Origin of the sequence: Streptomyces cucumeris, from assembly GCF_024295805.1 — a bacterium.
GTDB classification, from domain to species: domain Bacteria; phylum Actinomycetota; class Actinomycetes; order Streptomycetales; family Streptomycetaceae; genus Streptomyces; species Streptomyces cucumeris.
In genome coordinates this window covers 52,598-161,318 of the sequence record NZ_JANCLX010000014.1, presented here as the reverse complement: position 1 = coordinate 161,318, position 108,721 = coordinate 52,598, and the positions used below count along the sequence as shown (strand labels likewise).

Here is a 108,721-nt window from a genome sequence, read left to right as displayed (position 1 = left end):
GGTGAACCCAGCGTCATGACCGACACCATTGAAGTCGGTACGGTGGAGGTACTTACCTGGCAACAGTGGAATCAGCTCACGGGCGGGAGCCAGGCGATCAGCGGATCCTGACGGAGCGCCGAGGGAAGGCCATTTCGCAGATGGGTCGATAGGCCCGCTGCTTGGCCAGATGTGTCACCGCATGTCGGTTGGCATCTCGCACATGGCGCATCGCATGCTTGTTATCCAGATGCAAGCCCAGGGTCTCCAGTACCTCATCACTGACCATGTGCTTTCCGGCTACCGGCACCTGCTTGAAGACCTCGGCATATGAGCCCCCTGAATCGCGGATCATTTTCGTGAGCTCACCGATCACCTCTAGTGCGGTGGCGTCCGTCGCTGCCGCACTGCGGGTGTTACGAATATGGAAGTCCTCATAGAGAAGGTGATGAACACCCGGATAGGACTTTCTCCACTTCTCGAGGATAGTCACGGGTGTTTCATCTCGGTCTCGTCGGTACTGAACCGTCGCGAATTCAAGCAGCTGAAACCCGTCTGGCGCGATGTGGAGAAGTGACATCCCAGTGTCGCCGCCAGGGTCGATACAGTTCAGGAAATATCCCGGGTCTTCTGTGTTCACCACAGCTTGTCCGCTTCATCCATGGTCTGTGTCCAGTTGCGATGCGGAATGGCCCGGTCATCGATATAGGCAACGGCGACGAGCTTCTTGTTGGTGACCAGGATTCGACTCTGGTCATTCCAGAATTTCCTGGTGGGATCATCGTCCGCGATGCACGGAACCTCGAGGCGCCCCTTCATCCAGTCGACGATTGATCGGGGCTCGCGAACGGTGTGAATGAAAACTGCGAACCTCTCACGGAGAGTCTCAAGGCCCTCAATGGCGCCGGGCATAACCTCTCCGTAGATCTCCCCACCCTGCCACCCCCGCTCGTAAGTGTGGATTACGCCATCAAAGTCCACTCCGATAGCCTTCACGAGCTTCTTTCCCTTATCCATGTTCACCCTTTCCGCTAGGTGATGCCGGTCAGTTGTCGGCAGACTCGCCGACGCTGCGCCCACTGATTGGTAGATCCGGAACGGCTTGAATTGTGCGCCTCTTGCCCTGGGATGAGATGAGCAACCCTAGCCCCTCCATTTGAGCAAGAGCCCGGCGCACTGCCGTTCGTGATACACCAAAAGTCTCACAGAGGCGCGCCTCGGAGGGGTAGGAATCCCCGATCGCCAAGTGCGCCATTACGATCAGTTCAGTCATGCGCTCCAGCAGGGGACGCCTGTCGACCGTGCCGCTTACTACACGTCCGATGCCTGGAACCGGATGGATGAGGCCCTCATCTTGCAGCAGCACCAGGGCGCGCCGGACTGTCGTCCGGGCCGCGCCATAGTGCTGCATGAGCTGAGCCTCGGAAGGCACCTCCGAGGCAATCCGCCCTTCCTTGATGCCCTTGCGTAAGGCGTCCGCGATTACGAGGTACGTTCCTCGCGGGTTCACTCTGGTCATGCCGCCCCCTTAACTGATGACGTTTTGATCTACTTCTCGTAGCATCCGATCCAGGACCGGGATGCAGGCGATACGCCACAGGTGATGGGCACTCCACCAAAAGTCGTGGTCAGCGCCGCCACGGCCTTCTTGCCGATCTCCTCTACGCGCTCCTCCGGGACCTCCAGGACGATCTCGTCGTGGATGACCAGACACAGCATGTCCAGCAGCTCCTCATCCATTCGCAGCAGTCCGTCGCACATCAGGTCTCGCGTAGTCGACTGCCCCACCTGGGCCGGGGCCTGAGTGTATTCCTGGCCCGGGATGACGCGCAGTGGGCGGCCCCACTTACTGGGCACCATGCCGGTTTGCTTTGCGTGCTGACGGATTCGGCCCCTCCAGCGGCACAGGACCGGGAACGCCTCCTGCATGCCCTCATCGAACTTCTTGGTGATCTCAATCGGCAGGCCGGTGGCCACCGAGGCGCCTTGTGGACCTTGTCCATAGTTCCAGGCGTGAGTGGTGGCCTTGGTGTTACTTCGACGCTCCTCGCAGTCTCGACAGTCTCGACAGTCTTCGCAGGATCCAGCGCCATACACACGCAAGGCAACTTCGTAGTGCATGTCCATGCCGGGGCGCGCAAGGTTCATGTACTCGCGGTCCTGGCAGTGCCCAGCAATGGCGCGCGCATCAACTTGGTCAAGGTCGATGGCGATGAAGACGTGGCCCGCCTTGGCCTTGAACATGGCCCGCTGCTGAAGCTGCGCCTTGCCGCGTTTGCCGATGTTCGTGATGGAGGGCTTGATGTGAGCCCATCTGCCGGATGCCTGAATTTCACCGATTCGGGCGTGTACACGACCGTCGGGGCAGATTGCCTTCTTCACCTCCTCAGCCTTCGCCGAGGCGGAGGTAATGAGAATAGCGGCTTCGCATAGTTCACGAATCGCCGGACTGGCAGGATACTTCTGCAGCAGACCCGGAATAGACACCTTTCCGCGCAACCAGGAGCCCTCGCCCAGGGCGTGCTTGGACAGCGCGAGCGTGCCCCCTTCAGTAAAGGGAATGTCCTTGTCGGCCACCCCAGCACTCCGCAGGGCGGCCTCGAAGGCGGTCCTGCCCTCGGTTGTGGTCAGCGGGGACGTGCCGATGGTCTTGGTATGCCACTTCACACCTTGCCGCACGTCGGGGCAGGCGTGGTCGAAAATGGCTGCGTAGCGGCGGCGGATCATCTTGCCGTGTGGCGTGGTACGCGGGACCTTCACCTGCACCTTCTCGGCCCAGCGAATCCCCGAGTGGGGCAGTGGAACCCCGGCCCTTTCGTGCAGCAAGGTGTACGCCTCGGCGCGCTGCCTCTCAGTCAGCTCAATCTGGGCATCCACCTCGACCTCGTCCACGCCTAGGCCCTTGAGGTGCATGCCGCTCTGGACCCCAGCGATGAACATCTCGCGCCTGGCGACACCGAGGAGCCCCTTGGCTTGCGCGCGACGGCCCATTTCACGGTATGCCGCACGTCCGGCACGCAGGTCTCCGCAGAGATACTCCCGGTACTGCCGGTTATCGAGAGGGATCTTGTCGTGGCCGCCGTACTGGGCGGCAATCACGGCCAAGTCGTCGGTCTTGCCTGGCAGTCCGTAGCGCGACGCAACATCATCGAGTCGATAGCTGATACGAAGGTCTGCGGGCTTCAAGCCTCGCTTACGCAAGGCCGCGAGGTTCAAGGGAGTGCCCGGCTTGGCTTTGGGGTAGGGCGGATTCAGGGTGCGCTCACCCACGAGGGTGTCGATGCTCTTGCGGGCCAGGCGCCGGTAGTTGGCGCCGTGGTGCCACGCCAGGGCGAGCAGGTCGAAGTCGAGGATGTTGTGCCCGTAGATGATGCGCGCCTCATCGAGGACGCGCAGCAGATCCGCTGCATCGGTAGAGATCTGCGGTTCACCGTCGTCGACAATCCAGCCGAAGAGTCGGCAGAACGGTCCCTCGTGCCCCCCCTTGAACAGCAGTTCAGCGTCGGCCGTCTCGAGGTCGAAGCCAACAATCCCCCCAGTGGGCACCCTCTCCCCCTTCACGTCGTTCCGGTGGTTGCGGGGAGGAGGTACTTCTCCTCCCACCCGTACAGCAGTCGGTAGTACTGCGCTCCAAGCCGTCTCGCCCGATGCGCTCCAGGCAGTTCAGGTATACAAAGATGGTAGCATTCCTCACCATTTCTGGGCACGGGAGTAGAGGTAAAAATGTTCTCGCTCAGCAGCGTTTCTGGGAACAGATCACGTATCCACTCCTGCCCGTAGACATGAGGAGAGAGGGCCTTATCTTGCCCGCTCGCCGCCCCCCACCAGGTCATATGCTCCTCACGGGGGCGCACCGACAAGGTCTCGAGGTCGGGCCCGACCGGCGTGAACTGAATCCCTCTGGCGGGGTCGAGCAGAGCAGGTTTCGGCACTCCGGTGAGCCGTGACGCCATGGCCTCCGGTACGCCTTTATCCCGCACCATGTCGGCGGCGAAGAGGCGGAACTCCGCATCCCCGCGAGTGGCGGCCTCCAGGGCAAGATGCACGATGCGCATGTCGCACGAGCCGGTCACCCGGGAAACCGTTGCACCCTCGGGGCGCACCATCCACCTGGAGGCGCTCTTGAAGGGGATGTCGGTCATCTCCTCGAAGAAGGCGGACGAGAAGAGCATGAGGGGGCTGAGCAGAGTGACCGCAGCGAGGCGTCGCCGCTTGCTCCACCGCCTGCGGTTCACGTACGCCCACCAGGTAAACGACAGGATCTGACCACGCTCGACGGGGCTGTAGATGTGGAGCAGGTCCACGTCTTGCGGGTTGACGTTGTGGGGGCTGCGGAGGATTGTCCGGTTGGGCATCGCCATGGCGCGGTCAACCGCCCGGAGAAGGTGAGGGAAGCGCCCCAGCGAGGGCAGCAAGGTCTTCGCCCTGCTGACCCTCTCCTGTGGTCCCCCGTGACGGTCCCCCGGGGGTCGCCCCGGGGGCCGCCCCGTCGGCTGTCGGGGCACGCGGTCCTCCGGTTACTTCCCGGCAACGGGGATGTAGCGCACCCTTCCGCGCTCCAGCACCCGGTTGATCCGGCCTGCCTTACCGAGTACATGCAGGGCCGACTCGATCTCCTTCTCGTGCATCTTGAGATGAAACCGTGAGTAGACGTCCTGCTCGGTGACACCTTCCCTGCGGGACTGGATGGCGATCAGGATCTCGTTCTGCCTGGCCGCCCATCGTGAGTGGAGGATCTTCCCCGCGACGCGGGCGGTTGACCGGTACCAGTCTTCGGTGAGCCGCATGGCCTTGAGGAGGTGTGGCATGCTGACAATCTGCTTCCGGTCGGACATCGCGAGCAAGACGGCCGTCTTCATCATGCTGTCACCCATGCGGGTCATCGTAGGCAGGAGAACCTCGGCAAGCTCGTGGCCCTCGGCCGCACGATGCAGCACGTACTTGGCCTTCTGGAGGCGCTTCCAGGCATCATCCTCCCAGGGCACCCGGATGGTGTTTCCGGGTTCCGTAACACCCATCCAGAAGGTCCTGGCAGCAGTGATGTCGTTCAGCAACCCCAGGCGCATCACATCCTCACCGAGGAGCTGCCCGTCGAACTGCTCCGTATACATGGCCTCTTCGGTCAGTGGCGGCGGATCGGCTTCCGCCACCAGGAACCGGGCCATGTGGCCGGACTGGTAGCTCTCGATACTCAGGGCGCTGGAGACCTGCTCCAGTGTGCCGCACAGGAGTCGGATGAAGTTGGTCCGGATGATGCCCGGCTCTCGCTCCCCCTGCTCCTTCATGGTTCCCACGCGAACGGCGTTGCGGACCCGGCCGGAGAAGAGCTCGGTCTCGTACTCCTGGGAGCCTACGAGGTAGCGCTTCTTCGACTGTTCAAGGAGGAGGCCGTGGGCCTCGTCGCGATAGTAGACAGATGTGCGCCCATTCTTCTCTGGGAGTAGAAGGTTCAGCGCTTCCGGTGTGACATCTGAGCCGATGACATAGGGGAAGTCATCATCGGACAAGTCGTCAAGGAAGTCGACGCACATCATCATTGCCGTCGTCTTCCTGGCTCGCGTGGTCGGACCGAGAATGAAGAACCAGAGTGTCAGGTTTGTGTCGTACTTCGTCGGGCACTTACCGAATTCTCCAAAGACAGCGGAGAGGATCGTGGCCGCACCTGCACGGTGATAGATCTCCGGTGCGTCCGTGCACGTTGCAGCCCACTTCTGGTACCGATCGACGAACGTATTGGTCGGTACCAGGTCACGCTCGTCCGGGCGGAGCATGGCGACCTGCTCGGCAAACTGAGCCAGCTTCTTCTCCGGGTTTTCTTCGCTCTGGTCGGCCTCCTTTCGGTAGCTCATGTCGGCGAAACTGTTGCGCACCGGTTGGTTGTCGGGGTGGTCGTACGCCTTGCACAGTTCTTTCCACAGGTCATCTTCAGGACGGCCCTGAAGCTCGAACTTGTTGCACTTGGCACCCCAGGCGATGTGCATTGCCGTGGGTCGGGAAACGTTGAGGCGGGCCAGTTTACTGAGGAGCTTCCACAAGGTCTTTGAGCGATCCTGATCCGGCCTCAGCTCAGAGACATACAGGTCGAGAACATCGGGACTGGCCCGGAAAACCTCGGCGCCTTCACGAATGGACTGTGCTGTGTAGTACCACTCGACCTTCGGTGGCATGTCGGACGCAACCGAGGGGCGGTCCTGTGTGCTGTACGGCGGGTACGCGGTGGCCAACGCCTTGAGCGTGTAGGTCGGTCCCATCTTCGGGCGACCGGGTATCTCCCAGCTCGGGCGGCCGGTCCGCGAGTACTTGTTGTTCGTTGTGCCGGGAACCCTCAGAAGCTGACCGGCATCCCATCCACCGGGATCACAACCCTGCTCCTTGTGTTCCTGGGCGATGGCCCGGGATATGTCGACAAGCTGCTGCGGGTCGTCTGTTTCGGTGGCCCAGTAAGCGTGGTGGCGCCCCTCAGAGGTCTCAACGACCATCGTCGGCTCCGCCTTCAGCCGCTCAAGGGGAAGAGTGTCAGCGTCGGCATAGGCGACCCACTGATGCGCGATGTTGTGACCCTTCCGGCTGCCTCGTTCTTTGAAGAGTGCCGGAACGGTGTACACATCCTTGTCGCTATTGTGCAAGCAGAAAGCGACGAGGTCTTCACGCTGTGATGGCCACGCAAAAAAGTGAGTCTGCGTGGGGCCTTCAGACTCGCTGAACATTCCATGCGGGTACAAGGAGATGGCGACGAAGCCCTGATGTTTTCCATCCTCCGATGTTTTCGGAAAGATGACGTCGAAGTACGCAAAGCTCACCGGTACCCCTCCTTTTCTGTGGGCGCTCCGGGTACGAAACAGGGCGGGGCCCGTAGGCCCCGCCCGTTCACCTACTGGGTAGAAAGTGATCCTATCTTCCCAGTGGATTTTCTTCGATCACAGAGAGGCAAGAGCGCTTTCAGAGATCTTGTCCACGCCGTCGGCGCTCTCCTTCTGTGGCGCCTCGGCCCGCTCTTCCCGCTTCGGTGCTTCGCTGCTCCCCTTCGGCTCTTCCGAGGGAACCTCGCTCCACTCCGTGCCCAGCCATACGACGGTGACAACATCGCCAGTACGGAGCATGATGTCGACGCGAACGCCTGGCGTCTTGGTCGGCACGATCGCGCCCACGGTGTCCCATGTGATCTCCCCTTCGGCCTCCGTCCCGTCCAGGCGGGCGACCGTCACCTTCCGGTCCGGAACCGGTAGGAAGGTGGACTTGAGGAAATCGTTGATGGGGTAAAAGCTCTCCTTCAGTGGCGCCGATGAGTCTCCGCTATCGCGAATGGCGTACTGATTCCCCTCCACCAGCACGAGCAGGCCCTCTTCGCCCTCCCAGATTTCACCCGACCCCTCGACGACATACCCCGAGCCGTCCTCCAGCCGACGAACACTGGCGTAGGAGCCGGTCTCCGGGTCGACCAGGACGTTGATCTGCTCGCCCTTCTCGTCGACGCGGTTGCGGTACTTCGCCTTCTTGGACTGCGAGATCGTGACCTGGGCCATCACGATAGTTTCGCCCATCCGGCCTGCAACTTCGTGCATGTTTCCCAGGGTGACCTTCTCCCCGGGCGACGTGGAGGCAGTCGCCATGCGCAGGCTCCGTCCGTTCTCGTTCGCATATCCGGTGCGACCGTTACGCGGCTTGTACAGGGCGGTCTTGATGGTGAAGACCGGTACGGCGATCTCGTACGGGTACTTGCGCTGACCGTACTGCGGGGCGACGTGGTTCGCTTCGCAGACAAAGTGTGGCAGTGGGACCTCTTTGATGATCTCCTCTGCCCCAGCGCGCACGGCCGCCTCAACCTGGTCGTGCAGGATATAGGTCTTGCCGTCCTTGCGGGCGATACAGGTCTTCGTGCTGAGGCGGGGGTTGGCGTACTTCTCATCCACCGCGGCACTCAACAGGCGGACAGGAACCCACATCTTGTCCTTGAGGCCGACATCGTACGGGTTGTCGTAGACCGGCCCGCTCTGCGGAATGCGGACCGCCGCGTCGCTCTCCTCCTCCTCCAGCCCATCCAGTTCGGCGAGGATGTTGTCGAACTCGTCGACATCCTCGGGGGCGCCGTCCTCGACAGGAGGCTCAACCTCGGAGTCAGCCCACGGGTCGTATGCGGTCTCGTCGCTCATCTCGCGTTCCCTTCGCTTTCACTGTTCGCTCTGATGCAGGATCTGTGCCGATGCGTTGTTCGGTCGCGCTAGTGCAAAGAACTGATTGCACCTTCCAGATGGGCCGAGAGGGTGCGCACTTCCTCACCGTAAGGCACCTCCCTGGACCCGAGACCCACCTCGTTAACAGCCTTTGAAATGGCGTCAAGGCGGGAGATCTTATCTTCGTTGGCCTTAGCGCTCTGTGCAGTTCCATCAACGATTCGCAGGATCTCTTCGATTGACTTACCGTCAATCATCCTCTTGGCGGCGATCACCATTTTGTCCTGCGTCTTGCTGACTCCGGTCGCCGTGACATCGACGACTCGACCCTTGAGGGGTCGACCCTCTCCGTCCACCTCCGCCCCCAGCTCTTCAGGGGTATAGATGACAGTGGACGCCGCTAGGCGGTCGTCGACAGAGTTTTCATCGAACTGTAGACCCAGGTCCGCCATGACGTGGCGCACTCCGAGGATTACGTCGATTGCTCCATCACGGACCACGCTGGCCTTCGCTCGGCTCTTCAGCATTTCCGGCCCGTACCCTTGCCAGGTTCCCTTTTCGGTCAACCCTTCGATATTGCTGGCCCGTTTCATGGTCCAGACCGATTCGAAGCGGGTGAGCTTGGATAGATCGAACTTCGTCTGCGTGATTTGTTCACGCAAGTGCTCGAAGTTGTAGTGACCGTGCAGGGATGAGAGCTGCTGCCTTAGAGCCTTAAGCTCCTCCTCCGCCGTCTCACCGCCGAGCTCGACGAGCGCCCGCAGGTCTTCGATGCGGTCGAGAATCTGCTGACGCTGCATCTTGTAGAGGCGGTCCGTGTCCTCCAGTAGGGAGAGTTTTTGGCTGCGCTCCTCTTCTCGCATGAGCCGGTATCGGCCCAGTTCTTCGCTGGAGGTCTTCCGGACGAGGACGGCGGTTGCCCTCACGGCGTCACCCTCGACATGGAGGGTGTGTCCCGCCCCGACGGCGAGGGCGTGCATTAGGTGGGCCGACATACCGGCCTTGAGACGTCCCTTGCCGTCGGGGAAAACGTAGATGTGCTGGAAGGCGCTGGTGGGGTCGATTCCCAGAGCCGATCCGATGCGCATCATGTACTCAGCAGATGCTGCATCGTCAGCAATGTGCTCGGGAACGAGTTTTGACCTGGAGATTCGCGCTGCCTCACCTGGATCGATCTGGCCGACCGTACGGCGTACAAGCTGCGTCATGCGCACTCTCCATCTCTCATGCTCGAGCTGCTCGTTTTTAGTGCTCTATCCTCACTCGTTCTTGTGCCTCCAGCATACCATTATTTAGCGAGACAGCCTAGGCCGAATCACACACGGGAAGCACTCGGGGTGCGGCTCAAGATCAGCTACTCGTCCGGCCTGAACGACGCGGGCCAGGTGAGTGGCCCTCCGGAGAACCCCCTCAGCCACCTCGGGGCGGTACTCGCAGGACGTGACCCAGATGTCTGCGAGGTTGTTGCTGTCACGCGGGATGAACGTGAGAGTGGCGTACTTAGCCTCACGTCCCATCCTTCGGAGGCCGAGCAGATACAGCATCGTCTGACCGATGTAGTCGATGGGGACACCGCCCGAGTGTTCTTCGGTGCGGGCCATCAGGGAAATCAGTCGGAACATGTTGACGTCGTCGGCGGCAAGCGTGCCAAGTCGGTCACGCTCCTTCAGGTTCTCCAGTTCGGCTCGCTCCTGAACCGTGAGCCCCAGGGTGTAGGCACCCGGGCCCGCCTGAGTCTTGTACTTCTGGATGTTCTTCAGGTCTGCCGTTTTCCAGTCGTTGACGGTTTGCTTCTCAGGAAAGAAGGTGTCGATGTGGCCAACCACCGGACCGATGCCAGGGATGTCGCCGATCTTCACCTCGATCTCCCGTTCGGCACGGGGGTACACCAGCGGCAGGTCACGCTCGAGCTTCTCGTGAACCGCAGTACCCACCCATGCCTTGAGGCTGAAGCCGTTCCTGCGCTTCTCTCCTCGGCCGAGGTAGGAGGCGATGCTGTTGGCCACGCACACGTCGCACTTTGATGCCAGGTCGGACGGCCCGGGGGCTTCTTGCTTGTCGCGCTTGGAGGGGGCGGTGATCGCCGCTACTGCGACCCCTTCGACAAAGTTGCGAATATTTTCCTGGGTTTCTGCTGTCATATCGCAACCCTATAGCGACTGCCACCTCTTTGGGCGCAACTTCGCGCCTCCTTCAGCAAGTTGGACCAGTCCTCGTGAGTGCGTGCCATCTTGTATTGCTGGAGGCGGGCCAGCGAGTCTGCGGATCCGGCATACCTGGTCATCCGGGCGGGCTTCTCGTGCCACAGGTGATACAAGGGTGCTGCGCCGCGCCAGGGGGCACCGTGCAGGCCGTTCAGGGCCGTTGCCCACGCTTCATCCTCTTGGCCCCACCCCGTGAATGCAGGGTCGAGCGGGCAATCCAGGTAGGCATCTCTCCGCAGGACAGTGATGCCACCGCCCTCGTACCCCTTATATGGACTCTGGTCCAACCAGATGTTCTGTCCCGTGAGAGAGCCGGGTTCTACTCCTTCATGGATGCGCTCGGTTGCCTTTGGGCTCATGCGGTACACCTTGAGGTGTGGCATTGCCCAGTTCGCGCCCTGTTGGACAATTCGCACTGCTTGCTTGACCCCGGGGCTGACGCAGTCTGCGTCGGCAACAATGATCACTGACTCAGTGGACCTGGCGAGGGCGTCAGCCACGGCAGTGGCCTTGCACCAGGGGTTGGAGCCGAACCCTATTACCGTTCGGGGGTTTTCCAGGTTTTCGGCATACCAGGACAGGGTGTAATCGAGAGCCCGCCGACGCCAGGGCGTTTCGTTTCCATAGGGAATCAGTACGGCAATCTCGCTCACAGGAGTATCCTGACATGAAAACGGGCTCGTGCTTAGGGGATCGCACGGGTCCGTTTTTCATGCACCCCTTTCACTGGACCCAGGGCCTCGAGCGGCGTGTAACCGTCGATCGACACGAAGGCCATTTCGGGGGCCAGCAAGCCCCGAGGGTGACGCCTCGGGGCTTGCTGGTGAGGAGCCGTCGCCAGGTCAGGCCGGTGATTCGACGATCTCGAACTCCTCGTCGCTGATGCGAGGGGTGCTTGTCGCAAGAACGGCCAGACGGTCATCGTCCGTAGTCTCACGCACCGTCAAGGTGTAGCCGTTATCCTTCTGGCACTTCTTATACAGTTCAGAGTTCTCACCCAGAACCTTCTTGGCCTGGTTAGCATCCGGCTTTGGGACCGAGATTTCCAGGAGCTGCTGAGGTGACAGATGGCGCGCTGCCGTCTTGGCATCAAACTTCTTCCCTGCCGTGAAGGCGAAGGTCACGTTTCCGTGAACCTCGATGCCTACCTCCTTGCGGCGACTCTTTGCGACGACCTTTGCCCGATCCACCAGGGCCTTCGCTTCTGCCGCCACTCGTTCCTGTTCGAAAATCAGGCGGGCAAGCTCGGCGTTACTCATGTCGTCGAGATGCTCAAGGATTTCCATGCGACCCATCTCCGTCTTCATCGCATAGGGGTGATCACCCGGAAGTGTATTCACGGGAACGTACCCCGAAGTATGGGGTCGACCATCCCTGGCCAGATAGTTGCCGTGAAACGATGCCGCACGAACTCGGCGCCGCCGACCGTGGCCTTCTTCCGTCACCGTGGCGATAACGAAACTCGCCGAGCCCTCGTCGAAGGTCTCGACGAGGGAGTTGCTTCGCAGATTGACGTACAGGGTGCCAGGCACAGCACTCTTCTCCTCTCCGTCGAACCCCGTTCCCGAGGTTCGTTGACACAACTCTAGCATGCCATGACGATTTTCTGCGAAACAATCGCAGATTTTAGAGATGACGCAGGTCAGGCGGGAGTCACTTCGCCTGAGCAACGAGGGGTATGGGCTCGCCGAGGGCGCTACGGACCCTTCTCCATGCAGTCCAGGAGGCCACGCGTGACCCACTGGTGCGCCAAGCTCCGGGCTTCAGTCGTGCCGCACCAGCCGCGCAGAGTACGGAGGCCGAGCTTGGCCAGGGAGTCGGCCGTCTCGTTGAGTGGATGACCTGCATGGCCTCGTACGAGCCGAACAGTGATCATCTGGTGGCGGAGCACCTTGCGCGACAGGGCGATCAAGGTTGGCTGGAGGCCACGGGATCGAAGACCAATGTCGTAACCGGGAGGCATGCGATCTTCACCCGCCTTCCAGTCGGTCACGTACGCCAGGGCATTCCGACTATCCGTGAGCACACGCACCGGCCGGGATTCCCTCCCGTCAAAGACGCGCTCCAGCGCGAACATGATCGCCCGCAACTCGGCCACGTCGGTTCGATGCGTTCCGCTGATGTGCCCCTGATATGGATGGAAGGACAGTCCATACCGGCCGTCGCTCGCCACATACGCCATAGCCATGTGTCGATCCGCAACGGCTGCATCGGTGGCCACGATGATCCGTCGCGTCGCCGCCCCTCCCGGGTTGACCTCGCCATGCATAGTCCAGCTCTCGCGCGCCATGCGCGCCCCCTCTTCCCACCCAGGCCACCCTCGGCCTATTCCGCGATTTGCCCTTCAATGCCACCGACGCAGCCAGGGGCGCACCATCCCCGCCTCCGGCTGCGTCGACTTGCTCGACTTCACGTCCTTCGTGGATTTCAGCTCGACAAGCGCTCGACTCCGCTGGCTACGCGCACAGCCCGTGAGTGCTCCATCAGGAACTCGTGGAGCACGCGGTCGTACTCGGCATCCCTCAGGGCGTGATGTGCCTTCTCCGGGCTGTTTACAGGAAGGAGCTCGCCACCGGGAAGCGACAATGCCCCCTCCTCGACACCGGCCAGGTCTTTCAGGGTGGCCAAGTCCTGGAAGAGGAATCGAGGAATCCACTTGGGCATGACCCCCTGCCAGTCATTCCCAAAAAGGTCATGAAGGCGCTGGACATCCTGTGTCCCATGGTCGGCGATAAGTCCGACATGCTTCCGATAGTCCTCCCCCTCGGTCAATTCATAGAAGTATGCATTGGCGGACTGCTCAATTGCCGCATAGGGCATGACGTCAGGGTGATCGAGATTCAAGGTGCCGTCGGCACTCAGCGGGAGTTTCGACCATATGTGATTCCTGCGAAACTCGACGGAACAGAACGATTCACCGTCGGTTTCGGAATTCACCACGTAGGAGGTACCGCGCTCCGAGTGCAAGGCCAGGGACACGAGGCCACTCGGTGAAGGGTCGTCCGGAGTGAACTCGGCGTCAATATACACAAACGTGAAACTCGGGTGAAATATCTTCATCTCTCCTCCTTGGTTTTCCTCTACTTGCGCTCGCTGGGCTCTCCACAGAGTAGGCACTCGTCTTCGCCGCCCAGAGCCGCGCTGTATACGCACAGACCGATCGGGGAGTCGCCGCACCCCCAATTACCCACCACGATGTCATCCGGGCCTCTGTCGAGAATCCGACCCAGTTCACTGAGGTGATCCTTCTGGGCCTCGTTCAGCAGATTTGATAGTTCATGCAGGGCTACCGTGAGTCCGTCTATGCGCTTCTGCTTCTGGGTGAGCTGATGCAGGGATTTTCCGTTCCATTTGGCGGCCACTCGCTCCTCACCCTTTCCGGGGTCGTTGCACTCGGTCGGCGATCAGTCGAGCGGTTTTCAGGCATGCCCTACAGCTTGGAGTGCGGCCATCAGTGGCCTTCTCGGGGAACTCCCTTAAATCCTTCGCGCGGGACGGCGTCCAGCACAAGACCTCACGGGCGGGCCGATGCAGGCGACCGACCTTCAGTTCTTCCAGCAGATAGATGTGGTCAGCGCCCTGCTGGTAGTGCCCCAGGTGCCGGTGGGATGTGTAGTTGTGCCGGACCTCCACGGGAACCGGCAGGGCTGCTGCCAGTTCCTTCCAGTTGAGTATCTCCTGCTCATGAGCTTGCGCCCGCTTTTCCCCGGCCTGTCGCAGCTCTTCCCGGGCTCGCGCCTCGGCCGCCGATTTCCGGGGTGGAGGAGGCGGGTTCGGCTCAGCCTGCGAGGCGAGATGTAGCAAATAGAGCTCTCGCCAGGGTAGGCGACGGGCGCCTGGAAATGGGCGGCCGAGAATCTCGGATGCCCATTCCGAGTTGTGAACAATGATGCGATGAACCAGGTGGGGGTCGACGAATGGACCGGCCTCACGCTGGGCACGTTTGCGTAGCTCTTCTATTTGATCTGGGGTTAGATTTGTCGCAGTCAAAGTCTCTCCTCCCTCTCGTTCGCCCTAGCGGTTACCTGGGGTGGACCGCCTCTTATTCAATGCACGTTTACCGTTCTTCCGCACCCGACGACCCGCTGCAATATACGGCTCCAGCGCATCTCGAAGCCTGTCGGCATTTGCGGTGGCGAGGACAATTTCGTAGCACTCGCCACCCAGGGCAAACGTCACAGTCTCGTCCGCCCGACCGCCGTCGAGGTCATCGGTAAGTTCGGTTTCAACCTTTTGAGTCACGATTCATCCCTCTTCCTTGCCGTTTTTGCGCAGGGCCGCGAGGAGGTCCTCCAGCGCCACAGTTGCAGCCTGGATCGCCGCAGCCACATCCTGCGTCGCCACCTGGTGGGCCATCGTGATCTCCTCAACGGCTCGTTGCGCACACAAGGCTTGTTTGGCGATGTTGTTAAATTCGCAGGTTACGTCGATGTCATCCATGGCATTCTTCATAGATGTCGGCAGTTCACCGTTCATCCCCTTACCTTTCCCTACTCGCTCGGATGACAGTGAAGTGACGCGTCAAGATTTCCGTGGATCTGACCTCGGTGGTATCCCCTACAATTTTCCATCCGTAAGTGATACCTTCTCCGCCGTGATGCTTACCAAGGCAGCAGCAAGTGCATTCTCGACTACGGGCCTTCTTGCAGCGGGTGTCGCAGCGCTCCACGCTCCTGAAGTCCACATAAACGTCAATTCGGCCGAGCCTGTCGCGAAGGGCTTCCACGACTGCGCCGAAGTGATTTCGAGCCACCCACCAGCACCTGTTAGGCTTATCCCATTCGGGTCGAATTCGAGCCCCTAATGTTTCCTTGAGCCATGCTCGATTACCTGGGGCATAAGGCATACGGATGGCGATGCGACCGCTGATCGGACGCCAAACTCTATATCGTGACTCCATTAGCAAACCTCCAGAATGCTTCGAACCGCACGCTTCCCCTTAGGGATCGATGTAGGTGTCGGGCATTAGCTTGCGACTGCCGCGCTCTTGAGCCGTGAGATGGAAGGCCCGAATGTTCTCGGGGCAGCGATAGGGCCGCTGCCTGCCTGACTTGCCGTACCGGAGGGCGAGATCTTCGGCGTAGGCACGAGCCCGGTTCGACGACCGGTGAACCTTCCGCCGACACGAGCAGATCGTCGGCCTCGCACGGGCCGCACCCAGCTCCAGGCCGCTCGCACCTTCCCGCAAGTACCCCTCGAGGGCGCGATGGTCGCAACGCCGCCACTCGGGCTCCTGAGCCATGAGGACGTATCGACGGACCATAACTGAGCCGTGATCACCCAGCCTGGCCGACACGATCACCTCGTCCACGCCATCCACGCCTTCACGCTTCGCGTGCAGGAACTCCAAGCCGGAGCGCTCTCGATGCCCCTCCTGGATGCACCAACGGCGCTGGCGGAGGTCCGTAAGATACTCCGCCAGCGCCGCTATGAGGCGGTCCTGCCTAGCCATGCTTCACGTAGTCGGGCTTGACTGGCGCCACGTGCTCATCGATCCACGCCAGACCGCCACGATCAAGATGCTTCTGAGCTCGAGTCACCCCGACATAGTGGATCATCGCTTCGTTCTTGTCGATGGGGCCCGGTTCCCATTCTCCCGTGGAGGGGTTCTCGAGGGGATCCGGCCGGAAGAAATCATCGGCCAGCTGTACCCTGCCCCACTCCAGCCCCTTGATGCTGTGGCAGGTCGAGACCGCAACGTCATGCCGGGGATACTGCGAATCGTAGGGGACGAGCTTTTTGCAGGTGTCGATCAGCTTGTGCACTCCATGCGCCTGCACGAGTCGAACCAGCGGCTTGAGGTGACCTCCACCGGGCTCGTCTGCATACTCGACCAGCTCGGCCCAGGACTCGAACCCGCTGAGCTCCATATTCCTGGGCCGCTCGCCCTTCATCAGGGACAGGGCGGCATACGCCAGATCGAGAATCGCCTGACTGTCCTTCACCAGCGCCACCCGCTTGTTGGCCATGAGGTAGCTCATGGCCCACTCCATGACCCCCGCGTTGGTGCGTGCAAGGATCACGTCGGGATCTCGCATGTCGCCCTCGCTCACCTTGTCCACGATGGAGCCCAGTCCTCGGATGGTGACGCCCGTGCCCGTGTGAGGGAGGTGCTTCATCGCCTCTTCGGCAATGGCTGGACCGAAGCGGAAGCTCTGGGTGAGATAGAGCCGCTCGCCAGGGAACTGCATGATCTGGTCCGTAGCCCCCCGCCATCCGTACATCGCCTGAGCGGGGTCGCCGATCAGGACGACCTGAGCACCCTTCTGGTTCTCCAGAAATTTCATGGTCGCATCGTTGCTGTCCTGGGCTTCATCCAGCAGGATCACGTCATAGCGGTAGTTCTTGTTTTCGTCCTCGGCAATGAGCTTGAAGGCGTAATTCATAGTGAAGCGGAGATTCGAATTCGGCTCGATGGCCCGTCGCCACATCTTCGACGCCAACTTTGCGACGTACGTGCGAGCAGCGTCGAGGACGCTCTGTTCGACGCCGAGGATCACCAGGGGGACGTCTCGGTAGGTGATCCTTGTCCGATTTGAATTGCAGAAACGCTCGATGGCGTCTGTCGCAAGTTTCGCCTGGGTGTACCCGTCAAGAAGAACATTGCCCCCGAAGTCCACAGGCTCAAGACCGAGGCGCGTGGCGACATCCTTTGCGCGGACAGTGTGTGCGCCAGGCGCCATACGGTCCTTGTAGTTACCATGCTTGGCGTATTCGCGCCAGGCAATTTGACTGGTAGTGCGGACGTCCACCCAGTCCATGCCTGCCTGCTTGAACTTGATTTCGGCATCCTTGCGGGCCTGAGTGTTGTAGACCAGGTAGAGCACACGCTTCCCCCTGAGTGCACCTGCCATGCCAATGGCGGTGGCACTCTTCCCTGATCCGGCGGGAGCCACGAGGCTGAAGGATTCACCCTTGAGAGAGAGGTCGATGGCAGCCTGCTGCTCATCCGTGAACTTCACGGCCTTCTCCTATTCCGTCTTTTCTTCATCATGAGGCCCTGGCACGAATTCAATGGGCCAGGTTCCGAAGAAGTCGGCGAGCTTGTCGAGATCATCTGCATCCCATGTGCCAGACAGAATCTTTCGTGGCATATAGGGCTCGGATACCCCGAGGTGCTTTGCCAGCTCCCTCAGCTTTTTGCTATAGACTTGCCGAACGGTGCCCTTTGAGAGACTCTCTCGATCTTCACTAACCATGATGGCTAGGAGATTTTGCACGGTCTCACTGATGGTCTGCCCGGTCTTTTTCCAGCCGACGGTCGCCTGATCTGCGCTCGTCGATTCACCCTTGGAAGTCGGGTTAAGCTCATCGTTCGGTTCGGTCTGAATCATGGTTCTCCTTGTGGACAAACGGCCACTTGAAGATACCTTAGATTTCCCAACTTCTGCGATTCTATCACAGAGTTACGCCAACTGGCCCTGCATGCGGGCGATGTGGTCCTTGAGGGGTAGCCTCGCGCCGCCATCCTCGATCACGAAATCCGCGAGCCCCGAGTCCTCCATCGAATCCAGGAGGTTCTGCTTGTGGTCCACCGCCCGCGCGACCTTGAACTCCTGCAGGATCTTCTTCGCCCGCTGCCGCTTCACCTGATCGACCCTCTGCCGGGCTCCTACCTGCTGAACGCTCGGCTTGCCGAGTGCCTCCGAAGGCATGGCCTCGCCCTCGGCCGGAGGGTGCCACTCAGTAGGGGCGGGAGCGAGGGCGGGGGTCGGGGGCCGACCAGGGGACTCACCTACAGCTACGGGTTCGCGCAGCTCTACTTCCCGGGTTGCACCGGGGATCGATGCGACAGTCGCGACCTCCCGCTGTGCCTCTGCCTCCGCATAAGTTCGAAGCGCCTCTTCTTGGCCATGCTTGACGTACACGTAGAACGTTTCGGCTACACGCAGCACACTCTCAGGGGGTGATGCGGAGGGAGCACAGAAGGCTGCGGCTGCCTGTATTGCTACGGCGCGGATCTCTTCTTCAGGGGTCATGGCTCTTCTCCTTTATCTTCACCTCTGCCGGGATGGGAGCGTCGTGATGCGCCGTCGCAATACGCGGCGACCATGAGTTACCAGGTAGTCCGCCGAGCTCATCGACCTCGACGGAACGCCGGGCTCGCAACATCGGAGTAACAAGGGAGCGCCGCCGAACAGGCGGCGCCCCAAGGCTGCATCGAGCCGCACGCGCGAGGGGTCGCGGCTCGGGAGAGGTGGATCGAGGGTGCATGCTCGATCGCTATCGACGCGTCTTGCGGACCGCCTCTATATCATCCAGTCGGTACTGCAAGCCGGTATGGGTACGCACGGCTCGAATCAGATTTCGCTCGAGGATCCTGTGAACCTGGCGGGGCTTCACGCCCATCCGGGCGGCAGCTTCAGGGATGCTTACCAGAGGATCGCTGGAGTTCGTCATGGCAACTACTCTGCCACGACTTTGTTCGAGTGGATTCGATTCGTCCCAGCTGTTCCAGGAAAAGGACTCGAACAACATCCGCCTCGTATCTGACGCCCAACATCTTCTGGACATCCCTGATGCGTTTCATTTCGCTCTCGGTCCAACGGATGGTTGTTCGCTCTTTCCGAACCTCGGCTCCGGGCGCTCTCTTTCGTCCTGCCATCAACTTCCCCTTCCGATGAGAAGAGTCTACGGCAAGAATGGCAGCCATTCAAGAGCCTCGTTCAGTCCCGACTCTGTCGACCCGGAGTTGCAGACAGGGCGAACACCACGGCCACAACAGCGGTGATCAGACACGGCACGGAGAACGTGAGAAACGCGGAGACAGCGGCCACTCCCCCAGTGATCCACATCCCGACGTACAAGCGACGGTCATGCACGACATGCTCAACCACCTCTTCCGCAACATACGGAGACTCCTGCTGAATGCGAGTGATCAGCTCGTAGCTGTTGGCCTGCGCACGCCCATACGCCTCGGGGCCGAACGCCCCGAGCCCTTCCGCGCCTGCATTCATGGAGGTACGGGCGCCGCGGTCGTCCCTGGTGTCGCCTTCGGGGCGTACAAGGGCCCTAGTGAACGCAAGCGTGCGCCGCTCCGTCGTGCCCCAGATCTCATCTTTGTGGCTCACGGGTGTCGCATCACCTTTCCCTCCACTTCCGCTCTGATTGTGAGGCATCAACCCCCTTCCTGCAAAGCACCAAAAAGCCCGGCCGAAGCCGGGCTTTTCTCAGAAGTATGCGAACAGAAGTAAGACATTCGAGGCCAGCGCGACGCCGACGGCGGGCCCCCTCTCCCCAGGAGAGCCGGAGGTCACTGATGCGCCAAGCAACCGGATGTACCACCACCGCTTCCCTTGGATCTCGAGCGGCCAGAAGAGCGGCACACCGGCCGTTGTGCACGCGTCCGCTAGGAGGTGGCTCATGTATCCACCCGTCACCGCCAGGGTGACCATCCAGGGGGATAGCACTGTGGCGGCACCGAGTGCAGCGACGGCAGCGGCTGGAACAATCAGCCCGAAACGTCCACAGATGGGCCACAGCAAGAACGCACCCAACGCGGCCAGGAACCCGGCGAATGCCGGGTGGGCCCAGGATGAGCCGAGGGCGATGCACCCCAGAAGCAAGGTCGCCGCCAGCGTGTGGGTCAGACTCCGGTGGTATGGGTCTCGACGGCGGATCTCCATCCATCGCACACGACTCTTGTCCCGCCGAAGTGCCGTTCTATCCACCACCGACCTGCACAGCCCGTGCACCGCCTTGTGTGCGAGAGGACCGAGGGCCCTCGAGGCGCAGGACGTCGGCGTGTCGACGTCCGGCAGCACGGCGTAGCCAGCCGCAACGATGGCCATCACAACGCCCTGAGGGATCGTGATGGCCTGGGTGGCAACCAGGCCGATAGGGGCGGAGGCCCCTATCGCTACGTGGACACTTCCTTTCATGGAGTCATCCGCATGTCTGGTGGGGCTAAGTCCTGCCGGGGTGTGCAGCAGGTCACCCAGCGCGCCCCCCCCTTCCGTCCCGCCTTCTTCATCTTCCCCAGCCTCCAGAGCCAAAGATTGTCACGTACACGTCTTTTCTGTATCCGATGGCAATGATCCTCTTGCCCGGCTCGAAGACCACCCTGATCTTGCCATCCGCAACCTTGTAGGGAACCGCGCCGAGGGTCGTTCGGGTCTTGCTGGAACTCGTCATCCGAACACTTTTCTGCGGCGTGACACCTGCGCAAATGTCATCGACGATCCTCTGGATTCGCCGAGCCGCCGTGACGTCTGACCTCCAGAGCCTCCGCAGGGCACGCCCTGCGCTTGGGGTAATCTCGACATCCCTCTTCGTCATGCCAACCTCCCGGGGGCGATACGAGCGATCAGGGGGTGGATCCCCCGATCGCTCGTATCACATCAGCCCGCCTGGGACTTGAACAACTCGAATGAGATGTTCTGGCTACTTTTGGCAGTCTCCTCGGCAATCGCATCGACCGTCTCGCCATCCTTGATGCGACTGACGATCTTTACGGCATCCTTGGCGGCGCTCATTGGAATCGAGCATCTCACGGAAAGGGCTGTTGCCGGATCCTGACCCTGTCCTGCCGACTCTTCACACACCTGCGCCCACACAGGAAGGCTCTTTTGGTAGGTAGCCTTCAGGTACTGTACGGCCCAAAGCTCCTTGCCCTGAATTGCCCCATAGAGGCTCCGAAGGAAAACCTCTTTCGCCGCCGCCTCACTCTTGCACAACAGCATGGCCTCGAACGTTCGGGAAACGAGCGCCGCCGCGGTGTCGCGATCGACGCCGAACTCCTTCATCGCGTCCTGAATGAGCTGTTCGGCTTCACTTCCGAGAGAGTTGACGTCGGTCACGTTTCTTCTTCTCCTTGTTTGATTTCGGGTTGGACATTTTCCAGCCCGAGCATCTTCGCCTCAAGCCTGCCCTCGACTTTGGGTAGACTATTCGATTACTCCAGCCTCCCGTAGCTCCAAAAGAAGATCCAGCCAACCGCCTTGACACACTCCGCCGTCCTCTTCTTTCGCTCGCGTGACAACCAAGACGGGTTCCCCATTGGGGTTCTTCGGAATCTCCTCTTTGGCGCAAACACTCTCGGCCGCAGTAACAGCGTCAGGGGCTTCGACGACACGAGTGAAATATTTGATTTTTGGGTGCCACCTAATGAGTGACCTGTCTTCCTTCTTCCAGACCTCAACTTCGTAGAGGCTCATGAGCTCACCCTCGTTGCACCGTAGTAGTCGGACATGTAGTGGACTTTGTTGAACCGGATAACCGAGTGACTGTTCGGGGCGTGCAGCATCATGCCACTTCCGACATACAGGCCAACGTGGTGAATTCCTCGCTCCGTCTCACCGAAGAAAACCAGGTCACCCGGCCGCAGGTCGGCCCACTTGGGGTGCACGTTGGTGGTGGCGTACTGGTCGTTGGCAACCCGTGGCAGTTTGATGCCAGCGCGGGCGTAGGCGGCCTGCGTGAGGCCGGAGCAGTCGTATCCCCCCTCGGCTTCCGACTCCCCACCCCACACGTATTTGCGGCCGAGCTTCGTTTCTGCCCAGTTCAGCGCGACCGCCCAAGCGGGAGCCTTTGAAGTCTTGGCGACCGGCTTCATGTCACCCTGGGGAACTCCGCGTTTTCGCTTGGACTCAGGTTTTCCACTTCCATCAGAACTGTTTTTGTACGAGTTCGCTTCTTCGATTGCCGATGAATTTTTGTTGGACTTCGCGTTTGAGATTGGTGCGTCATGCAGGGCGCCGCATCCAACCATCATCGATGCGCTGATCGTCAAGGACGAAGCAGCTACTGCGACCCGTTGCATCCGGTTCATCTCTCAAACCTTTCTCCCGCGACACGCTTGATGATCCGAACATAGTTCTGCGTCTCGTCGTAGGGAGGGATTCCCTGATACTTTTTCACCTTGTTCGAACCTGCGTTATAGCTCGCAAGCATGTTGGAGACACGATCCCCCGGAACATCCCTTGTGTACGCAGCGAGCTTGCAGTCATAAACGGCAGCCGACGGGATCGCATCTTCCGGATCCCAGATGTCACGCCTTCCGTCGCCGTTACCATCGACGCCGTGAACCGCCCACGTACTGGGGAGGAACTGCGCGAACCCCTTGGCATTAGCGGAAGACACGGTGTTTCGGTCGGCGCGGAAGCCACTCTCCTGGTAGAGCTGGGATGCGAGAAGTGCCGGAGTAAGCGTTTCGCACTTATTGCCCCACTTATTGATGAGGCTCTCGTACCTCTTCACAGGCACGGATTCACTCCGCACCGGAGCACTGGTGCCCGTGAATTTCAAGCCCTCAGATCCGCCCGACTTCCCTGATTGAGCGGCCCCTGCAACGGAGGGTGCTGTCGGAATGAATCCGGTCATCGCCTGGATTCCTCCGACGCATAGAAACACCCCGACGAACACACCTCCAGCCCTACGCATTTGGTTCTCCTTTCCGCTGGCCTCAACGTAACATTGACCTAGGCCATTAATCAAGGTGAAAAAGGCAGGTCTCTGTCGGTCAAGAGACCTGCCTATGCGGGGAGTTGGGATTCCCTACAGCATCAGTTCAATCAGATTCCAACCGCCGTAGACGGATAGCATCAGAATCGACGAGCACGTCCAAGCGATCCGCTCCAGCATGGATTCGCGGAGGAGGGCCAGGAGGAAGACGGTGTCAACCACCCAGGCTCCGCCCGTGAAGGCGGCAATGGCTGTCGCTGACATGGAAACGGGCAATTCCAGAACGGACCAGGCCAGGGCGCGACCCACTATTCCGTAGGTCAGTCCCGCGAGCGCCACCCAGAGCGGAAGGCGTCCCCGGATGCTGGGCGCCGAATCGGTAGCTTCAGTCATGAGGGCTCCATGGCAGTGGCTCGCGCTCCCAGTGCATTTCTTCGCCCCAGGCGCGAGGACGGCGAGGGTTGGTCCAGCGATATGGAACATGCGTCCAGCCGAGGCGACGCAGGACGACGACTCGATGATGACCGTCATACATGTGCGGGAGATAGCCGGGGCCATGCCAAGAAATCTTGATCCGCCCAAGAATGCCCCACCGTTCAACCTGCTCCGTGAGCTTGTCCAGATGTTCGCGTTCACGCTCAAGGTAGTGGCGCTAGGCGGCTGCCCAGGTGCTGTAGTCCATGGCATGGATGCCGTCGTCTCGGAAGAGGTGCAGAGGGAGGATCATTCGTCCCTCAATGGCCTCGGGTGCGGGATTACACAGGAGGTCGGGGCCAAACTGGGCGGTGACATCCACGCTTTCTCCCTCGGGTTATCACGGCAGGATCTGGGCTCATTGAACATCAGCCACGTGCCGCCGTCCGGAGATTCCAGCATACAGCGGCCTAGGCCATACGGCAACTCCCCCATACACGCAGAAGCGGTCGAACCTTCCGTCGAGGTTCGACCGCTTCTACTGCATCAACCCATGCTCATGACCTGAGGAATCCAGTGTCCGATCTGAAGTGTGATCTCGGAGTAGATCCCACCACCCAGAGGAAAGACGAAGCCACAAATCGACCCGTACATCAAGTCGGCCTTGTCGTCATCCTTGTTCCTCATGGCGAAGAAAAACAGCAGGAGGCACACTCCGCCTGCTCCGACATCTTCCAGGATAGGCCAGCCCGAGAGCTTCATCATGAGGCTCTGGAAGAAGTCAGCCAGATTAACCACGGTGCCGGGGGAGGAGCTGAGGATCGACGTCATAGCCCACATTCCGATAAAGAATGTCATCAGGGACTTCCAGTCGAGCCCCTCGTCGCCACCCCCCCACTTCGCAGCCATGCGCTTGGTTGGCTGAGCTACAGCCCTGTCCATGAGACTGCCGAACATGGGACCCCAGGGCCCCATTGGCTGCTTCCTCTTGTTGCCTTTGATGCACAGAACCGACACGACCATCAGGATGATCCCGAAACCAGCCATGGTCGTGTGACCAACCCAGGATGTCTCCGGCACGTTGATCTGCTGCTGCTGCACAAGCGCCAGGTTCACCTGTTCCCCTCTTTCTCAGAAAAGACGTCGCATGACGCCCCCCTGCTCTCTTGGTCGGGGCCACAAGCCCCTGCGAATCATCTCTATGCCCCCTGGGCGATCCCTCCGCCCTAGCACCCCTGGCCAGGCTTGAACTGGCATCCCACCACGTGGCAGGGGTTCTCCACTTACCAGGCAGCGCCTGGAGCATGGAGTGCGGCGCCCGTGATGATGGCCGCCGCCGGGGTCATGAGGAGTACATGGAAGTACCCCAACCCCAGGCCCTTCTCGGCACGCTCAAGGGCCCATGTCGTGCAGTAGTACGCGGAGCAGAACAGCCCCATCACCCAGATCTGCCACCACTCCACTTGCCAGTGGATTCCGAAGAGCCCATAAAGCCCATCCTTGTAGCTGACCCCAAGGAAGAAGACCACCGGGATCGCGTATGCCAGCCGGGTAAGCGAACGAACACTGACCATCGACAGTCGCCCGAGGTAGGACCCTGAAGCGATATGCCGAGTAACCATGTCCCGCACACACATAATCACCATCGGGAGTAGGCCAACAACGATTGCCGAAATCAGCTCCGGCAGACGATTGGTCTCAGTGGCCATGGCGAGAGTGTCCCGAAACCAGCGGCCAGGCCCATGCAGAATTCCCCAGTCGGCGGTGCTGGTGCGGTACCAGATTCGCTCATAGAGAGCGATCAGAATCTGGGGTCCCGCAACCCATGAAACCACCGAGGAAATCATGAACGAGGTGACGTATGGTCGGGTCTTCTTGCTCCGGGTTTTTGCTTCGGAGATGGCGGTGTAGACGGGCTCCATCACCTCACGGGCAAGGTCTTTCTCCCGCTCCACGCCAACCTTGACTGGCGCAAGTACTTCTTTGGCCTCCTCGCGAACTGTTTTCTTCTTGCCCTCTGCCGCTTTTCGGCCGTCAGTCCACTTGGCGTGGGCCGACACTGCCTTCCTCTTGAGGGCCTTAATGTCCCCCTTGAGGGTTCGCGGTGGCTTCCGCGTCACATGGCCCTTGAGGTGCACATCAGGGTCATATGTCGGCCTCGGCGGAACGTGCACCGACGCAGCCACGTCTCTCCTTCCGGTCAGGGGTTGCCGTCGGAAGCTAGTCCGATTCCTTCCTCGACAGTGCGTACGATCCGGGCGATATCATGGCCTGGGTCATACTGAGGAAGAGAGTCCAGGCTCGCTTCAGGAACCTCTTGGTTTCCATCCGGAACCTTGCGGCCTCTGGCATCCCTCTCTTCATTTGCCGCGACGCCGCCTGTCTTGACTGGCGTTGCGGTCTCCAGCATGACACAATACGGCCTAGGCCACAAGCGACCGAGGAGTGAAACGTGAGCAAGCAGATCCCCAAGTACCGGGTGATCGCACAGAATTACCGGACGCGTGTAGAGTCCGGCGAGCTAGAGCCCGGAACCGTCCTTGAGTCGCGCAGGAAGCTGCGGGACATCCACAACACATCCCGCGCAACCATCGACAAGGTAATCGACCTTCTCACTGCGGAAGGGATCCTTGAGCCTTCGGATGGCAACCGTCCGCCCGTCGTCGCAAACATCTCGCATCGCGTAGCGATGGCTAACAGCCGCGTCGCAAGTGCAGCGGCAAACGGGCGTGCGCTCGCCAAGCACGAGACGTCCGAGATCCTGTCGGTCGGAATGGTTCCCTGCCCGGAGAACGTTGCGAAGCCGCTGGGGGTCGAGCCCGGCCAGGATGTGCTGTGCCGCGTGCGACTGAACCTCTTCAATGGTGCACCAGTGGCAACCGGTCGTTCATACTACCCGCCGGAGGTCACACTCAAGACGCCCGAGCTGCGTGAGCCAGACTCGATCCCCTCGGGCTCTCGAGAGCTGGCGGCAGAGCGCATGGGATCCAAGCAGGCGGATCTCTTCGGGGAGTTCACTTCTCGCCTGGCAACGGATGAGGAACGAGAGCTGCTCAAGCTGGGTGGTTCGTACAACGTGGTCTCACAAACGATCCGACGAGTTCTCCTGGCTAACGGGAAACTCGTTGAGGTTGCGGTGAAAGTTCACTCAGGAGACCGGCCTGTCGCGTTCCATACTCCACTGTGATCCCCATGTGAGGAGCCATGTGCGATCCATAGACCCCCTGTCTCGATGGCGAGGCGGGGGGTTTCCGCGTTGCGCACCCCGAGGCGCCTGAGTCACGTTCGAGTTGCCGCAACGCCCGAATGTGCGGACCTGATGGTACGACCGCGTGACAGCAGACCCCTCCTCCCTCAACCTCCCGATGGATACGGCAAGATGTCTGCCAACAAGCCAACTGAGGGAGGACCCCAGAGTGAAGATCGCAACACTTCCGCGACAGCAGTACAAAGACCTGCTCGCGGAGTTCACTCTGTCCATCAATCTGATCAAGAAGTGGCTCGACGATGTCGCGGGCTGCCTCATCGTCGGCGTGGGGATGCTGAAAGGCGGAACCGGGAAGACGACGTCCTCGATCTTCCTGGCCCTGTACCTGGCTATCTGCCTCGGACTGAAGGTCTGCGTCGTCGACACGGACGACAACTCGCAGAGCGTCGACAACTGGTACAAGCTCCGCGAGAGTCGCGAGGAGGAAGTGCCGTTCGACCTGGTCACTTATGACCCCAAGGACGAAGAGGGCCCGGACCTTGACGATGTACTCGATGAGTTGAGCAAGCAGTACGACGTCGTTCTCGTGGATGTGGGTGGAGCCGGTAAGGAGGCGTATTGGGAGCTGTGCAAGATGGCTCACTTCCTTCTGCTCCCAGTGGCGCCGTCGGGCTTCGAGACTCACCGCATCGCACCCACGATCAAGGTGGCGAGCCGGGGAGGGAAAGCCAACCCCAACCGGCTCAAGATCTTCGTGGCTCTCATCAAGTGCTCCGGCAACAACACGCTGGCTGATGACCAGCGGGGTGCCATCGAAGTAGCGCTGGCCCCGCTCGACAGGTCCAAGGTTGACGTATTTCTCGTCAACGAGAACTTCCAGATCAGCAGTTCCACCTACTACCCGCGCGCCTGGGAGCACACCCCCAAGCGCTCACAGCTCGACGAGTTCGGGATGCTCTTCCGATACGCGATGAAAGAGGTGGCCTCCTGATGGGCCGGGTGGACATCAAGCCTCGGCCGGGCCGGGAGAGCGCGAAAGAGAAGCGCGCCAGGGAGGCTCGGGAGGCGGCTGCGGCGGCAGCCAGCGATCCAGGGAGTGCTCGCCGGGGGGAGGAGGACGACGAGTCTCCAGACCCGGGTCCGATGCTGGGTGCCGACGCACCCAGCGAGCCGATTGCGCCCGGCCACGACACGCCGAACACCTCTCCGCCAGTCACTCCGAATGTGCCACAACAGGCCAAGCTCATCAGCCCATCCCTTGACGCCGTGGAGACCACAGCCGAGCGGGAGCGGATTCAGTACGAGCCTCCCCCGGAAGGTGCCACCGACGACGAGATCCTGGCCCATTACGAGCGGAACATTGCCCGCGCCCACACTTACGTCCAGGGAGTCCTCTCCATGGGCAACAAGACTTGGATCCTGGTCGCCGGGCGCTCCCTCAAGGAGTTGCATGATTCTGGGGCCTGGCGGAAGTCCGGCTACAGCGACTGGAACAAGTACGTTCCGGCACGCTGGAAGGTTTCGGGGCGCACGGCACGCAACTGGATGGACGCGGTCGACGTTTATGCGGGACTGGAGGATCTCCTGAACGTACCGCTCAATAAGCGGCAAGTCCTCGAGCTTGGGTCAACCCTCAAGAAGGGTGGAGTTGACGCGATGCGAGATCAGTGGCTCGAGGCAAACCGAACGGGCAAGACTTCAGCTCCGAGCCTGCGTGCCGTTCGCGACTTCCTGAGCCTTGGGGCAACAGGCGTCGAAGAGGAGCCCAAGAAGAACCCCCTCCCCGCCATCACGAAGCTCACCCGCGCACGAAAGGCATTCAACTCGGATCTTCTTCGCCAGGCCGTGGAGGATGATCCCGAAGCCGCCAAGAAGCTCTTTAAAGAGCTCCGGGAGATCCTGGACGAAGTAGAGAGCTGACGCCGGGAGTGTGAACCATGGTTCACACTACTCTCCCAGAGACTGTGAACCATGGTTCACAGTCGAGACCAGGCTAGCCAGAAACCCCGCAAGCACTGAAGGCCCTCATCGTCGAATCGATGAGGGCCTTCGTGGCGAGATTCCCATACCTTCCAAATTTCACCCTGATCGCCGCTTTCCGGCTCAGCCGCCTCCCCCTGTCGCCACCACGTCACCCGAGAGATCGAGCAAGACGATCTGACGGGGCGCAACGCCGCTTGAGAACTCGACAGTCCCCTCGACCGTCTCACCGGGCTCAACGCCGCGCGCACCGGGTGCCAGCGTCCCCTCGCCCGCAATTGCCGAGCGCCCGTCACCCTTGATCAGGGTGGCGAGCACGGTCAGTGCTTCATCCGATCCGTTGTGGATCTTTACCTTCATCACCACGCCCGCTCGACCCTTGCCGGATGGGGTGGTAAACAACGTGGTGGCTTCCTTCGGGGCGGATGTCGAGCCATTTCCCTTCTCGGCACCCCCGCTCCCAGGGCTTTCGGTTGCGAGATCTCCCCCTGGCCCGCTGCCTGCCGCGGGGAGATCTCGCGTTGTCGGTGAAGTGATCGGAGGTGAGCCAGCCCCCTCGCCTTCCCCGCCGGAGATCCCGTTTACCAGAAGCGCTATCGCCACGGCGGCGCCCGCCGCGCCACCAATGACCTTTGCCGCCCTGCGTCGAGGAGGCGCCGGGCTCCCGGGGTCCGGTTGAGGTTCCGGAGGGGAGGACGGCGGTGCCGGGGGCGGTGGAGGAGGGTGGGCCTCCGGCAAAGGAGTCTCCGCCTCCTGTCGTCCGGGTGGCTGAGCCCACCATTCCGTCGTCACGCCCTTGGTCACAACTCAACCCCCGTCAGGGCATGGACTCCGATTGCGGCGAGATAGTCATAGGTCCAGATCGATGGCTCGCCGTCATCAATGCCTGATTCACACACCATGGCCGCGAGGATCGTGTACTTGACCCCGGTACGGTCGCGGTAGAGCATCCCCTTCTGAAGAAGGGGCAGGCTGGGGTGATCTCTCCCCCCTTTTGGGCTGACCCGGATGCGCACCCGCCTGATCTCCTGATGAGGATCGTCGTCCTCGACGGGCACGATCACGATCAAGTTTGCGGAACCCTTCCCCCCGGAAGCCTCCAGACGCCAACTCACAACCTTCTCCCTTCCTTGCCTCAATATGCCCAGCGTACAGCGGAGTTGGAAAGCGCAAAGCCCCCTCCGGAGAGGGGGCTTTGGTGCGTTAAATCACTCAGCCTCGGTCGGCCCGCCAGGTCGCCAGACCCCGGTCGATAAACCACTCGAGCGGAAAATCGCTAGTGGCCTCACTCAAGCGAGGTGCTGCGATCCTATTGGCCTCACAGAAAGCCTTCTTGGTGACCCCACCACGCTGCCGATCGTCGACCTCATAGAAGTCCCTGGCCAGTGCGGCCCTCTTCTGCTGGCTCGTCGTCAGGCCGAAGGACGCCAGGTCGGTAAAATCCGGCGCCTCGCCGGAGGGGAGCTCGGGAAGGTCCGCCTTGGGCAGTCCTGGACGTACGACGTCACCAATCACCGTCCGGGGCGGACGTCGCAGACTGAGCTCCCACTCATGCTCAGCCCGCATGGTCTCAACCTCTGCGCGATTATCCAGCGTGCTGATCTGAAGCCGGGCCCGGAGCTGATTCTCAAGCATCTTCAGGTCGTTGGCGGCAACCAGCTCATTCTGCTTCAGGTCAAAGGTGAGTCGCTGCTGCATCCTCTGCTGGTCGGCGGCGGCGCGCTGGTCTTCCAGCTTGGCCTCGTTGCTCCGTCGCCGTTGCTCCATCTGCGCTTCATGCAACTCGGCCGTGGCGTCAGCCTTCGCCTTAGCCAGTCGCGCATTGCGGCGATCCTTCGCGATTTCCATCTTCTGTTCGTCGGTGAGCCCATAGGGATCGCGGATGTCATCAAGCGCCAGGATCCATGTGAACTTTGCCGCGATCGGGAGGACTGCGGTGAAGGCGGCGGTCCAGCCGCCGAGCTGCTGTCCGTGGTATCCGAGCATGGCCGCAATCGCCAGAACCTCAAGCCATCCGATGGCGGGGAGGATGTTCCTGGGGTCCTTGTTCTTCCTCCGGTACCAGACCTTTCGGCCTCGGTAGTCGGCCACCATCGTGGCGCTCCAGATGATGTCCATCGTGACCGCGGCCGAGAGGCCGATGAAGCTCACGCCTCCGAGCTTCTCGATCCTCATGGCGTCGATCTTGTTGAGGTCCAGGAAGGAGTAAGTCGAGTAGGCCAGCGATCCCACCGACAGCAAGCAGGCCAGGAAGACCAGGAACGTGAACCGTCGCTCGTCTTTCGAGATCTCCGTAGGCTGGGTCTTGTCGTTCTTGAACTTCTGCGCCGTGCCCGCTTCCCTGGATTCCGGCTGCGCCTCGTTCTCCGTCGTAGCCATTTTTCCGCTTCTCTCGTTTCCGAAGACCCCCTGCGGGGGCGTTGCGCACGACTCTTCCATCCTGGCCTAGGCCGTGTCAAGTGATCGAGATTCGGAATGTCGCTATGTGAGTTCTGTCCGATTCAGCGCCATTCAAGCAGAACATCAGTAGATGCCACCCCGCTTTGCACCGATTCGCCCGATTCACGCCAAGAAGGTGTGGTGTCGAGCGAAGAAGTTCGACTCGAGGCAGACATGTTCAACCATCCGAATCCCGCCGGTCGTCGGAACGTCCTGGATCAAGACCACCTTCGCATCGCACCTTCAGGTTCGGAAGTCCTTCGAATCGCTGAACCCGCAGGTAGCGGCACCCCCTACGGGGTTCTGCCGCATTTGACGCTCTTCATCCTCGCGGCGCCCCGAACCGAAACCGCCACCCAGGTCGAGGCCGGGTGGCTCGCCTTCCGTCTTGAGCCCAGGCCAGGCCCGCATCATCCCATACCCTGACGTAGCCCATGTGAGCCACAACGGCCGCCAACCCTCAATACCGCCAACTCCGCGTGCCGAGGTGAAGCGACGTCACTTCGCCACATGCATCGGGGGCTTCCAGGGCCCGCGTATACGAGCCGTCCACGACGCCCCCGCAAGGGGCACCTTCACAACCCAAGACAAAGGGGCGCCAGACATCGTCTGGCGCCCCTGGGTAGACCACTTCGATGGCCTAGTCTTCATCGAACGGATCTCCCGTAAGCCAGCGGCTGACCGTCGACTTGTGAGTGCCGAGCATCTTGGCTACCTCCGCCTGACTCCGCTTCCGCCCTTCAACCTCTCTGCGGGCCCAGGCAATCGCGCCGATACGTGCGGACTCCCGCGCCTTGTCGGAAAAGCTTGACGCATTGGACTGGCTGGCGAGGAACAACAGAACCGGTTCCGGGAGGCGTTCGTCCTCGACCGCGTCCTCGACCGTGTCCTCGACCGTGTCCTTCTTGGTCCCCGCCTCCGGCTCATTCACCTGGCCTGGCGCCACAGAGGGGTCCACTTCTGGCGGATCCGGCCTCGTGGCCCACCAGTCAAGGGCGATCGGATCACTCTGGGGCGGATAGGGCCCAGGGGCTGCGTACTGGACCTGCAACGCACCCTGCAACGGTTCGCGCAACGACTCCTCTTCCGGCTTGACCTGCGCAGACGCCGGAATTGAATCCTCCTCGCGCAACTCGACTCGCAACCGCTCCTGCAACGAGAGAGGCTCACCGTTCTGCTCGACGGGATCATCACTCTTGGTGATGCCCGAAACTTCCGGTTCACCCTCGCTCGAGTCATCCTCCGCAACACCCCTCCGCAACGGCTCCACATCTGGTTCCACCTGCGAAAACGTGGGATCAATCGGGGTCGCGTGCAACACCTCTGCGAGTGCCTCCGGGGGTACGTCAGCACCCGCCTCGAATGTCCGATCCAGCCCTGCCTCGGCAGCACCCTCAGTAATGGCCTGCTGCACCGGCTTCCGCAACGACCCGAAAGGGGGCGCCAGGTCTTCCGGGGTAAGGGTCAAGCCCTCGTCCGAAGTGGCCTGCTGCATCACGTCCGGCAACGCAGTTGCATCGATATGCGAAGAATCATCTGTATTGTCCGAAACATCCCCTGCAACCGACCGCTCCCCCTCTTCGCACCTTCCGCTGACCTGCGATTTCACCAAACTGACTCCACCCTTGAACGAGGAGCCCTCTTCGGCTTCCGTGATTACGGGTCCGTCGCTCCGTGTAGTGGAATCTGCCATCTCAAGCCAGGGCTCTTCTCGACCCAAGCGCCGCTCACGAGCCGACAGGGCCGCGAGCCCACACAGCGCACAGAGCACCGCCATGAAGAGCGCCTCGGGGACACCCATGGACCCCCCTCCTCGCCCCGAACCGCCGGTTGCGGGAGTGAGGAGGATCCAGACAGGCAGCAGGACGACGAAAGCTCGGAACGCCTTGCTCCAGACCGATCTGTGCGTGCCGTCACCCTCCAGCTCCAGGGCCCAGTTCTTAGCCCCATGGAGACCTCGCCGCAGCATCACGCCAAGACCCCGGCGCGCGTGCCGCACCTCCACCGACTGGCGGACTTCTGCCATGCGTGAGATGGGGTGCCCGTCTTTGAGTTTCACCTTTCCTCCTTTCCGAAGTGGCCTACCAAGACCCTCCTCGATAGGCCACGCATCCTGCTTCGGCAGGCCACTTCAGGTCCTGCCCTGCGCGACCCTCTGCTCTGCAGTGAGCTCCATCGGGTCGACTGTCTTCACGGCGCCTGCCCGATGGCCCAGCGTGGTGACTGATCCTTGGGTAGCTACTACCTACACCGGTAGCCCGAAGTCGGGCGAATCCGACTCAACTTACTTGAACCAGCGGCATGAGCACTTGATTCGACGCCCACTGGCCTCGTTGCCAAGATCCCTGGTGCAGGCGGTCTTGGAACCCTCGTGGTGAGTGCCGTTGTGACAGTGCCTCGGGTGCGTGCACCGCTGGCACCGCATCTTGTTACGCAGGCTCATCGCCCCTCCGTATCTCTCCGGCGTCGTGCCGACGCCAAGGTCAATCCTCCATGGGCTCGTCGCACCTGACGATCGTCTGTCGAATCAAGTGACCCTTCCGCCCCGCTTGCAGGCCCCGGTAGACCGGAGGGGCCCGCAAGCCCCTCCTTGAAGGCTCCAAGCAGGCCCCGCATGTTGCCGTCCCCTCTCTTTCCGTGGATACCTTTGGGGATTCGGATTGGAACTCAAGGCGAACGCTCGTCAGAACCTGCCGTAGTACGCCTTCGGCGAGCCCGAGGTGTACTCCCTGATTGGAGCCAGGACCACCTTCTTGCCCCGGTATGCCTCGGAGTTGGCATTCCACATCCACCCCTTGCCGGACCAGAAGCCCGCATAGATGCCGACGTGATAGACCGAGCCGGAGGATGTGCCGATGAAGACCAGGTCACCCTTCCGTCGCCCAGTCGGAGTGACCTTGATGGACGCGTTGTACTGCCCCTGGGCGGTGCGCGGCAGCCTCTTACCGTGTCGCTTGTAGGAGTAGTACGTGAGGCCGGAGCAGTCATAGGCATTGGGGCCCGCCGCGCCGCCGCGATAGGGGTCGTTCTTCTGCGCGGCGGCAGTACTGAGCGCCTTACTTCGTATCGTGGGGGCTGCATGGGCACTGGTCGGCGTGAACGCCATGATGAGGCCCGCAGTGAGGGCGGCGGAGACGCTGAGCTGGGCAATCTTCGTCACTACGTTCTCCTTGATTTGGGCATGGAGGAGCCCTGGCGTTGCATCAGGGCCGTTGATTGGAAACTTCGTTGAGTAGTTCGCCATGGAATTGAAGACGAACTAGACCTGCATCCCCAGGGGACATGAGAAGACGGGGATTCCGGCGGCTCGGGCCCGCCGCGCACAGTCAGCGGTTCCATGGGAAGGGTGTTCGCCGGGCGGGCACCAGCGCCGGTCTTCCTTGCGGCAGGGATTTGCCCAGGCCAGAAGGGAATTCGCGCCCGCGTCGACCATCTCTCCGTTACGAAGGAAGCCTGCCCGCCAGCCGTGTGCATCCCAGTCGGCGCGATGGGGAATCTCGATGGCACCATCGTGCATGCGCGCCACGGCCCACTCGGAGACGAGGCGGTCGAGCCCCTTCCGGGCCTTGCCGTTGCGCACGGCGATCCGGCCGTGCCCCTGAAGGAGTTTGTCGAGCGGCATCCAGATCGACCTGCGGTCACGCCAATCGCGTGATCCGGTCACGATGAGGGTGAACGTCGAGGCCAGCAGGGCCTCCAGTTCCTCGGCTCCCCTGTCGGCGATCGGCCCCTGGCTCAACTTCATGAACCTGCCTTCCTGTTGGCCTAGGCCGAGCATACACGGTGGCCTAGGTGTCGGGCAGGCCACTCTAGTTTCGCCGACTTCACTCGCTCGACAGAATCGCCACGAAAGGAGCAGAGGGGGCAGCTTGGGGCGCCCGCCTCTCGGATTCTCAACTCACCGAAACTCCCAGGTCAGGGGCAGTTCTGAGGGTTGGCTCTGGCGTGACTGGAGAGTTGGGCTCCCGTTCGCCGAGCGGCTTCAGCAACCGGTGCGCGAACGGGAGATCTGAGGCGATTGTTGCGCTTGAGGCAGGAGTCAATCGGCTGGACGACCCCTACCCCCTCGCGGCGCCCCCGAGGAGGTAGGGGTCAGTCGTCGGGGTTGGAGTTGAGGCTTCGGTCCATGTCCTCTACGTCGATCCACCGGCCGCCGGGGTACTGGGCGTCGAGGGCGGAGCGGGTGACGGTGGAGCCGTTCACGTTGACGGTGGAGCCGACGATGCTGCCGCCGCACTGGATCCCGACCACGCTGCCGGGGCTGGCCACGTTCACGACCGTGTCGTCTTCGTCGTTGTCGTTCTTCCGGTTCTTCGTCATGGGATTTCCCTCTCTCGATGGGTTTGGAAGTGATGGTTGGTCAGTTGGACGGCCGCCGGGTGGGCCACGTCCTCGCGCCCCCCAGTCGGCGGTAACGCTGCTGTGCTGCCTGCTTGCTCGAACGACCGGTGACCCGCGCGACCTCGTCCCACGACAGACCCGCGTCCATCAGGGCCTCGACCATGCGGACCTCGATGTGGTCGCACTCCTCGCGCACTTGCCCGAGCATCCGCATCACGAGGACGGCCGCTCCGGGGCGGACGTCGCCTTCGTCCTCAGCCTGGGCTGCGTAGAGGCGAGCCGCCTCGAATTTGTTGGCCAACGGATCGGTGCCGATTTTCAGGAGCCGATCGAGCCGTTCGTCTTCAGCACTCACATCGTCAACGTATTCGTTGACGATCGGCATTGTCAACGAATACGTTGACGAAATTTTAGAAACAGCTTCCCGAAGGGCCGCCAACCTGGGCGAAGCGGACACATCGAATCGACCCGAACCGGGTAATTCTGATCGTCCTTGCAGGTCAGGTGGCAAGTCCATTTCGCCTAGAACATCCTCATTCGGGCTAGCTTGAATGTCCTACCCTTCGGTAACTTTTCTTCCAGAATTCGGAAGCCTTCCAGCCCCCTACTGCTTACCAACAAGTAACTTCTTGGGTGTTCGTGAACCGAAGACTTGTTACCGAGGAGTAGTGCATTGGGTCGAGGAAGCCCCTCTCTCGAACCAGGACTACTCAGCGGACTGGGATCCACTCCGGAATCCACTCCGGTTTGATCGCGAAATCCTCGATCATCGGCCCCGCTCCATCTTCGCTCAGACGGATCCTGTCGGTTTCCGCGTCCCGCACGAATCGCTGAACATGCACCGTGGGGCCCTCTCGCCAAAGCTCCGCGAAGGCCGGAACATCGCGAGGCTGGAACTGGCAGTCCTTGAGCATGTTGATCACGTCCCGCCGCCGCTCCCCCTCGAGCGCCAGGACCGCACTTGTCAACCTCGCACACCAGGCAGTCCTGGCATCGTTCCTCGCGACCATTCATCTCCCAACGGAAGCAGGGGCAAGGCCGACGGCCTTGCCCCTGCTTCTCCTAGTCCAGCGGTTCAGCTTCTGAGCCGTCTGGCCACACAAGGCGGGCGCGCTCCTCGCGAGGCCCCGCTTCATCGAGGATGACCCGGGTGATGTAGCCCGGCATCTCTACGTCATACAGAACCATCTGACCCTGTATGACATGCCCTGTGCACTCGGCCTGAAGATCCTTGATGTTGCTCAGGAGGTTTCTCGGGTCATACGGAGCGCTGGTCCATGGGACCACGCGAGATGACGTGATGACCGTATGGATGCCGTCCTCGGTGTCGGACTCCTCGGCGTCCACCCGGAGGATGATGTCCGTCATTGCCGCCCCGTCGCCGTTCGCCAGGTAGGCACTGTCTTTGATGGCGGGCCATTTGAGCGGGGGATCGATCCTGAACTCCCCACGAACGGCCATCCGAATGCTCACGCCTTTCCCCTTCCCTGTGGACGGAAGCGTGTGGGCTGTCCCCGGAGTGACAGCCCACACGCAACGCCATCAGCTGTCCGTGCAGGCCGGGAAGCGTTCCCGCTTCCGGTCTAGACACTTGTCGTAGTCCACCTGGCGGACGTCCTGCTCAAACAGTCCATCACTGTTCTTGATGTACAGCTCGTATTCAACCTTGCAGCCCTTGGATTTCTTGCCGTGACCCCGGGAGGGGATCTTCGGAACTCGCTCCGGCTCGGTCGGCTTATTGGGGAGTTTCGACCCGCTGGAAGTCTTTGACCTGGACGAAGAGGATCCTCCCCTGCTGCGGCCTCCAGCCTTGGCTGACGTCGAAGAACGTCCTTTGGCTCTGATCACGAACGAGGCTGATTCCATGGACAGGCTGTTCGGACAGTCATAGTCAAGCCGCCCGTCTTCCACCACCCCGGAAACCTCGTACTCGTACGCCTCACTGGAGCACCCCGAAGTGCCGAGGAGTGCGACGACGATGCTCGTCGACAGAAGAGCGATCTTATTCTTCACGTTCAATCTCCTTTCCCAATAACAGTGTTGCAGAAAAACCGGATTCTGTCGCGAAGAATCTTCACATATTCATGCGAAGCTATCCCCATCGACAGAAGGAGGACGCCTTGTCTGCTCCCATGAGTGCCGCAAGTTTCCTTGACGCACTGAAGAAAGAGGGCGTCAAAGTTGTCGAAGTCGGCAACTGGGAGACGCACAACAGGAACCATAAGGGTCCCTGGGGCCCCGTGCACGGTGTAATGATTCATCACACCGTAACGAAAGGAACCAAAGCCACCGTCGACATTGTTCGAAACGGCTATGCCAGCCTCCCGGGTCCGCTGTGTCACGGCATGATCGCCAAGGACGGGACAGTGCACCTGATCGGCTACGGCCGGGCCAACCACGCCGGGCTCGGCGATCCCGATGTGCTTCAGGCGGTCATCAACGAAAAGGCCCCTCCGGTCGACAACGAAGCCACCGTGGATGGCAACCGCCACTTCTATGGCTTTGAATGCGAGAACCTCGGGGACGGCCAGGATCCATGGCCCGAGGCTCAGCTGGAGGCCATTGAGCGAGTATCGGCAGCCATATGCCGCCACCACGGCTGGCATGCCCGATCCGTCCTCCGTCACCTCGACTGGCAACCAGGCAAGGTGGACCCCCGCGGTCCCGGAATGAACTGGTCGGAGATCCTGAACAGGGTCGCCGAGAAGCTGGGGCAGGCCCCTCCGAAGGATCCGATCCCAACTCCGTCCAAGCCGGTCGTTGACCTCTCAAAGCTCATCGAGGCCGCACGGACGAACCCAAAGATGCCTGGTCGGCCAGTCACATACTCAGGCGTGCTGATCGTGGAGACCGCCCTTGTGGATGAAGGGCTTCTCGAGAAGAAATACCGGGATGGACACTACGGAACCACCACCATTTCCGCCATGAGCTCATGGCAGGAAGAATGCGGTTTTCACGGCCGGGAGCCCGGCCAGCCTGCCGACGGTATCCCCGGGATGACTTCGCTCACTAAGCTCGGCAACAAGCACGGATTCACAGTCGTTGCCTGACTAGGAGGGTGGCAGTGAAAATCCTTGGAAGAGAGCCTGTTCTCATTCTGGGCTTCATCGCGGTAGCACTGAAGCTGAGTGCGGCCTACGGCCTTGACGTGAGCAACACTCAGCAGACGCTCATCAACACGGTTCTGTCCTGTCTGGTGGCCGTTGCATCTGCGTGGATTCTCCGCAATGGTGCGATTGGCGCGGCCATCATGCAGTTCGCCTCAGCCGCCCTGGCGCTCTTTGTTGGCTTCGGCCTGGACCTGTCCGCCGAGGAACAGGCCGGATGGATGGCCTTGGTGGCCGCCGCGCTGGCAATCCTAGAGCGCCCCCAGGTGGTGCCGCCAATTTCCATTCTCCCACTGGAGCAGAAGGGTCCTCAGCCGCTGGCAGTTGCGGCCTGACGCCATGCAGCGACCCGGTATGACCCAGGGTCGCCCGGGTCGCTGCAAGCCTCTCCGTCATGTCCTTACAGCCACCGGAGTAGACCGTGAATGACGAGCCGTCTCTGGGGGAACTGGGGCGGCTCATTCAGGCCCTGCGAGGGGATGTCCGTGACGATATGGCGATGATCAATCAGCGCCTGGACCGTCTCGTCAGTATGGACGTCTACACCGTGGAGAAGGCGGCACTCACGAAGGACATTGCCGACCTCATGAAGGCCGTCGAACAACTGGCGGCCAAAGAGGAGCGGGACATAGCGGCCATGCATGAGCAGCGGGCTCAAGACGTTAACCGCATAACCCAAACCCGTCGCTGGTTGGTAGCGAGCGTGATTGTTCCACTCCTAGGCTTTGTCATACCGGTAATTCTTTTCCTCGTGTCAGGAGGGAAGACGTGACCTCCCCAAAGGTGGGCAGTCGGGTCGAAGTGCGCAAACAGCGCCGCCAAGGGAACGCGATAGCGGCCGTGGCAATCGCCATGGGTGCCGCCACCCTGGCTGCCGTAGTCGTGGCATTCCTGACCCTGTCTCAAAACCTCGAGCAGGCAACCCAGAGCCTCAACCGCGCCAACCATGCGCGCGACCTCCTTGCCGAACAGGTCGAAGACCTGGGCGGGACTCCGGTGGCTGGCCCCCCGGGGTCCCGTGGCGCCACAGGTGCCAGTGGATTGGTCGGCCCATCAGGTCCACCGGGTCCTTCAGGTAACCCGGGGAGGCCAGGGAAGGACGCCCCATTGCCCAGTCCCGGCCCCTCCGGCCCTCCTGGGGAGCCCGGGAAGGATGGCGTCGACTCTGTCGTGCCGGGACCGTCAGGACCCCCAGGGTCACCAGGGCAAGACGCCACGGGTGCAGATGGTGCCGACGGAAAGGACGGAACGAACGGAACAGATGGCCGAGACGGATCCCCACCATCCGGGTGGACTTACACCGACCAAGAGGGCAACACGTACGACTGCGTACCCGCCGATGACTTCGATCCCGATCGCCCGCGATACCGTTGCACGCGTACTGAAGATCCAGATCCGGAACCATCGGACCAGCCCAGCCCGACAGCCGAAGGCGAGGAGCCATCCCCTCAAGGCAGCACCTCCCCCGGCCTGCCTCCGATCGTCGTACTTGACCGGGCTCTTTCACGCTAGAACCGCCCTCCCGAATCGAGGGGCTACCAGTCCCAGCCTTCCTCCCTCCGCCGCTGCGCCTCCCTCTCCTGAACCTCCTTGGCTCTCTGCCTGCCGAGGTTCGCGAGCTTGACGTCGCGGTGCCCAGCCGGATCCTTCTCCTGCGGGTCAACGGGGACAACCTGCGTTACAGGGTCCTGACCCTCGTCAAGGGACTCCAGCTTGGTCCAGTACGGATCAACCCAAACGGATTCATCGCGCTTGCGCCCAGGCCCAACCCACACGGTCTTCACGTGGCCGACGCGATGCTGTGGTCCGTACTCAACCCCGGAGGGCACCGAGAGACCTTCGCGGATCCGCCCACTTGCCCGACTGCGAGCCGCATGCAGCTTGGGTCCGACATACCAGCCAACCCGGACGTAATAGGGGTCCCGAGAGGGAGCCTGGCGCCTCCTCCCCCTGGTCGGCGATGAAGGCTCTTCAATGTCTGCGTTCTTGCAGCACAGGTACGTCAGAAGCGTGAGCGCGCCAGGGAGGATCTGCTTGGTGATCTTCTCGATTCCCTCACCTCGCTCGCCTACGCCATGCCACTCAAAGCTCTTGTTCACCATGTCGGCGAGCGTGAATGACTCATCAAGCGCAGGCAGAGGGAAGACCGGCGTGAGAATATCATGATATGTAGGAGTTTCAGGATTGCTGTCGATCCAGGGGACGATACAGAGCCCTTCTGATCGATCATCGGTAGTCGGGCAGAACGCCCGGCCCACCCGGCCAGTCAGGAAGTAAGCCCGGATCAGACCTGTGACGCCAGAACCGAAATTCACGGGCCACGGATGTGGCAGTGGAATCAGAGGGCTGATGTGACCGAGGCGGGAGAAAATCCTGCCGGGCAGCTTCCCCTTCAGGTTCGAACGGTAGAGGCTATTGGCCATCTCCGGGTGAACGTCGTACGCCACGCGCCCTTCTCGTCGCCATAGATCAACGACCGCGTACGAGGCCGCCCGATCAAGGAGGGTGGCTGCCGCATCAAATCCGACCCGGCGCTCCAGGGCCATCGGCCAGACCGGAGTGATGCCCCGTCGCATGCGGACGGCGTTCTCCATCCCCCCCGGGACCTTGTTCAGGTCGGCGCCGATCTGGTTTGTCAGGTCCAGGATCCGCTCAACGGACTCGTTTGCCTCGCCAGCTCGGCGCATACGCGAAGACGGTTTTTTACTCATACTCCTTGCACCCTCAAGCCGTCCCAGTTCATCTTCCTCCCTTTCCGTTGACACTCCGTTCCACGGTGCCCCGAAAGTCAGTCCAGCGCAGGGTTCATCGGGCCCCCGCCTTCGACTTCAGGCTGAGCAGTAGCTCAACTTCCCAGGTGGCCAGCACGTGACGGTCCCGAAGGTACGGCCACGCCTCCCGGCGAGTGCGCCGGTTACGCCACAGCCTCCAGGCGACCTTCAACCTGGTCCCCACCGGCACGTCTCGGGCTCGGTGGAACTTTCCGATGAAGCGCTGCCCGCCTTCACTCTTCACGTCGCCCCCTTCCTCTCGATCGGCCCACCCCGGCAGGACGTCCCGATGTACGCCCGCCCGCGTGTACTTCGTCGTCGCCGTGCGGCTGCACTGGAAGCGCTGATGAACCCACCCCTGAATGTCTTTGTCCACTTCGTCCGGATGTCAGTCGTTTGCGAGGGAATCCTGGATTCCCAGAAAGGGGGCCAGGGTCGCCAGAGTGACCACCGTGGCGGACGACCACTCCCCAGGCTCCCTCTTCAGGAGGTCCCAGTAGGCGTCGGCCACCGCTCCGATCTCTCCATAGTTGCCCCGCACCTCCAATACCATGGCTGCCGCAAGCCTGAAATCGTGAGGGATGACGAAGTCTCCGGGGTTGTAAACCCCCACCTCGTGGGCCGCCTTGAGGAACACGTGGCGACCGCCGTGCGGCAGGTTGCCGTCCGGATGGCGGACCAATCCCGCCTCTTCGGCTTCCGGTGTCCCCATAGTTCGATCGAGAAGCTCCAGGATCTCACATCGTCACCCTTTCTTTCCGAATTGCATCATCCTTGTACAACGACGACATCCTGCCACGCTTGAGCAGGTTGGCCAGGTTCACATCCTCGTCGATCGTGCCCTCGCTGACCAGGCGCCATCGCTGCACTGGAGACTTCTGGCCAGGCCGTCGCAAACGCCCCTCCGCCTGTTGGTTCTTCACTTCATCTTCCGTGGGGGACGCGATGACTTCGCATCGACAGACGTCCTTCAGCCAGTCCACCCCCTCCGATAGAGACTGGAGCTGGGCGATGAGCACCCGCCACTCGGTACCGAACCCGGCCTTGATCTTCTCTCTCTTGGTTGCCGTGGCCTTCATGGTCCAGGAGACGGCTTGGCTACCGAGCTTCTTCTCCGCCATGCGGGCCCACTTCGCAGAGTGCGTCCACACCAGCAGGGGCTCACCCTCTGGAAGGTCTGCCAGGATCTCCTTCACCGCGTCCAGCTTCGGCTGGGCGGCTTCTTCGTCGTAGGAAATGTCGAGGCCGAGCTCGACGTCTTCAAACTCGACCCCTTGATCCAGCTTTGCCTGCTTTGCCAGGGCTTGATCGAAGCGGGTTTCCTCCAGGTGGCGCTTCTCGGCTGTCATGTCTGCACAGTGGGTACCGAGGAAGTCGGCGACGATCAGCGCGATGCACAGCAGTCTTGCTACTGAGAGCTGTTCATCGAAGAGTGCGGCCGGGTCTTCCTGTGCTCCGTCGGCATGGTCGTCGAGGTACGCCTGCCACGCCTGCATGACCTTCTGCTGTGGACGGTTGAGCTTGTAGTCGATCCGATGAACCGCCTCCTCCGCTTTCAGTGTCCCCAAAGCCGCCTGGCGCAGCCGAATGCGCTGCTCGATGGGCAACGGCGTGGCGACCGGTACCTCACCCAACCACGCCAAGCATTGATCCTCGAAGTCCCGGTACTGCTCCTCCTGTTCCGGCGTCATGGAGACGCGAACTTCACGCTCAATTACCGGAGGCAGTTGGTCGTAGACCTCCTCGGTCCGCACGCGCACAACAGCTGGAATGTCTTCCCAAGTGGACCCAGGACGTATTTCTTCCCCGATGACGCGAACCGGCGTCGGCGCTCCTCGGACCCCCTCCTCGGAAACGTGGAATTTTTCGTTCGCCCAGTCCCAGAAGGATGTGTACTTATCGGGCCAGAGGATGTTCAGAATCGCCCAAAGCCTCTGCGGCTCATTTCCGCCCGGAGTGGCTGACAGGCCGAGCTTTCTGCCCTTGATCAGCTTCAGCACATGGTACGGAACGCCATGCCGATTACAGGCGCGATGCACTTCGTCCATGATTACCAGATCCCAGACACCCGTCCTCGTCCAGGGTGGCACCTGCCCCTTACTGATGGCTTTTCGCGTTGCGGCTGCCGTTACCTTTGGGTGCGCCGCGTTGGCGTTCCTCCCTCGGGAGGCTTCGCGCCTCGTGGCCTCCGGAACCCCTCCATGCATGGCATTCCACCCGATGATGTAGACACCGGGACGCTTGCGCGTCATCAGAGACCAATTTTCAGTGTCTTTCCGGTGTGTACCGACTATGTGCACCCTGTTGCGTTCGCCGAGCGACGGGAACTGCTCGACAAAGGTAGAGCGCCAGTGATCCAGGATGGTGGGCGGGGCAACGACCAGAATGCGCGGAGGGCGTCCGAGTTGGAGCAGTCTGCACGCCTCCACGCTAGTGAGCGTTTTCCCGGCCCCGAGGTCGGATGCATTCAGCCCGCCCTCCGCCAAGATGCTCACAGCCTCCGCTTGGTAGGGACGGAGCGTTTTCACTCGCCAGTCTCCTGATTGTCGAGTTTCGACTTGGGGGCGGATGTGGTGGCGCTCTTCACGTACGCCCTTAGGTTCGATGCCGCATCGTTCGAGCGCGCGAGAGTGTCGGATGAGACGTCCCCGCTAACGGTGACCCAGCCGTAGTCGCAGGAGATGAACCCTTCCCGTGGGATCTGAAAGATCCATCCGATCAGATTGCCACTGAAAGGTCGCTTCACGGGCCGGAACTCCTTTGCCTTCGGGTGCTTAGCCAGGACGAGTTCTTCGTGAGGAATCATGGCGTTTCGTCTCCTTTTCCGATGTCTTTCATGAGGGATCCACGATCATTGGCCGAGCGGAACGTCAGTCACCCGTCAGCACTTCACTGTTAGCTTCGTCCAGCTTTTGCTCGAGGAACCGAACGACCCCTTGGAGCTCGATCCCTTCGTCCACGGATCGCGGCGTCGCGGACGTTGCGTCAAATATGAGCTCTCGAATGAGCTCCCGTCGTACGGCCGGATCGATTCCGCGTACCTGAGACATGAGCCCTCCTTCTTCGTGGGTCCTCAGTGGAACCCGACGAGCCTCCATCGGCTCGGGGAAAGGTAGTGCGCTGGGTGGTCGAAGCGCTGGCTGCACCCCACGCAGGATCCGAGGCCGAGGAACCAGTGTGGACCCGGAGCACTGAGGCTGTCTGCACTTTCTCGATGAAGATCCTCAGGCTCCCCGCATCTGGGGTAGAGACAGAGCGTTTCCCCCCGGAAGAAGTGGTCCGTTATCACTTCGCCGCCCTGAGTGCGGCGAGCGCCAGCCGGTTCACGCCTCGCCGGAACGGCGCGACTCGCATGGCCGCGACACCGAGGGCGAACACCGCCGCCATCATCAACGCGCCGACGTCGAGGGAGCCCGTGACCAGAGTGCCGAGTGCCCCACTGATGCCCGCGAGAGCCATCGTGAGGGTGTCATGCACCACGAGATGCTTCTCGAGGCGAGGATCTTTCATACCTTCTCCCCTCCGGTCCCACCCAGCAAAGGGATGGGGAAGAGTCCGTCAGACTCTTCTTCTTCCGTTTCACGTGAAACAACGTGAAACATAATCATTTGATCCTGATGGCCGCCGGGCTGCTCCTCCCCTCTGTCCACTGCATCCCAGTGGGCAGAGGGGTTACTGAGGTTCAGGCGCTTCGCGAGCCATGCGCGGAGCTCCGAGAGCTGGGTCTTGTGCCACAAGGGAATCCCTGTTCGCGTATCAGACTCAAAAGATGCGATGGGGATAGGGAAGCGCGCCGTAGGGTGATCAGCCCAGCGAAGCACGTCCCGGCGCTTGACTCCGAGGTGATGGGCCACGCGACCAGCGTCGCAAAACTCCTGGACAAACATGACGTCCCCTTCATTTCGGCCTAGGCCAGTCTATCACGGGACAAGTCCCTGGGCATCGACTGCACCTGATCGATCCCCAAGCCTGCTACATCCACCTGGAAGCAAAAAGGCCCCTCCGTCAGGAGGGGCCTCGCTTGTTATGTGAATCAATCGTTGCACACGCCTTCTGCTACCGGCGCCTGGTTGTGTCGTACTCTCCGATTGGCGTGCCCGGCTGTGGGTTTTCTACCCTCTGCGGGGGGTTCGAGGTGGAGTGCTGCGACACCGGAGGGCCCAGCTCCACCCGCTGCGAGGCGCCGTCCAGGGCTTCGGCGTCAGTCGTCATCACGAACCTCCGGGTACCAGCCCTCCGCCTTCCGGGTGCGGTATTCGTCCAGCTCCTCCCGCGAGAGGAAGACGTGGCCGTCCTCGAACGCCAGGAACTCCATATCCTTCTCCTTTCCTTTTCTCGGGCATGCGCCCCGGGGGCGCCCTTCACCCGCTCTAGCCATCGCTTGTCAACGCAATGCCGACGATGGCGCCGTTCAGCCACTCAAGGATGCGTACGTGGCTGAAACACAAAAGCCACGAGTGCGGGAATCGCGGGGGCGAGATTCCCGCACTCGTGGCGGCTTGACGAGTGACCCGCAATGGAGGGGGTCACATTGGGGTCCATGGCAGGAGTCGAACCCGCACCTCCGCTCGCCCGACACAAGCGGCGTGCCACCGTTACACAACATGGACCCCCCGGCGAAAGCCGGGGTTCGAAGTCCGCTGACGACAAGGCTGTGCTGCCCTTGCCGCCGACAAGCACGGACTTCTTGATGGCTCGAGAGGACCGGGGGCCGTGCTGTGCCTGTAGCTCGCGCCCCCGGTCCCGGTTGGCGAAGAGGGACTCGAACCCCCGACCTCGGAATTATCAGTTCCGCGCTCTCACCAGCTGAGCTATTCGCCATCACCCCGCCTGAGGTGTCGGACTCACCTCAGGCGGGTCTGTGTCCCAAGGGTGGTCATATCACCCTTGGAGCTACCGTTCTCGCGATTACATCGCTTGAACTAGTTAAAACTCTACAGCTACCTGCTGGCCTAGGTCAAGTACCTGCGACCAAATCCCGGATGCCCGACCCTCGGGACTCACAAGCCGAGACTGGAGCGCATCAAGCGACCCATGAGCTTGGTCTTGAGTGGATCCGACGCTGGAGCCGTGAAAAGGCCCTCGGTGGCATCAGCCTTGCCTCCATGGGCTTCCTTGCGGTGCGCCCGGACAACCCGGCGGAGCGCCAAGGCGTTGGGGGTTTCACTCGGCAGCCAACCCATGCGGCAGCACGAGTAGTGATAGACAACAGGCATTGAACCTCTTCTCAATTAGTTGTTAGTCGATGACAGCAAGAGGGCGGATCTAAGCCGCGAGCCTGAAGGTGTCCCCATCGGCGATGACCAGCCCCTCACTGGAAAACGACCGCAGGAAGCGCATCGCCTGATTGGTCCCACACCCCGTATGCGACGCAAGCAGCTCTGGCGTCCACACCGAATCCGGCTGAGATCCGAGCGTCCTCAGTGCGACATCCCTGGGGAACTTGCCGCGACCCTGATCAGGATGGGCAAGGAGGCCGAGCATCTCGTCGGTCATCGTCCACGTCTGAATCAAGGACGGACCGTGACCACCGATGTAGCCGAGGCCACGATTGCGATCATCGGCCGTCAGCCGATGGGGTCCATAGTCGGCGTCATCACCCAGGGCGACCTCGGAGTGCTTGCGCTTGCTGACGCGAAGGGAGAAACGGTAGTCAGTGTTCGCGTCGATGTTCGTGTCCACGCCCGGGTTGTTACCTGAGACGATCGGGTACTGCGTGGCCCACCACAGAAAGACGCCCCAGGCTCGGCCCATAGACGAGATCTTGATCAGGTTGTCCAGGGCCCCCCCCTTGTCGACCGGGGCAAGGTCGCCGTCCGAAGCGAACCCCGCCTTCCGCAAGAGCTGAGCACGCAGGCGGTCGGCGCGACGGCACTCGGCCAGGAGCTCGCGACCTTCATCAATCACGACAATGCGATAAGGGCCGAACTCAGGGCGCCACACTGTCGCACCAGCCTTGCTCATCAGGTCGGCGCGACGGGACAGGTCCTCCGCGCATTCCTCGAGGATGTCCGGAAAGTCCCCGGGAAAGTATGTATGCACAAGCCCTTGCCAGCGCTTCCCTTCGACCATTTTCGGGTCCAGGTAAAGCACTTCAAAGTCCGGGTTGAGCGCAAGGGAGGCCATCGAAGGGCGCATGGCCCACGACTTGCCGGAGCCCTTTGCTCCAGAGAACTGGATCTGAGACAAGAAGGGAATCTCTACAACCTGGCCCGTGACGGAGTCGACCCCGATCCCCTTGCGTCCGGGATGCCAGAGCATGTCCATCTCTTCGGTGACTCGCCTCGTGCGGATCTCCAGGCGCACGCGGGTAGCCCGTCCGCCGGGCAGCACGACAAGCTGGTGATCGTCCTCTACATCGAAAAACAGACGCAGCTGATCAACGCCGTCCGAGACTTTCTCCATCGTCACCCCAGAGAGCATGAGGTCGGCCACCACTCCAGAGCGCGCCACGTCCGCCCTCAGTACGGAGATCTCCCTCAACCATGGGGCGGGTACGCTTTTTGAAGCCCAGCCAGAACGCAAAACCTCCAGGATCCGCGTCTCCTCTTCGGTTGGAACCAGCATCTCGACTCTCCTCGATTCTGTTCATGGCACACAAAAAGCCGGACCCGGGTGTGGGGCACCGGGACCGGCCTGCGCGTGGGGGGTATCAGTGGGTGACGGTAACGGAAGCGGGGAACTCCGCCTCATCCTCGTCACCCATCTCGGGGACGTCGTCCACCTCAGGAGCGTCGTCCACCTCGGGGGCTGTACCGGCTTCAGCCTCCAGTGCCTGGATCATCTCGCGGACGTCGCTCTCGGGGAGGCCGGTCTCCACCACCACCACCGGCACAGGGTCGACACCCAGACCCTTGGCCTTCTCGACCAGGGGCTTCACGGTGTTGTCGCGCACCGTGTTCTTCAGGGCGACCGCCCAGGGGGTCCCCTCGCTCGCCGCCGCCGAGAATGCATCCTCGGCGAGGCTGAGCAGGCGCTCGTCCTTGATGTTGCTGGCCGGGTTGTTGAGCGCCACGCTCACCTGGAGCAGGACGTACTCGCGAATGCTGGAGTCGTCCGCTCCGGGGAACTGTCGCTTGGCGTTCCGGGCGAGGGAACGAACCGTAGTACCGAGAGACACGTTTTCTTCCTTTCCGTCAACAGCTTTCAGACCGCTCGCTGTTCTTCGTGAACAGCATAGCACGAGATGGCCTGGGCCACTACTTCCTGACGGATCCCTTGGGGTTCTTCCGGATGGTTGTATCTGCCGGGTTCGAGTTCGCGTACTCCAGCAGCCGGGGAGAAACCGTAAACTTGACGGCCTTTCGGCAGGGCATGTGTATGGGTGCGCCCGTCTGCGGGTTTCGCGCCCGGCGGGACTGCCGATCGATCAGCGAGAAGCTGCCGAAGTTCGTGACGATGACAGACCCGCCCTGGGCGACCCGTGAGGCAATGACGTCAAACAGGGTTTCCACCGCCTCGTACGCGATGGAACGGGCCATGCCGGTACGACTGGCGAGAACTTCGGCCAGTGACCCGCGATTGAGGCTCTCTGGGAGGGTTTCCGTTGTGCTCACGTATGGCTCCTTTCCTCAACTGCACCTATCTTAGCACTATTTGAGCACCAAGTTCCGTAAGTGCGCTGAGTTGTGCTAGTAACGGTAGGTTCGGGAAGAACAAGAGTACGCCGCCGTCTAGTTCATTGTTATACCAACCCTGATAAAAATCTAGACATGCCGAAGGGGACCCGGTACAGACCGGGTCCCCTTCGGCTTAGGTACTACTTACTCCGTCGGAACCAACCGCCCGACCGAGCGGGCGTAGCATCCGAGGCATTCCGCTGATGACTGCGCGCCCGCGACCGCGATGTTGCGTCACGCGAAATGGGTTGCGGATTGCGCCAGTCGAACTCCTTGAGCTGGTCCTCGACCGAGGAGCTCCCCGTGCTGCGACGCGCCCCCTTCTCCTCCTTCTCGCGTGCCCGCTGGGATGCCGACTTCATACCCTTGGCGGCGTACTTCTTCGCCAGCTCCTGGTCTCGACTACCCACTGCTTCCCCTCTCCAGAATTTCCAGCGGCAACGTGGCCGCCAGCACAGCCTTTTCGCTCTCGTCGTTCGCGTTGAACGGTTCATCCAGGACGAGCAGAGTCGCCTGCTTGACGGCCCCCAGATCCCCCTGCAGTTCGTGCTCGCCCATCACATACAGAGGCCCGGTGAAGACCGTGATTGCAGTGCGTGCAACGACCACGGACCCATCGATCCGGGCAGGGTGGACGTCGCCGGGGTGCATGACGTACTCGGCACCCTGCGCCTCGAGGAGCAGTCGGATCCGAGCCCTGTCTTCCTCGGTCCGGCAGTACAGAAAGACCGCGAGGCCGGATTCGTCGTCCGACAGCACGGCGGTCATGTCGATCTCGATCACCGAGTTGCCATGTTGTCGGGGTCGAGTGCGACCGCCTCGGTCAGACGTCGCCCTCCCGCCAGCAGTACCAAGGCGCCCGCAGCCGTCAGGCACGCCCATACCTTGAGCTTCCGCATGCCCTCTCCCTCCTCTTTGGATATCCGTCGAAATCGCACTTGGTGACGGGGGTGTACCGGCGGCCGGGCCCCCTCAAGACAATGCGGGCCTGGACTCATGCGCAGTCCAGGCCCGCGACAACCCTCCGCTCACGGCCGGAGTCATGAGCACTTCTGTGCCGGGCGGGGGTTGGGGAATATCAGGCGAGCGCCCCTCCCAGGGTCTTCCTCTTGTGCTTCGCCAGAAGCGTCAGCACCTCCTGCGCCCACTCTCGCGTCTTACGTCGCTTTGCCGCCGTCTTGAGGCGGCTGCGCAATTCCTTGAGTGCGGCAGAGTCGTCGAGGCTGTTCTTTCCCGCTGCATCCCTCACCATCCGCGTGAGGTTTGCGGCGGCCTCATCCGAGAGACCAATGGTCAGAACCTGCGCCGCCGTGTCGAACCCGAGGGGCTTGATCTTGCCGTGTCGGCCGTTGCTCACCTTTTGATCTCCTTTCCGAGGCCGCCTTTTCTGGCGACACGAAGCACTCTTCCATAAGTGGCCTAGGCCGTCAAGTCGTGCTTTCTGGGCTAGACTTGAAGGGCTGGCAGTGGAGCCCACTCCATCCGGGAAAGCGAAGGCAGATGACCCGCTGAGCAGGGCCGCCGCAAAGGCCGCCGTGCTCGACGACCTGGGGGCTCGACCCCTCAAGGCGCCCCTCATCGCCCGCCCGCAAGCCCCGCCCTGCGTGTCGAGCCAGTGACTACGCTCGCTGTGAGCGCTACGAGGATTGATCAAGCACGGCAACCGACCGGCAGGCCGCACCCCCAAGAGGAGGCGTGACCGTAGGCCAGCAATGCGGAACCGAAGAGAAGGGGAGGCGCATGACCAGCACGAGCCCCGAGGCCCCTCCGAACGCCACATCGAAGGGGCCTCAAGTGAGGCTCAGGGGTCGGGCCCGGCGTCGACAGTCGTTCACGAAGGTGCCTGACTGGGTCATGCTCTGCGAGCGGATCAATCCGACAGCTTTCCGGCTGTGGTGCATCTTGCGGAGCATGCAGTTCGAGCAGGGGCCCGGCATTCCCCCCATGACGCTGGATCAAGTCTGCTGGCTACTGCCGGGCGTGAACGGTAAGCCCACCTCGAAGGCGCGGGGGCGCGAAGCCCTGGACTCCCTGCTGAGGGAAGGGCTGCTCATGGACACGAGCGCTCCTGGCACCAGTCCGGCAGGGGCCAGGAGCTACCTGGCCGTAGATGGGCCCCAGAAGGCGATGGGCTGGACCGGAGCGCGGCGCAAGCTAGCCCGCTACCACCGATTGTGGCGCAAATTGTAGTACGGCGGAGCCACCCTCTACGGGGGAAGAGGGTGGCTCCAGTCTCCGACTCCAGAGAGACCCACTCTCAGAATACGCCGAAGGAGATGGGTTTGTCCGCACATGGCAGTGCGACCGAACGGGTCATCCTCGATTACAGCACTCCAGCAACAGCGAAGATCAGTACGACAATCAGCACCAAAAGGAGAATTGTGACCACATTGCTGTCGCGCATCGAAGCTCCCTACCCCACGGCACCATAGAGATTGTTGGCGTCTGGCGTGTACCCCGACAGCGTGATGTTCACCGGCAATGAGGTGTTGCCGTTTGCGGGACTCCGGCAGAACCGGTAGCTCCCCGAAGACAGGTTGGCGTTGCCTGGGGTAAAGGCCGCCCCGAGAGTGGAGCCGCAGGCAAAGACGGGTGAAGAAGTTCCGTTGAATACCAGCGCAAGGTAGTACGCCCCGGCGGCAGCACTGTAGGACGAGGTGAAGTTGATCGTCTTGTTGCCCGCGCTGGTCCATGTTGTGGACAGGTCAGCAGTGATCGCCCGGCGCGTTCCGGAGGTGTCGTACAGACCGGCGAGGTTCTGCCCGGACGTCAAGGTGGATCCTGCCGTGCCGACCACCATGTTGATCTTTGTCAGGGTCGCAGGCTGCCGGACCATGACCTTCAGCAGGTAGATGTACCCGGCGGTCAGAGTGGTTCCGGTTGTGGACGAGTTGGCCGGATCGAAAGTCCACGCAATCAGCCCGCTGTCGCTGGCGGTCCACATGTTGCCGTACGTGACCATCGGCAGATAGATGGCACTCAGGTCGGGAATCTGCGCAGCGCCGAAGGTTCCGGAGGTGACCTGAGAAGCCGGAAGGTTCGGCACCTGCGCAATGGGAATCTTGGTGCCAGAGTCAAGACCAGCCACCCCGTTCGCTGCGCCGCGCTGCGCCACCGCGAGGTAGGCAGCGGTCAGGTCGGGGATTCGGGCAGCGTCCAGCGTTCCCGATGTGACCTGAGAGGCCGGGAGACTCGGCACCTGGGCCAGTGGAACCTTCACGGATCCGTCCAGCCCCGCCAGCCCGTTCGCTGCGCCCCTCTGCCCGGCCACCTCGGCGCTGGCCGCAGCTTGGGCCGCATCCGCCTTGGTTTGCGCTCCGGTCTTGGTCTCCAGGAGAGCCGTATCGGATATGCCGTGGATGCCCGTCGTGTCGGATGCGTGTGCAGCCAGGTCTGGGCCCGTGGCGTATCCATCCAGAACATCCTCAGTAACGAGGGTGGATGTGTCGGATATGCCGTGCACGTTCGCGGTCGCAGCGGCATGGTCGGCGACCTGCCCGGCGCTCGCGCTCACGGCAGCGGACCAGGCTGCATCCGCTTTCGCCTGTGCACCCGCAGCGGTTTCCAGCAGGGTGGTATTTGCGATGCCGTGAACGTTGGTGCCGTCTTGCGCGTGGAGCTCGAGCGCCGCCTGGGCAGCAGCAGAAGCCGAGTCCTCTGCAGTATCGGCCTTGGCCTGTGCGCCAGCGGTAGTCTCCAGGTTGGACGTATCGGGGATGCCGTGGACATTGGTGGTATCGGCCGCGTGTGCGCTCACCTTGCCGGTGGCATCCGCAGCAGCCGCACTGATGGCAGCCGTCTGCGCCGCAGTGGCCGACCCCGCCGGGTCCGCCTCGACATCCGCCGCGCCGAGAACGACCACACCCTGCTTGTCGTTGACGGATTGGACGAGACCGCCTGACCCCGCAAGTGAGGCGAGCCACTCTTCCTCGGTGCCGATGTACCCGTGGGCAACGGCGATTTCGTACGCGGATGCCCCGTCTTCCCCCGGGGCGCCGTCCGTCCCGTCTTGGCCTGAACTTCCCGGCGCACCGGCCTCCCCTGCCATCCCCGTTGCCCCCGGCGGACCTGGAGGGCCAGGAACTGGTACGTAGTCAACTCCCTCCACGTCGACGGACGGGAAATCCGCGATATCGAGTGGGGCACCGTCACCAATGGGGACGGCGAGGAGCTGCATAGACCACGAACCGCCCACGTACTGGCGCAAGCGCCACAGGCGACCCTCGGCGGGCAGCACCCCAGCGGCATCCGTGCAGACCACGTCTTCTGCGAAGCGCCCGTCAGCGCCGAGGTCTACTCGTCCACCTCCCAGGAAAATCTGATCCCCAGTCTGATCCATCCAGCGTTCAGGGACCGGCTCGAGAATGACGTAATGGTCCCCGCTGCTGCCGTCATACGGCTCACGCGTGACCGGATTTACATACTTACCGGTGACGGTCCGCTCTGTCGGGAAAGGCATTCGGTGGCCCCCTTTCTCCCGTCTGGGATTAGTTCTCCGCGCCAACCGCTGCCCATGGTCCGGCGAAGTCTGTGCCGATATTAGATTCCGGAGCGATCTGCGAGGGCAGAGCCGTCCGGCCGGTGCCGTTCGTCGCGAACCGAAGCCCTGTCGCCGCCAAGCCCAAATTCGCAGCCACACCGACACCGGTCCACCCCGAAGCTCGGGTCAGCGTCGGCGGGACCGAAGCGTTGAACACCATTCCGATCCAACAGAACACCCCGGCCGCCAGAGCCCGCGGTGAGATGGTGGTGGCCTTCAGTCCGGCGGTGGAGATCGCTGCATCGACGTTCGTCGCCGTCAGCAGCGCGCCATTTGCGCCGTACAGGCCGACCTCGTTTTGACCGGAGACGGGCGAAGATCCTGAGTTTCCAGCCCACCAGTAGATTTTCGTGGCGTTCACGTCGGCAGCAATGTTGACGCGAATGAGATACAGCGTGCCGCTGGTCAACGAGGTTGAGTTGACCGCTAGCGCGGGGTCATAGCACCAGGCAGCAATCCCGTGAGCGGCGGGTTTGTCCTCACCCAAGGCGTTGCCCGTGACGTTCAAGTTGCCGCCGATGATGCCGCCCGTGGTCGGGAGCGCCCCGATTGCGGCAGGAGTGAGCGGATCGGATCCGCCGACGGCATGGTGGGAGGCGTGCTGGAGCGGGGTGCGTGGATCCGTGGTTGTCGGGTCCGTCGAGCGCAAGGCGATCTCTGACCCCGCCCCAGCCGAACCGAGAGGCGGCTGCGGCCCCGCCGGTCCGGCGGGCCCTACCCCGCCCGCTGGTCCCGTTGCTCCGGTCGCCCCTGCTGGCCCTGTCGCTCCTGCTGCCCCAGCGGGGCCAGCGGGGCCGGTGGGACCGGCCGGTCCAGGCACGGGTACGTACTGGATGCCACCGATGTCGACCGACAGCAAATCGGTGATGTCCAGCGACCCCTCACCCTGAGGGACGGACAGATATTGCGTCGGAGTGTGGGTGTCGCCAATGAATTGGTCAAGCTGCCAAACTCGACCCTCAGGGAGAACTCCGCTTGCGTTGGTACAGACGACACTCTTCTCGAAGCTGCCGTCCGCGTCGAGGTTGACCCGGCCACCTCCGGCAAGAATCTGGTCGCCATTTCGATCTACCCAGCGAGGTGGATATGGCGTAAGTACGACGTATTGATTGCGTCCGTTCGTTCCGTCGTACGGCTTACCCGTAACGGGGTTGGTGTATTTACCCGTTATCGTGCGCTCTGTCGGCAACGGCATCCCAGTCCCCAATCTCGCTGAGAGCAGCCTAAGCGCAGATCCCCCAAAACGGATCCGGGAAGCAGAATGGCCACCCCTCACGGAGTGGCCATTCTTTGGGGTGTTGCGACTCAGAGCATCACGAGAAGCCGTGTCTGCGGCTTGAGCTTCCGGTTCACACTCTTGGACTGGACGTAGACTTCAAGATCCGGATTCACGCCAGCCTTGACCGAAATACTGCCGCCACCCAGACCGGCCTCACCGAAGAGCATCTCGCGGGCGGCAGCACCCGAGAAGATTCGATCGGTTGACTTCTCCAGCACCGCCACTTCCTTGGATGCCTGGACGGTGACACGGGGTCCAAGCTGGTAGTACGCGCAACCCTGCTTATAGGGCAGTCCGTGATTCTGTACGAACGGACGAATCTCCGCCTCGGACTTCACGTTGAGAAGTTTGTAGCTCTTCGGATTGAGCGGCACCAGATTCTTTTTCACGTCGTCGAGCGAAAGATCCTGGCCGACTGCGAACAGGTTCCTGGTTCCGCGTACACCCGCTTCACGCCCTCGAAGGAAGCTCGTGGCGGCCGTTTTCACGGTGCCGATGGCTTCTTCGACGCCCTTCGATGTGTCCGCATCCCAGACCGCGATGTTGCCCGCCGGGAAGCCGTAGCCCTGGGCCGTCCGCTTGGCCAGGACATTCGGGACCAGGATCGCCGACGTCCAGTGATCCGGCAGTGCGCCCATCGCGGTCTGGATGCGGTCGGCCCACTGGGTGAGCTGGCCCCGGTCGTGAACGCCACCGTGCGGGCTGGTGTGCATCCGTCCAGTCAGGGAGCAGCCGGAGGCGTTCTCCTCGCCGTCGGTCCACACGACCTGAAGGAATGAGTGCTCGCCGTATTTCTCGGAGACCTCGCTCTTCAGGTCCTGGAGTGAAGTGACGGTGGCTTCAATCAGGGCTGTCGCTCCACCCTCGACGCGATATCGGCCCCGCATGGACGGCAGGCGCTTGACATCCATGTCCCAGACGAGGCACTCAACCCGGTGGTCGAACTGGTAGAGGGAAATGCGAGTCTCGTGGCCGAGACGATCCGACTCCTCCTGGAGCCCCTTTACGAATTCATCCACCACGCGGACCACCTGACTCTCGTGGCGGTGCATTGAGCCAGAACAGTCGACGACGAGGGCGACGTGATTGACCTTGTGATCGATCTTTTTCGCGGGCATGCTTCCACTCCTTTTCCGTCACTTCTCCAGTGATATCTCCAGACTACCGGGGGGCACTGACAACGCGTCACGACCAGGGCCTTCGGGCGACCCGGAGATCGCTTTGTGGCAGACTGCACATCTAGTGGCGAAACGCCACTCAGGGAGGAAACAGATGAAGGTCGGCTTGACTGGCGGGCAAGGGTTCATAGGTTCCTGGGTTCGCCGTGAACTGCTTAAGCAAGGACACGATGTTGTGGTCTTTGACCGGTACCCGCGTACCAAGATGACCAAGGGTGAAGATTTCTTCCTGGGGGACATTCAGGACCCGACAGCCGTGACCGAGCTGGCGGCACATGTGGACGGGATCATTCACCTTGCCGCCGTGCTTGGCACTCAAGAAACCATCCAGAATCCCCGGCCATCCGCCGCAACGAACATTCTCGGAGGGCTCAACGTTCTCGAGGCGGCTGTTCAATACGGCCTGCCTGCGGTCTACGCAGGAGTCGGCAACGCCTGGATGCGCGACCATGCGACCGGCAGTTACACGATCTCAAAGACCTGCGTCGAAGACTATGCGCGCATGTACAACGCCTACCGCGGCGGCAAGATCTCCGTGGTGAGGCCCGTCAACGCGTACGGCCCCGGTCAGAGCGCAGCTGCGCCATACGGTCCGAGCAAGGTCAGGAAGATCCTCCCCGCCTTCGCCTGCCGTGCGCTGACCGGAACCGCGATAGAGGTGTACGGCGACGGCTCGCAGGTCAGCGACTGCATCTACGTCGAGGACGTCGCCCGCACGTTCGTCGCGGCGCTGGAGTGGACGGCCAGCAACGGTCGGGGCCTGGAGAATCCAGCAGAGGTCGGCCCCGTCGACTCCTGCACCGTCAACGCCATTGCCCGCCTGGTTGCCCAGGCGGCAGCAACTGCAACCGGCCGCGAACCGGTCGAGGTGAGTCATCTGCCCATGAGGCCAGGGGAAGTGCCCGGGGCGGTAGTGCGCGCGGATACGACGACACTCGAGCCACTGGGTATCGACCCCGAGCAGTTCGTGGCCCTCGAGCAGGGCATCGGTCAGACCGTCGACTGGTTTGCAAGTACCTGGCTCCCCCACTGGGAGGGGTAGTGGACCTTGTCATCGTCCCGCTGTGGCGTCGGGCCGGGTTCGCCGAGGCGTGTCTGCGGCAACTGAGGCGGGCCATGGACGGCGGCGTCCGCGTCATACTGTCCGTGGACTGCGGTCACGACGAGGAAACCCTCGCCGTCGCCAAGAGATTCGTTCACGGACATCCCGGTCGCGCTCAGCTTGCAGTGCGGAACGTCGACTACCCCACGGGGAGCTATAACGTCTTCACCGCGATGCGCGAGGCGCTGGACTGGGTGGGGACGGAGGACTTGGTCCACGTCCTGGAAGAGGACATCCTGATCGGGCAGGGGTACTTTGCGTACCATCGCCGCGCCCACGCCTTGGTGCCGAGCGCGTACTCGGTGAGCGGGTGTGAGAACCTCTTCCTGCCTGACGACTGGAAAATGCCAGACCTGCCTGACGCCGTATACCTTTCAGGCGCCTTTCAGGTCTGGGGCTCCAGCTACCGACCCGGACGTGTCGAAAAAATCCTCAGCAGGCTGCGGCCCGGCTACTTTGAGGACATGGGCAGGGCGATGACCGCCGAGTTTGGCGAAGCCAACATGCTGCGCACGGGCCCGCTGTACGACGGCGTGATGGCCAACGACATGGCCCAGCAGGGTCTGCACGTCGCCTTTCCGTTCACCCCCCGGGCGTACCACGCAGGCTTCGAAGGGCTGAGCTACGGGGACATGGCACTCTCCGGCTCCCCCGAGGAGCAGGCTGACGCCATCCTTGAAATGTCCGGCGAAGAATTGAAGGCGCGCTGCACTCTGCCAGGCGCCAGGTTCCGGCCAGTCGATCTCGACCGGACGCCTGGCGCCGTCAGACGCGTAGTGGCGCTTTGATCAACCCCAGTAGACGTAGAGCATCGGCCGGAGCTGAAGCCACATGTCAGGGTCGGTGAATAGGTTCAACCAGGAACAGACGTGTCTGATGTCCGCCGGAACAGCGGGTGCGATGTGCTGCCGTGCATGGTGAGCGTCATTGAATCCCATGCTCTCCGCCAAGCGGTCGGCGGTTCTGCCATACCTCTGGCGACCTTCGTCCTCTCCTTGTAGGCCCATCAGGCGATCAAGGAAGCGCTTGGCCGCCGGATCCAGGCGACGTCCGTCGCGGCTGTCCATGTAGGCCCCTTCGAGGGGGTAGATGCCGCGCTCCAAGGGCACTACACGCGGTTCGATCGGCCCATGCAGCGCGCCCTCCTCAGCGAAGTCGATTGGATCGTCATACCGCGACCATCCAGGCATGCCGACGGGCTGGACCAGGAGGACGTCCTGGCGGCCCGCCTCGTCTTCGCGGGTAACAGGCCACCACAGGCTTTCGCCCTGGGCCTGCGCCGCGTCGACCATCCCAATGATTGACATCAGCTCAAATCGCTCATCAGGATCCTCTTCCTCATCGCGCCGACTCTCCAGGTACTTGAGATACTCGGTGCCGACCTCATCCACAGACTGAAGTAGCGCGTCAGCGTTGACCCTGGAGTCCGTCAGGATTCCGCGCTCGTCGTGTTCGAGGCCAGTGATGCCCCAGCCGATTTTCTTGTGGATCCGAATCCCCATAGACTTCTCCTTTCACGCAGGAGAGCCGCCCTATTGGGCGGCTCTCCTGATACTCCGTAGGACTATCGAGTGGCCACGTATGCAGCCAGCCCCTCCATGAAGTGATGCGCCGACTGATCCAGCAGGTAGGCCCCACCAAGGGGTCCACCCATCTCGTAGAACGGCCCCTTGCGGAGCACCTCGGCAGCCCTGCGGACCGGCCACCGACGGTCGATCAGATAGTGCGTCGCACCCGACAGCGCAAGCGCGGCAGCCATGCTCCGGGGGCGCAGGCCAAGGCCGAGGGCACGGTCCCCAAGGAGGAGCACAGTGGCCTGTGTGGCGGTGTACGAGGCGACATGCCCGGCGAGAGCGGCATGCCCTGTCGCCCCTCGGTCCGTCTTGCGCTTAGCTTGATGATCTGTCTGCACCCAATGATCAGCAACGTCTGCCGCAATTCGGAACAGGGCATAGATTGCAGGGAACGCGGCGCCGCGAGGAACGCGCACGGCCTCCTCCTCAGATCAGTTCTACGACGCCGCTCGGAGCGAGCTTGATGTGCCCCAGGACTTCCAGACGGTCAAGATCCGCCGCGGGAAACGTGGCAGCGACGGTGTCACCTTCGGCACCCACAGGGTGGGCCATGGCCGTGAGCTGAATCAGGGTCTGGAGCGCGCTTCGGGAAAGACCGGGATCCCCATGGTGGGTGGCCCACACCAGTCGACGGATCGACGCTTCGGGGCTGGTTCGGTCCTTGACCACCTGAACGGCAACAACACGGTTCATTTGCTTCTTCTCCCTCCGAATGCCGCAACCTGTTCGCGGCCAGATCGAGCCTCGCACTGCCTGGCGAGGGCCAGAGTCCAGGACTGGACGGTACGGCAGTGCCCTATGTCACATGCGCACTCGGCGAGTCGTCACACCATCTTCACTTCGCCCGGGTTGGGCCGGTAGATGAGGCTGATGCCGCGCATCTCCTCAAGGTGCCGCTCCTCGAACCGGTGCACACCAAGACCGTGAACCTGCACGTCGTGCGCCTGACAGGTGAGACGCACCAGGGCACGCAGTGCGGCGTCACTGATTCCACTGTCAAGCGCAGCCATGCCCAGGCGGCCGAGGGAGTCCTCGACGGTGTCCCTGTTGAGAAATCCGGTGACGGTGATCCAAGTCTCGTTCATGCTTTCCCTCTCTTCATTCTGCGATGGATTCGCAGGAACTGCAACGAATCTCGCAGAAGTCCGCGAAGAGGGCCGCCCACTACTGGGCAGCCTTCGGGTGGCGCCCGTCACTCCGGCTGAGCACGGCCTCGTTCGTGAAGGTCCGGCCGTTCTCGGTGTAGGCAGTCCAGGGCTGCTGGTACCTGTGCCCCAGATTGGACGGGCAGACATACAGACTCGTGCGGTTCAGGGGCTTCCGGTGTACGGACAATCGGCATCCACACCCGAGAGTCACCTTGGCTAACGGGCGGTTCACGTGGCCACCAGCTTGAGTTTGAGCACCGGGGCGGGTGCAATCGCCTGACCCTGAGTCAGGCTCTGATAGCTCGGTTCGGAAACAAGGCCAAGCCACGCATGCCCAGCGCGCTCTGCCGCCCGCTTCCATTCTCCAGAGGTGGCCTCCCAGCTGACGTCCATGCTGAACCCCATAAGGGAAGGCCCTGCACCATCGACCGTTACAAGAACCCCACGATCATGGATTACGTACTCCCCCACCGGGGCGGAAGGCGCAGGAACTCCGGACCCTATGTCCAGGAGGGGGGCTTCATGCTGCAAGAAGATACTGCTCAGTGCCTTACGCACGTTTTCATCGCCCCAGCGGAGCAGGAGAGCGATAACCTCTTGCCCCTCACTGCAGACGTAACGAGCAGTTGCGAGTTTGGCGTTGTCTCCGGGCTGCAACCTCATCTGCATTCCAACGATCCCTTCGGGAGAGAGTTACGAGAAGGCGCGCACCATCTGACCTGCCCGGTCGCTGCGCGCAGACCATGGGACAAGGTTCAGATGCAGGTGGGCCACGCGCTGACCAGCCTCCTTGCCGCGCAAGGAGAACAGCACCATGGGCCGCGGGCTGAATTGCATCAGCTCCGACGCTCGTTTCATCACGGTAGCCGAAACGTCCGGATTGGCGGCAAAGTCACGCACGTGAACCTTCGGCACTACAAGCGTGTGATTTTCCGTCAGAGGGTTCTTCGACAAAAACGCTACAGCGTCTGGCCAATAGTTCGGCATGAGCACCCACTCCGCCGCACGCTGACCAGCCACAATTTCACAGAACGTACAGGGCTCTGGCCAGATGATGGTCTCACAAGACCCGCAGGCGATCTCCTCACCCTCGGGCATCCGGTCTGCGTACAGCGTGCATGCAATCTTCCTGCTCGGCTGCATGCATGGCGGGCACAGAACAGCCCGGCCAGAATTGAGTACCCGGTAACCAACCGGTTCCTTCATTGGATGTCCGTTTCTTTGTGGCGCTTGAGCATTTAGGTGTCCACTCAATTGGAACATGCGTTCAGCGCTCTATCACCTTTCCGTGAATACCACCCTACCACAACGAAGTTGACGGATAGTGCGAATACCACCTAGATGACTCGATAGAGCAGCAATCAGAGAAAAACCACCAAGATCCGACTAAGAAGCCAAGTCGCCCAACCGACCCCAAGGGAGCCACGTTCAGGGCGGCCCCCAATGAACACAGGCAGCCGGTCGGCTACCTGGCAACGAAGGACTACGTGAGAGCCAGGCTGGACGCCGGGACGCAAAGTTGCGGCCAGGACTGCCTCCCCGAGAACGGCCAGGGGCACCCGCAGAACTTCGTGGTGTCATCCGGAGGGCGCGTGGGGCGACGCCACGGGCGTCGAACCGTTCTTGTCATGGACCTGACCGACTGAAGCGCGGACCCAACCCCGCTCACTCACGTCTTCTCCACGCGCCTGACGCAGTGCCGGTGGCGCGCTCGGAGTGCACCTGAACCCCCACCTCCTGCGAATGCCTTGCCGCAGTGCCCGGCCAGTCAGGAGCTTGGGCCAGGAAACTGAAAACGAAGATCCTCATCCGGCGCTAGTCCGCAACTGCGGACCGGCGCCAAGAACAGAAGCCATCGCGGAGCGATGGCGGAAGGGAGGAGAGGTTGCTGCTGCCCGTCTACGGGAGGTCGGCACCGTAGTGGACCTGGCTCCGGCCGGTGGGCTGACAGCTGACGGTCAGCTTACGGGGCCCGGAGGTGCCGACCGTAAGATAGAGAGGATTCTTAACTTCTTGCGTCGGGGGATACTTAATCCACGCAGGTCAGGGGTTTGCCGTGCGTTCACAGATGTGCAAAGGGGTTTGATGTAGGGCGTAGGGGGGTTGCACATGCACAAGCGACCCCTGTACTTCTATGTGTAAGGTAAGCGGGGGTAGAGGGGGCAGCTCGGTGCTCGCCGGGAGAGCGGGCGGGCCAGGGCGGCTTGACGGCCGGTCAGAGCCATGCGTGGAGAAGTTGACCCGGGGTACCCGTGGTTGAGCACGAACAGGAAGCCCCTTGCGCATTGATGAGCGCCACATCCCAATAGCCTTGTGCAATAGGTACGTTGTGTTACCGTTGCTTTACGGAAAGGGGACGTTATGGGTGGGTATCTGGGAAACACGATCAATGTCGAACAGATGGACGGGTTTGCTCGCAGCGGCAAGGCCACGCAGGTTGCGGACTGGGTGATCGTGCTCAACCTGACTCCACAGGCACATGTCCTCTACATGCGGATGGGTCGACTGGCTTCACTCGAGGACGACAAGGGCGTCCGGGTCACGCTGACGAAGCAGCAAGCCGATGAGCTCGCAGGTGGGGACGGTGAAGCCGCGCTCAAGGAGCTGCTGAAGGTGGGCGCCGTTTCGAAGGTTGCCGCATACAAGACGGGCAAGGTCCGGTTTGAGATCGAGATCTACCCGCCCGAGGTTCGCGCCCTGATGGGCGACTATCGTCGCGCCCACGGCCTGCCGGTCGTCACGTTCGGCTAACGCCCAGGCAAAAGAAAAGGGGCCCCGTGGCAGCGGGACCCCTCAGACAAGCCAACACAGAGGATGATACAGAGCCATGGGCGACAGGCCAACTTTTAGTATTGCGGACGACTACGTAGCGATGATGGAGCTGAAACCTGCCGCGCGTACCGTTTACGCAATCCTGAGGTGCAACACCGAGTTCGGCCGCAACGGCGTGCCGACCCATGCAGTGCATGTGACCAGCCTCTGGTTCAGCGAGATGACAGCCCATTGGGAGAAGCCGGTGACTCCGCCGACGGCTCGCCGGGGCCTCAATGAGTTGATCGACAAGGGCGTCCTGGTCCGGCTCAACGAGCCGCAGGACGGGTCCGGGTTTGTGGTCGCCTTCGTGACCGACCCTGGGCCGCAGTACAAGGGTCCGGTCAATGGCTTCGAGCACGCGAAGCGCGTATCTAAGAGGTGTGGGACCAAGGCGCTGTACGAGCGCCGGGACGAACGCCCCAGCACCCCCGCCATTACGGGCGTGAGGGTCGGAGCGCAGCGCGGCCCGGCGAACCCGCCAAAGACGAATCCGGAGCCACCCGTCTGGGAGGAGCCGGGCCGGGAAGAGTTCGAGCCTTTCGGTGAGCCCGAGGCCGACCTGAAGGGGGGTGCCGAAGGACCCGAGGGCTCCCCAGTCAAGACCGGGGAGCCCGAGTTCAACGTCCGGCAGGAGGAGCTGGCCCGTCTGCTGGTCCAGAAGTGTCACGGAAAGGGGGTGAACGGACGAGGGCTTCTCGAGGGAGAAGCCCGGCGCGTTGCCGTCTCCTACGCCGGAAGATTGGACCAGGGCTGGAGTCCCGAGCAGATTGCAAGCAAGCTGGCTTCTCTGGTGTCGAGCAAAATTCACAGTACGGAGGCATTTCTCAAGACGAAAGCCTCCGACTTCGGTACCCCCCCGTCGGGTCCACGCAGCGATGGGGTCGTGGAGATCAATGGTCAGCCTGTTGACCTGAGCTCGTATCAACTCTGGGGTCCCGGTGAGTCCTCACAGAAAAAGCCTGAGATCGATTTCGGCCCTGCCTCTAGCGATGACGAGGCAAAGCGGGACCGCCTCAAGCAACTGGGCCGAAAGGTTCGCCGGAGTCTCTGAACTCCTTCGGAAAGGTGAAGAAAAATGAGCAACGTGACGGACTTCCCCGGTGGCTACATGGCACTGGTGGACGAGGCGACCGAAGGTGTAGTTCTCAGCGCGCTCCTGAATGGTGAAGGCCACCCTCTGGACTGCCGTGAGGAAATCGTCGAAGTTATCGGCTCCTCCGGGCCCAAGGTTTTCACGATTGGGGCCAACCAGGTTATCTACGAAGCAGTCATTGCCTGCTTGGTGGCCGGGACTTCGACATCTCCGCCAGGGGTTACTGCGGCCCTACGGAAGACCGGTGGACTCACCCACATCCTGGCGGATCGGATTGGGGAGCTGGCGTCCCAGTCGAGCGGAGCCGTGGAGGCGGTCAATGGGGCCCGCGTGCTTCGCGACCTGCATCGCAGGCGGACGATTTCGCAGGCGATGGATGACGGAGCCAGCTTGGTCCGCTCCGGCAAAGAGGAGTGCGACGTTGCCATTGCGGATGCCTTCGGCCGCGTCGCCGCGGCAGTGGAGGCGGGTGAGGCGCCGAACTCCCGATACGAGAGGGACCGTCTGGTAGAGGAGGGCCTCGGCGTCATCCTTGGTCTGAGGCAGCGGGAGCCGGGCCTGTTGTTTGGGCTGCCCGACATCGACGAACGCACCACCGGAATGCACTCTGGTGACCTGACGGCCATTGGCGCCCGTTCGGGTGACGGCAAGACCATTATTGGGCAGAACATTGCCCGCTACGCAGGAAAGAAGCAGGACACCCCGACGGTCTTCTTCTCGCTTGAGATGGCCCCAGGCAAGCTGCTCCAGAGGTGCGCCTCAGCCGAACTCGCCATCCCTCATGACGAAATTCGCAGCAACAATCTCTCGATCGGGCAGCGAGAGAGGATCGCCAAGTTTGCCGAGGAGGAGTCTGAGAACCGGAACTATCGTATTGAGTACGTTCCGGGTGCGACGGCAGGGGAAATCTACCTGTTGGCGCGAAAGGCGGTTCGGGACATGGGGGCCAAGCTCTTCGTCATCGACTACGCCCAGTGCGTTCAGACGGATCGCCCTATCGAGAACATGAACGAGCGGATGTCGGAGACGGTGTCCAGGATCAGCGATATTCCGCTCAAGTTGGGGGCTCACGTCATTCTCCTGAGTCAGCTCAAGAAGCCGATCCAGGGCCAGGAAGATAGGGCTCCTGGTGTGAACGACCTGCTCTACGGAACGAAGATTGAGAATGTCGCCTCGACAATCCTGTTGCTACAGCGGCATCTCTTCGAGGGGAAGCCGGGTTCCGAGGCATCCGTTCATACGGTGAAAAACCGGAACGGAACCCTGGGGGAAAACGCTTTGATCTTCGACGGGGAGAGGATGCGATACCTCCCGGCGAGCGCCCGGATGACGGGTGGCCCGTCCTGGTGAGTGAAGAAATCGAAACGGAAAGGGAAGGAAGGGTGAAGCAGAAAGATGAGTACTTCCTGCGCTACTGTTCGGGGATGTCCCGAACGTAGACCCGGGGGGCGGACGTGATACAGGGTGAGTATCTGAGTGCCGACAACCTGGGCCCACTGGGGCGACTCGTGGAGCCAGCGGAGCTGTTGATCCTGGAGCCTCACGATGAGGGGGTGGTCCGCTCGGAGCGCGAGTGGGTCAATGCCCGCTACACGGAAGCCGACAGGAAGGCGGAAGCCGCACGCAATCGGCTGGAAACCGCCCACCTGGGCAGCAAGCGGCAAACGATTCGCGAGCGGTTCGAGGACTGGACCGTCGAGGCCGTGAAGCTCGAGCTTTGCGACCGTTATCTTCGCGCCGTGGCAGGTCAGCTATCGATGGATCGTCAGCAGGCGATCCAGCCTCCACGGGACTTCGAGTGGCGCAATCAGACACCAGTACTAGACGTTGTTCAACGGGTGATTACTGCGTCCGATGATGAGATAGTCAGGGGGGTCGTCTTTCGGGCGAAGTGAGCCCAGGCGATGCAGGGTCGACCTGTGTCTGCTACGGCAGGCGGGGGTTGACCCTGCACGCGTCCCTGGCGGGGCGCCGGGTACTGAGGTTACTCAGGATGGGGGTTTGATATGTCCTATTCCGGCACGCGAGTCACGCCCTGCCGGGAGAGTCATGCGAATGGCCCAGGCCATGTAGTACCCTGACTGGAGCGCGAGTTGGTGGCCGCGCTGCTTCGGAAAGGGTGAAGAATGAAGATCATTACTGGCCCGATCTCCCTGGCCAGACCAGGGTGGGGGCTGCCAGAGGGTAGTGTGACAGCACTCGTTGCCGATGGTTCGGGTGGTCACCCCGACGTGTTGGCGGCGCAGGTGATCTGCGGCGCGGCGGTCTCGGGAGCCCGAGTCCTGATGCTGTTGCCGCAGGCGCGGGATGACGACGAGGTGTGGCGGAGGATGATCACGCTGCTGGCCGACGGAGACCCTAGGTCGGCAGCGCGAGCCCTGGGCCACCTGCCCATCTCGCTCCACACCTCGGGGACCGGCTGGGACAGAGTCCGAGGGGCTGAGCTGATTTACACCCCCGGCGTTCAGATTCGTGAACTGCGCCGGTTGAGGGATCAGACGAACGCCCCAATTCTCGTCACCAACAAAGGGATTGACAGGCAATCGGTGAATTGTTCGATCGAGATACTGCGCGTGAGTGACGACGCCGTCCTGCTCGATTCGGAGGGCGTGAAAGTTTCGGTCGTGTACGACCCGAGCGGCCCCATCTACCGCCCGGCATGATGGATAACGCGACGCCCCGCCATGCGGGGTGCTGATGCCCGGCGGGGAGTGAGGGATACGGATGGCCCACGGGTCAGGGATGGCGAACGTGCTTGCGGCATTTTCGCGACGAGGGTCCAACGTACGGTCGCATGGGGGCTACTGCACGACTCTCTGCCCTGCGCACGACGACCGGACCGCGTCGCTGTCCTTCAGTCAGGGAGAGAAGGGGGCGCGCCTGAAGTGTCATGCAGGGTGCGCAACTGAGGACATCATTGCCGAGCTGGGGCTCAAGTGGGCTGACGTCTTCGACAACGAGACACAGTCCGGGACTAGTGGGCGGCCAGCCGCCGATCTGTGGATGCCGTGTCAGAAGATCCACGGATGCGGTGGCCACAAGGCGATGGAGTACAGGTATGTCGATGAGGACGGCAAGCTGCTGTACGTGGTGGCGCGCTGTTCACGGAAGGGTGAGGGCTGCCAGGCCCCGTTCGCGCAGTGGTATCCGGACCCGTCAAAACGGTACGGAAAGAGCTGGGGTCTGCCGAGCGGTATCCGCCGAGTCCTGTATGACTTGCCGAAGGTTCTGCGGGCCGCCGCTGACGGTCGCCGCATCTGGCTGATGGAGGGCGAGAAGGACGCCGACCGGATGGCGCTGGACTTTCCGGACGAGGTGGCGACCACCGCACTCTCGGGAGCGGGCAAGAGCAAGTGGCGTCTCGAGTACACCCGTTTTTTCGCGGGTGCTTCCGAGGTCATCATTGTCGCTGACTGCGACAAGGCCGGTCTTCAGTATGCGGAAGAAGTCCACAATCACGTCAGCAAGGTGGTTAACCGGGTCCGAGTGGTGTGTACCCCGCTGATGGAGGACGGGGCGGACTTTTCGGATCACCGCAACTATGGGTACGGGCTGGACGAGTTTGAGATCGTGCCCTTCGAGCGGGCCACGGCACGGCCCCGGATGGTGATCGAGGTCCAGGAGCACCACAAGGAGAAGCCCATCCCCTTCAAGGGCTTCAGCCAGGAGAGCCTGGAGAGGTCCATCCTCGGGTCAATGCTGCGGTGCGGCATGGCCTTCGGTCTGTGTGAAGTCGACGTCAGCTCCAGCCCGCAGCTGAGGATCGCGGTGGGCGCCGTAAGCCGGATGGATGCCCGGGGCGGTGTCGTCACCCCCGAGACGGTGGCGGCGGAGATCGAAGCGGAAGGTCAGGGATCTTACAGTCAGATCCTTGCCTACCTCTGCGAGATCGAGCGCGTCGCCTTTGATGATACGAGCAAGCCGGTCAAGGCTGCCCATATCCTTCGTGAGCGGAGTATACGCAAGGGGATCGCCCTCTCCTGTCGGACGGTCGAAGAGGCTGCACAGGATGAGCGCTGGCCCGTTGGCGATGTTCTCGCGCATATGGGCCGCCTCGCCGAGCGTCATGTCGATGAATACGCCGACCTCGGGCGCGAGTACAGCGAGCCGAAGAGCGAGGTCTTCACGGGCGACGTGGCGGAAGAGGTGGTGCGCGAGGAGGGCATGGGCGCGAACGTGAGGACCCTGCGTCCGGCGAGCACCTCCGGGCGGCAGTCGGTGGCGCAGGGCGGGTAATGCTCACGGGCCCTGGGTCGACGCGGGGGAGAGATCAACTCTCCCCCGCGTTTCTGTGTCGGCATCTTCAGGGGCTGACATGGCCTAGGCCATCTGCTATCCTCGAATCAAATGGATCCGCACTTCGCGCGGATCTCGAAGGAGGAGGTAGTCGCGTGGCGAAGCCTGAATGTGACTCCGTCCGGGATTCCTGGTGGGAGGACCGAATCGAGTCGGCCCCCAGTCTCAAAGGGAAGGTCTATCTACTCAGGGACAAGGTGCTCGCCGACATCGCGCGCCTTCCGGAGGGGGCACAGGAGGGGGCTCTGGATTTCGCGCGGACAGCCCTTCAGGACCTTCTCTGTGAGATCGAGATCCGCAGGCGGGAAGAGCGGTGGACGGTGTCGCAGTAGACGAGAGGTGATCATATGTGCGATTGGTGCAGCCAGCAGTCGAGAGGGCCGGACGATCCCCCGCCGGACACTCCGGAGAATCCAGAGAACGAGGACTGAGCGAAACGGTTCGATGCAATCTCAGGACGTAAATCCGCTATGAAATACCAGAGTTCTGTTGTAGAGTGGGAGCATCGATCGACGGATCAATACCTTCCGTCGATCGGCCTAGGGGTGTAGCTCAGACGGTCAGAGCGCCGGTCTCCAAAACCGGATGCCGCAGGTTCGAATCCTGCCTCCCCTGCTGATCTCCAGGGTGCTTCCCCCGTCATCCTGGAGATCTCCGGAATGTGGCGCAGCTTGGTAGCGCACTCGCTTTGGGAGCGAGGGGTCGCAGGTTCGAATCCTGTCATTCCGACTGGCTCGCGCAAGCCTGATTGAGGAACAATTCAATAGCTCTTCTGTAGTCCAGTGGCCCAAGACGACGCGATCGAGGGGATCGAGACCCCGGGAGTGAAGGCTCCGAACCGCTTCGACGGAGTGGCCCCGACGCGTTAACGCGGGTTCAAATCCCGTCAGAAGAGAATCAAAGCCCTTGTAGCTCAGAGGATAGAGCACTGCCCTCCTAAGGCGGACGCACAGGTTCGAATCCTGTCAGGGGTACGACGGTGCGCAGCCTGGACTAAAAATCCACGGCCTGCACATGGGGAGCGAGATGCCATCGGGAGGTCACCCCGGCATTGAGCGCCTCAGACCCCCGAAAGCGAATGACCTTTCGCTTTCGGGGGTTCCGGCTGAAGCGCGCCCGTAGCTCAGTTGGTAGAGCTGCCGACTTTTAATCGGCTGGTCGTAGGTTCGAGTCCTGCCGGGCGCACGTGAATCTCGAAGACGTGGGCGAGTGTTCCTGCTCGTCGAAGAATCCGATGGATTACGACGGCCCCGATCAGGATTGCCCAAGTCATGGCAATCCGTTGATTCTTGGGTACTGTCCGCTGGGTCAGTACGCGGCGTGGCGCGCCGAGAACGCTCGTCTGCGTGCCGAGCTCAAGGAGAACGAGCGTGTCATGCGGGTCCTTAGGCGTCAGCGGAATGAAGCCGAGGCTGTTGTCGGTCGTGTTCGCGAGTGGGTGCGCGTTGCGCCACACGGTATCGCTGCCACGGCCATCGCTCGAATTGTCAATGTTGAAAGTTGAGGAAAGGCATGCCCTCATGGGGAGATGGCTACGCAAGCAGCAGATGGACACATCGCCATCCTGATAACGTCATCACTCACGGATCAACCGAGCCGATCCTGAGTGTGCTCGATTTTCGTGGCTTCGAGTTACGCGATCTCTTCCTTATCGGGATGAACGATAATTGCGGAACTCTCATCTTGCCTACGGAGGAAAGGGCTCAGGAGGCTGCACGAGCCCTGCGTCCTGGCTACACGGTGAATGTCGAAAAAGCCAGGCGAGGTGATGATTGGTGGGCTACCTACGACAGGGCGGAGATCGACGGTGCTGTGGGGTCGCACTTCATCACTGACCTAGAGCTCAAGGATGGAACGATCGTAATTCAGGACGGCCGTTGGATCTAATTGGTTATCGAATTTCTACGCTGAGATAATGTTAAGTGGCGAACAGGGGATCGCCGATGATCGTTAGATATCTGAGCGCTGGAAACACCCTCGAAGAGAGCAATGCCTGCAGGGTTAATTCACTGGGTGTTGTTATCGAGGTGGACGACGACGGCGACTCCGTCAACGATAGCGAGTACCTCATTCCTTGGGGCCGAGTCGTTGATGTTTTCTCTAACGGCCTCGGTTCCTTTTCCAGTATCCCCACGTAGGAGTTCAAGATGCAGAATGGCGGCCAGCAGAATCGCGCCGAGCATGGACTGACGACAGTTCAGGGTTCGATCGAATTTCGTGATCTGGTCATGGCCTGGGATCGTGATGGCTGTTTCGCGTATGTACGCGAGCATGGATTGATCACCCCCGTGTACCGGGTTGTGGCTTCTTTCGATAAGATCACAGCTGATGATCTGTTTCGATCCGAGCATCCGCCGGTCTACATGGAGGACATCGTCACGGCACTGGTCGAAGCCGGTGATGACGCGCCAAAGCTGGATCTCTTCACTCTCTTGTAGTCCATTCACCCCCACCCCGACAAGGCGCAGATAGATTCAGAGGGCCCCGATTTAACGATCGGGGCCCTGCTGTAACCAACGAAAGGAAAGAACGTGGGACAGTACGACGGCGGGCAGTCGCCTGTGGATAGCTCCGGCTGGAGTCGGCCAACCAGCGGCAAGAACGGTGAACCATGCCAGAATCCGGCACCGATGGAACGTGACGAGAACACGGGGACAATGAAGCGAGCCGTCACGCCGGATCCTTACACAAATAGCGACGGCCACACGCTGCGCAACTTCGGCCACGGAGGCAACTGCTCGCGGTGACGGAGGAGTCGAGGCATAAGCGGCGCCCCGATTGGGACACCTGGGCTATAGGCATCGCCGAGGCCGTTTCCAAGCGGGGCGACTGCACCAGGCGCCAGGTCGGAGCCGTCCTGCTCGACGAGAATCACCGAGTTATCGGTTGCGGCTACAACGGCGGTCCGAGCGGCGGCGCCAGCTGTCTTGAAGGCGCGTGCCCCAGAGGTCTCCATCACCTCAGTGGGGACAGCTGCGCTTGCGGAGGGGTCTGGCCTTGCATGCAGGCCGCTCCCCCGGGCTCGTCTTACGACACATCGCCGGGTGGTCAATGCATCGCGATTCACGCCGAGGTCAACGCATTGCTCGATGTCTCGGATCGCCGACGCCTCGAGGGCTCGACCCTGTACATCACGACGGACCCATGTCTCGGCTGTCAAAAGATCATCGGCAATACGGGCGTCGCACGAGTTGTGTGGCCCGGCGGAGAATGGCGCAAGCCGTAATCGCAACGACCAGAAATAGTGTGTCAGAGCGCTCTGGTCGAGTTGTCCTCCACCGGAAGGCACGGCATGAATGATCACTGACCACTGGTTTCACGAAGGCGCCACCAGGTCGGACGGCTACTGGATCTGTGACCGCTGCGGCCAGCATCGGGGTGACCACCTTCAAGCCGAAGGAGACTGGCGGCTGCCGTTGCACGCGGTCACCCCGATGCAGATCAGGCCGAACCACTGCAAAACCTGTGGCAGGCACCGCCGTCACACCACGCACACTCCGTGGCTGTGGGAGCAGCTGACGCCCCCGTGAGAGCACTCCGCCGTGGATGTCACGGCACAAACGCCAATCACCTTGCGGAACTTGGCCAAGCATTAATAGAATGTTGGCATGCAACGCGATGACGAACCGACCATCCTCGCCTCCATCGCCGCCGCGAGCGCGCGCGTGAGGAAGGCTGAGAGCGAGAAGAGGGCCGTCGATTCAGCCGCCCGAGAGGCGAAAGAGCGGGCAAGAAGGGACCGTGATCGCGAGAGGCGCGTCCTCGTCGACCGCGTCATCACGGCCACCCAGAACGCCGTCTCCCAGAAGCTCATCGCCGACCAGGCGGGCCGCACCCGCGAGTGGGTGCGGTTGATGAATCTCTGTGCCGTGGATCCGGGCAGCGTCACCGCTACGGTCTGCGTGTCACTGGATGGATCGGTCCAGGACTGGAGAACTGTCGCTGAGGGGTCGTGGATTGACGTGGCCCGAAAGAAGGGCCTTGAACCCCTGTCTATTGATTCCTTCAAGCCGAAAGACAATCAGGTTGCGCAGGTGCTGGTGCACGACCGGCAGTGGACGCTCCTCCTCGACGGTGACACCGTTCGCGTCGCCGTCGATAACGACCACTACCCCGACCCGGCCTTCGGTGCCGACTACAAACACGAGAAGGAGAGTTGATTATGCGCACTGACTGGCTTGTCGGCGTCAAAGTCGGTGACCCTTTGATCTTGGTGTCCGGGAACCGGTATCGCGGCGACGAGCCCGTGACCGTGTCGCGCGTCGGCCGCCAGTACCTCTACGTCGCAGCCAACGGGCGGGAGAAGCGGGAGCGGTTCGACCGTAAAACGGGCATCGAGAACAGCAATACCGGCGTCCGGGAACGGCTGTGCACGCCGGAGCAGTATGAGGAGATGGACCAGCGGTCGGCGCTCCTGGCGAACCTACGAGACGCGGGGATCGACGTCCGGCATGAAGCGCGCTCGGGCATGACCACTGAGACCCTCAAGGCGCTGCTCGCTGTCATGCAGGCGAAGTCGAGCTGACGCCCTCCCCCGCTCACCGCGCATGGTCCGCCGCACCACCAACACGCAGAGGAGATCGCAATGAGTCGAGCCCTGGGCCGCATCCGCCGCGAGGCAATGGAGCAGTACGGAGACGCCCCCGCCACCCCGACCGAGGCGCTGGACCACGTGCTGCGCGTCTATGTCGACGAGCCCGACAGCCGCATGGTCCTGGAGGCCACCAATGGCATCTACGGCGACGGTGTCCGCACCGGCCTCACGCTGGGCGACCTCCGCGCCGTCCGCGCCGCCCTGACCTGACCGGCCTGAAGGCCGCCCGGGTGCACGGCAGAACCGTGCACCCCACGAGGCCGTCAGTCCATCCCGGCACGGCCCCTGCGGCTGGACCCCCGCCCCGCTGGGTCCGTGACGGAGGCGACTGGCGCGCCGAGTAGAGCCCGCAGCACGGGTGGTCGCTCGAGCGGTGAAAATGCCTGGATCAAGCGTGAGGGATTGTATGTCCTTAAATGAATGGGACCGTGTTCGTCCGCGCGGAGTCGCTGCGATGACTCAACAGCAACGGGAGGCGCTGGTCGACCGCTCTGAATACCACGCCCCCGGAGGCGTCCCCGAGCATTACGGCGAGCGCTTCCTTGCCATCTGCCGCCTTTGCGGGCGGGAGGTCACAGTTACGCTGACCAGCCTGCGTACCAACGACCAGGACCGCCAGCAACTGGGGGGTGACGGCACTGCTCGGCGCGGCCGGTGCTTCCACCCTCGGAATATGAAGCCGCCTCGGCCGCCTGTCGAGCGGCGACCCAACCCTGCCGAGCTACTCAGCGGGGAGGACGCCAGGGCGGTGCTCGCTGCCCTCGGGCCTCAGCCTGCTGATGCTGATCCTGCCCTCCGGCAGGCGTATAGAAGGCTTCGCCGTCTCGCAAAGGGGGATTGAAGATGACCGTGGTTGCCGCTTTTCCTGCGCCATCCGCACTGCTCACTCCGGATGGGGATGCAAGGCCCGTCGAGAAGGCCGCTGTTGACGGCATCGTGGACGGTTTCGAGCCCGAGACGTTCCTGTGGATCAACTTTCATCGGCCCGACGGCGGGGTGCGCGTCTGGTATGCGTGGACCGACGGTGGCACCGTACTCGGTGACCGGATCGACGGTCTCGCGCTTGCCACCGGGCTGGACTTTGCCGACTGGCTGCACATCGGCGACCGCTACTGCGAGCACTCCACCCGGGGCCGTATCGCCATCCAGGCATACGCGCTCCGCCCGATCCTCGCCGACGTCCAGAACGGTGTACGCGGACCCGAAGACCGCCGCGACGGACTGCGGCGCGTCATCGCCTGCGCAGCCGCCAAGACCGGCCAGACTCCGCGCCCCGGCGTACCCCGCTGGCTCGGCGTCGGCCCCACCCTGCTTAACCGCAAGCACTGATTTCCGAGGAGGACCGAAATGGCTGATTCATGCATCTGGAACGTGCAGAGGTGGGACCAGACGCTGGGCGTCTACCTCAATCTCCTTGCCGCCAAGGAGCACGGCAATCATGTCATTGGCGATTACTACCGCTCCTACATGGACGGCCACCGGGTTCCCGCCAGCCACCGGGTCGTCGACTGGCGCGCGCATTGTTGCGGCCATCTATTGGGCCCTGGAGCCTTCAATCACACCGCCTATCCGGATGTGCATGCCGAAGGATGTCGGTATCAAAGTCGAGCCCCAGAGCCGCTGGTTCTCCGTCCCTTCTGGACTGCCAGCGGCGCGAAGGTTAGTACCGGTCACGTCAGTACCAACTGGGAAATTTATCAAGCAGTGGCACGCGATACGTTCGACCCCGGTTCCTATTATTAGGAAGCAAGGATGCCGTTATGACTTTCTCCGACCATGACCATCGCGCCATGCAGGCTCTCAGTGAAGCAGGGGCTCAGTGCGGTACGTGCGGCGACGAGCCTGGAGATCGCTCCTGTTCCGAGTGTGAACGCTGCTATCGACGGTATGTGACGGCGCTTCGCGGGGCCGGTTGGGCTCCGCGTGCTGAAGTCCTCCAGGGGGAGGCCGCTAGGCTGACGATCCGCGATGCTGCACCGCTCTGGGATTCGATCAACAACGTGCTGCTGGCGTACGGGCACTACAGTCCACGGAGTACCCGGAGACCGAAAAGATCTTCACGATGGTCCATCGGTGCTTGTGCAGCCGGGCCGACCTCGGGTCGGGCTCCTCGTCGTCGAATGAAGGTTCCTCTTTCGGGATGGCCTAGGCCGTGTTAGGGTGGAGTATCAACCACCGTGCAGCCGGGGCGGCTTCAGGGGGGCGAAGAAATGAATCGAGCCCGATGAGGCAGATCGGCGAGGGGGCCCATAAATGACGGAATACGTTCACCGCAGGGTTCCCGAGCGGACCGCGCTGATCGTGGCCGAGTTTCTCCATCCGGTGACAGATGCCCCGATGGTGACTTGGTATCAGGTCAGCACCCTCCGGGGCGAGGATGCTGACTTCTACTCGTCCAGCAAAAAAGAATTCCGGAGCTGGTTCCGAATCCTCCGTGATTAAGGAGATTGTGGAATGCACTGCATTGACTGCAACAAGTCGCCCAACGAAATTCCGGAATATATCGAAGGTGCCCGGATCGAGGGCGTCTCTCCTGAAGAGTTCGTTGCAGCCGACGAGGGAACCTACAACCGGAAAAACGGGCACTTCCTCTGCACTGACGACTACATCGCCAGGGAGGCGAAGTCGGGTCGTCGGCTCGTCGGATTGAATGGGGCGCAGTGGACCGCTCCGTAGATCGCACTATCCATGCGGTCGGTCTGCACCGGGATGAATGACTCGATAGTGCTCATCCAGGGCGGCCCGGCCGCCCTGGATGTGAGCTCCGCAGTTCACCTCGCCGCAGCTCCAGGAGGAAGGCTCTCCGTTCGCGGCCAGCAGCTCGCCTGCGCTGACCCGCTCGTACCGGTATCCCGAGCGGGTCACACCCCAGCGCTGTTCCCTGCCTGTCGTCATGATGGCGAGACTAGAGGGCCTGGTGCCAGGGTGAGCGTCCTTCGGGAGAAGAGGAATCATGTGCAGCGACGGCCCCTCCGGCTCTGCCGAGTATCTCTACGGCATTGAATCCGGATATTTCGACAGTCATGACGTCTGGCAGTCAGCCCAGGTCGTGTCATTTCGGATCACCAAGAAGACGCCGAAGCGGATCTACTACCTTCGCCTTGCATGTGGACCCCACGAAGAGATCGGGTACGTGAACCGCCGGAAGCTCGAAGCCGACGGCGAGATTCGCTGCCGATCCCGGTGCTCAGGGGAGCCCGACTCCCGGCTCTACCTCGCGCCGCCGACCATCAACCAGACCCCACCCGACGGAGATCGGTCATGAGCGCGCCTCCAGGATCCCGCATCGTTGCGGTTCGCAACTCGGATGACGCCACGGTTTATGTCTATGGACGAGGCGTCTACGCTGGACACTTCCCCCGCCCCGGCTCCGGTAACTGGACTCCGGCTGACTATGAACGGGCCCAGAACGCAATCCTCGCCAACGAGTCCCGCATGGATGACTCCTGGCTGTCGGCCCACTGGGACAAGCGGGTGTCCGAGGGTAAGGCAACGCGCGAAGAGGCTGACATCCGTGTCATGGAAGGCTTGGCCAGTCTGGCTCGCGAACACGCCAAGCCTCTGGAGCAGCGCGCCCGCGAACTGCTTGCCCAGATGGACCTCAACCCTCGGCTGGATCTGGACAATGGGTCCACGGTCTGGGGGTGTCAGTGCTGGTGGATGCCCGAGGGAATGTTCGCTGAGTTCACGGGAGGCCGCACGGTCGTCGAGGTTGCGCCTCCGCAGGAAGAGGGGGGCTCGTGAAGCTGATATGTCCGGGGTGTCACAAGGAACGCAGCGCTCGGATGTACCTGTGCGCGGATTGCTGGTGGCTGCTCAAGCCGTGGGTCCGTCGGGCCCTCGTGAAGCGCGACAATCTGGTCTCTGCTCGCCTGGTCCTGCTTCGCAGACAGCTCGCCAGCGGCATTCCGGTGGAAGAAGTGGAGATCTCGGCATGACGATGTGCACCTGGGCCTGTGACTGCAGTGTGGACCGTCCAGCACGCAAAACGGTGCCCGCCGATCCTGACGACATCCCCATCGAGATCACCAACCTGACGTACACCGCACCTGGTCCCGTCATGTCCCAGAATCAGGTTGCTGAAGTGCTGGCCCACTACTGGCCTGCGATTGAAAGGTGCATCCGGCAGCGGATTGCCGAGGAGGGTCAGTGACTGGAGACTCGAGATTGAAGTACTTGAAACTCCTCAATCAGGATCGAATCTGGCGAGACTCTGAAGGCGTGGAGCATCGGATCGAGGAGATGGATCCAAAGTATTGTCGCCGAGTGGTGAGGCTATTGCATCGCAATCGTGAGCGACTCGTCACGTTGATCCGGGTGGAAATCCTTCAAGTGCAATACCCGCCCACGCTCACTCCGGAACCTGAAGAAATTCGGGTTCTTGCCCGCAATGAGGTCAAGGAGTTGAGTCGCGGATCCCTTGGGTGGATTCACGAAAAACCCCTAGTGAAAGCGCTGGAGCGGCGGGGATGGCCGGGCAGGGGGAGTTCAAAAACGGAAAGGTAATTGAAATGAAACGTCCCGCTAACTCGAAGGTCCGTCACGGCATGGCTTCATGCGGTTTCTATGGGTGCACCAGGGATGAGTGCCGAGACGCCGCTGCGCGCGCCCGTGCAGCAAACCGCGCCGATAGAGAGAGGGGTATTACGCGCATAGGACAGTCCGCGGAGCTTGCTTCCGAGCATGGCAAGAAATTGATTGCTGCCGGTATGGGAGTATTGGATATTGCACGAAAGGCCGGACTCCATCGAGACACTGTCTCGCTGGTCATCTCTGGGCCAGACAGAACGTTCCACCTGGATACATTGGAAGCGATCCTTGGGCTACCCGTGCCGTCCGATGACTACGAGTCAGAGCTCCGGGTGCGAATAGATGCAACGGGGGCCCGGCGACGATTGCAGGCCCTCGCTACTCGCGGCTTTCCGCTTCGTCCGCTGGCGCCCGAGATCGGCACCAGTAAGGAGACTCTCGCGGACCTGCGATCTGGCCTACGCAGGAACGTGAGCGTTGCGATAGACCGCGCGATCACCCGCGCATATAACCGCCTGTGGGACGCCGATCCTGGAGACTTGAGCATTTCCGCGAGGAGTGCACGAGATGCCAGGGAGCACGCAGAAAGACAGAGCTGGGCACCTCCAGCCGCCTGGGATGACGATGAAATTCGCGATCCCAAAGCACGACCCCGAGGGTGCCGAATCAGGGAGGGTGAGAGGTTTTATGGCTGAAGTGGCCCTATCGCCTCTCCCCGCATATCGACGGAAAGGCAGGGGGGACGGGTGACCGTTCAGACGGAAAAGATGACCACGCAGGAGCTCAACGACCTGCTGCACGCACATTACATTCGGCCCGCCGATCGCGTTGATCTGGCGGGCGCCGGGGCCGTATACCTCACCGAGGTCACAGCCCCAGGCTCCACTCGCCGGGCTGACGCCGTGCACATTGGTCTGTGGCACTCGCGGGGCGCCGGGCGGATAGATGTGTGCGAGCTCAAGACCTCGCGGGCCGACTTCCGGCGGGAGTTGGACAACCCGGCGAAGGCGGAGGCATGGTGGCCGTACTCCACGACCTTCTCCATCGTCGCCCCCACGGCCGACGTGGCGCCGCCCGAGGAGCTTCCGCCCGGCTGGGGCCTGATGGTGCCCGGCTCTCGCGGCAGGCGCTTCAAGACCCTCGTCAAGCCGGAGGAGCGCGAGCCCAAGCTGACCATCGGATTGCTGCTCACTCTGCTCAAGAACACGGAGACGACTCGGACTAACGCGCTGCGGCAGCAGCGGAACGTTCTGAACGAACAGTTCCGGGAGCAGGCGAAGCGTGAGCGCAAGAGCCTAGGCTCCCTCTCCCCAGGGGAGCGCCGTCGGCTGGAGCGTCTCGATGAGCTGGAGCAGGCGCTCGGGATGGAGCTGGATGCCATCCCTTGGCGCGATCAGATTACCCCTCAGGTGGCCGCCGAGGGCCTGCGGACCTTCATGCAGGGGCAGGCCGCCATGGATAAGGTGCACCGCAAAGCAGAGATCGCCATGCAGTCTCTGGAGCGAGTAGCCCAGACTGCCGCCGACCTGGCGAAAGAGATCAAGAAGACGATGGACGTTCAGGGTTGAGCGAGAAGCGTGCGATCGTGGGCCGCAAAGAGAGATGGAGAGGCATGTGTCGGATTCGGTGAAGTGCAGCATCTACGCGAGCGCCTCTCGCAGAGAGGGTGCGATCCGCTGATGTCGGCGTGGCGCTGGGGGTCACGTGCGCGACACCTCGCTCACGAAAACCTCGATGCCGGTCTCCTCCTGCCAGTCCCGTACCGGCTCGCGCACGCGCGCGGCGAGCTGCTCGACGGCCTGGTCCTCGTCGTCAGTCTCGCCGGGGGTGGTCGGGTGCACCTCGAACTTGTAATGGCTGCTCATGCCTCCACCCCTGTCGCCCGCCGGGTCTTGTCGTGATGGCGGTCACGCCTGTTCTCTATCGACCCGTGGGCCGGAGGTTGATCAAACGGGACCACTCGCCCGCCTGTTCGCTGGCCACCGTGCGGTCAGCGTAGTCGTACCTGCCGTTGCGGCCGTCGTTCCAGACCTCCACCGCGCAGCGGACCTCGCTCGTGCGGGGGTCCCGGAAGCGGGTTACGGACACCTCCTGCTGACGGCCGCCGCCTCGGTTGCGCTCGCCGCCGGTGAGGGACGAGAGGATCCGGCCGTTGCAGATCGCGTCCTCAATCTCGCACAGGTACGTCTCGTCCTCCACGTCGCACGCCTCGTTGTAGCCGTACGGGGAGAGGATGCGCGTGGGCGGTAGGGGTGGAGTGGTGGTGTCGGTGGTGTCGCTCATTGGTGAGCCCCCCTCAGATTTTGAATGTCACGATAGCGGAGGTTATCGGAGGTGTCGGCTCCCTGCTACGTTCTTCCGCAGCCGCCCGGAAGCCCCGGGCAGCGAACACAACGCGAGGCCGGAAGCCCCGGCCCCGAAACAGAAGGGTGATCCCTGTGGGATTCATCGAGAGCTGCGCCCGGCCCGTCAACGTCCGCCTTCTGAGTGAGGACGAGACCGAGGCCCTGACGGCCGACGACGAGGTGCTCGTCCCCTCGTCGGATTTCCAGCCCCACACCGGCCTCCTGGAGCGAGCCCGGATCGCCAAGGAGCGCGGCGGGAGGGATAAGGTCCGTGTCCTCTCCGTCTACGGCTCCGAGTACTCGGTGAGCACCGTCTATGTGCCGTCCGAGGGCGGCGAGGAGAAGTGGCTGCTCAAGGACTCTGGAACGCGCATCTCCACAGCGCTGTTCATCCCCGACCTCGACGAGCCCGAGGCGATCGAGAGGCTACGCAAGGCGCTGCGATCGGAGTTCGGGGGCGGCGTCGTCGAGGTCTGGAACATGCGTTCCGGCCCGGTGCGCGACGTCCGTTGGGACGTCTACGAGATTCGCCACGACCTGGTCCCGGTCGGCCCGAAGCCCCAGCGCGGCAAGGCCCAGACGGAGTGGCGGGAGGTCGAGCGCCGCCTGATCGCGAGCGGCGTCCGCGATGGCCACGAGCGGTACTTCATGGGCAAGGAACAGATGGGCTGGAGCCTGTGCATCGAGATGCACAATCCTGAGATCACCAGGGTCGACACCATCTGACGCGGTCAAGAACAGAGTCCAACCGAGGCTTACATTCACATAGATTGTGCACAACTTGTCACGCTCCGTAAGGATTCAAATCCTTCTTGGAGCATTCATGTTGAGTCGAGTGAAAGGCGTCAAAATGCCTTCGTACCTACCCCTTGAAGACATCCGTTCCATGCCCTACTCCGACCTTGAGCGGTGGTGGGAGGTCGATTTCGATGTCCTCGCCGCGACCGCCGTTGCGGAGGCCACCGGTCGGGTACATCCGACGGTGGTTGAGGCTCTGCAGAGTGAGGACTGGCTGGAGCAGTGGGCGGACGCCCTCTACGCCGCCTCCGGTGAGCTGGCTTCGAGCGTGGAGCGGATGGCATTCCTGCGGGACAGGCGGCTCAAAAACACCCAGAAGAAATCTGGCCAAGTGGTTCAACGCATGGGCCGCGTCAACGGCATGGTGGAAACCCACGTGCGCGAGCAGGGCTGGAAGATGCTCCCCGCCCACCACAAGAACGCTCGCTCGGTTTGCCTGGCGATGCTGGCACGGCATCACCACGAGGAGGCACAGACACTCGCAGCTGAAGAGGTCGCTCGCAATGGTCTCGAGCCCCAGCATCCCTTCTATGGCTTCCACTACGCGGACCGGTTCGATGCGATGGAGGACGCCGTCCGGAGAGGGTTACTCCAGACACCTGTCACCCCCGAGGTGGAGGCTCTCCTGGGCAAGCCTCCGCATGCGCTCACCGCAATCGTCGCCAAGGACGTCACGAGTCAGGGGGATCGCTGCGTCGAACTGAGACACCCGCTGCTGCTGCGTCACTGGCTGCAGGCCCTGGAGCACCTGCGTGACCGACACTGTGAGCTCGCCGGACTCGAGCCGGTCTTCAGCGTGGGGCTCCCGAAGCTGAACATGCGGGATCTCGACCGTATGGCTCATCAAGAGGCCCGCCAGTTGATCAACCGGCGGCGTTTCGTCCGGGCTGTGGCTCAGCGACACAGGGAGCAACTGATGCATGCCCGAGAGGTGGTCCGAGCCGTTGCTGTTCGTCGTGAGGAGATTGAGCGGCCCTGGCGAGAGGCGAGGGGGGCTTCCCGTGCGGGACTGGTCCGTCGGCATCCTGAGCAGTTCCGCGCCCTCATGAAAGCGTTCGAACCCTTCTGTGTGCCGGGGTCGACGGATATTCCCCGAGAGCTGCTGAAGCAGGGAGGCTTGGTCCCGCATCACCTCGTCCCCGCCCTGAAGAAGGCGCTCGCCGATGGCACGTGGCGCCGCCTCCTGAACGAGTAGACGGCGTGACGTCGATATGCCGTCCAGACCGGGATCGAGCAGAGTATGGAGTGATGCAGAGTGGGCTCCGAGTACGCCGACGACGATCAAGCCCTGATCGAAGCGCTCCGCAGGCAGCCGCGCCCAGCCCTGCCGGGCACGATCGAAGCGATGCGTGAGTTGATTGAGGAGCTCATGACCCCGGGCCTGATCCAGAGGGGACTCTCCGCTCCGGAGGCCCGCGTGGAGGCAACCCGAATGCTGGCCGGGCTCGAGCAGAAGGCTCGCACGCAGGAGCGCCAGTCGGGCCAGGACGGCCCTGGCGTGTAGACGCCCCTCGCAAATATCCACACCCCCGCTGATTCTTGCCAGCGGGGGTATTCTCTTCTACTTTGCGCGGACCTGCTCAAGCTGTTGCTCCAGCTCAGGCAGCGCCTTGTATTTGCGGTCCAGCCAGCTGCGCAGTTCCGGGTGTCCGGGTTCGGCGTCCAGCCACCGCTCGTAGAGACGGATCCGCTCACTCAGGATCCGCTTGCGCTCAGCCGCCTCCTTGACCGGGTCCTTCAGGTTCTTGGTCACCCAGTTCAGCTCGGTGCGCAGCCTCTTCGATTCCTTGGGGACGAAGGCGGGCGTGGCGGCGGTGGTCTTCAGGGCGGCGAGCTTGCCCGTGCTGTGCTCCATGGGGAGGCCCGGGGTGGCCTTCGGTTCAGAGCTGGGGCGCTCATGACCCTGGCCTTGCGGGCCGGTGCGTGGCGCCGTCACGGCACCTCGTGATGCCGTGCTGCGGTTCGACCTGAATGCAGAGTCCTGTCGCCTGGCGTAAGCAGGCTGGAAGCCCCCCAGGAAAATCGACAACGGGTTCTCATTTCCCATGCCGAGCACAGATGCGATTCCCAGCCGTTTGAGCGACTCGGTAATGGCCCTGGCCTCGGTGATCCCGATGGGGACCCCGTTGCGGTCCGACAGTGCGGCCACATGTGTTGAGGTGATTGGCCGATTGGTCGCCGTGGCCCACGCCAGGAGCGCCAGGACGGTTACGTCTTCCTGGTCAAGCTGGTCGATCACGGTCGGTGACGGAGCAATGCCAGCCCATGACGGCTTCCCGTTCAAACTCTTCCCCTTTCCTCGTCCCCGGAGTGCGGGGAGGCAGCCATGATAGCGCCGCCAACCCTCGTTCGTCACTCTCGGTTCACCTGTGCGGCGCGATTTGGGGGCGGCGGAAAACCCGGCGTTGGTTCCCTCAAGTTCCGGTTGGTCAAAGCCAGTTGAACCGGATAGACTGGCCTAGGCCGGACGGAAAGGCTGGCCAAGAAAGCTACGGAAAGAGGGAAACGTGCTTCTCGAATCCGGGATCTGGGGCAACACTGGAAACAGTGGCTCCGGTGACGATGGCGAGGTTGGCATTCCAGCCGGGAATCGGGGCCAGGGCTCCGGCAATGCGGGCAAGAACATCAAGGACTGGCGTGCAGGACGAGGTGCGATTTGACGACTGACATGTTCAAGAACCCCGGTGCCCCTACGGCTCCGATTCCGGATTCAGATCTGGCTCCAGCCGGTCTGCCATTCCTTGGTGACGACCAGTCCCTGGACGTGGAGGGCGTGATCAGCATTGGCGCCTCCTGGGACGCCTCGAGCCGGGGGCGGGGTGGAGTCTTCGGAAAGCTCTCACGCAAGGCCGGGTCTGACCTTGACGCAGTTGCCGTGCTATTTCAGGACGAAGAGCCGGTGACGCTGTGCGCGGGCTTCGACGGCAACCTGATGAACCCGCTGCATCACCGTCCGGGAGACGGCGCCATCACTCACTCCGGGGACAACCGGACCGGCGAGGGTGACGGTGACGACGAGGTGATCAGCATCCACCTCGCCACGATTCCGGGAGAGTTCCACAAGATCGTCGTGATGGTCTCCGCCTTCAAGGCGGGCAACAAGGCCATGGGTGACAAGGGGTTCCAGGGCGCGAACAACGTCCTCTTCACCATCTACGACGGCACGGGTGCGTCGGCCGACCCCGCGTTCTGTGTCCGCCCCTCCCTGGTCGGCACCGAGAACTGCGTCATCGTCGCGGTGCTCAACCGCATCAACGACGAGGCAGGACGGCCGACCGTCAGGTGGAAGCTGGAGAAGCGGAAGGTTCGGGTCAACGTCCGGCACGGAGACCAGATGGACCTGATCCGTAAGGCCGCCGCCGCGAACTGACGAGCTGAAGGAAGAGCCATGCCGGAAAAGGTGCAGCTACTCTCCCCGGAGGGACGCAGAGTCAAGGCGATTCAGGCATTGGCCGAAGTACCACCCCTGGCCGCCGAATTTCTGCGGGAATGCAATCCCGTCTGGCGACTGATTCTGCGGGATCTGGTCCAGGATGATGCAACGGAAGACGCAATCCTTCGCGTGATGCAGGCCGACTGGACGATCGATCGGTCGGCGGCAAATCGATAGAGCATCCCCAAGGAGCCCGCCCCGCCACGGGGCGGGCTCCTTGCCGTGTCCGCAATTACGCTGTCACCTTGAAGGCGATCTCAATACGGGAGGGCCAATGGCCAACGGATACGACACTCATAGCCTCGCAGCGACCGGTCTCGATGAGGCATCCAGCTCCGACGGTATGCCCATGATGGCCGTGCGGGACAAGCGGTACACGCGCAGCGGGATCGGCTTCCGCAGTCAGGCCCGCGAAGCGACCGCGCTTGACCCGGAGCTGATCGGAGAGACTCCTCCCCCGATCATGTACCCCGATGGCTACCTGGGCGGTACAGCGGCCCGCAGGCGGGGTCGGGTCGATGAGTCCAAGCTGCCCTGGGAGACGGCCCAGGAGGCCACAGCGCCGCAGATCAGGCCCCGCGAGGCGCTGCCTCCCTGGCTCGCAGACAAAGAGGGCGACGAGGACGAGGAGCGGGAGTCGGAGCGGCCCGATATGAAGGAAGCCCCCCTCGACGCCAAGCAGCGGGGCGATCTTGATGCCAAGGACTTCGCCCTGCCGGGGAGGAAGTATCCGATCGACACTCCCGAGCGCGCTCGCTCCGCACTCGCCCGCGTGAAGCAGTTCGGCTCCCCAGAGGAGCAGAAGAAGGTGAAGGCTGCGGTGGCGCGCAAGTACCCCGACATGAAGGTTGATTGATTCGCAAACGGGGAGAGACCCGCACCCCTATGGCCGCATGGAGTCGGCCACCCCATGGAATGCGGGTCAGGAACCCCAGGGAAATCGTAAGTCAAGAACCCCTATGGGGCCAGGGCGGGACTTCTGCGAACTGAGATGCCTTGAGGCTGCTGGCGCGGCACTAACGGACGGCCTGGGGTCACTCCCCCGCCCCTCCGAGCCAAGTGAGTATCTGATAGATGTCATGCAGCATCAGGGCACCCTGTATGCCGACATAGAGGGCGACACCCAGGAGGGCAGCGAGAAGCGAGTGGAGAACAGTGCGGATGATCCGCGGTATGGGCATGGGGGATTCCCGCCAGGAAAAGGTGACTTGAGGAGCGGGCTCCATCATTTCACTTCCGACAGAGCCTCGATATCATCCATCACGTGAGCTCGATCCGTGATCCGCCAGCCGTGGATTTCGGCCTCACGTCGGAGCTCCCCTGAAGGCTCGAAGGCGAACGGAAAGCCGACCTGCTCAAGCATTCCTACGTCATTGCGTCCATTGCCCATTGCCATGACGCGGCCGAGGTCGTCGTCGCGTTCCTGGGCGACGTACCGGGTGAGGGACCCTTTGGCCTCGGACGAGCCGATGAACCGGTCGAACGTCTCCTCGCCCGGCCGGAGGACGCAGCCATAGACGGCCTCGGCGCCGAAAAGCGCCCCCACCTTCTCGGCCAGCGCCTGCGGCGCACCGGAGACGAGGATGACACCCACTCCCTTGCGCATCAGGAGCCGAGCCAGGGGGCGAGCGAAGGGGAAGGGTTCCACCCTGTCCCAGGCGCGCTCCAGCACCGCCTCCATGTCGGCCGAACCGACGTGCTTCAGCGCGACCGGGATTTCCCTGCGCACGGCTTCCATGCCATTGGCGTGGGGCGACTTCAGGTCCGCCATGCAGCGGAGCAGTGGCTCCTTGTCCCCGAGGTCATCGTTGATGAGCTGCTCGATGAGGCGGAGCCACAGTCCGTCCTCGACCAGGGTTCCGTCAATGTCCAGGTATGCGCTGCGCACACGTAGTCCTCTCGCGTTGTCGTAAAATAGCAGTAGGGTGAGCCACGAAAAGCGGTTGTCCGAAGGGGTGGAAATGGGCGATAGCCAGAATGTCTTTCCTGAAGGCGTCATCGCCGAGTCCCTGGCGCAAGCGGGGTTGGATCGAGCTCATCTGGGGGTAGGCCATCACCCCGATAGCGGCCATGACTGTCTGCGCCTGGAAGGGACAATTCAGCAGTACAGCGCCTTCCTGGTGAATCTCGTTCTGCGGTTGCGGGGGGAAGCCGCCAGTCGGGCGGTCGCTCTTGCCGAGACGGTTCAACTACAGATGGATGAATGTGCTGACACTCGTTTCTGGCTCCCCGGTGTACGGATAGAGCAACAGCCCTAACGGCCTAGGCCATTGTAGCGCACAGAAGAGGGGCCGCCACCGAGACGGCCCCTGCTTCAGTCTGCGGACTTGCTGCGACCCTTCCGCCGCCTGCTGCCAGGGGCGTTCACCACCTCGTGCCACCCTTCGGGTACGTGCGGCTGCACTCCGATCAAGAGGACCCAGCCCCCTGTCTCCACCCCTTGCTCCTTGAGCATGGATTCGAGTGATCCGATGGACTCACCGTCCTCACCGATCACCTCGGCGCCCCTGACGAACCCAACCACTTCGACGGAATCCTCCCCGTCACCCCCCTTGGTTCGCAGGACCAGGTCTTTGGCGTAGTCCCAGATGGCAAAGAACTCCCCCTGGGACCAGTCGCCGCGCCCGCCGGAGTTGACTCTGAACGCTGCGTTTTTTACCGACTCCAGCTTGCTTTTCGGGAACGCCGCGTCCGCAACTGTCAGCGTTGGAGAGGCGGCCAGCGCTGCCTCCTTGGAGCTGTAGGTCGAGGGCCCAGGGGGAGGCTTCCTCAGGTATACGCCGCGAACACGTGCCATGGGCCAACTCCCTCTGAGGCGGAAACGATGCGGTTGGGTTGTCCGCGTGAAGCGGGTCCCGCATCTACCCTAAACCGCGAGGAGATGCCGAGAGAATTTAGGCACGAACAGCGGCAGCTTCAAGAGTGGAAGCTGTACGAAGTCGCCGATCGGATCGGCAGGGCGCGTTGTGTCACCGAGCGGGTACATCAGCCTCTCCGCCCTGTCCCACGCTTCATCTGCCGTGGAGAAGATCAGTCCACCGAAGCTGGTGACCCCCTGAGCGGCGAGAGGGCCGATGGGTACGGGTTCGATCGCCCGCCGGAAGCGGGGAAAATGGTCAATTGTCCACATGCTGTGACGAACCAGCGTAAAAGACACTGTGCCTCCGCCAAGAACGTGATCAGACGGTGATGGTTTCGATGGTGCGCGCTGGCCCTTCGCTGGGAGGTATGTCATCCCATTCAATGCATTGCCAGAGCTTCCGGACCAGGTCATCTCTGGCCTCCTCTTTGTCTCTTCCTTCACCCAGAAGCCCCGTCCGGGGCTCTTTTACGGTCACGCCGTGGCGCCCGTAGTCAAAGAACTCCACCGTGAACTCCACAACTTCTCCTTTTCCTGTTTAAAGGTACCACGAAAAAGGGCCCCTCCGGGGGCCCTTTTTCGTGGTACAGGGTGAGGTAAAAGCTGGTAGCGTCTAGCTGCCCTGCTCCAGGAAGCTCAGGTCGGACTCGGCATGCTTACGCTGCCGCATGTGGCGAGTCTTGTCCGCCTGGGCCTTCTCCAGGTGCGCCTTGTGCCGATTTTCTCGCTCCTCCGCTTCCTCGATTGCCTTGGTGAGGCGGGCGATCTCGGCGCGCTTGATGTCGGCTTCGGACCTCGTGCCGGTGTTCGCGGAGATCCACGCGATGAAGTCGTCCAGCTCGCTGGCGAGAAACCACTTCTGCTTGCCGAACTTCTTGACGACATCCGGAACCAGGTCGGCGTACCTGGTGAAGTGGCTCGACAGGCTCTGCTTGGTCACACCCGTGCGCTTCTCGAACTCGGCACGGGTTTCCAGCAGGTCCTCACGGTCCTTGAACTCAGGCCGCAGCCACTCCATCAGGAAACCTTCTCTCGGTGAAACTTGCGGACGGCGTCGGCAAACCAGACTTCGGGCAGGTCTGCGTGATCCGGCGTGGTGGGCAGACGGGTCAGCTCCGTCATCTTGTGGCCGCCCTGGTAGTCAAGCCAGATCGACAGCGCCTTGCGGACGTGCCCCACCTGCTGGCGCCGTTCCCGGTCGGTCGTCGCCTTGCCCTTCGGGACCCGGTTCATGTAGGTCCGGCGGAGCAGGTAACGGGGATCCTCGCCCCTCTCCCCGATCTTCGGGAAGCCCTCCCTGTATGAAGGCTTGAGGGCTTCGAGGAAGCTCTGTACGTGGAACGGGTCAGCTCCCGCCGCCAGCGCCATCATGATCGACGCAGCAAGGGCCGTGGGCGGGATTCGCCGGGCGGACGCAGCCAGAACCTCACGCATCCACGAGCCGCCCTCATTCCAGGACTCGTGAAAGAAAGGCCAGCCGTGAACGAGATCGTAGATCTCCTGGTTGGAGGCAGTCGTACTGATCCAGTCCTTGCGCTCACTTCCGTACAGCACTGGCAGGATCAGCTTCGCCGCTGCGGCGCAGGAGTCGGCGTACGGCACCTCACCCAGCAGCTGACCAGGTGTTCGCCCGCGACCAGTGTCCTTGACGGAGAATGTGTCCCATGGGGTGTTCACCATGGGGGGCACCTCGAAGGGGACACGGGACAGGTAGCAGGCGGCGAAGCGGTGCTGGCCGTCCAGCAGGAACCCGTCGGGAGTGAAGGACACCGTGTCCGTGGTGCCGGGGTGCATCTCCTTGTCCTTGAATCGACGGATCCACCCCTTGTCGTGGCGCGAGCCCTTCAGGGCCGCCATCAGGAAGCGCCGGTTGCCGGTCATCTGAGGGTGCCTCAGAGTCCGGGGCATGACCTCCATGCGGATGACCCTGAACTTCAGTACATCCTTGGCCATTTCCGGCGTTATCTGCATTGCCGGGAATGGGTATGGCCGGTCCTTCGGGTGCCCCTTCGGCACCTCGGGGATTGGGAAACGTGCTTTGCGGGGATCAGAGACGAACTCGAACCCCAACAGCTTCTCAATCGCGCTCTTGGCATCCTTGTCTGCCACGCGAATCTCCTTTCCAGGAACGTGAATACATCACACCGCATGACTGGCAAGTCCGTCAACACCTGCGTATCACCGGACTTGCCAGTCGTTGGCCAGTCAATCTCCGAGTAGTTTTCCGATCACACTACCTATGGCGTCGGATGCACCATCAATGACGTCGTCAACGACATCCGCGAAGCGACTGCCGGTGACACCAGTTCGATTTCCCTCCTTGCGGGGGCGTCGCGCAGCCGGGATTCCCTGACCGTGACTCTTTTCGTGAGAGGCGATGGCGAAGGGGGCCGCATCGTCGCTCACGTCAAAGACCTTCCCGCAGGCCGGGCAGCAATAGGTGTTGGAGCCCTTCACTGCTGCTCGACCAGGGCGCAGCACGCAACCAGGACGCCAGCTGCTACGAAGTTCCTCGCAAGGCCCTCTTCGGCCGACGCGAGCATGGCCACCGGGATGGTCCAAGCTCCCTCATCCGTGGATTCCGCGGCAGCGGCGACAGCGAAGGAGACCAGCAGCGTCTCCACGTCATCGCTGAGTGGAGCCAGGGTGAAAACCTGATCCTCGTTGTAGCACTGAGCGAAGGTCATACCCAGCACGCCAGCCGTGATGAACCATCCGTAACGATCGCACAACTCGTCAATCTGCCGCTCCACGACTTCTGGCGCCTCCTGGTGGAGGGCTTTGGCAAGCAGGGCTTCGCTTGCTGTCTGGAGCTCGTCGATCTGCTCATCGGATGGTGCGGGGTGTTCGCTCTGCGGGAGTGGCAGTCCGTGAGTCATCAGGCGCAAGATTTGTTCGATCGTGAACATCATCCGTCCCCTCGGGCGATTTCGATTACCGTCTCGTGGCTTACGAGCCGGGGCGCTGGCGAGGCTGGATGGTGTACTCAGGGCCGGGCTGGGCGAACCGAAGGGCTTCTTCGAGGAGCTTGAGTGATTCGTCGAATGCCGAGGCGGCGATCAGGACGCTCGGTACCCCGTCGGAATTTTCCTGGAAGAGGAAGTGAACCGCATCTCCGTCGATCCCCCCCGGAAGCTCCCAGGTGTCGTACTGGTTGACGGTTTCGTTGACCCAGCGATATCCGGCGATGCGCAGTGACTCACTGTACGCCTTCACCTGCGTGCCGAAGATGTTCACGTGATGCTCGGAGGCGCCTTCGTAGAATCGAACCGTTGTCTGCTGCATGGCTTCTTCTCCCTTTTCGCTTCTCTGTGATGCGGTCATCATCAGGTGCAGCCTCACTGCACGATCGGGCTGGCTGCCCGGTTTCGACCTCGGTCACTTCCTTCTTGGGCGCCGCTGACTGTTCGCCGCAAGTTCCTTTTGCACTTCGTCGGTCGGTTCGATATGGATGTCGCCGTACAGGTCAGGGTGAGCTACGAGAGGCGTCTTCACCAGCTCGGTCATCGTCCACTGCGAGCCGATCGCCAGAGGGCGGCCATTGAAATCTTGATGCACTGGCACACCATCAGCCTGACAGACGACCCACACCCAGGCGCCTTCGGTGCGGTTCGCGCCCCGGGCGGAACCGACTCCACGCTCGAGGCGGGCACCCTTGGGGATGTCCAGCTCGGGGAACGCCCCTCGGATCCTCTCCAGGAGGCGTTCCGAGACCTTCCTTCGAGCCACTACCGGTCCACGGCCTCAAGGTGCCCGTGCTGATCGATCCGCACTTCAATCCCGGCTTCAACCAGGGCGGCCCGAGCCTGCTGAGTGACGGCGTCACGCTCCCCCTGGCGGATCCCGACGGGAACGCTGGAGCGACCCAGGATGACGATGTTGACCACTTTGCCCCGGTCGGCTTCGCGTGGGAGCAGGTAGTACCCGGCCCGAAGGCAGACGGGACCCTTCTCTCCGCGCTCGGCTTCCGGTACGCCGCCCTCCTCGAGGGCGTTGATGACCCTCTGCCTGAAGATCAGCTTGCCCACCGCCCTGATCCTCGGTACATACTTCGGAGCTTCCTTGTATGCGTCGCCCATGATGACCCTCCCCTGGTCTGGTTCGCCCGCAGCAGTCATGCCTGAGACTTGCCTACTCTTCATCGGAAAACTGAATCGGCCCGACCTCCCGGCCGGTGGGTGAGTCGGGCGCCCACCACCTGGGATCATCCTCGCCGACTAGCCCACGAGACAGGAGTCTCGCCAGGCGCTGCTCGAACATGCCCCGCCAGTCGGCGTGGCCGTACCGGTCGAGGTCTCCCTTGTTGGCATACAGAACGGGGATGCCCAGTACTTCCAGGACCCCAACAGGGTTCCCCTTCTCGTCACTGGCCTCCCCGACTCGTACCAGCCCTCTGACCTCGCTCACGTCAATCTGTGCCACAACGTCACCTCAGGACCGACTCGAGTCTCGTTTCGCCCGGCTCGCTCGTCACGTGTTCCACCGCGGCGCTGTCTTCTCGAGATGTTCGACCCAGAGGCCGGGGGGCTTCCCGATGCCGTCATTCTCGTACGTCCAGCGCTTCTCAGCGAATTCCTCCCGGGCCTTCGGCGTCTCCCCCATGTACCGCCGTACATCGGCAGGCGCCTTGAAGGAGGTGGTACCGGGCAGGCACGTGCAGACAAGACCTGTGCCCTGCCGGGAGGTGCAACTGGCGCTGTGCTCGGGTGGTCCCTCCTCGCGGAAGCCCATCTCTTTGAGAATCCCGAGCTTCTGTTCGGGCGTCAGGTTGTAGAAATCGATCTTGTGCGATAGCTCAGTCATCCCTACCGCTCCCCTTCTTTTGGTTGCCTGTCGTGATGCGACTTTTCGCTCCGGCATCCTCAGGCCGATTAGCCCCCGTCAGGGATGTCGGCCCAGAACAGCTCCTCAAGGTCGCCAAACGTGAGCGGAAATCCGCGATACGAGTACGCGCTTTGGTTGCTTGGATGCCAGGGATCGTGTTGTAACATGCCGTGATTCAGCGCATCCGCGACACGAACGGCCCACGTGAGCAGCTCCTCATCGGGGCCATCTTTCGCCACGCGATCGAGGTATGACCAGCGCAGACTCTCCTCATCGGACATGTCACGCTTGGCAAACGTCTGGCGAGCGCTGGTGAGGCACTCTTGCACGGTCTCCAGGTATGGCATCGGGTTCACGGGATCGTGCAGCCACGAACATAGATAGAGAGACATGGCGTTAAGGTCAGGGTTCACTGAGTCATCCTCAGGAGTCCCGCCTCAGCAGCCGCCTTCAGCTCCATGTCGTTGCCGCCGTGGTGAACCGTGACCCTTCCGTGACCCTGGAAGTCGAGGGTGCAGCCCATGGGGATCAGTAAGAGGATGCCGGGAGCAGGTCGGTGTCCGGAGTTGCCGATGGTGATACCCCCACCACACACGATTGAGCTTGACCCCCCAATGGCGGTCACGGTCTGCGTGGCGCCACCGACCCCTGGGGTCATTTCGATTCTGATTCCGACTCCGCCGCGCCCGGAAGGGTTGGGTCCCACGTATGCATGGCGTGCACCGGGTGCCACCACCCGGGTACTGATGACCCCCTGCCGCCTGTCAGTCACCCATACGTCAATCGGCAGGCCAGGGGCATCCACGCTGATCAGCGCCGGGCCCTCGAGGTGGTCATATGTCAGTTCCACATCTCCCCCTGCTAATCCGTTCCGAGTGCCACGCGGCAGCCCCGAATGAACTCCTCCCGTGCTTCGTCGCTGTCTGCCCGGTCCATTTCGCCGCGAAAGCAGGCAAGAGCGGCGCGCTGATAGGTCAGCGCGAGCCGACCCAGGTGGGCGTTGCAGTGACCCCGGGCCTTCTGGGTTGCCTGATCCAGGTCGGTGACGGGGTTGATGTAGTGATGCCGCAACCTTGGGATGAGGAGGCGATTGGCGGCGGTCAGAACGTCCACGAAGGCGTCCTTTGCGGCCACGCTGAAGTAGGGCTCGGCGTGCGATCCGATCCGAGGCTGCACTGTCAAGTCGTTGGACATTCCATCTCCTTCTGCCGAATGGAGTCTATCAGTCTTCGGCCTAGGTCACTCCGAAAACACGGGAAGGGGTGGCCCGAACGGGCCACCCCTTCCCGTGTCGTGTCATGTGAGACTGTGGATCCGGTCCATGGAGTCGTCAAACTTGAACAGCCAGATTCCCTGACCGTCGCTGACCACGGAGTGCCCTTGCTCTCGCTGGTCTCCGAGGTACTTGGAGGCGAGCTCGCTCCGGATCTTCCCTCGCAGGCCGAAGGTCAGCTTCATGTCGTCGACCGCATCCCAGAATGCGGTGAACTGGGCCTCGACCAGGTCCCCCTCATCGTCGTAGCGCGCCTCCTGCGCCAGCAGGGCGTCAATGACGACTTCTCCGGTCAGGCTGCGGGCCATCTCCTCCCGGTCGCCACCGAAGCGCAGCCAGTGAGTCCACAGGGCCTCGGCCGTCGCGCGGATGTCCCACCGGTCAATCCCCGTCAGCCGTGCGTAACTTGAGTAATCGCTATCGGCGGCTACTTCTGTGAACCGGTCTACGAACTGGCTCATCTCACTCATGCTTCTTCTCCTTTTGCTGTCAGCTGACAGCGATCCATGCTGACCCCACCGACCCCATGGCGTCGGCTTTGAGTCTGTTGATGCGGTGCCAGACTGGCTCGACCCTGCTCCTGGGGTCCAGTCCGGTCATCTTGCCCGGTGTGAGTATGGAGTACTCCCGGAAGTTCAGCGGGAAAACCCTTGCCCCCAGGATTGATGCACTCACGCTGAGGTCGGAACGCAGCTCGGCGTCAGCCCTCACCCACAAGCCCCCGCCTTCATCGACCCCTATATCGCTGCCGTGTATCCACTGAGGATGTATCGACTGAGGTGCGGCGAAGAGCTCCCGTGGCGTCACATCCGGTCCTTTCGGAAACGAAGAGGGGGCGCCATTCTGGCACCCCCTCGGCCCGGTGTCACCGGTCATGAACTCCGCTTGTACGGGTTCGGTGGCGCCGGGGGCGGGTTCGTGGCCCCCGGGTCTCGCTTCGGCAGTGGCGCCTTGTCGGTCATCTTCTTCCCCTTCCCTTTTGCTGGCCTAGGCCAGTCTATCTCATCTGATTCATGATCAGGAGTGCGGGTCCCAGTAGCGGTCGCGCTCCCCCACGACCAGCCCATTCCCCTTACCGGCGAGGCCCTTCTTTACCCAGCGGCCACTGTTGTTGACAACATAGATTTCCGTATGCCCGTTCGCATCCCTCTCGTATTCATACTTCGCAGATCCGTCGTCCGTGCTGCCGGAGACGACCTTCCAGTGGTCGTACTGAACGACGATCTCCCTGGGCATTCCCTTGCGGGCGCCGGACTTGAACACCTTCACCTCGACGACGGTGGCCGGAGTTCGATCCGACCAGTGGGTAATGGTCGCCCCCATGCCGATGACAGGAGTCTCGCCCACGGAGTTCTCCAGCAGGCGGTTAGTGAGAGACCCGTGCATCACATTTCTCCTTCTTTTGCTGCACGCTGATGGGCAATCAGAAGTGCCTCACTGCAGGGCTGCCAGCCCCAGGCGCCGAGGCGGCACAAGCCGACCTCCGGGAGGCGCACAAAGAGCGTGCGACTCACCTGAAAGGGTTCAGGTCTGGTCTGTCGTGTACTCACTCGCTGGCCCCTTCTTCATGCATGGCGATTCCGTCACCGATCCAGGTCCATCCCCCATCGTCGGGGGTATGGTGTCGGCGCTCTCTCTTGGGCTTGCTGGTGTCGTGCCCCTTGGACCTCTGACAGGCCACATCGCGGCCGTCAGGAGTCTGTGTTACGTGAAAGCAACGGGCATGGATGCTCACTTGTTGATCACTTCCGATGAGCCGGGGTAGTTGGTCAGTGGAGAACCAGGCTGCGCATTCCGTAGCCGCGCAGAGGGTAGCGCTCCTCGAACAGCTCGGCCGTGTAGTCGCAGCCGGGACAGGAGTCGCGGCCGGTGCCGTATCCGTGGGCGCACTTCGTGCCGTACAGGGCGCGCGCCATGGCCTTGACGGCAACGTCGGCGCGATGCCCTGTCCAGACGGCGGGAGGGTTGGGGGTGTCCCATCCGGCGCCTGGAGCGTCCGTGACGGTGACGCGGTAGCGGCCCTGCTCGTCGAGGTCGAGGCGGACGTCGCGGCTGAGGTGGTGGAAGATCCACGCGGCCGGAGGCATGTACACGCCCCGGGGGCCGTCGGCGTCGATCGTGGCCAGTCGGAACGGGGCCCCGGGCTCCTGACTGCACAGGTCGGACCACACGGCGTCAGCGTGCCCCAGTGCGTTCACCGCGTCGCGGTCGAGGGGGAACGGTGTGCCCGGGATGGTGTGCTCCGGCTCGGGCGCCCAGGAGGGACGGAACGAAGGCGCGAGGTAGGTACGGGCGCCGTCCTGCTCGGCGTATCCGCCCAGCTTGCTGAAGATCTAGAATGGGATGCCGACCCAGGTCGAACCCGTGTAGATGCTCTCGTGGAACGCCTCGGGCGATGTGTGTGGGAGGCGTACGCGCTCGATGTACGGGCGGCCCATGGTGGTAATGCCCGTGATCCAGCCGGTTACCTTGTGCTTGGCGCGGCCGGACAGGCTGAGGATGATCTCCAAGTAGTCGTCAGGGAGGATCAGCCGCTCGCGCTCGCGGAGCGCTTCAGCGGCGGCGCGACCGTCGGCGGTCAGGAAGTAGTGCCCGCGCTCCTCGTCGACCGTGGCCAGTCCCTGAGCGACCAGCCGCGCGCCGTCGGGGGCGTGGACGATGCCGCTGGCGACCTCAAGCGCGGCCAGAAGGGCGGAATCCTCCAGGGTGTCAGCGTCCGTGAATACCTTGGTGTCGGTGGTGTTCAAGTGTCCCCCTCGTGGTGGTGGCGGGTGATGGTGAGCGCCCCGGGCCGGAGTCGAACCGGACCGGGGCTGTGGTGCTTAGAGCTTGGGCGGATGGAGGATGATGCCGGGCGCGTGGTGGGGCATTGGGCCGTCGTCGGGATTGGGGGCCTTGGGACACTCGGGATTGTCGCCGCCGAGCAGGTTGCCCACAGTCCAGGGCGCACCGTCGGCGACCTGCTTGATGACTTCCTCGCAGTACTCACAGCAGCTGCGCTTCGGATAGCCCTCCGGGTCCGGCTCGACCGGCCGGGTGGGGCCGGAGGCGACAACCGGGCTGTTGGTGGACGGAATAAAGGGGATCATCATCGGTCTCCTGGGTGATGGGATGGCCGGGTGCGGCATTATGCGTCGCGCTCGGCCGTGGCGTAGCGCTCATAGCGCTCCTCGCCGAACAGTGCGCGCAGATCCTGGGCCATCTTGACGTTCTCGTCGTAGGTCTTCCTGGGCATCCACTCGGCGGGGTCACTGCTGAAATCGCTGGCCCAGTCCTCGTAGCTCTCGGCGGAGAAAGCGGTCATGGACTGGGAGACGAGCATCCCGACCGTTTCCACCAGCTCCGGTTCCTCCCTGACGTCGATGCCGTGAAGGACTGTCTGGGTGTAGGACCGGCCGCCGTAGGCGATCGTGATGCGGTACTCGTCGTGCTCCCACCCTGTGGCGTCGGTGCCGGTGGCGATGTGCTCAGAGGTCAGGGTGACGCCGTCGGCCGCCACGAGAGCGGACAGGGTCATGAATTCGCGGTCGTCGTCCGCCTTGATGTCAGTCTCGGCGGTGAAAATCGGCCGCTCGACGCACAGCAGGTCTCCCCGCTTGATCAGGTCCGCGGAGCCGTCGGCGTAGAACACCTCGGCCGTATCCGGGTCGGCGTCCTTGGCCCACTCAACCCGCGCGATCTTCTTGAACTTGTCCAGGTGGCCGTGGGCGCGCCAGGGCCGCTGGGGCTGACGGGCGACGCCGGTTGCCGTGCGGGTGATCAGGTCCGGCACGCGGTCCGCGTCCATGCCCCGCAGGCCGGTGATGCGCTGGTACTCCGGGGCGTCGTCGCAGGCGGCGGCGACCGCCTCGGCGGGGGTCAGGTAATCAAAGGTGCTCATGGGGTTCCTTTTCCTCGAAACGATGGCGAAATGATGCTGTCCGGGATCCGTCATCGCCGGGGCGAAGCGCTTCCCTCGAATCCGTACAGCCAGACTTCGGTCTGAAGGTCGTGCATCTTGAGCTTGATTGCGTTCAGGACCAGGTGCTTCGGCAGCCCGCCCAGTCCACAACCGAGCGCAGGAATCGCCATGGAGGGGATGCCTGCGTCTCGGCAGTACTCCGCAAGGGTGTTGATCCCCGAGTAGACGTCACTCAGTCGGGACTCATCCCGCCAATGCCGTTTTGTCGGCACGCTGACGATGCTTCGGCCGTCCGGGAGTAGCGCCTCATGGAGAACCCCTGGAGCCATCTTTCCTGCGCGGCAGAATGCGGCATACTCGGCGACCTGCCGTGGCCAACGATCTTTGAATTGCTTCGCAAGCCCCGCTCCGGCAACCCCGACACAATTCACCGGGCTCACCAAGGCCATGCAGGTCGAGTCCAACAGGTCCCCTGACGTGAAGTGCAGTGGCATGGACTTATCTCTTTTCGTGAAATTCCCCAGCAAGGGCCCGACGTGGCGGAGCCCTTGCTGAAGCGCGTCAGATGGGAGTTGCTTGGGGTTCCTCAGTTGTGTCCGGCCCACTGTCGAAACAGCATCAGCGACAGGGCGATCGTCTCGGAGGAACCCCGAAGAATCACCTTCTTGGCTGCCTCGCAGATCAGTGATTGCCCGTGATCTTCATGGCCGTCTTCTTCCAGGACCCAGAAGCGGGCGCCGTCCGGCTTAATCCACCACGGCGGACCAGCCTGGGACTCGGTACCCCTCCACAAGCAGAGCTCGGCTTGCTGGCCACCCCTGCAGGGGCACCGTATCGGCACGTCAATCGCTCCCCCGGGTCGACTGTCCCGCCTCACTCAACCAGTGCAGGATGGCTTGTGCGTCCGCCTTGGTGAGCGGAGATTCTGCACCCACCAGGATGTCCGCACCCTCGGGTCGCCGCTTGTTGAACACGGCGGACCAGCTCAACCCGAGACTGTCCAGCACCGCCCCCGTGGAACATCCGGCGTGACATTCCAGGAAGACACCCCGCTCGTGTTCCCGGACGGTCAGCGATGGCGCCCGATCGCTGTGTCTCGGGCAGGCGGCCCAGTGGTCAGCGCCGAGGCGGGACATTGTGACGCCCCGCTCTGCCAGCGCCGAGCGAATACCCTCCAGGGCCGAGCCAGAGGCATCCGCGAGGTACTCCAGCACCCGGACCTGGACTCCGGCGCCAATCCGTTCTCCGGGTCGCTTGACGGTGATCATCGTCCGACCGATGAAGCCACCATCCTTGCGAGGGCGTGCCGATACCTCAACTTCCTCGCTATTCTCCAGGCGAATCACTTTGTGAACCCGCGGGCCCAGCAGGTCATCCGGTGTCATGCTCTCCTCCCTCCCCTTGCTAGTGGGTGACAGCCTCGTCGGGCGCATCCCTCGTTGGCGCCTCGGCGAGCATCTGGAGCCAGTCACCCGCGACGGTCATCCAGTGCTGCTCGATGGTCAGCCCCGGGGTGCCCATGTGTAGAGTCAGCTGTCCGCGATCATCCGCCGCCGAAAGGAAGCCCCTCACGGTGTAGGTGACCAGCGGCTCCACCCTGCCGTACTTGTGCTCGTGGATCTCCAGCAAGTTGTCCAGCTCGACGTGACCGGCGGCCGTGCGCGCCACGGCTAGCCGCAGCAAAGTCCCGTCCTTGGCGACCACATCCATGCTGAGCGTGTCCGCGTCGAGTCGCGCCTCGCGACTACCTAGCAGGCTCATCCTTCCCCCTCCAGTGACTCCCGGCGAACGTCATTTACCACCCGGTCCAGCAGGGCGATCATCGCCATGGCCGCGTCCTCTGGGTGGGCCATCTTGATCCGCTGGACCAGTTCTTCGTGCGTGTTCATCTCTTCCCGCCTCTCGAGTCGGGCTCAGCCCTCACACAGCGCGGCGTGGTCAGTCCCCCTGGTGCGTGGCCCACTCCTGCGGAGCGTCGACCAATTGAACGCCAGCCAGCATGAATCCATGCGCATCACGGCGAGGCTGAGGGAAAGCGTAAATCCACTCCTGGAACACGACCCACGGCTTACAGGACGAACAGAACTTGACTCGCAGATTCCCCCGGGAATGGACCGATGCGGAGCGGATCCACTCCTCGGGGTGGGTCAGCCGGTACCAGGCGTCACCCGGCCGCAGCCCGAGGTCGTTGCTCATGGGATCATAAGACGTCCATGCCCCCGAGGTCTTCGCTCGGCGCCGACAATCCATCAGATGCACTCGGGCGACATGGTCTGCCCGGTTCCTGCTGTCCAGTCGCTTCGGCTTGTACAGCGCGATTCCGCGCGGGCCATCGGTAGCATCTTGTTCCTTCTGTGCTTGTTCCTTCTGTGCTTGTTCCTTCTGTGCTTGTTCCTCCTGCTCCTGCTTCCTCTGCTCCGCTGCGGTCCGGAGTGCGTGAAGTTTGGCGGCCAGGGCGGCACTCCGCCTCTTCATCTCGCCCTCGACGGGCCGCCACTTCTCCATGGCCTGGGCGAGGCCCGCCAGCGCCTTCCGTTGTGCCGCCTCATACCCCCTCTGTGCGTCCTCCACCTTCTCCCGGAATGTCCGCTGCGCCAGGGCGACCTCGGCGTAAGCGTCGAGCCATTCGGCAGCCTCCGGCGGCGTCGCCTCCATGGATGCGTCACCATGGTCGAACTCTGGACCCGAGCTGCCCGCCCAGACGTGGAGCTGATTCACGTCGGGAACGATCTTGCCTGTGAGGAAGAGGGGCTGCAGATCAGTCGGGACTGCGATTTGACGGGGCATGTAGTCGTCCATGTCCGCCCAGTCGGAATGCTCGCTGGAGAGGTGGTACACATGCATCTCGTCCGGGTTGCCGCTCATGATTGATCCTCGCTGGAGTCGGGTCTCAGAATGGCCTAGGTCACGATACGAGAAGCGGGGGCCCAGGCGCAACCCGGACCCCCGCTTCGTCACTTACCCGCCTTGCAGTTGGGGTTACCGCAGAGCCGGTCGACCACGATCTCCTTCCCGTCCGTCGTGGTGACCGTGGTGGTGTAGCAGTCGATCGGACGAACGAGATCGCCGAGCTCCGTCATGTCGCTTCTCCTTCCGGGGACCATCTGGCCTAGGCCATCATGGACCCAAGATGGACAAGATCGCACCTACAGGACGAAGTCGGCAATAACTTCAAGCCACCTCAGCCCTTGGCGGGCGCCCAGCCTCAGGTCGCCGGATCGTTCCGGTTGAGGATTTCCTCCAGGTCGATCCCCTCGATGAGGGCCTTCAGATTCAGGCCACCCTCTTCGTCAACCGGATAATCGTCGAACTCACCGTCCTTCGGGTAAGCCGGGCCAATGAACTCGTCTCCGCACAGAGAGATGCTGGGCGGCAGCGCATCTTGGATGGCCTGCCGATACTCACTCTGGATCTGCGCGAGGGCGCCCGACTTCTCGAGAAGCTCCTGCCAGTCACTGTCTCCGCCGTTGATGTAATCGATGACGTCGACGTCAGGGCTGACCGAATACTCGTTGACTCGGTTGCACCAGGTGCCGTACGTGGTCGTGGTGGTCATGATGCTCCTGTCGATGACTGAGGTGTGGCGCATGTCGGTACTTGGCGGAATCGGGCTTGTCCCGGCCGGGCCGCGTGCAGCCGTACCACTGGGGCGTCGCTGGCGGTTCTTGCACTTGCGTCAACCCGCCCGGACACCCCCCCGGTTCGGGGTGTCACTGAGGGTCGCTAGAGGGTCAGCCGGTGATCTCCAAGTCCAGCCGGTAGGCATCGGCGAGCTGAATCAGGATCCCGCCGCCGACATGGGTAAGGACGCGGGCGGGCCGACGCTCCCGGGCGGCGGCGGCAGCGTCGGCCGGAGTGGGGCGCTTCTCGAAGTCCCAGACGGCGAAGACCTCACCAGCACGCAGTCCGGCTGGGATGCGGTCGACGGCGGCCGTGATGCTGCTGGACACCTTGCTCTCGTCCAGGTCGGTGGTCATCTCTCCGTCGGTGACGTCGACCAGGGCGACTAGATGGAAGCCGTCCGGGACGGTGGCGATCGGGGTGAAGACGGGGGCCGTGGCGGTCATGTGCTCTCTCTTCTCTCTTGGGTTGGCCGTGCGCGGCCAGGGTCAGTGCCAGGCGCGTGCAGCCGCCCCGGTCACTGGCGGGCGCGGCGGGGTATCCGGCGGCGCTGAGCACGTCGGTGGCGCGCTGGGCGAGGTGGCTCGGCGGCGCGCTGGCGAGCCACCTGAGTGATGGCCACCAGGGGTGCTCCTGGGGCGTCAGAGACGGAATGCGCTGCAGGGGCAGGTGTAGCCCATGTGTCCGTTGCCGTCGTCCTCCGTCCACGTCCACTGATGCAGATGCATCGGATCGCCTCCGTAGACCTCGTGGTGCGGGAAGCGGTCGGCGTAGGGCTCGGCGTAGGGCTCGGTGGTGTCGGTCATGCGTTCTCTTCTCCCTCTCGGGTTGGCCATGCGCGGCCGGGGTTAGTGCTGGGCGATCCATGCGACGTACTGCCTACCGGTCTCGCGCTCGGTGGTCTTGGCGCGGGCGGTGGGCACATCGGCGCGGCAGCTTCGGCAGGTGACGTGCTCGCCGACGGTGTAGGGGCCGGGGTCGGAGATGTCGGTGGCGGGGGTGTACGCCCAGCCGTACGGGGCGTACCAGCGGCTGACGGTGCCGCCGCTCCCCGGGCAGGGCGCGGCGGGCGCGGCATTGATGACGCCGCCCCCGGTCCCCCACTGCTGCGCGGCGACCACGATCGTCTCTCCGGCGGTGTAGGGGTCGGTGGTCTGGTCGTGGACGTCCAGCAGGGTCTCGACGACCACGGCGCGCAGGCGCTCCAGGGATTCGGCGCGAGCGGTGTCGGCGGCGGGGGTAGTGGGCGTGGTCATGAAGGGCGCTCCTGGCGTGTGACGGGCGTTCGGGTGGTCGGCCCCAGGCGCTCCGGGGGTCAGCGGATGATGGCGCTGACGGTGGCGGTGCGGGGGCCGTAGCCGCCGGGGATCTCGTCGCCGTAGCAGTCGGCCAGTACCCACCCGCCACTGGTCGACGAGTAGCCGTGGACGAACGTGAAGCGCTCGCCGTGCACGATGCCGATGTTCTCGTTCTTGTACCGGGTGATCACGTCGTCGATGGTGAGGGCAATCACGTCGTCGCCGTCGAGGGGGCGGGAGTCGTCGTTGCGGGCCATGGTGGGCGCTCCTGGGGAATTGTCGGACCAGGCGAAAGGCTCCGGCACGCAGCGGTCATGACAAGTGGGCGGACCGATGAGTTCTCGTTTTGCGTGTCGGTCCCTAGCCCCGCTCCCTTGCTTCATGAATTGCCAGGCGCAGAGTTTCGATTTCTACTCCACGTTCGTCATCGGTTACGTTCTCTGGTTCGATCGGTGGCCGAACCGGGAGCAGTAGTCCACCGGGCTCTGATCGCAGGTGTACGTAACCATTGACGATGTCCCACGCGAGAAAAGGGAATCGCTCCTCAGGTCGGCTTGAGTCCTTGTAGGTGGAGAGCTGGGCGGTCATTCGCAGTTGGGGCCAAGCCTGAGCGATCAACCCCCATTCCTGATGCAGTTCCTCAAGGGTGGGCCATTTCGAACTCAGGTCGGTTCCAGCAGTGCCGATCTTCCCGTCCCAGTCGCACCACCCTGAAGGAATATTGAGTCGACTGGCCGTTACGCGATCATTGCCCAGGTAATCTAGATCCAGGATTCCCAGGTCTCCCTGCGCGCGATCCACCTCTTCGAAAGACGGCCATCCATCTTCCTCCAGAGCTACGCCGTATGCATCGGCCAGGGAATTGCTCCAGCTGCCTACACTGGAGAAGACCCCGTGAAGGGGTGTGGTGCGCAGGCAGATTTCCCGCCCCAGTGCCGGGGTGACACTCTTTCCGACCACCTGCAGTGTTGGCCACTTCGGCAATTCACGGCGAACTGGAAGTTGAGCCAGTCCGGTCTTCACCCATTCGGGCAGCATGTACTTCATCCGATTCTTCCTCCGCTTTTGTGTCGGGACTTCTTTGCTTGTTCTCGCCGAGTGATGGCTATCGAGAGCAAAGTGGCGATAGCTCCGACAAGGTGTCCCATGTTTCCCTCTTCCTGATTTGCCCTACCGCCTTGCCACGGTGGCAATTCGGCGCGCGCACGGGTTCATCCGTGCGCGACCGAACCGAAACCGTTTCGCGGTTCAGGGAATCTCCTTGCCTGCTGAGGCAAGTGCGGCGTCGATCTCTTTGAGCTCGGCGAGCAGCGATTCCCGACGATCCCTCAGTGTCGGAATGTCCACCTGCTGGTCCACGATCGTGAAGTGCTCGGGATTCTCGACCCCGAGAGCCCCTCGAGGGAGATCCCGGATCTCCACGATCACATCGTCGTCGGCGTCAATCTGTGGAAAGCGCATGGAGCCGCCACTACCGCCAAGCTCCCCTTCCACGAGCACCACGCCATCAGCTAGCCGCACGTCCGCGTCACGCGCTGGACGCCAGGCGATTTTCCGCCCGGCGAACATCGCGCTCGGAGTCTGGTGCCTCTCGAAGGGCCTCAAGTGAACGCGCACAGTTACGCGGTCAGCTGATTCCTCGAGGGAACCAGTTGTTCCGTAGAACCTGAGTGCCAATTCCTTGACGCGTTCCTTGTCCCGAGCATCGAATACCCAGTACTTGAACTTGCCGTCCTTGCGTGCAGGCTTGCCACCGATGGCGCGCGCCTCGGAAGGAAGCTCATCGTTGAACGGGGCAAAGAGAGCTACCTTTCCGTTGTCGAGATCTGCGATCCGGACGTCATCCATGTTTCCCCTCATCTTCTCGCTGTTGCTCCCGATTTTCGAGAGCATGTCATCCACTTTCGGATCCGATTCATGCCCGGCGAATTTGCGGAGTGGACTGCGCGTCAAATTGCCGAACCGGGGGAATTTAACGAGGGGTCACGGTGAATTCAAATCCAGTGCCGGTGCGCCCACCAATCCGGCGGATTGCTCGCCCAACGAAATCCCTCACGGCTGATGCATGTTCGAGGACCACGCCTTCGGGCGCTTCGACCCCGGTAATCAGGCTGCGCATTTCGGCTTCGGTGAATTCGGACTGCATCGCTACGGCATTCCGGCGTTCGATGAGGTGCCAGTCAACCACCTTTCCGTCGATAACCTGCTCCACGAGGATGCGGAAACGTCCTTCATGCGTGCGAAAGAACTCCTTTTCTATCCTTCCTCTCCTTTTCTGTCTCGACCGCCTTCAGTGATCTTCGTGAATATGACTGAATAGGGTGACCTCGATCTCCTCGGCGGCGGCGGCCAGGAGTGTAGATGCCCGGTCGACAATGGAGGCAGAGGTAGCATCGCCCCGCCCCTCGGTTGTGTTGATGTCACTCAGGCGCCGCGTGCAGTACTCCGCCAGCACTCGGTACCGCGCCCATGCCTCGGAGGCCCCGTTGACGACTAGCTCATCAGTAGGCTTCTCCGACTCCTCGATCCACCCGTCAAACGTCGCGGGGTCAGTGGGCCACGGCGTGACGTATCCGATCCGCTGGAGTGTGTGATCGACGTGGATCGAGACCGGAATCTCGTGAAGATCCATTCTTCCCCTTATCCGTGAAGTTCCTATCATGACAGGGTTCTTGTGCCCCTGCCACCACAATCCAGGATGACGTCGCCCGGTCGGGCCACGCCTCCGCATCACGCACTTCACCCCTCTCTAGCTCCGACCGGAACCGGGATGAAAGGACTTTGAGCTCCTCCAGTCCGAGCCGAGCCCGGGACTTGGCGCGCCTACGGGATGACTCCCACAGGGCGTCAAACTCTTCGGCGATAGCATGCGTGTGGCGGCGGAACGGGTCACCTGAATTGACTACGACCATCCATGAATCGTCCCCCTTCGGCTACGCCCTGTCTCCCGGTAGGATGAAATCGGCTTCTTCGGGCCTTGGTGATCTGCATCTTGGCCATGCCCTGATCGGGCACTCAGTTCATATACTTCTTCATCTCCGGGAAAGCCTCCCCGATTAGCTCCTTCATCCACTTGTGGGCGCACTCGAGGCCCTGATCGGAAAGTTCATCCGACCAGGTGGACAGGTTCTCGCCCCAGTGCGCGAACTCTTCCCGGTAGATGGCGAGGATCTGTCGCTGCGTCAGTTCACAAGGGAGCCCCTCGGGCAGGCTGCCCTCCGGGCATTCATCATCAGTGACTCCGTTCCGGAAGTACCTGCTCCCGAGGGCATTGGCCAGGTCGTGCCCCTCCGCCTCCAGGCGGATTGATGTGACCACCCAGGCGCACGCACGCTTCCGGCCGAGCCCATCCTCTGATGTCCCAATGTGAACTGAGATGTCCCGTGCCATATTCTTCTTCTCCTACCCTTTGGCTTCAGGGCGCCCTGAGCGCCTCGACCACAGCTTTTGGATGAAGACTCGCTCACCGTTGTGCAATGTGATTTTCAAGCCGAACTGGATAGCCCTCCCGGGGTCGGCGCTGTAGTACTGGATGTCCTGGATTGAATCAGCCGCCACCGACAGGCCGAGCCAGGCGGCGATCGACGCTTCAGCGGCGGCCGGATCCGGAGGGGCAGACCGCGCCGGAACAACGGCCGGGAAGGCCGTAGGTGGCCCGGTCTTCGACTCCGCCTTGTCGTCCGTGTACAGCGCCACCTGCCAGGCAATCCGTGCACCCTCCCGGTCCTCCATAAGGATGCCGTACTGCAAGCCTGAGCCCGGCTCCCCGTCCGCCGGACGCACGGATACCCCCGACACGGTCAACTCCCTCAGCAGCGTCGGAAATTCGTCTGCCTTCATCCCTCTCCCTCGTGATGACCTAGGCCATCATACAGAAAGGGAGCCCGCTACGCAGCGGGCTCCCTTTGATGGCAGTCGCGGCAGCCAAGGAGCGGCGCACCTTGCATCCACGCCCCTTAACTACAGGCCGGATCAGTCTCGCCCGACCTTCCCTCAGTTCATGCTGAGCCATGTCGGCTCGGCGAGCGCCCCCCCCTCAGCGATTGAAGCTGTAGACAGGGTCGCCGTCGACCAGGACGGTGACGGCGCCCAGCACCTCGGCGATTTCACACGGCTTGGGGTGCGCCATCTCGGGGGTCTTGATCAGTAGCTTGTCCCAGGCGTCCCCCAGGGTCAGTTCTCCCTGGCTCACCGAGTGCAGCACCTCCTCGATGTGATCCGGATGGGCGAGGCCGGTGAAGTCGCCCCTCACCACCAAGAAAATCACTGGCACCTCGCTCGAGTCGACCCATACCACCGGCACCAGCACGTTGCGGCTACCTCCGGCCATCAAGCGGATTCCGCTCATGTCCCCACCTTTCCAATTCTTGATCAAGTGCTTTACCTTCAGGCGTCATGATGGCGTGCCATCCAAGAGAGCCGGGAAGGTCCCCGCCATAGCGGATCCCCCATCAGAAAGGGGCCTTCAGCCTCTCAGGGGCAAAGTCGCTCCACGTCTCAGTGTCCAGACTGAAGCCTGTTTCGATCATCGTGCGAACAGCCTCTTTAGCCAAACCCTTGATCGGATCCTCCATCAGGTCGTCTCGATCGAGGGTCGCCTCGGGCATCTGGCCCCACTCGATGCAGCCCAGGCTGGCCTGAGCCTCTACGTGATCGACGAGATTGCCGTCGACCGGGACAACCCGTGCCGTAATGAACCGCCAGTGTCCGTCGTACCAGGCATCGATGTCGGCATCGGTGTAGCAGTCGAAGTCGGCCATCCGGGGAAGCCGATCAGGGGTCAGCTCGACCTTGAAATCCAGGTTCTTCACGCCCCAGGTGCGCCCCGGGGCGGTCCACCAGTCAACCATTTCCATTTCCATTTCTTCATCCTCTCCGGCCGGTGTGACACCGACTCCCCAACGGCCGGACCTTGTGGGCCCGGCCGCCAGAGGGCTGGATCAACTTTGACGGTCTTCGGTGCGAGGTTGTGCAGCGCTGTTACGGGCAGTGCTCTCGACTGTGACGGCAGGCTCACCGCGACGGCGATGTTCCTCCAGGTGTGCCGCGAACTGCGCCTTCTGCTGCTGATCACGCTCGACTTCGGAGCCACGTGCTACACGGTCGGTACCGGTAGCCCTGCGCCACTCTGGGATGTGCGGCGGGACGTGATTCCCGTCCTCGTCGTGCCTCGCTGTTGGAGGAAGCGGGAATCCTTCGAGTGCTGTCATTTCATATCCTCTTTCCAGCTCATCCCGGAATTCGGGGGAATGAGCGCCCCGAGTCGGATTTGCACCGGCTCTCCGCACCTATCGGGGCTGACCCTTACAGGTCTCGCTTGATTTGGGCCCTTCGAAGCGCATGACGAAGGAAGTCGGTTTCCGTGTCGTTCACGCCAAGATATTCGTCATACCGAACCCCCGCCAAGTGTGGCTTCACCTGTGCCCACTCCTGGTCACTCAGGCGTGGATGCCCTGCGGAGGCAAGTTTGACTTCCACTGTGTCGCGATCCACGTAGGCGATGCCGATTCCATGGCGTTCCGCGATAGCGAGAATCGCACCAACCGGATTGTCGGCCTGCTCGGAAATGAACTCTTCCATCGTACTCATGTGTATCCCCCTCAGTAGTACTGGCCCTCGCTGCGGATCCAGGCCCGCAGTTCAGTGCGCACGTAATCTTCCGGGTTCTCGGGATCGAATTCGTCGCCCGTGGTGTTGACCTCGGAGACGGCGTAGTGACCGTCCCCCGGGTGCTCGTTACGAGCTGCCCGCTTGGCGCCGACCTCGCTCCTGAAGACGTCGATGTACTCGCCGCCGTGCCATGTGGCCCAGAAGCCGTCAACCTCGACAACAACGGGCTCATCCAGCTTCGGCCAGTCAGGCATACCGATCTTCATTCTCTCCCCTTATTCTCTGCTGCGGATTGTTGCCTCCGCATGGTCCCCGTGCCGCATTTGAAACGGGCTGTATCCGCCTTGACGGATTTCGGGGGGAGCCAGTCAGGCGCGTACCGCGTGAACCTCGTGCGCGTAGCGCCCCTTCTGACCGAAGCGAAGTTCGTAGTTGCCGTGGCTCTCGTTGTCCTCATGGCCTCCCTCGTGCGGCCAGAACGTGAACCGCGCACAGACTTCCGGGTCATTGTCCACAAGAATCCAGGACTGGAGCTTCATGCCGAGCCTGTCAGCAAAGCTCTTCCAGTGGTCGCGGGAAGCGACCGCCCGATCCTGCGTCGTCATGCTCTTGACGCCGTCGAATCCGTCGATGGCCAAGTAGTCCAAGCTCTCGGGCCGTTTCGGGCAACCCCGGGTGCCGACATGGAACACGTCGACATTGCCGACAATGTGGCAGTCCTGACATTCGAAGTGGTTCTTGACCCGGACATCCGGATCTGAAGCACGCTTGATCATGTGTCCGCCGTGCTCTGAGCCGTTGGACCGGGCAAACCCTTTCGTCATCTATCTCCCCTTATTTCCAGCCGTGGATGGTCAGTGATCCTCGAACAGGAAGACAGCGTTGGCCCCAACCCCGGTTGTCGGAACCTTGATGAAGTTCAAGTCCCCCAGCGGCTCTTGGTTCGAGTCGGCGTATTCCTCCCAGTCGAACCAGTCGACAGCGCCCGCCCTCTTCAGGGCCTGGAACAACTTGCCCAGCTCCCCGGTCTCATCGTTCTGCGCGTACTCCTGGAGTACGCCCCCGATACTGTTCCCGCTTCCCCTGTAGTGCTCATTGGCGAAGTCTTCCAGCTCGTGACTGCGGACGTCCTCCGAGCTGTCCTCGGCGTACTGCGCGAGCGCCGCGACCATGTCCTCGCTGTGCTCACCCACCAGATCGGCAACGGCATCGACCATCTCTTGGAGGTCTTCGTCCCCTTCGGCGGGCTCGTCGGCGTACTGCTCGAACGAACCGTACGTGAGGCCGGTCAGAATCTTCGAGGACAGATCCTTACTGAACTTCATTTTCTTCTCCTTTTTGCTCTTGAGGTATGTTCATGTATCGCCGTGCCTTGGGTCCGCAGGCTCTCGGACCCGAGGCAATCCCTCAGTGGGCCCTGACTGTCTATCACTCAGCACAGACAGTGCGTGCCCCCTCCGGGGTGCTGAGCCGACCTGGGCCCGACCAGGCGGCGGCCGATGCGCGCTGGACGACAGGCGCAAGCCCTACCGTCCCGAATGCGTCGGCCTAGAAGCGCTCGCCGTCCCAATGGATGTCCCGATTGGCATCGAATCGCTCCACCCAACGGAGCGCGTCGACTTCAGCTGCCTTGACTTTCGTCTCGTCGTCACCCCGGCTGTACGGTCGCGTGTCCAGGTTTTCGTACAGATAGTCCGACCACTCCTCGGTACTTCCGGGGTCGTCTATGTCACCGCAGATCATGAGCTCGATCTGCGACTGGATCCCGACAGCGTTCATGTCGCTCTCGAAGCCATGGAAGTGCACCACGGAACCTTCCTGGGTCTCAATGCTGCGTTCCGGCGCCACCGGATAAGCCGTGACCGTAACCAATCGACCCGGCATGCCCGTGTGGATAAAGCGGACGTGCGTGGCTTTCCCGATCTGAATATCCCCGCCATAGTCCCCGTCGTCGGTCTGAATGTCACCGTACTGA

The 108,721-nt window shown here is 62.3% G+C and carries 145 protein-coding genes, 6 tRNA genes and 1 pseudogene (2 of these 152 cut by a window edge); 45 read left to right on the top strand and 107 right to left on the bottom strand.

The genetic code is table 11. The features are described from left to right. Window positions 1–111 carry the 3' end of a hypothetical protein gene (locus NMK44_RS21920; RefSeq protein WP_254745650.1) on the top strand. Its footprint begins 369 nt before the window's first position, so only the last 111 of its 480 coding nucleotides appear in the window; the start codon falls outside the window, past its left edge; the stop codon is at window positions 109–111. On the opposite strand, the gene NMK44_RS21915 is transcribed toward NMK44_RS21920, so the two are convergent. The 28 genes from NMK44_RS21915 to NMK44_RS21790 form a co-directional block, all read right to left on the bottom strand. Then, the gene (locus NMK44_RS21915; RefSeq protein ID WP_254745648.1) at window positions 98–619 is read right to left on the bottom strand and encodes a hypothetical protein; all 522 of its coding nucleotides are present in this window, start codon (window positions 617–619) and stop codon (window positions 98–100) included. The genes NMK44_RS21920 and NMK44_RS21915 overlap by 14 nt on opposite strands. After that, a complete protein-coding gene (locus tag NMK44_RS21910) occupies window positions 616–996 on the bottom strand; it encodes a hypothetical protein (protein ID WP_254745646.1) in 381 nt (126 codons plus the stop codon). Before NMK44_RS21910 ends, NMK44_RS21915 begins: the two co-directional genes overlap by 4 nt. A gap of 28 nt (window positions 997–1,024) precedes the next feature. After that, window positions 1,025–1,498, bottom strand: coding sequence for a GntR family transcriptional regulator (locus NMK44_RS21905; RefSeq protein ID WP_254745644.1), 474 nt, complete (start codon window positions 1,496–1,498; stop codon window positions 1,025–1,027). 29 nt (window positions 1,499–1,527) lie between these two features. Beyond that, window positions 1,528–3,525 carry a DNA polymerase gene (locus tag NMK44_RS42440; RefSeq protein WP_254745642.1) on the bottom strand — a complete coding sequence of 666 codons (1,998 nt, stop codon included), beginning with the start codon at window positions 3,523–3,525 and terminating at the stop codon, window positions 1,528–1,530. An 11-nt stretch (window positions 3,526–3,536) separates the two neighbouring features. Beyond that, window positions 3,537–4,340, bottom strand: a complete 804-nt coding sequence (locus tag NMK44_RS21895) for a hypothetical protein (protein ID WP_254745640.1) — start codon at window positions 4,338–4,340, stop codon at window positions 3,537–3,539. Between the two features lie 156 nt (window positions 4,341–4,496). After that, window positions 4,497–6,779, bottom strand: coding sequence for a DNA-primase RepB domain-containing protein (locus NMK44_RS21890; protein ID WP_254745638.1), 2,283 nt, complete (start codon window positions 6,777–6,779; stop codon window positions 4,497–4,499). 117 nt (window positions 6,780–6,896) lie between these two features. Then, window positions 6,897–8,129: a hypothetical protein gene (locus NMK44_RS21885; RefSeq protein ID WP_254745636.1), complete on the bottom strand. Its 1,233-nt coding sequence runs from the start codon at window positions 8,127–8,129 to the stop codon at window positions 6,897–6,899. A gap of 68 nt (window positions 8,130–8,197) precedes the next feature. Next, window positions 8,198–9,358, bottom strand: a complete 1,161-nt coding sequence (locus NMK44_RS21880; protein WP_254745634.1) for a hypothetical protein — start codon at window positions 9,356–9,358, stop codon at window positions 8,198–8,200. Window positions 9,359–9,442: 84 nt separating this feature from the next. After that, window positions 9,443–10,291, bottom strand: coding sequence for a hypothetical protein (locus NMK44_RS21875; RefSeq protein WP_254745632.1), 849 nt, complete (start codon window positions 10,289–10,291; stop codon window positions 9,443–9,445). Beyond that, window positions 10,288–11,007, bottom strand: coding sequence for a glycosyltransferase family protein (locus tag NMK44_RS21870; RefSeq protein ID WP_254745630.1), 720 nt, complete (start codon window positions 11,005–11,007; stop codon window positions 10,288–10,290). The genes NMK44_RS21875 and NMK44_RS21870 overlap by 4 nt, the downstream gene beginning before the upstream one ends. A gap of 189 nt (window positions 11,008–11,196) precedes the next feature. Beyond that, the gene (locus NMK44_RS21865; protein WP_254745628.1) at window positions 11,197–11,886 is read right to left on the bottom strand and encodes a hypothetical protein; all 690 of its coding nucleotides are present in this window, start codon (window positions 11,884–11,886) and stop codon (window positions 11,197–11,199) included. 164 nt (window positions 11,887–12,050) lie between these two features. Continuing rightward, window positions 12,051–12,644, bottom strand: coding sequence for a ribonuclease HI (locus NMK44_RS21860; RefSeq protein ID WP_254745626.1), 594 nt, complete (start codon window positions 12,642–12,644; stop codon window positions 12,051–12,053). A gap of 137 nt (window positions 12,645–12,781) precedes the next feature. Continuing rightward, window positions 12,782–13,414 (bottom strand): hypothetical protein, encoded by a 633-nt coding sequence (locus tag NMK44_RS21855; RefSeq protein WP_254745624.1) that lies wholly within the window; start codon window positions 13,412–13,414, stop codon window positions 12,782–12,784. Between the two features lie 20 nt (window positions 13,415–13,434). Beyond that, a complete protein-coding gene (locus NMK44_RS21850; RefSeq protein WP_254745622.1) occupies window positions 13,435–13,716 on the bottom strand; it encodes a hypothetical protein in 282 nt (93 codons plus the stop codon). A 7-nt stretch (window positions 13,717–13,723) separates the two neighbouring features. Next, window positions 13,724–13,987, bottom strand: coding sequence for a DUF8336 domain-containing protein (locus NMK44_RS42985; RefSeq protein WP_489660293.1), 264 nt, complete (start codon window positions 13,985–13,987; stop codon window positions 13,724–13,726). 381 nt (window positions 13,988–14,368) lie between these two features. Continuing rightward, window positions 14,369–14,596 (bottom strand): histone-like nucleoid-structuring protein Lsr2, encoded by a 228-nt coding sequence (locus NMK44_RS21845; RefSeq protein WP_308358484.1) that lies wholly within the window; start codon window positions 14,594–14,596, stop codon window positions 14,369–14,371. A 3-nt stretch (window positions 14,597–14,599) separates the two neighbouring features. After that, window positions 14,600–14,830: a hypothetical protein gene (locus NMK44_RS21840; RefSeq protein WP_254745620.1), complete on the bottom strand. Its 231-nt coding sequence runs from the start codon at window positions 14,828–14,830 to the stop codon at window positions 14,600–14,602. 968 nt (window positions 14,831–15,798) lie between these two features. Next, a complete protein-coding gene (locus tag NMK44_RS21835) occupies window positions 15,799–17,316 on the bottom strand; it encodes a UvrD-helicase domain-containing protein (protein ID WP_254745618.1) in 1,518 nt (505 codons plus the stop codon). A 9-nt stretch (window positions 17,317–17,325) separates the two neighbouring features. Further along, on the bottom strand, window positions 17,326–17,688 hold the full coding sequence (locus NMK44_RS21830; RefSeq protein WP_254745616.1) for a hypothetical protein: 363 nt from the start codon (window positions 17,686–17,688) through the stop codon (window positions 17,326–17,328). 72 nt (window positions 17,689–17,760) lie between these two features. Beyond that, window positions 17,761–18,333, bottom strand: a complete 573-nt coding sequence (locus NMK44_RS21825; RefSeq protein WP_254745614.1) for a hypothetical protein — start codon at window positions 18,331–18,333, stop codon at window positions 17,761–17,763. Window positions 18,334–19,020: 687 nt separating this feature from the next. After that, window positions 19,021–19,425: a hypothetical protein gene (locus tag NMK44_RS21820; protein ID WP_254745612.1), complete on the bottom strand. Its 405-nt coding sequence runs from the start codon at window positions 19,423–19,425 to the stop codon at window positions 19,021–19,023. A gap of 99 nt (window positions 19,426–19,524) precedes the next feature. Further along, a complete protein-coding gene (locus NMK44_RS42720) occupies window positions 19,525–20,235 on the bottom strand; it encodes a metal-dependent hydrolase (RefSeq protein ID WP_374215315.1) in 711 nt (236 codons plus the stop codon). A gap of 88 nt (window positions 20,236–20,323) precedes the next feature. Beyond that, complete coding sequence (locus tag NMK44_RS21815) at window positions 20,324–20,632, bottom strand: hypothetical protein (RefSeq protein ID WP_254745610.1); 309 nt, start codon at window positions 20,630–20,632, stop codon at window positions 20,324–20,326. Between the two features lie 62 nt (window positions 20,633–20,694). Then, window positions 20,695–21,153 (bottom strand): hypothetical protein, encoded by a 459-nt coding sequence (locus NMK44_RS21810; protein ID WP_254745608.1) that lies wholly within the window; start codon window positions 21,151–21,153, stop codon window positions 20,695–20,697. An 87-nt stretch (window positions 21,154–21,240) separates the two neighbouring features. Next, complete coding sequence (locus NMK44_RS21805) at window positions 21,241–21,510, bottom strand: hypothetical protein (protein ID WP_254745606.1); 270 nt, start codon at window positions 21,508–21,510, stop codon at window positions 21,241–21,243. Beyond that, window positions 21,507–22,124: a C40 family peptidase gene (locus NMK44_RS21800; RefSeq protein WP_254745604.1), complete on the bottom strand. Its 618-nt coding sequence runs from the start codon at window positions 22,122–22,124 to the stop codon at window positions 21,507–21,509. The genes NMK44_RS21805 and NMK44_RS21800 overlap by 4 nt, the downstream gene beginning before the upstream one ends. Beyond that, window positions 22,121–22,735, bottom strand: coding sequence for a lytic transglycosylase domain-containing protein (locus tag NMK44_RS21795; RefSeq protein WP_374215314.1), 615 nt, complete (start codon window positions 22,733–22,735; stop codon window positions 22,121–22,123). Before NMK44_RS21795 ends, NMK44_RS21800 begins: the two co-directional genes overlap by 4 nt. Window positions 22,736–22,849: 114 nt before the next feature. Beyond that, on the bottom strand, window positions 22,850–23,149 hold the full coding sequence (locus tag NMK44_RS21790) for a hypothetical protein (protein ID WP_254745602.1): 300 nt from the start codon (window positions 23,147–23,149) through the stop codon (window positions 22,850–22,852). 88 nt (window positions 23,150–23,237) lie between these two features. Between NMK44_RS21790 and NMK44_RS21785 the strand changes: the two genes are divergently transcribed. Further along, window positions 23,238–23,738: a hypothetical protein gene (locus NMK44_RS21785; RefSeq protein ID WP_254745600.1), complete on the top strand. Its 501-nt coding sequence runs from the start codon at window positions 23,238–23,240 to the stop codon at window positions 23,736–23,738. On the opposite strand, the gene NMK44_RS21780 is transcribed toward NMK44_RS21785, so the two are convergent. Together NMK44_RS21780 and NMK44_RS21775 are read right to left on the bottom strand one after the other, a co-directional pair. Next, on the bottom strand, window positions 23,717–24,286 hold the full coding sequence (locus tag NMK44_RS21780; RefSeq protein ID WP_254745598.1) for a hypothetical protein: 570 nt from the start codon (window positions 24,284–24,286) through the stop codon (window positions 23,717–23,719). The two genes, NMK44_RS21785 and NMK44_RS21780, sit on opposite strands and share 22 nt — an antisense overlap. A gap of 167 nt (window positions 24,287–24,453) precedes the next feature. Next, entirely contained in the window at window positions 24,454–25,230 is a 777-nt protein-coding gene (locus NMK44_RS21775) for a hypothetical protein (RefSeq protein WP_254745597.1), read from the bottom strand. Between the two features lie 392 nt (window positions 25,231–25,622). On the opposite strand from NMK44_RS21775, the gene NMK44_RS21770 reads away from it, so the two are divergent. From NMK44_RS21770 to NMK44_RS21760, 3 genes are all read left to right on the top strand, one after another. Then, entirely contained in the window at window positions 25,623–26,357 is a 735-nt protein-coding gene (locus NMK44_RS21770; protein WP_254745595.1) for a GntR family transcriptional regulator, read from the top strand. A 145-nt stretch (window positions 26,358–26,502) separates the two neighbouring features. Next, window positions 26,503–27,369 carry a division plane positioning ATPase MipZ gene (locus NMK44_RS21765; protein ID WP_254745593.1) on the top strand — a complete coding sequence of 289 codons (867 nt, stop codon included), beginning with the start codon at window positions 26,503–26,505 and terminating at the stop codon, window positions 27,367–27,369. Further along, on the top strand, window positions 27,369–28,298 hold the full coding sequence (locus NMK44_RS21760) for a hypothetical protein (protein ID WP_254745592.1): 930 nt from the start codon (window positions 27,369–27,371) through the stop codon (window positions 28,296–28,298). Before NMK44_RS21765 ends, NMK44_RS21760 begins: the two co-directional genes overlap by 1 nt. Window positions 28,299–28,481: 183 nt before the next feature. On the opposite strand, the gene NMK44_RS21755 is transcribed toward NMK44_RS21760, so the two are convergent. The 11 genes from NMK44_RS21755 to NMK44_RS21705 form a co-directional block, all read right to left on the bottom strand. Then, window positions 28,482–28,724 carry a hypothetical protein gene (locus NMK44_RS21755; protein ID WP_254745591.1) on the bottom strand — a complete coding sequence of 81 codons (243 nt, stop codon included), beginning with the start codon at window positions 28,722–28,724 and terminating at the stop codon, window positions 28,482–28,484. A 434-nt stretch (window positions 28,725–29,158) separates the two neighbouring features. Further along, window positions 29,159–29,428 carry a hypothetical protein gene (locus NMK44_RS21750; protein ID WP_254745590.1) on the bottom strand — a complete coding sequence of 90 codons (270 nt, stop codon included), beginning with the start codon at window positions 29,426–29,428 and terminating at the stop codon, window positions 29,159–29,161. A gap of 142 nt (window positions 29,429–29,570) precedes the next feature. Continuing rightward, complete coding sequence (locus NMK44_RS21745; protein ID WP_254745589.1) at window positions 29,571–30,737, bottom strand: hypothetical protein; 1,167 nt, start codon at window positions 30,735–30,737, stop codon at window positions 29,571–29,573. A 700-nt stretch (window positions 30,738–31,437) separates the two neighbouring features. Next, complete coding sequence (locus NMK44_RS21740) at window positions 31,438–32,856, bottom strand: helix-turn-helix domain-containing protein (RefSeq protein ID WP_254745588.1); 1,419 nt, start codon at window positions 32,854–32,856, stop codon at window positions 31,438–31,440. Window positions 32,857–33,480: 624 nt separating this feature from the next. Continuing rightward, a complete protein-coding gene (locus NMK44_RS21735; RefSeq protein ID WP_254745587.1) occupies window positions 33,481–33,957 on the bottom strand; it encodes a C40 family peptidase in 477 nt (158 codons plus the stop codon). A 99-nt stretch (window positions 33,958–34,056) separates the two neighbouring features. After that, window positions 34,057–34,542, bottom strand: coding sequence for an SLOG family protein (locus NMK44_RS21730; protein WP_254745586.1), 486 nt, complete (start codon window positions 34,540–34,542; stop codon window positions 34,057–34,059). Window positions 34,543–34,889: 347 nt separating this feature from the next. Next, on the bottom strand, window positions 34,890–35,117 hold the full coding sequence (locus NMK44_RS21725) for a hypothetical protein (protein WP_254745585.1): 228 nt from the start codon (window positions 35,115–35,117) through the stop codon (window positions 34,890–34,892). A gap of 40 nt (window positions 35,118–35,157) precedes the next feature. After that, window positions 35,158–35,523, bottom strand: coding sequence for a hypothetical protein (locus tag NMK44_RS21720; protein WP_254745584.1), 366 nt, complete (start codon window positions 35,521–35,523; stop codon window positions 35,158–35,160). A 325-nt stretch (window positions 35,524–35,848) separates the two neighbouring features. Continuing rightward, the gene (locus tag NMK44_RS21715) at window positions 35,849–36,061 is read right to left on the bottom strand and encodes a hypothetical protein (protein ID WP_254745583.1); all 213 of its coding nucleotides are present in this window, start codon (window positions 36,059–36,061) and stop codon (window positions 35,849–35,851) included. A 139-nt stretch (window positions 36,062–36,200) separates the two neighbouring features. Further along, the gene (locus NMK44_RS21710) at window positions 36,201–36,611 is read right to left on the bottom strand and encodes a DUF6205 family protein (RefSeq protein WP_254745582.1); all 411 of its coding nucleotides are present in this window, start codon (window positions 36,609–36,611) and stop codon (window positions 36,201–36,203) included. A gap of 69 nt (window positions 36,612–36,680) precedes the next feature. Then, a complete protein-coding gene (locus tag NMK44_RS21705) occupies window positions 36,681–37,151 on the bottom strand; it encodes a hypothetical protein (RefSeq protein WP_254745581.1) in 471 nt (156 codons plus the stop codon). Window positions 37,152–37,258: 107 nt separating this feature from the next. Here NMK44_RS21705 and NMK44_RS21700 point away from each other — a divergent pair, with 107 nt between their 5' ends. From NMK44_RS21700 to NMK44_RS21690, 3 genes are all read left to right on the top strand, one after another. Beyond that, the gene (locus NMK44_RS21700; RefSeq protein WP_254745579.1) at window positions 37,259–38,188 is read left to right on the top strand and encodes an N-acetylmuramoyl-L-alanine amidase; all 930 of its coding nucleotides are present in this window, start codon (window positions 37,259–37,261) and stop codon (window positions 38,186–38,188) included. A 14-nt stretch (window positions 38,189–38,202) separates the two neighbouring features. Then, a complete protein-coding gene (locus tag NMK44_RS21695; RefSeq protein WP_254745577.1) occupies window positions 38,203–38,580 on the top strand; it encodes a hypothetical protein in 378 nt (125 codons plus the stop codon). 86 nt (window positions 38,581–38,666) lie between these two features. After that, the gene (locus tag NMK44_RS21690; protein ID WP_254745575.1) at window positions 38,667–39,017 is read left to right on the top strand and encodes a hypothetical protein; all 351 of its coding nucleotides are present in this window, start codon (window positions 38,667–38,669) and stop codon (window positions 39,015–39,017) included. A 763-nt stretch (window positions 39,018–39,780) separates the two neighbouring features. Here NMK44_RS21690 and NMK44_RS21685 read toward each other — a convergent pair. The 15 genes and pseudogenes from NMK44_RS21685 to NMK44_RS21615 form a co-directional block, all read right to left on the bottom strand. Continuing rightward, window positions 39,781–40,956, bottom strand: a complete 1,176-nt coding sequence (locus tag NMK44_RS21685) for an AcrVA2 family anti-CRISPR protein (protein ID WP_254745573.1) — start codon at window positions 40,954–40,956, stop codon at window positions 39,781–39,783. Between the two features lie 448 nt (window positions 40,957–41,404). Continuing rightward, window positions 41,405–41,728 carry a hypothetical protein gene (locus NMK44_RS21680; protein ID WP_254745571.1) on the bottom strand — a complete coding sequence of 108 codons (324 nt, stop codon included), beginning with the start codon at window positions 41,726–41,728 and terminating at the stop codon, window positions 41,405–41,407. A gap of 25 nt (window positions 41,729–41,753) precedes the next feature. Further along, window positions 41,754–43,544: an SNF2-related protein gene (locus NMK44_RS21675; protein WP_308358483.1), complete on the bottom strand. Its 1,791-nt coding sequence runs from the start codon at window positions 43,542–43,544 to the stop codon at window positions 41,754–41,756. Then, window positions 43,541–43,822, bottom strand: coding sequence for a hypothetical protein (locus NMK44_RS21670; RefSeq protein ID WP_254745569.1), 282 nt, complete (start codon window positions 43,820–43,822; stop codon window positions 43,541–43,543). The genes NMK44_RS21675 and NMK44_RS21670 overlap by 4 nt, the downstream gene beginning before the upstream one ends. 479 nt (window positions 43,823–44,301) lie before the next feature. Further along, entirely contained in the window at window positions 44,302–44,526 is a 225-nt protein-coding gene (locus tag NMK44_RS21665; protein WP_254745567.1) for a hypothetical protein, read from the bottom strand. A 1,022-nt stretch (window positions 44,527–45,548) separates the two neighbouring features. Further along, a pseudogene (locus NMK44_RS21660) lies at window positions 45,549–45,626 on the bottom strand. Window positions 45,627–45,763: 137 nt separating this feature from the next. Then, window positions 45,764–45,837: transfer RNA gene (locus tag NMK44_RS21655), tRNA-Ile, on the bottom strand. A 444-nt stretch (window positions 45,838–46,281) separates the two neighbouring features. After that, window positions 46,282–47,583, bottom strand: a complete 1,302-nt coding sequence (locus NMK44_RS21650; RefSeq protein ID WP_254745565.1) for an FtsK/SpoIIIE domain-containing protein — start codon at window positions 47,581–47,583, stop codon at window positions 46,282–46,284. 85 nt (window positions 47,584–47,668) lie between these two features. Beyond that, window positions 47,669–48,136 (bottom strand): hypothetical protein, encoded by a 468-nt coding sequence (locus NMK44_RS21645; RefSeq protein ID WP_254745563.1) that lies wholly within the window; start codon window positions 48,134–48,136, stop codon window positions 47,669–47,671. Between the two features lie 79 nt (window positions 48,137–48,215). Further along, window positions 48,216–48,572 carry an HU family DNA-binding protein gene (locus NMK44_RS21640; protein WP_254745561.1) on the bottom strand — a complete coding sequence of 119 codons (357 nt, stop codon included), beginning with the start codon at window positions 48,570–48,572 and terminating at the stop codon, window positions 48,216–48,218. Window positions 48,573–49,037: 465 nt separating this feature from the next. Beyond that, complete coding sequence (locus NMK44_RS21635; RefSeq protein WP_254745559.1) at window positions 49,038–49,418, bottom strand: hypothetical protein; 381 nt, start codon at window positions 49,416–49,418, stop codon at window positions 49,038–49,040. A gap of 295 nt (window positions 49,419–49,713) precedes the next feature. Then, window positions 49,714–49,992, bottom strand: a complete 279-nt coding sequence (locus NMK44_RS21630; protein WP_254745557.1) for a hypothetical protein — start codon at window positions 49,990–49,992, stop codon at window positions 49,714–49,716. A 1,056-nt stretch (window positions 49,993–51,048) separates the two neighbouring features. Then, the gene (locus NMK44_RS21625; protein WP_254745555.1) at window positions 51,049–53,094 is read right to left on the bottom strand and encodes a hypothetical protein; all 2,046 of its coding nucleotides are present in this window, start codon (window positions 53,092–53,094) and stop codon (window positions 51,049–51,051) included. 28 nt (window positions 53,095–53,122) lie between these two features. Then, window positions 53,123–53,824: a hypothetical protein gene (locus NMK44_RS21620; protein WP_254745553.1), complete on the bottom strand. Its 702-nt coding sequence runs from the start codon at window positions 53,822–53,824 to the stop codon at window positions 53,123–53,125. 656 nt (window positions 53,825–54,480) lie between these two features. Continuing rightward, window positions 54,481–55,572: a vWA domain-containing protein gene (locus tag NMK44_RS21615; RefSeq protein ID WP_254745551.1), complete on the bottom strand. Its 1,092-nt coding sequence runs from the start codon at window positions 55,570–55,572 to the stop codon at window positions 54,481–54,483. A 154-nt stretch (window positions 55,573–55,726) separates the two neighbouring features. Between NMK44_RS21615 and NMK44_RS21610 the strand changes: the two genes are divergently transcribed. Further along, the gene (locus NMK44_RS21610; RefSeq protein WP_254745549.1) at window positions 55,727–56,674 is read left to right on the top strand and encodes an NAD-dependent epimerase/dehydratase family protein; all 948 of its coding nucleotides are present in this window, start codon (window positions 55,727–55,729) and stop codon (window positions 56,672–56,674) included. After that, window positions 56,674–57,522 carry a glycosyltransferase gene (locus NMK44_RS21605; RefSeq protein WP_254745547.1) on the top strand — a complete coding sequence of 283 codons (849 nt, stop codon included), beginning with the start codon at window positions 56,674–56,676 and terminating at the stop codon, window positions 57,520–57,522. The genes NMK44_RS21610 and NMK44_RS21605 overlap by 1 nt, the downstream gene beginning before the upstream one ends. Here NMK44_RS21605 and NMK44_RS21600 read toward each other — a convergent pair whose 3' ends face one another. From NMK44_RS21600 to NMK44_RS21580, 5 genes are all read right to left on the bottom strand, one after another. Then, window positions 57,523–58,236: a hypothetical protein gene (locus NMK44_RS21600; protein WP_254745545.1), complete on the bottom strand. Its 714-nt coding sequence runs from the start codon at window positions 58,234–58,236 to the stop codon at window positions 57,523–57,525. Window positions 58,237–58,734: 498 nt separating this feature from the next. Beyond that, window positions 58,735–59,001: a hypothetical protein gene (locus tag NMK44_RS21595; RefSeq protein WP_254745543.1), complete on the bottom strand. Its 267-nt coding sequence runs from the start codon at window positions 58,999–59,001 to the stop codon at window positions 58,735–58,737. Window positions 59,002–59,132: 131 nt separating this feature from the next. Beyond that, a complete protein-coding gene (locus NMK44_RS21590) occupies window positions 59,133–59,393 on the bottom strand; it encodes a hypothetical protein (protein ID WP_254745541.1) in 261 nt (86 codons plus the stop codon). 291 nt (window positions 59,394–59,684) lie between these two features. After that, window positions 59,685–59,849 carry a hypothetical protein gene (locus NMK44_RS21585; protein ID WP_254745540.1) on the bottom strand — a complete coding sequence of 55 codons (165 nt, stop codon included), beginning with the start codon at window positions 59,847–59,849 and terminating at the stop codon, window positions 59,685–59,687. Between the two features lie 300 nt (window positions 59,850–60,149). Next, on the bottom strand, window positions 60,150–60,554 hold the full coding sequence (locus NMK44_RS21580; protein ID WP_254745539.1) for an HIT family protein: 405 nt from the start codon (window positions 60,552–60,554) through the stop codon (window positions 60,150–60,152). Window positions 60,555–61,817: 1,263 nt separating this feature from the next. Between NMK44_RS21580 and NMK44_RS21575 the strand changes: the two genes are divergently transcribed. The 27 genes from NMK44_RS21575 to NMK44_RS21445 all read left to right on the top strand — a co-directional run bounded on the left by NMK44_RS21575 (window position 61,818) and on the right by NMK44_RS21445 (window position 78,351). Continuing rightward, window positions 61,818–62,207 (top strand): hypothetical protein, encoded by a 390-nt coding sequence (locus NMK44_RS21575; protein ID WP_254745537.1) that lies wholly within the window; start codon window positions 61,818–61,820, stop codon window positions 62,205–62,207. Window positions 62,208–62,283: 76 nt separating this feature from the next. Next, the gene (locus NMK44_RS21570; protein ID WP_254745535.1) at window positions 62,284–63,321 is read left to right on the top strand and encodes a hypothetical protein; all 1,038 of its coding nucleotides are present in this window, start codon (window positions 62,284–62,286) and stop codon (window positions 63,319–63,321) included. A gap of 24 nt (window positions 63,322–63,345) precedes the next feature. Further along, entirely contained in the window at window positions 63,346–64,713 is a 1,368-nt protein-coding gene (locus NMK44_RS21565; protein WP_254745533.1) for a DnaB-like helicase C-terminal domain-containing protein, read from the top strand. 203 nt (window positions 64,714–64,916) lie between these two features. Then, window positions 64,917–65,258 carry a hypothetical protein gene (locus NMK44_RS21560; RefSeq protein WP_254745531.1) on the top strand — a complete coding sequence of 114 codons (342 nt, stop codon included), beginning with the start codon at window positions 64,917–64,919 and terminating at the stop codon, window positions 65,256–65,258. A gap of 294 nt (window positions 65,259–65,552) precedes the next feature. Continuing rightward, a complete protein-coding gene (locus NMK44_RS21555; protein ID WP_254745529.1) occupies window positions 65,553–66,026 on the top strand; it encodes a hypothetical protein in 474 nt (157 codons plus the stop codon). Window positions 66,027–66,408: 382 nt separating this feature from the next. Next, a complete protein-coding gene (locus NMK44_RS21550) occupies window positions 66,409–67,599 on the top strand; it encodes a hypothetical protein (protein ID WP_254745527.1) in 1,191 nt (396 codons plus the stop codon). A 155-nt stretch (window positions 67,600–67,754) separates the two neighbouring features. Then, window positions 67,755–67,991, top strand: a complete 237-nt coding sequence (locus NMK44_RS21545; RefSeq protein WP_254745525.1) for a hypothetical protein — start codon at window positions 67,755–67,757, stop codon at window positions 67,989–67,991. A 209-nt stretch (window positions 67,992–68,200) separates the two neighbouring features. Continuing rightward, window positions 68,201–68,274, top strand: a tRNA-Trp gene (locus tag NMK44_RS21540). Window positions 68,275–68,314: 40 nt separating this feature from the next. After that, window positions 68,315–68,388 (top strand) — tRNA-Pro (locus NMK44_RS21535). Between the two features lie 39 nt (window positions 68,389–68,427). After that, a tRNA-OTHER gene (locus tag NMK44_RS21530) sits at window positions 68,428–68,554 on the top strand. Between the two features lie 7 nt (window positions 68,555–68,561). After that, window positions 68,562–68,633: transfer RNA gene (locus NMK44_RS21525), tRNA-Arg, on the top strand. A gap of 138 nt (window positions 68,634–68,771) precedes the next feature. Beyond that, window positions 68,772–68,844, top strand: a tRNA-Lys gene (locus NMK44_RS21520). A 1-nt stretch (window position 68,845) separates the two neighbouring features. Next, window positions 68,846–69,163, top strand: a complete 318-nt coding sequence (locus tag NMK44_RS21515; protein WP_254745524.1) for a hypothetical protein — start codon at window positions 68,846–68,848, stop codon at window positions 69,161–69,163. Window positions 69,164–69,171: 8 nt separating this feature from the next. Next, window positions 69,172–69,546: a hypothetical protein gene (locus tag NMK44_RS21510; protein WP_254745522.1), complete on the top strand. Its 375-nt coding sequence runs from the start codon at window positions 69,172–69,174 to the stop codon at window positions 69,544–69,546. A 260-nt stretch (window positions 69,547–69,806) separates the two neighbouring features. Then, on the top strand, window positions 69,807–70,097 hold the full coding sequence (locus tag NMK44_RS21505) for a hypothetical protein (protein WP_254745520.1): 291 nt from the start codon (window positions 69,807–69,809) through the stop codon (window positions 70,095–70,097). A gap of 305 nt (window positions 70,098–70,402) precedes the next feature. Further along, window positions 70,403–70,885, top strand: a complete 483-nt coding sequence (locus NMK44_RS21500) for a deoxycytidylate deaminase (RefSeq protein ID WP_254745518.1) — start codon at window positions 70,403–70,405, stop codon at window positions 70,883–70,885. Window positions 70,886–71,267: 382 nt separating this feature from the next. Next, window positions 71,268–71,819 (top strand): hypothetical protein, encoded by a 552-nt coding sequence (locus NMK44_RS21495; RefSeq protein WP_254745516.1) that lies wholly within the window; start codon window positions 71,268–71,270, stop codon window positions 71,817–71,819. A gap of 2 nt (window positions 71,820–71,821) precedes the next feature. Continuing rightward, window positions 71,822–72,184 carry a beta barrel domain-containing protein gene (locus tag NMK44_RS21490; RefSeq protein ID WP_254745514.1) on the top strand — a complete coding sequence of 121 codons (363 nt, stop codon included), beginning with the start codon at window positions 71,822–71,824 and terminating at the stop codon, window positions 72,182–72,184. A 60-nt stretch (window positions 72,185–72,244) separates the two neighbouring features. Further along, on the top strand, window positions 72,245–72,463 hold the full coding sequence (locus NMK44_RS21485) for a hypothetical protein (RefSeq protein WP_254745512.1): 219 nt from the start codon (window positions 72,245–72,247) through the stop codon (window positions 72,461–72,463). A 726-nt stretch (window positions 72,464–73,189) separates the two neighbouring features. Continuing rightward, a complete protein-coding gene (locus tag NMK44_RS21480) occupies window positions 73,190–73,582 on the top strand; it encodes a hypothetical protein (RefSeq protein ID WP_254745510.1) in 393 nt (130 codons plus the stop codon). 18 nt (window positions 73,583–73,600) lie between these two features. Further along, a complete protein-coding gene (locus NMK44_RS21475) occupies window positions 73,601–73,996 on the top strand; it encodes a hypothetical protein (protein WP_254745508.1) in 396 nt (131 codons plus the stop codon). Between the two features lie 711 nt (window positions 73,997–74,707). Then, window positions 74,708–74,929 (top strand): hypothetical protein, encoded by a 222-nt coding sequence (locus NMK44_RS21470; RefSeq protein ID WP_254745506.1) that lies wholly within the window; start codon window positions 74,708–74,710, stop codon window positions 74,927–74,929. Between the two features lie 277 nt (window positions 74,930–75,206). Beyond that, window positions 75,207–75,518: a hypothetical protein gene (locus tag NMK44_RS21465; RefSeq protein ID WP_254745504.1), complete on the top strand. Its 312-nt coding sequence runs from the start codon at window positions 75,207–75,209 to the stop codon at window positions 75,516–75,518. Then, window positions 75,515–75,997, top strand: a complete 483-nt coding sequence (locus NMK44_RS21460) for a hypothetical protein (protein WP_254745502.1) — start codon at window positions 75,515–75,517, stop codon at window positions 75,995–75,997. Before NMK44_RS21465 ends, NMK44_RS21460 begins: the two co-directional genes overlap by 4 nt. A gap of 41 nt (window positions 75,998–76,038) precedes the next feature. Further along, window positions 76,039–76,191, top strand: a complete 153-nt coding sequence (locus NMK44_RS21455; protein WP_254745500.1) for a hypothetical protein — start codon at window positions 76,039–76,041, stop codon at window positions 76,189–76,191. Next, window positions 76,188–76,406, top strand: a complete 219-nt coding sequence (locus NMK44_RS21450; protein ID WP_254745498.1) for a hypothetical protein — start codon at window positions 76,188–76,190, stop codon at window positions 76,404–76,406. The genes NMK44_RS21455 and NMK44_RS21450 overlap by 4 nt, the downstream gene beginning before the upstream one ends. A gap of 1,123 nt (window positions 76,407–77,529) precedes the next feature. Further along, window positions 77,530–78,351: a hypothetical protein gene (locus NMK44_RS21445; protein WP_254745496.1), complete on the top strand. Its 822-nt coding sequence runs from the start codon at window positions 77,530–77,532 to the stop codon at window positions 78,349–78,351. Window positions 78,352–78,483: 132 nt separating this feature from the next. On the opposite strand, the gene NMK44_RS21440 is transcribed toward NMK44_RS21445, so the two are convergent. Continuing rightward, window positions 78,484–78,648, bottom strand: a complete 165-nt coding sequence (locus NMK44_RS21440) for a hypothetical protein (RefSeq protein WP_254745494.1) — start codon at window positions 78,646–78,648, stop codon at window positions 78,484–78,486. 55 nt (window positions 78,649–78,703) lie between these two features. Further along, entirely contained in the window at window positions 78,704–79,066 is a 363-nt protein-coding gene (locus tag NMK44_RS21435; protein ID WP_254745493.1) for a hypothetical protein, read from the bottom strand. A gap of 155 nt (window positions 79,067–79,221) precedes the next feature. Between NMK44_RS21435 and NMK44_RS21430 the strand changes: the two genes are divergently transcribed. From NMK44_RS21430 to NMK44_RS21420, 3 genes are all read left to right on the top strand, one after another. After that, the gene (locus NMK44_RS21430; RefSeq protein ID WP_254745492.1) at window positions 79,222–79,854 is read left to right on the top strand and encodes a hypothetical protein; all 633 of its coding nucleotides are present in this window, start codon (window positions 79,222–79,224) and stop codon (window positions 79,852–79,854) included. Between the two features lie 160 nt (window positions 79,855–80,014). Next, complete coding sequence (locus tag NMK44_RS21425) at window positions 80,015–81,121, top strand: hypothetical protein (protein ID WP_254745491.1); 1,107 nt, start codon at window positions 80,015–80,017, stop codon at window positions 81,119–81,121. A 60-nt stretch (window positions 81,122–81,181) separates the two neighbouring features. After that, entirely contained in the window at window positions 81,182–81,430 is a 249-nt protein-coding gene (locus tag NMK44_RS21420) for a hypothetical protein (RefSeq protein ID WP_254745490.1), read from the top strand. A 57-nt stretch (window positions 81,431–81,487) separates the two neighbouring features. Here NMK44_RS21420 and NMK44_RS21415 read toward each other — a convergent pair whose 3' ends face one another. Continuing rightward, window positions 81,488–82,165, bottom strand: coding sequence for a hypothetical protein (locus NMK44_RS21415; RefSeq protein WP_254745489.1), 678 nt, complete (start codon window positions 82,163–82,165; stop codon window positions 81,488–81,490). 429 nt (window positions 82,166–82,594) lie between these two features. Between NMK44_RS21415 and NMK44_RS21410 the strand changes: the two genes are divergently transcribed. The 3 genes from NMK44_RS21410 (at window position 82,595) to NMK44_RS21400 (ending at window position 84,215) form a co-directional block, all read left to right on the top strand. Continuing rightward, entirely contained in the window at window positions 82,595–83,296 is a 702-nt protein-coding gene (locus NMK44_RS21410) for a TerD family protein (RefSeq protein ID WP_254745488.1), read from the top strand. 18 nt (window positions 83,297–83,314) lie between these two features. Next, complete coding sequence (locus tag NMK44_RS21405; RefSeq protein ID WP_254745487.1) at window positions 83,315–83,536, top strand: hypothetical protein; 222 nt, start codon at window positions 83,315–83,317, stop codon at window positions 83,534–83,536. A gap of 97 nt (window positions 83,537–83,633) precedes the next feature. After that, window positions 83,634–84,215 carry a hypothetical protein gene (locus NMK44_RS21400; RefSeq protein WP_254745486.1) on the top strand — a complete coding sequence of 194 codons (582 nt, stop codon included), beginning with the start codon at window positions 83,634–83,636 and terminating at the stop codon, window positions 84,213–84,215. 369 nt (window positions 84,216–84,584) lie between these two features. Here the strand turns inward: NMK44_RS21400 and NMK44_RS21395 are convergent, their stop codons facing one another. Next, complete coding sequence (locus NMK44_RS21395; protein WP_254745485.1) at window positions 84,585–85,247, bottom strand: HAD family hydrolase; 663 nt, start codon at window positions 85,245–85,247, stop codon at window positions 84,585–84,587. A gap of 37 nt (window positions 85,248–85,284) precedes the next feature. Between NMK44_RS21395 and NMK44_RS21390 the strand changes: the two genes are divergently transcribed. Continuing rightward, the gene (locus tag NMK44_RS21390) at window positions 85,285–85,617 is read left to right on the top strand and encodes a hypothetical protein (RefSeq protein ID WP_254745483.1); all 333 of its coding nucleotides are present in this window, start codon (window positions 85,285–85,287) and stop codon (window positions 85,615–85,617) included. 56 nt (window positions 85,618–85,673) lie between these two features. Here the strand turns inward: NMK44_RS21390 and NMK44_RS21385 are convergent, their stop codons facing one another. The 32 genes from NMK44_RS21385 to NMK44_RS21240 form a co-directional block, all read right to left on the bottom strand. After that, window positions 85,674–86,156 (bottom strand): hypothetical protein, encoded by a 483-nt coding sequence (locus NMK44_RS21385; RefSeq protein WP_254745481.1) that lies wholly within the window; start codon window positions 86,154–86,156, stop codon window positions 85,674–85,676. Window positions 86,157–86,538: 382 nt separating this feature from the next. Next, window positions 86,539–86,739 (bottom strand): hypothetical protein, encoded by a 201-nt coding sequence (locus NMK44_RS21380; protein ID WP_254745479.1) that lies wholly within the window; start codon window positions 86,737–86,739, stop codon window positions 86,539–86,541. Window positions 86,740–86,832: 93 nt separating this feature from the next. Further along, a complete protein-coding gene (locus tag NMK44_RS21375) occupies window positions 86,833–87,237 on the bottom strand; it encodes a hypothetical protein (protein WP_254745477.1) in 405 nt (134 codons plus the stop codon). Further along, entirely contained in the window at window positions 87,237–88,328 is a 1,092-nt protein-coding gene (locus NMK44_RS21370; RefSeq protein ID WP_254745475.1) for a hypothetical protein, read from the bottom strand. Before NMK44_RS21370 ends, NMK44_RS21375 begins: the two co-directional genes overlap by 1 nt. A gap of 344 nt (window positions 88,329–88,672) precedes the next feature. Further along, complete coding sequence (locus NMK44_RS21365) at window positions 88,673–89,131, bottom strand: hypothetical protein (RefSeq protein ID WP_254745473.1); 459 nt, start codon at window positions 89,129–89,131, stop codon at window positions 88,673–88,675. Between the two features lie 37 nt (window positions 89,132–89,168). Further along, window positions 89,169–89,504: a hypothetical protein gene (locus NMK44_RS21360; protein WP_254745471.1), complete on the bottom strand. Its 336-nt coding sequence runs from the start codon at window positions 89,502–89,504 to the stop codon at window positions 89,169–89,171. 93 nt (window positions 89,505–89,597) lie between these two features. Continuing rightward, window positions 89,598–89,777: a hypothetical protein gene (locus NMK44_RS21355; RefSeq protein ID WP_254745469.1), complete on the bottom strand. Its 180-nt coding sequence runs from the start codon at window positions 89,775–89,777 to the stop codon at window positions 89,598–89,600. A 170-nt stretch (window positions 89,778–89,947) separates the two neighbouring features. Further along, the gene (locus tag NMK44_RS21350; RefSeq protein WP_254745467.1) at window positions 89,948–90,298 is read right to left on the bottom strand and encodes a hypothetical protein; all 351 of its coding nucleotides are present in this window, start codon (window positions 90,296–90,298) and stop codon (window positions 89,948–89,950) included. 52 nt (window positions 90,299–90,350) lie between these two features. Beyond that, entirely contained in the window at window positions 90,351–90,641 is a 291-nt protein-coding gene (locus tag NMK44_RS21345; RefSeq protein ID WP_254745465.1) for a hypothetical protein, read from the bottom strand. Window positions 90,642–90,689: 48 nt separating this feature from the next. Further along, window positions 90,690–91,022 carry a hypothetical protein gene (locus NMK44_RS21340; RefSeq protein WP_254745464.1) on the bottom strand — a complete coding sequence of 111 codons (333 nt, stop codon included), beginning with the start codon at window positions 91,020–91,022 and terminating at the stop codon, window positions 90,690–90,692. A gap of 68 nt (window positions 91,023–91,090) precedes the next feature. Continuing rightward, window positions 91,091–91,456: a hypothetical protein gene (locus tag NMK44_RS21335; RefSeq protein WP_254745462.1), complete on the bottom strand. Its 366-nt coding sequence runs from the start codon at window positions 91,454–91,456 to the stop codon at window positions 91,091–91,093. 448 nt (window positions 91,457–91,904) lie between these two features. Then, on the bottom strand, window positions 91,905–92,237 hold the full coding sequence (locus NMK44_RS21330; protein WP_254745460.1) for a hypothetical protein: 333 nt from the start codon (window positions 92,235–92,237) through the stop codon (window positions 91,905–91,907). A gap of 102 nt (window positions 92,238–92,339) precedes the next feature. Next, window positions 92,340–92,786: a hypothetical protein gene (locus NMK44_RS21325; protein WP_254745458.1), complete on the bottom strand. Its 447-nt coding sequence runs from the start codon at window positions 92,784–92,786 to the stop codon at window positions 92,340–92,342. Window positions 92,787–92,805: 19 nt separating this feature from the next. After that, window positions 92,806–93,123, bottom strand: a complete 318-nt coding sequence (locus tag NMK44_RS21320) for a hypothetical protein (protein WP_254745456.1) — start codon at window positions 93,121–93,123, stop codon at window positions 92,806–92,808. 210 nt (window positions 93,124–93,333) lie between these two features. Continuing rightward, window positions 93,334–93,702 carry a hypothetical protein gene (locus tag NMK44_RS21315; protein WP_254745454.1) on the bottom strand — a complete coding sequence of 123 codons (369 nt, stop codon included), beginning with the start codon at window positions 93,700–93,702 and terminating at the stop codon, window positions 93,334–93,336. 383 nt (window positions 93,703–94,085) lie between these two features. Continuing rightward, a complete protein-coding gene (locus tag NMK44_RS21310) occupies window positions 94,086–94,514 on the bottom strand; it encodes a hypothetical protein (RefSeq protein ID WP_254745452.1) in 429 nt (142 codons plus the stop codon). A gap of 135 nt (window positions 94,515–94,649) precedes the next feature. After that, the gene (locus tag NMK44_RS21305) at window positions 94,650–95,063 is read right to left on the bottom strand and encodes a helix-turn-helix domain-containing protein (RefSeq protein WP_254745450.1); all 414 of its coding nucleotides are present in this window, start codon (window positions 95,061–95,063) and stop codon (window positions 94,650–94,652) included. Between the two features lie 75 nt (window positions 95,064–95,138). Beyond that, window positions 95,139–95,408, bottom strand: a complete 270-nt coding sequence (locus tag NMK44_RS21300; protein WP_254745448.1) for a hypothetical protein — start codon at window positions 95,406–95,408, stop codon at window positions 95,139–95,141. A 35-nt stretch (window positions 95,409–95,443) separates the two neighbouring features. Continuing rightward, on the bottom strand, window positions 95,444–96,196 hold the full coding sequence (locus NMK44_RS21295) for a hypothetical protein (protein WP_254745446.1): 753 nt from the start codon (window positions 96,194–96,196) through the stop codon (window positions 95,444–95,446). A 50-nt stretch (window positions 96,197–96,246) separates the two neighbouring features. Next, the gene (locus tag NMK44_RS21290) at window positions 96,247–96,711 is read right to left on the bottom strand and encodes a macro domain-containing protein (RefSeq protein ID WP_254745444.1); all 465 of its coding nucleotides are present in this window, start codon (window positions 96,709–96,711) and stop codon (window positions 96,247–96,249) included. Between the two features lie 348 nt (window positions 96,712–97,059). Then, on the bottom strand, window positions 97,060–97,602 hold the full coding sequence (locus NMK44_RS21285) for a CHC2 zinc finger domain-containing protein (protein ID WP_254745431.1): 543 nt from the start codon (window positions 97,600–97,602) through the stop codon (window positions 97,060–97,062). A 19-nt stretch (window positions 97,603–97,621) separates the two neighbouring features. Continuing rightward, entirely contained in the window at window positions 97,622–97,978 is a 357-nt protein-coding gene (locus NMK44_RS21280; RefSeq protein WP_254745429.1) for a hypothetical protein, read from the bottom strand. Continuing rightward, window positions 97,975–98,106: a hypothetical protein gene (locus tag NMK44_RS42085; protein WP_302888477.1), complete on the bottom strand. Its 132-nt coding sequence runs from the start codon at window positions 98,104–98,106 to the stop codon at window positions 97,975–97,977. The genes NMK44_RS21280 and NMK44_RS42085 overlap by 4 nt, the downstream gene beginning before the upstream one ends. Window positions 98,107–98,155: 49 nt before the next feature. After that, complete coding sequence (locus NMK44_RS21275) at window positions 98,156–99,082, bottom strand: hypothetical protein (protein ID WP_254745427.1); 927 nt, start codon at window positions 99,080–99,082, stop codon at window positions 98,156–98,158. Window positions 99,083–99,171: 89 nt separating this feature from the next. Beyond that, complete coding sequence (locus tag NMK44_RS42080; RefSeq protein WP_302888476.1) at window positions 99,172–99,297, bottom strand: hypothetical protein; 126 nt, start codon at window positions 99,295–99,297, stop codon at window positions 99,172–99,174. A 125-nt stretch (window positions 99,298–99,422) separates the two neighbouring features. Continuing rightward, complete coding sequence (locus NMK44_RS21270; protein ID WP_254745425.1) at window positions 99,423–99,773, bottom strand: hypothetical protein; 351 nt, start codon at window positions 99,771–99,773, stop codon at window positions 99,423–99,425. 175 nt (window positions 99,774–99,948) lie between these two features. Further along, window positions 99,949–100,284, bottom strand: a complete 336-nt coding sequence (locus NMK44_RS21265) for a hypothetical protein (RefSeq protein WP_254745423.1) — start codon at window positions 100,282–100,284, stop codon at window positions 99,949–99,951. Window positions 100,285–100,479: 195 nt separating this feature from the next. After that, the gene (locus NMK44_RS21260; RefSeq protein ID WP_254745421.1) at window positions 100,480–100,644 is read right to left on the bottom strand and encodes a hypothetical protein; all 165 of its coding nucleotides are present in this window, start codon (window positions 100,642–100,644) and stop codon (window positions 100,480–100,482) included. A gap of 42 nt (window positions 100,645–100,686) precedes the next feature. Further along, window positions 100,687–101,094, bottom strand: a complete 408-nt coding sequence (locus NMK44_RS21255; RefSeq protein WP_254745419.1) for a hypothetical protein — start codon at window positions 101,092–101,094, stop codon at window positions 100,687–100,689. 59 nt (window positions 101,095–101,153) lie between these two features. After that, window positions 101,154–101,393 (bottom strand): hypothetical protein, encoded by a 240-nt coding sequence (locus NMK44_RS21250; RefSeq protein ID WP_254745394.1) that lies wholly within the window; start codon window positions 101,391–101,393, stop codon window positions 101,154–101,156. Window positions 101,394–101,496: 103 nt separating this feature from the next. Continuing rightward, entirely contained in the window at window positions 101,497–102,183 is a 687-nt protein-coding gene (locus tag NMK44_RS21245; RefSeq protein WP_254745393.1) for a hypothetical protein, read from the bottom strand. Between the two features lie 201 nt (window positions 102,184–102,384). Beyond that, window positions 102,385–103,038 (bottom strand): hypothetical protein, encoded by a 654-nt coding sequence (locus NMK44_RS21240; RefSeq protein WP_254745392.1) that lies wholly within the window; start codon window positions 103,036–103,038, stop codon window positions 102,385–102,387. A 163-nt stretch (window positions 103,039–103,201) separates the two neighbouring features. On the opposite strand from NMK44_RS21240, the gene NMK44_RS21235 reads away from it, so the two are divergent. Then, window positions 103,202–103,456 carry a hypothetical protein gene (locus NMK44_RS21235; RefSeq protein WP_254745391.1) on the top strand — a complete coding sequence of 85 codons (255 nt, stop codon included), beginning with the start codon at window positions 103,202–103,204 and terminating at the stop codon, window positions 103,454–103,456. Here NMK44_RS21235 and NMK44_RS21230 read toward each other — a convergent pair. The 10 genes from NMK44_RS21230 to NMK44_RS21185 form a co-directional block, all read right to left on the bottom strand. After that, a complete protein-coding gene (locus NMK44_RS21230; RefSeq protein WP_254745390.1) occupies window positions 103,427–103,768 on the bottom strand; it encodes a hypothetical protein in 342 nt (113 codons plus the stop codon). The genes NMK44_RS21235 and NMK44_RS21230 overlap by 30 nt on opposite strands. Before the next feature lie 383 nt (window positions 103,769–104,151). After that, complete coding sequence (locus NMK44_RS21225; protein WP_254745389.1) at window positions 104,152–104,526, bottom strand: hypothetical protein; 375 nt, start codon at window positions 104,524–104,526, stop codon at window positions 104,152–104,154. A gap of 12 nt (window positions 104,527–104,538) precedes the next feature. Then, window positions 104,539–104,976, bottom strand: coding sequence for a hypothetical protein (locus tag NMK44_RS21220; protein WP_254745388.1), 438 nt, complete (start codon window positions 104,974–104,976; stop codon window positions 104,539–104,541). A 196-nt stretch (window positions 104,977–105,172) separates the two neighbouring features. Next, window positions 105,173–105,484 carry a hypothetical protein gene (locus NMK44_RS21215; RefSeq protein ID WP_254745387.1) on the bottom strand — a complete coding sequence of 104 codons (312 nt, stop codon included), beginning with the start codon at window positions 105,482–105,484 and terminating at the stop codon, window positions 105,173–105,175. A gap of 103 nt (window positions 105,485–105,587) precedes the next feature. Next, the gene (locus NMK44_RS21210) at window positions 105,588–105,998 is read right to left on the bottom strand and encodes a hypothetical protein (RefSeq protein ID WP_254745386.1); all 411 of its coding nucleotides are present in this window, start codon (window positions 105,996–105,998) and stop codon (window positions 105,588–105,590) included. 442 nt (window positions 105,999–106,440) lie between these two features. Next, window positions 106,441–106,725: a hypothetical protein gene (locus NMK44_RS21205; RefSeq protein WP_254745385.1), complete on the bottom strand. Its 285-nt coding sequence runs from the start codon at window positions 106,723–106,725 to the stop codon at window positions 106,441–106,443. An 11-nt stretch (window positions 106,726–106,736) separates the two neighbouring features. Then, window positions 106,737–107,012, bottom strand: coding sequence for a hypothetical protein (locus tag NMK44_RS21200; protein ID WP_254745384.1), 276 nt, complete (start codon window positions 107,010–107,012; stop codon window positions 106,737–106,739). Between the two features lie 102 nt (window positions 107,013–107,114). Continuing rightward, the gene (locus tag NMK44_RS21195; RefSeq protein WP_254745382.1) at window positions 107,115–107,570 is read right to left on the bottom strand and encodes a hypothetical protein; all 456 of its coding nucleotides are present in this window, start codon (window positions 107,568–107,570) and stop codon (window positions 107,115–107,117) included. A gap of 30 nt (window positions 107,571–107,600) precedes the next feature. After that, window positions 107,601–108,071 carry a hypothetical protein gene (locus NMK44_RS21190; protein ID WP_254745380.1) on the bottom strand — a complete coding sequence of 157 codons (471 nt, stop codon included), beginning with the start codon at window positions 108,069–108,071 and terminating at the stop codon, window positions 107,601–107,603. 223 nt (window positions 108,072–108,294) lie between these two features. Continuing rightward, window positions 108,295–108,721, bottom strand: the 3' portion of a protein-coding gene (locus tag NMK44_RS21185) for a hypothetical protein (RefSeq protein WP_254745379.1). Its footprint extends 11 nt past the window's final position; 427 of the gene's 438 nt are visible here — the last part of the coding sequence; its start codon lies beyond the right edge, outside the window — the gene reads right to left on this strand; its stop codon occupies window positions 108,295–108,297.

Coding starts and splice junctions, on each gene's coding strand:
- NMK44_RS21625 (WP_254745555.1), bottom strand. CDS start 53,094: ATGCCTTTCCCGACAGAGCGGACCGTCACCGGTAAGTATGTAAATCCG.
- NMK44_RS21255 (WP_254745419.1), bottom strand. CDS start 101,094: ATGACCACGCCCACTACCCCCGCCGCCGACACCGCTCGCGCCGAATCC.
- NMK44_RS21315 (WP_254745454.1), bottom strand. CDS start 93,702: ATGCACGGGTCTCTCACTAACCGCCTGCTGGAGAACTCCGTGGGCGAG.
- NMK44_RS21610 (WP_254745549.1), top strand. CDS start 55,727: ATGAAGGTCGGCTTGACTGGCGGGCAAGGGTTCATAGGTTCCTGGGTT.
- NMK44_RS21295 (WP_254745446.1), bottom strand. CDS start 96,196: ATGAGCACCTTTGATTACCTGACCCCCGCCGAGGCGGTCGCCGCCGCC.
- NMK44_RS21285 (WP_254745431.1), bottom strand. CDS start 97,602: ATGACACCGGATGACCTGCTGGGCCCGCGGGTTCACAAAGTGATTCGC.
- NMK44_RS21580 (WP_254745539.1), bottom strand. CDS start 60,554: ATGCCCGAGGGTGAGGAGATCGCCTGCGGGTCTTGTGAGACCATCATC.
- NMK44_RS21685 (WP_254745573.1), bottom strand. CDS start 40,956: ATGAGTAAAAAACCGTCTTCGCGTATGCGCCGAGCTGGCGAGGCAAAC.
- NMK44_RS21450 (WP_254745498.1), top strand. CDS start 76,188: ATGACGATGTGCACCTGGGCCTGTGACTGCAGTGTGGACCGTCCAGCA.
- NMK44_RS21595 (WP_254745543.1), bottom strand. CDS start 59,001: ATGAACCGTGTTGTTGCCGTTCAGGTGGTCAAGGACCGAACCAGCCCC.
- NMK44_RS21260 (WP_254745421.1), bottom strand. CDS start 100,644: ATGACCGACACCACCGAGCCCTACGCCGAGCCCTACGCCGACCGCTTC.
- NMK44_RS21590 (WP_254745541.1), bottom strand. CDS start 59,393: ATGAACGAGACTTGGATCACCGTCACCGGATTTCTCAACAGGGACACC.
- NMK44_RS21885 (WP_254745636.1), bottom strand. CDS start 8,129: ATGAGCGACGAGACCGCATACGACCCGTGGGCTGACTCCGAGGTTGAG.
- NMK44_RS42085 (WP_302888477.1), bottom strand. CDS start 98,106: ATGAACACGCACGAAGAACTGGTCCAGCGGATCAAGATGGCCCACCCA.
- NMK44_RS21270 (WP_254745425.1), bottom strand. CDS start 99,773: ATGACCACCACGACCACGTACGGCACCTGGTGCAACCGAGTCAACGAG.
- NMK44_RS21265 (WP_254745423.1), bottom strand. CDS start 100,284: ATGACCGCCACGGCCCCCGTCTTCACCCCGATCGCCACCGTCCCGGAC.
- NMK44_RS21330 (WP_254745460.1), bottom strand. CDS start 92,237: ATGTCCAACGACTTGACAGTGCAGCCTCGGATCGGATCGCACGCCGAG.
- NMK44_RS21375 (WP_254745477.1), bottom strand. CDS start 87,237: ATGGAGTGGCTGCGGCCTGAGTTCAAGGACCGTGAGGACCTGCTGGAA.
- NMK44_RS21880 (WP_254745634.1), bottom strand. CDS start 9,358: ATGACGCAGCTTGTACGCCGTACGGTCGGCCAGATCGATCCAGGTGAG.
- NMK44_RS21615 (WP_254745551.1), bottom strand. CDS start 55,572: ATGCCCGCGAAAAAGATCGATCACAAGGTCAATCACGTCGCCCTCGTC.
- NMK44_RS21570 (WP_254745535.1), top strand. CDS start 62,284: ATGGGCGACAGGCCAACTTTTAGTATTGCGGACGACTACGTAGCGATG.
- NMK44_RS21325 (WP_254745458.1), bottom strand. CDS start 92,786: ATGAGTGAGATGAGCCAGTTCGTAGACCGGTTCACAGAAGTAGCCGCC.
- NMK44_RS21225 (WP_254745389.1), bottom strand. CDS start 104,526: ATGGCACGGGACATCTCAGTTCACATTGGGACATCAGAGGATGGGCTC.
- NMK44_RS42720 (WP_374215315.1), bottom strand. CDS start 20,235: ATGAAAGGAAGTGTCCACGTAGCGATAGGGGCCTCCGCCCCTATCGGC.
- NMK44_RS21745 (WP_254745589.1), bottom strand. CDS start 30,737: ATGGCTACGACGGAGAACGAGGCGCAGCCGGAATCCAGGGAAGCGGGC.
- NMK44_RS21905 (WP_254745644.1), bottom strand. CDS start 1,498: ATGACCAGAGTGAACCCGCGAGGAACGTACCTCGTAATCGCGGACGCC.
- NMK44_RS21805 (WP_254745606.1), bottom strand. CDS start 21,510: ATGAGCCTCTACGAAGTTGAGGTCTGGAAGAAGGAAGACAGGTCACTC.
- NMK44_RS21475 (WP_254745508.1), top strand. CDS start 73,601: ATGGCTGATTCATGCATCTGGAACGTGCAGAGGTGGGACCAGACGCTG.
- NMK44_RS21455 (WP_254745500.1), top strand. CDS start 76,039: ATGTACCTGTGCGCGGATTGCTGGTGGCTGCTCAAGCCGTGGGTCCGT.
- NMK44_RS21895 (WP_254745640.1), bottom strand. CDS start 4,340: ATGGCGATGCCCAACCGGACAATCCTCCGCAGCCCCCACAACGTCAAC.
- NMK44_RS21855 (WP_254745624.1), bottom strand. CDS start 13,414: ATGAAGATATTTCACCCGAGTTTCACGTTTGTGTATATTGACGCCGAG.
- NMK44_RS21830 (WP_254745616.1), bottom strand. CDS start 17,688: ATGATTCAGACCGAACCGAACGATGAGCTTAACCCGACTTCCAAGGGT.
- NMK44_RS21840 (WP_254745620.1), bottom strand. CDS start 14,830: ATGAACGGTGAACTGCCGACATCTATGAAGAATGCCATGGATGACATC.
- NMK44_RS21200 (WP_254745384.1), bottom strand. CDS start 107,012: ATGAAGATCGGTATGCCTGACTGGCCGAAGCTGGATGAGCCCGTTGTT.
- NMK44_RS21550 (WP_254745527.1), top strand. CDS start 66,409: ATGGAGTACAGGTATGTCGATGAGGACGGCAAGCTGCTGTACGTGGTG.
- NMK44_RS21720 (WP_254745584.1), bottom strand. CDS start 35,523: ATGCCGATCGTCAACGAATACGTTGACGATGTGAGTGCTGAAGACGAA.
- NMK44_RS21290 (WP_254745444.1), bottom strand. CDS start 96,711: ATGCCACTGCACTTCACGTCAGGGGACCTGTTGGACTCGACCTGCATG.
- NMK44_RS42080 (WP_302888476.1), bottom strand. CDS start 99,297: ATGACGGAGCTCGGCGATCTCGTTCGTCCGATCGACTGCTACACCACC.
- NMK44_RS21440 (WP_254745494.1), bottom strand. CDS start 78,648: ATGAGCAGCCATTACAAGTTCGAGGTGCACCCGACCACCCCCGGCGAG.
- NMK44_RS21815 (WP_254745610.1), bottom strand. CDS start 20,632: ATGACGAAGAGGGATGTCGAGATTACCCCAAGCGCAGGGCGTGCCCTG.
- NMK44_RS21730 (WP_254745586.1), bottom strand. CDS start 34,542: ATGAAGTTGAGCCAGGGGCCGATCGCCGACAGGGGAGCCGAGGAACTG.
- NMK44_RS21495 (WP_254745516.1), top strand. CDS start 71,268: ATGCAACGCGATGACGAACCGACCATCCTCGCCTCCATCGCCGCCGCG.
- NMK44_RS21190 (WP_254745380.1), bottom strand. CDS start 108,071: ATGAAGTTCAGTAAGGATCTGTCCTCGAAGATTCTGACCGGCCTCACG.
- NMK44_RS21460 (WP_254745502.1), top strand. CDS start 75,515: ATGAGCGCGCCTCCAGGATCCCGCATCGTTGCGGTTCGCAACTCGGAT.
- NMK44_RS21300 (WP_254745448.1), bottom strand. CDS start 95,408: ATGATGATCCCCTTTATTCCGTCCACCAACAGCCCGGTTGTCGCCTCC.
- NMK44_RS21385 (WP_254745481.1), bottom strand. CDS start 86,156: ATGGCACGTGTTCGCGGCGTATACCTGAGGAAGCCTCCCCCTGGGCCC.
- NMK44_RS21235 (WP_254745391.1), top strand. CDS start 103,202: ATGTTCGAGGACCACGCCTTCGGGCGCTTCGACCCCGGTAATCAGGCT.
- NMK44_RS21825 (WP_254745614.1), bottom strand. CDS start 18,333: ATGACCCCTGAAGAAGAGATCCGCGCCGTAGCAATACAGGCAGCCGCA.
- NMK44_RS21650 (WP_254745565.1), bottom strand. CDS start 47,583: ATGCTGGTTCCAACCGAAGAGGAGACGCGGATCCTGGAGGTTTTGCGT.
- NMK44_RS21350 (WP_254745467.1), bottom strand. CDS start 90,298: ATGGGCGACGCATACAAGGAAGCTCCGAAGTATGTACCGAGGATCAGG.
- NMK44_RS21505 (WP_254745520.1), top strand. CDS start 69,807: ATGCAGAATGGCGGCCAGCAGAATCGCGCCGAGCATGGACTGACGACA.
- NMK44_RS21405 (WP_254745487.1), top strand. CDS start 83,315: ATGCCGGAAAAGGTGCAGCTACTCTCCCCGGAGGGACGCAGAGTCAAG.
- NMK44_RS21785 (WP_254745600.1), top strand. CDS start 23,238: ATGCGTCCAGCCGAGGCGACGCAGGACGACGACTCGATGATGACCGTC.
- NMK44_RS21425 (WP_254745491.1), top strand. CDS start 80,015: ATGCCCTACTCCGACCTTGAGCGGTGGTGGGAGGTCGATTTCGATGTC.
- NMK44_RS21760 (WP_254745592.1), top strand. CDS start 27,369: ATGGGCCGGGTGGACATCAAGCCTCGGCCGGGCCGGGAGAGCGCGAAA.
- NMK44_RS21400 (WP_254745486.1), top strand. CDS start 83,634: ATGGCCAACGGATACGACACTCATAGCCTCGCAGCGACCGGTCTCGAT.
- NMK44_RS21800 (WP_254745604.1), bottom strand. CDS start 22,124: ATGAACCGGATGCAACGGGTCGCAGTAGCTGCTTCGTCCTTGACGATC.
- NMK44_RS21275 (WP_254745427.1), bottom strand. CDS start 99,082: ATGAGCGGCAACCCGGACGAGATGCATGTGTACCACCTCTCCAGCGAG.
- NMK44_RS21725 (WP_254745585.1), bottom strand. CDS start 35,117: ATGACGAAGAACCGGAAGAACGACAACGACGAAGACGACACGGTCGTG.
- NMK44_RS21485 (WP_254745512.1), top strand. CDS start 72,245: ATGAGTCGAGCCCTGGGCCGCATCCGCCGCGAGGCAATGGAGCAGTAC.
- NMK44_RS21790 (WP_254745602.1), bottom strand. CDS start 23,149: ATGACTGAAGCTACCGATTCGGCGCCCAGCATCCGGGGACGCCTTCCG.
- NMK44_RS21410 (WP_254745488.1), top strand. CDS start 82,595: ATGTTCAAGAACCCCGGTGCCCCTACGGCTCCGATTCCGGATTCAGAT.
- NMK44_RS21215 (WP_254745387.1), bottom strand. CDS start 105,484: ATGAGCGGAATCCGCTTGATGGCCGGAGGTAGCCGCAACGTGCTGGTG.
- NMK44_RS21465 (WP_254745504.1), top strand. CDS start 75,207: ATGTGCAGCGACGGCCCCTCCGGCTCTGCCGAGTATCTCTACGGCATT.
- NMK44_RS21910 (WP_254745646.1), bottom strand. CDS start 996: ATGGATAAGGGAAAGAAGCTCGTGAAGGCTATCGGAGTGGACTTTGAT.
- NMK44_RS21340 (WP_254745464.1), bottom strand. CDS start 91,022: ATGACTGAGCTATCGCACAAGATCGATTTCTACAACCTGACGCCCGAA.
- NMK44_RS21490 (WP_254745514.1), top strand. CDS start 71,822: ATGCGCACTGACTGGCTTGTCGGCGTCAAAGTCGGTGACCCTTTGATC.
- NMK44_RS21205 (WP_254745385.1), bottom strand. CDS start 106,725: ATGAGTACGATGGAAGAGTTCATTTCCGAGCAGGCCGACAATCCGGTT.
- NMK44_RS21245 (WP_254745393.1), bottom strand. CDS start 102,183: ATGAAGTACATGCTGCCCGAATGGGTGAAGACCGGACTGGCTCAACTT.
- NMK44_RS21365 (WP_254745473.1), bottom strand. CDS start 89,131: ATGATGTTCACGATCGAACAAATCTTGCGCCTGATGACTCACGGACTG.
- NMK44_RS21600 (WP_254745545.1), bottom strand. CDS start 58,236: ATGGGGATTCGGATCCACAAGAAAATCGGCTGGGGCATCACTGGCCTC.
- NMK44_RS21220 (WP_254745388.1), bottom strand. CDS start 104,976: ATGAAGGCAGACGAATTTCCGACGCTGCTGAGGGAGTTGACCGTGTCG.
- NMK44_RS21875 (WP_254745632.1), bottom strand. CDS start 10,291: ATGACAGCAGAAACCCAGGAAAATATTCGCAACTTTGTCGAAGGGGTC.
- NMK44_RS21665 (WP_254745567.1), bottom strand. CDS start 44,526: ATGAAAGATCCTCGCCTCGAGAAGCATCTCGTGGTGCATGACACCCTC.
- NMK44_RS21280 (WP_254745429.1), bottom strand. CDS start 97,978: ATGAGCCTGCTAGGTAGTCGCGAGGCGCGACTCGACGCGGACACGCTC.
- NMK44_RS21585 (WP_254745540.1), bottom strand. CDS start 59,849: ATGGACGTCAGCTGGGAGGCCACCTCTGGAGAATGGAAGCGGGCGGCA.
- NMK44_RS21435 (WP_254745493.1), bottom strand. CDS start 79,066: ATGAGCGACACCACCGACACCACCACTCCACCCCTACCGCCCACGCGC.
- NMK44_RS21680 (WP_254745571.1), bottom strand. CDS start 41,728: ATGGGGACACCGGAAGCCGAAGAGGCGGGATTGGTCCGCCATCCGGAC.
- NMK44_RS21250 (WP_254745394.1), bottom strand. CDS start 101,393: ATGGCCCGCAACGACGACTCCCGCCCCCTCGACGGCGACGACGTGATT.
- NMK44_RS21230 (WP_254745390.1), bottom strand. CDS start 103,768: ATGGATCTTCACGAGATTCCGGTCTCGATCCACGTCGATCACACACTC.
- NMK44_RS21860 (WP_254745626.1), bottom strand. CDS start 12,644: ATGGCGCGCGAGAGCTGGACTATGCATGGCGAGGTCAACCCGGGAGGG.
- NMK44_RS21360 (WP_254745471.1), bottom strand. CDS start 89,504: ATGCAGCAGACAACGGTTCGATTCTACGAAGGCGCCTCCGAGCATCAC.
- NMK44_RS21195 (WP_254745382.1), bottom strand. CDS start 107,570: ATGACGAAAGGGTTTGCCCGGTCCAACGGCTCAGAGCACGGCGGACAC.
- NMK44_RS21510 (WP_254745522.1), top strand. CDS start 69,172: ATGCCCTCATGGGGAGATGGCTACGCAAGCAGCAGATGGACACATCGC.
- NMK44_RS21565 (WP_254745533.1), top strand. CDS start 63,346: ATGAGCAACGTGACGGACTTCCCCGGTGGCTACATGGCACTGGTGGAC.
- NMK44_RS21795 (WP_374215314.1), bottom strand. CDS start 22,735: ATGCGTAGGGCTGGAGGTGTGTTCGTCGGGGTGTTTCTATGCGTCGGA.
- NMK44_RS21670 (WP_254745569.1), bottom strand. CDS start 43,822: ATGATTCCTCACGAAGAACTCGTCCTGGCTAAGCACCCGAAGGCAAAG.
- NMK44_RS21470 (WP_254745506.1), top strand. CDS start 74,708: ATGCACTGCATTGACTGCAACAAGTCGCCCAACGAAATTCCGGAATAT.
- NMK44_RS21575 (WP_254745537.1), top strand. CDS start 61,818: ATGGGTGGGTATCTGGGAAACACGATCAATGTCGAACAGATGGACGGG.
- NMK44_RS21210 (WP_254745386.1), bottom strand. CDS start 105,998: ATGGAAATGGAAATGGTTGACTGGTGGACCGCCCCGGGGCGCACCTGG.